The 85865-nt window shown below is 44.1% G+C and carries 67 protein-coding genes; 37 read left to right on the top strand and 30 right to left on the bottom strand.

Features of this window, described 5'->3' with window-relative positions; genetic code table 11:
• Window positions 1-540: 540 nt before the first annotated feature.
• The 4 genes from JMX83_RS08595 (at window position 541) to JMX83_RS08580 (ending at window position 4569) form a co-directional block, all read left to right on the top strand.
• Window positions 541-2004, top strand: a complete 1464-nt coding sequence (locus JMX83_RS08595; protein ID WP_201600662.1) for a glycosyltransferase family 39 protein — start codon at window positions 541-543, stop codon at window positions 2002-2004.
• 62 nt (window positions 2005-2066) lie between these two features.
• The gene (locus tag JMX83_RS08590; RefSeq protein ID WP_201600660.1) at window positions 2067-3149 is read left to right on the top strand and encodes a glycosyltransferase family 2 protein; all 1083 of its coding nucleotides are present in this window, start codon (window positions 2067-2069) and stop codon (window positions 3147-3149) included.
• Window positions 3150-3157: 8 nt separating this feature from the next.
• On the top strand, window positions 3158-3637 hold the full coding sequence (locus tag JMX83_RS08585) for a GtrA family protein (protein ID WP_201600658.1): 480 nt from the start codon (window positions 3158-3160) through the stop codon (window positions 3635-3637).
• Window positions 3634-4569: a ChbG/HpnK family deacetylase gene (locus JMX83_RS08580; protein WP_201600656.1), complete on the top strand. Its 936-nt coding sequence runs from the start codon at window positions 3634-3636 to the stop codon at window positions 4567-4569. Before JMX83_RS08585 ends, JMX83_RS08580 begins: the two co-directional genes overlap by 4 nt.
• A 122-nt stretch (window positions 4570-4691) precedes the next feature.
• Here JMX83_RS08580 and JMX83_RS08575 read toward each other — a convergent pair whose 3' ends face one another.
• On the bottom strand, window positions 4692-5621 hold the full coding sequence (locus JMX83_RS08575) for a branched-chain amino acid transaminase (RefSeq protein ID WP_102092191.1): 930 nt from the start codon (window positions 5619-5621) through the stop codon (window positions 4692-4694).
• A 310-nt stretch (window positions 5622-5931) separates the two neighbouring features.
• Window positions 5932-8796, bottom strand: coding sequence for a bifunctional [glutamate--ammonia ligase]-adenylyl-L-tyrosine phosphorylase/[glutamate--ammonia-ligase] adenylyltransferase (gene glnE, locus JMX83_RS08570; RefSeq protein ID WP_201600653.1), 2865 nt, complete (start codon window positions 8794-8796; stop codon window positions 5932-5934).
• A 399-nt stretch (window positions 8797-9195) separates the two neighbouring features.
• On the opposite strand from glnE, the gene tusD reads away from it, so the two are divergent.
• Genes tusD through JMX83_RS08550 form a run of 4 tightly spaced genes read left to right on the top strand, consistent with a single transcriptional unit; the run spans window position 9196 to window position 10775 of the window.
• A complete protein-coding gene (tusD, locus tag JMX83_RS08565) occupies window positions 9196-9660 on the top strand; it encodes a sulfurtransferase complex subunit TusD (RefSeq protein ID WP_201600651.1) in 465 nt (154 codons plus the stop codon).
• A gap of 52 nt (window positions 9661-9712) precedes the next feature.
• Window positions 9713-10036 carry a hypothetical protein gene (locus JMX83_RS08560; protein ID WP_201600649.1) on the top strand — a complete coding sequence of 108 codons (324 nt, stop codon included), beginning with the start codon at window positions 9713-9715 and terminating at the stop codon, window positions 10034-10036.
• Between the two features lie 53 nt (window positions 10037-10089).
• Window positions 10090-10419 carry a hypothetical protein gene (locus JMX83_RS08555; RefSeq protein WP_201600647.1) on the top strand — a complete coding sequence of 110 codons (330 nt, stop codon included), beginning with the start codon at window positions 10090-10092 and terminating at the stop codon, window positions 10417-10419.
• Window positions 10416-10775, top strand: a complete 360-nt coding sequence (locus JMX83_RS08550; protein ID WP_201600645.1) for a TusE/DsrC/DsvC family sulfur relay protein — start codon at window positions 10416-10418, stop codon at window positions 10773-10775. The genes JMX83_RS08555 and JMX83_RS08550 overlap by 4 nt, the downstream gene beginning before the upstream one ends.
• Before the next feature lie 80 nt (window positions 10776-10855).
• Here the strand turns inward: JMX83_RS08550 and JMX83_RS08545 are convergent, their stop codons facing one another.
• On the bottom strand, window positions 10856-11416 hold the full coding sequence (locus JMX83_RS08545; RefSeq protein ID WP_201600643.1) for a tRNA (cytidine(34)-2'-O)-methyltransferase: 561 nt from the start codon (window positions 11414-11416) through the stop codon (window positions 10856-10858).
• A 262-nt stretch (window positions 11417-11678) separates the two neighbouring features.
• Here JMX83_RS08545 and JMX83_RS08540 point away from each other — a divergent pair, with 262 nt between their 5' ends.
• Complete coding sequence (locus JMX83_RS08540) at window positions 11679-11819, top strand: entericidin A/B family lipoprotein (protein WP_201600641.1); 141 nt, start codon at window positions 11679-11681, stop codon at window positions 11817-11819.
• A 108-nt stretch (window positions 11820-11927) separates the two neighbouring features.
• Here the strand turns inward: JMX83_RS08540 and hemW are convergent, their stop codons facing one another.
• Window positions 11928-13193 (bottom strand): radical SAM family heme chaperone HemW, encoded by a 1266-nt coding sequence (gene hemW / locus JMX83_RS08535; RefSeq protein ID WP_201600672.1) that lies wholly within the window; start codon window positions 13191-13193, stop codon window positions 11928-11930.
• Between the two features lie 383 nt (window positions 13194-13576).
• On the opposite strand from hemW, the gene JMX83_RS08530 reads away from it, so the two are divergent.
• The 4 genes from JMX83_RS08530 (at window position 13577) to accC (ending at window position 17945) form a co-directional block, all read left to right on the top strand.
• A complete protein-coding gene (locus tag JMX83_RS08530; protein ID WP_201600638.1) occupies window positions 13577-14065 on the top strand; it encodes an EVE domain-containing protein in 489 nt (162 codons plus the stop codon).
• Window positions 14066-14419: 354 nt separating this feature from the next.
• Complete coding sequence (locus JMX83_RS08525; protein WP_201600635.1) at window positions 14420-15787, top strand: MATE family efflux transporter; 1368 nt, start codon at window positions 14420-14422, stop codon at window positions 15785-15787.
• Window positions 15788-16029: 242 nt separating this feature from the next.
• Complete coding sequence (gene accB, locus JMX83_RS08520) at window positions 16030-16458, top strand: acetyl-CoA carboxylase biotin carboxyl carrier protein (RefSeq protein WP_201600632.1); 429 nt, start codon at window positions 16030-16032, stop codon at window positions 16456-16458.
• 125 nt (window positions 16459-16583) lie between these two features.
• Complete coding sequence (accC, locus tag JMX83_RS08515; RefSeq protein ID WP_201600629.1) at window positions 16584-17945, top strand: acetyl-CoA carboxylase biotin carboxylase subunit; 1362 nt, start codon at window positions 16584-16586, stop codon at window positions 17943-17945.
• Between the two features lie 161 nt (window positions 17946-18106).
• Here the strand turns inward: accC and JMX83_RS08510 are convergent, their stop codons facing one another.
• Together JMX83_RS08510 and leuA are read right to left on the bottom strand one after the other, a co-directional pair.
• Window positions 18107-18727: a hypothetical protein gene (locus tag JMX83_RS08510; protein WP_201600626.1), complete on the bottom strand. Its 621-nt coding sequence runs from the start codon at window positions 18725-18727 to the stop codon at window positions 18107-18109.
• 279 nt (window positions 18728-19006) lie between these two features.
• Complete coding sequence (gene leuA, locus JMX83_RS08505; protein ID WP_201600623.1) at window positions 19007-20791, bottom strand: 2-isopropylmalate synthase; 1785 nt, start codon at window positions 20789-20791, stop codon at window positions 19007-19009.
• A 220-nt stretch (window positions 20792-21011) separates the two neighbouring features.
• Between leuA and JMX83_RS08500 the strand changes: the two genes are divergently transcribed.
• The gene (locus JMX83_RS08500) at window positions 21012-21500 is read left to right on the top strand and encodes an Lrp/AsnC family transcriptional regulator (protein WP_201600620.1); all 489 of its coding nucleotides are present in this window, start codon (window positions 21012-21014) and stop codon (window positions 21498-21500) included.
• A 23-nt stretch (window positions 21501-21523) separates the two neighbouring features.
• On the opposite strand, the gene JMX83_RS08495 is transcribed toward JMX83_RS08500, so the two are convergent.
• The 5 genes from JMX83_RS08495 to JMX83_RS08475 all read right to left on the bottom strand — a co-directional run bounded on the left by JMX83_RS08495 (window position 21524) and on the right by JMX83_RS08475 (window position 27717).
• Entirely contained in the window at window positions 21524-22780 is a 1257-nt protein-coding gene (locus JMX83_RS08495; protein ID WP_201600618.1) for a YbfB/YjiJ family MFS transporter, read from the bottom strand.
• 127 nt (window positions 22781-22907) lie between these two features.
• Window positions 22908-24251 carry an ABC1 kinase family protein gene (locus tag JMX83_RS08490; protein ID WP_201600616.1) on the bottom strand — a complete coding sequence of 448 codons (1344 nt, stop codon included), beginning with the start codon at window positions 24249-24251 and terminating at the stop codon, window positions 22908-22910.
• Window positions 24252-24325: 74 nt separating this feature from the next.
• Window positions 24326-25117 (bottom strand): HesA/MoeB/ThiF family protein, encoded by a 792-nt coding sequence (locus JMX83_RS08485; RefSeq protein WP_201600614.1) that lies wholly within the window; start codon window positions 25115-25117, stop codon window positions 24326-24328.
• Between the two features lie 46 nt (window positions 25118-25163).
• On the bottom strand, window positions 25164-26036 hold the full coding sequence (gene prmC / locus JMX83_RS08480; protein ID WP_201600612.1) for a peptide chain release factor N(5)-glutamine methyltransferase: 873 nt from the start codon (window positions 26034-26036) through the stop codon (window positions 25164-25166).
• A 52-nt stretch (window positions 26037-26088) separates the two neighbouring features.
• Window positions 26089-27717: an AmpG family muropeptide MFS transporter gene (locus JMX83_RS08475; protein WP_201600610.1), complete on the bottom strand. Its 1629-nt coding sequence runs from the start codon at window positions 27715-27717 to the stop codon at window positions 26089-26091.
• A gap of 763 nt (window positions 27718-28480) precedes the next feature.
• Here JMX83_RS08475 and katG point away from each other — a divergent pair.
• The 5 genes from katG to JMX83_RS08450 all read left to right on the top strand — a co-directional run bounded on the left by katG (window position 28481) and on the right by JMX83_RS08450 (window position 36210).
• On the top strand, window positions 28481-30664 hold the full coding sequence (gene katG / locus JMX83_RS08470; RefSeq protein ID WP_201600670.1) for a catalase/peroxidase HPI: 2184 nt from the start codon (window positions 28481-28483) through the stop codon (window positions 30662-30664).
• A 367-nt stretch (window positions 30665-31031) separates the two neighbouring features.
• Entirely contained in the window at window positions 31032-31961 is a 930-nt protein-coding gene (locus tag JMX83_RS08465; protein WP_201600607.1) for a LysR substrate-binding domain-containing protein, read from the top strand.
• 203 nt (window positions 31962-32164) lie between these two features.
• Entirely contained in the window at window positions 32165-34705 is a 2541-nt protein-coding gene (locus JMX83_RS08460) for a membrane-bound PQQ-dependent dehydrogenase, glucose/quinate/shikimate family (protein WP_201600604.1), read from the top strand.
• A 284-nt stretch (window positions 34706-34989) separates the two neighbouring features.
• Window positions 34990-36009 carry an LLM class flavin-dependent oxidoreductase gene (locus JMX83_RS08455; RefSeq protein ID WP_201600601.1) on the top strand — a complete coding sequence of 340 codons (1020 nt, stop codon included), beginning with the start codon at window positions 34990-34992 and terminating at the stop codon, window positions 36007-36009.
• Between the two features lie 30 nt (window positions 36010-36039).
• Window positions 36040-36210 carry a hypothetical protein gene (locus JMX83_RS08450; protein WP_201600598.1) on the top strand — a complete coding sequence of 57 codons (171 nt, stop codon included), beginning with the start codon at window positions 36040-36042 and terminating at the stop codon, window positions 36208-36210.
• Between the two features lie 129 nt (window positions 36211-36339).
• Here JMX83_RS08450 and JMX83_RS08445 read toward each other — a convergent pair whose 3' ends face one another.
• From JMX83_RS08445 to ispF, 5 genes are all read right to left on the bottom strand, one after another.
• Window positions 36340-37299, bottom strand: a complete 960-nt coding sequence (locus tag JMX83_RS08445) for an AEC family transporter (protein WP_201600595.1) — start codon at window positions 37297-37299, stop codon at window positions 36340-36342.
• 240 nt (window positions 37300-37539) lie between these two features.
• Window positions 37540-39435, bottom strand: a complete 1896-nt coding sequence (gene mnmG / locus JMX83_RS08440) for a tRNA uridine-5-carboxymethylaminomethyl(34) synthesis enzyme MnmG (protein WP_201600592.1) — start codon at window positions 39433-39435, stop codon at window positions 37540-37542.
• A 260-nt stretch (window positions 39436-39695) separates the two neighbouring features.
• Entirely contained in the window at window positions 39696-40235 is a 540-nt protein-coding gene (locus JMX83_RS08435) for a hypothetical protein (RefSeq protein WP_201600589.1), read from the bottom strand.
• Window positions 40236-40501: 266 nt separating this feature from the next.
• A complete protein-coding gene (gene grxD, locus JMX83_RS08430; RefSeq protein ID WP_201600586.1) occupies window positions 40502-40852 on the bottom strand; it encodes a Grx4 family monothiol glutaredoxin in 351 nt (116 codons plus the stop codon).
• 116 nt (window positions 40853-40968) lie between these two features.
• On the bottom strand, window positions 40969-41472 hold the full coding sequence (gene ispF, locus JMX83_RS08425) for a 2-C-methyl-D-erythritol 2,4-cyclodiphosphate synthase (RefSeq protein WP_201600583.1): 504 nt from the start codon (window positions 41470-41472) through the stop codon (window positions 40969-40971).
• Window positions 41473-41846: 374 nt separating this feature from the next.
• On the opposite strand from ispF, the gene mnmA reads away from it, so the two are divergent.
• The 3 genes from mnmA to JMX83_RS08410 all read left to right on the top strand — a co-directional run bounded on the left by mnmA (window position 41847) and on the right by JMX83_RS08410 (window position 45234).
• Window positions 41847-42959, top strand: a complete 1113-nt coding sequence (gene mnmA / locus JMX83_RS08420) for a tRNA 2-thiouridine(34) synthase MnmA (RefSeq protein WP_455431198.1) — start codon at window positions 41847-41849, stop codon at window positions 42957-42959.
• Between the two features lie 212 nt (window positions 42960-43171).
• On the top strand, window positions 43172-44563 hold the full coding sequence (gene purB, locus JMX83_RS08415; protein ID WP_201600577.1) for an adenylosuccinate lyase: 1392 nt from the start codon (window positions 43172-43174) through the stop codon (window positions 44561-44563).
• A gap of 32 nt (window positions 44564-44595) precedes the next feature.
• Window positions 44596-45234, top strand: coding sequence for a DUF2238 domain-containing protein (locus tag JMX83_RS08410; RefSeq protein ID WP_201600574.1), 639 nt, complete (start codon window positions 44596-44598; stop codon window positions 45232-45234).
• A gap of 4 nt (window positions 45235-45238) precedes the next feature.
• Here the strand turns inward: JMX83_RS08410 and JMX83_RS08405 are convergent, their stop codons facing one another.
• The gene (locus JMX83_RS08405) at window positions 45239-45424 is read right to left on the bottom strand and encodes an NF038104 family lipoprotein (protein ID WP_058025337.1); all 186 of its coding nucleotides are present in this window, start codon (window positions 45422-45424) and stop codon (window positions 45239-45241) included.
• Window positions 45425-45554: 130 nt separating this feature from the next.
• Here JMX83_RS08405 and JMX83_RS08400 point away from each other — a divergent pair, with 130 nt between their 5' ends.
• On the top strand, window positions 45555-46727 hold the full coding sequence (locus JMX83_RS08400; protein ID WP_201600571.1) for a cupin domain-containing protein: 1173 nt from the start codon (window positions 45555-45557) through the stop codon (window positions 46725-46727).
• A gap of 187 nt (window positions 46728-46914) precedes the next feature.
• On the opposite strand, the gene JMX83_RS08395 is transcribed toward JMX83_RS08400, so the two are convergent.
• The 3 genes from JMX83_RS08395 to JMX83_RS08385 form a co-directional block, all read right to left on the bottom strand.
• The gene (locus JMX83_RS08395; protein WP_201600568.1) at window positions 46915-47607 is read right to left on the bottom strand and encodes a 1-pyrroline-5-carboxylate dehydrogenase; all 693 of its coding nucleotides are present in this window, start codon (window positions 47605-47607) and stop codon (window positions 46915-46917) included.
• A gap of 11 nt (window positions 47608-47618) precedes the next feature.
• Entirely contained in the window at window positions 47619-50867 is a 3249-nt protein-coding gene (putA, locus tag JMX83_RS08390) for a bifunctional proline dehydrogenase/L-glutamate gamma-semialdehyde dehydrogenase PutA (RefSeq protein ID WP_201600565.1), read from the bottom strand.
• 740 nt (window positions 50868-51607) lie between these two features.
• Window positions 51608-52903, bottom strand: a complete 1296-nt coding sequence (locus tag JMX83_RS08385) for an NCS2 family permease (protein WP_201600562.1) — start codon at window positions 52901-52903, stop codon at window positions 51608-51610.
• Window positions 52904-53458: 555 nt separating this feature from the next.
• On the opposite strand from JMX83_RS08385, the gene tolQ reads away from it, so the two are divergent.
• The 4 genes from tolQ (at window position 53459) to JMX83_RS08365 (ending at window position 57167) form a co-directional block, all read left to right on the top strand.
• The gene (gene tolQ, locus JMX83_RS08380) at window positions 53459-54181 is read left to right on the top strand and encodes a protein TolQ (RefSeq protein ID WP_201600559.1); all 723 of its coding nucleotides are present in this window, start codon (window positions 53459-53461) and stop codon (window positions 54179-54181) included.
• On the top strand, window positions 54178-54639 hold the full coding sequence (gene tolR / locus JMX83_RS08375) for a protein TolR (RefSeq protein WP_201600556.1): 462 nt from the start codon (window positions 54178-54180) through the stop codon (window positions 54637-54639). The genes tolQ and tolR overlap by 4 nt, the downstream gene beginning before the upstream one ends.
• Before the next feature lie 76 nt (window positions 54640-54715).
• Window positions 54716-55741 carry a cell envelope integrity protein TolA gene (locus JMX83_RS08370; protein WP_227675791.1) on the top strand — a complete coding sequence of 342 codons (1026 nt, stop codon included), beginning with the start codon at window positions 54716-54718 and terminating at the stop codon, window positions 55739-55741.
• Window positions 55742-55874: 133 nt separating this feature from the next.
• A complete protein-coding gene (locus JMX83_RS08365) occupies window positions 55875-57167 on the top strand; it encodes a PD40 domain-containing protein (RefSeq protein ID WP_201600553.1) in 1293 nt (430 codons plus the stop codon).
• A 128-nt stretch (window positions 57168-57295) separates the two neighbouring features.
• On the opposite strand, the gene JMX83_RS08360 is transcribed toward JMX83_RS08365, so the two are convergent.
• Window positions 57296-57961, bottom strand: a complete 666-nt coding sequence (locus JMX83_RS08360; protein WP_201600550.1) for a TetR/AcrR family transcriptional regulator — start codon at window positions 57959-57961, stop codon at window positions 57296-57298.
• A 467-nt stretch (window positions 57962-58428) separates the two neighbouring features.
• Between JMX83_RS08360 and uraD the strand changes: the two genes are divergently transcribed.
• The 6 genes from uraD (at window position 58429) to JMX83_RS08330 (ending at window position 63666) form a co-directional block, all read left to right on the top strand.
• On the top strand, window positions 58429-58950 hold the full coding sequence (gene uraD, locus JMX83_RS08355; RefSeq protein ID WP_201600547.1) for a 2-oxo-4-hydroxy-4-carboxy-5-ureidoimidazoline decarboxylase: 522 nt from the start codon (window positions 58429-58431) through the stop codon (window positions 58948-58950).
• A gap of 138 nt (window positions 58951-59088) precedes the next feature.
• A complete protein-coding gene (uraH, locus tag JMX83_RS08350) occupies window positions 59089-59457 on the top strand; it encodes a hydroxyisourate hydrolase (protein ID WP_201600544.1) in 369 nt (122 codons plus the stop codon).
• A gap of 93 nt (window positions 59458-59550) precedes the next feature.
• Window positions 59551-60843: a urate hydroxylase PuuD gene (locus tag JMX83_RS08345; protein ID WP_201600541.1), complete on the top strand. Its 1293-nt coding sequence runs from the start codon at window positions 59551-59553 to the stop codon at window positions 60841-60843.
• 82 nt (window positions 60844-60925) lie between these two features.
• Window positions 60926-61906, top strand: a complete 981-nt coding sequence (gene puuE, locus JMX83_RS08340; RefSeq protein ID WP_201600538.1) for an allantoinase PuuE — start codon at window positions 60926-60928, stop codon at window positions 61904-61906.
• Between the two features lie 114 nt (window positions 61907-62020).
• Window positions 62021-63139: an allantoicase gene (alc, locus tag JMX83_RS08335; RefSeq protein WP_201600535.1), complete on the top strand. Its 1119-nt coding sequence runs from the start codon at window positions 62021-62023 to the stop codon at window positions 63137-63139.
• A complete protein-coding gene (locus tag JMX83_RS08330; protein ID WP_201600532.1) occupies window positions 63139-63666 on the top strand; it encodes an ureidoglycolate lyase in 528 nt (175 codons plus the stop codon). Before alc ends, JMX83_RS08330 begins: the two co-directional genes overlap by 1 nt.
• A gap of 133 nt (window positions 63667-63799) precedes the next feature.
• Here the strand turns inward: JMX83_RS08330 and guaD are convergent, their stop codons facing one another.
• The 4 genes from guaD to JMX83_RS08310 form a co-directional block, all read right to left on the bottom strand.
• On the bottom strand, window positions 63800-65230 hold the full coding sequence (guaD, locus tag JMX83_RS08325; protein WP_201600530.1) for a guanine deaminase: 1431 nt from the start codon (window positions 65228-65230) through the stop codon (window positions 63800-63802).
• A 116-nt stretch (window positions 65231-65346) separates the two neighbouring features.
• The gene (locus tag JMX83_RS08320) at window positions 65347-66318 is read right to left on the bottom strand and encodes an XdhC family protein (protein WP_227675790.1); all 972 of its coding nucleotides are present in this window, start codon (window positions 66316-66318) and stop codon (window positions 65347-65349) included.
• Entirely contained in the window at window positions 66311-68884 is a 2574-nt protein-coding gene (xdhB, locus tag JMX83_RS08315; RefSeq protein ID WP_201600526.1) for a xanthine dehydrogenase molybdopterin binding subunit, read from the bottom strand. The genes JMX83_RS08320 and xdhB overlap by 8 nt, the downstream gene beginning before the upstream one ends.
• Window positions 68885-68981: 97 nt before the next feature.
• A complete protein-coding gene (locus JMX83_RS08310; RefSeq protein WP_201600524.1) occupies window positions 68982-70688 on the bottom strand; it encodes a xanthine dehydrogenase small subunit in 1707 nt (568 codons plus the stop codon).
• 680 nt (window positions 70689-71368) lie between these two features.
• Here JMX83_RS08310 and JMX83_RS15360 point away from each other — a divergent pair.
• A complete protein-coding gene (locus JMX83_RS15360; protein WP_265089512.1) occupies window positions 71369-71494 on the top strand; it encodes a hypothetical protein in 126 nt (41 codons plus the stop codon).
• 90 nt (window positions 71495-71584) lie between these two features.
• Here JMX83_RS15360 and JMX83_RS08305 read toward each other — a convergent pair whose 3' ends face one another.
• From JMX83_RS08305 to JMX83_RS08295, 3 genes are all read right to left on the bottom strand, one after another.
• Entirely contained in the window at window positions 71585-72196 is a 612-nt protein-coding gene (locus tag JMX83_RS08305) for a flavodoxin family protein (RefSeq protein WP_201600522.1), read from the bottom strand.
• A 103-nt stretch (window positions 72197-72299) separates the two neighbouring features.
• Window positions 72300-73295 carry a polyphenol oxidase family protein gene (locus JMX83_RS08300; protein ID WP_227675789.1) on the bottom strand — a complete coding sequence of 332 codons (996 nt, stop codon included), beginning with the start codon at window positions 73293-73295 and terminating at the stop codon, window positions 72300-72302.
• A gap of 113 nt (window positions 73296-73408) precedes the next feature.
• Window positions 73409-74635, bottom strand: coding sequence for an RluA family pseudouridine synthase (locus tag JMX83_RS08295; RefSeq protein ID WP_201600664.1), 1227 nt, complete (start codon window positions 74633-74635; stop codon window positions 73409-73411).
• A 723-nt stretch (window positions 74636-75358) separates the two neighbouring features.
• Between JMX83_RS08295 and JMX83_RS08290 the strand changes: the two genes are divergently transcribed.
• The 3 genes from JMX83_RS08290 (at window position 75359) to rpoD (ending at window position 81335) form a co-directional block, all read left to right on the top strand.
• Window positions 75359-76576, top strand: coding sequence for an outer membrane protein assembly factor BamD (locus JMX83_RS08290; RefSeq protein ID WP_201600520.1), 1218 nt, complete (start codon window positions 75359-75361; stop codon window positions 76574-76576).
• Window positions 76577-76714: 138 nt separating this feature from the next.
• Window positions 76715-78907: a DNA primase gene (locus JMX83_RS08285; RefSeq protein WP_201600517.1), complete on the top strand. Its 2193-nt coding sequence runs from the start codon at window positions 76715-76717 to the stop codon at window positions 78905-78907.
• Window positions 78908-79409: 502 nt separating this feature from the next.
• Complete coding sequence (gene rpoD / locus JMX83_RS08280) at window positions 79410-81335, top strand: RNA polymerase sigma factor RpoD (protein WP_201600514.1); 1926 nt, start codon at window positions 79410-79412, stop codon at window positions 81333-81335.
• Between the two features lie 70 nt (window positions 81336-81405).
• On the opposite strand, the gene JMX83_RS08275 is transcribed toward rpoD, so the two are convergent.
• Together JMX83_RS08275 and JMX83_RS08270 are read right to left on the bottom strand one after the other, a co-directional pair.
• Entirely contained in the window at window positions 81406-82905 is a 1500-nt protein-coding gene (locus tag JMX83_RS08275) for a SulP family inorganic anion transporter (protein ID WP_201600511.1), read from the bottom strand.
• 909 nt (window positions 82906-83814) lie between these two features.
• Entirely contained in the window at window positions 83815-85350 is a 1536-nt protein-coding gene (locus tag JMX83_RS08270) for a class I SAM-dependent methyltransferase (RefSeq protein WP_201600508.1), read from the bottom strand.
• Window positions 85351-85865 lie beyond the last annotated feature (515 nt).

The raw sequence follows: 85865 nt of genomic DNA, 5'->3' as shown, positions 1-85865 counted from the left end.
CTGATCTGAACCCTATTGAGAAAAAGTGGGCACAGGCTAAATTTCTACGCCAAGGGTGGATGGAGAATAATCTACCTAAACTGTTTCATGATATGGGCTGTATCGATTTTATAAAGATTTAACTATAGTATCAGAAATCTTACGAACCTGGATACTTTTATAGTAGGTTCGCTATAGAAAATTTAAGTGAAAAAACTAATTCGCATTATAACCTTGCTCCCAGTAAAATAAAGTCAATAATTTTTTAATTATCAAATTAATATTCCTGCGTAGGTAACTATCAACAATTGATACAATTTAACGAAAAAATATCAGATGTCTATACGACACTAAAAACGTAAGTTCGCAATAATAATAATAAGTGATTACAATACACCTTTCTAGCAGTGGCTTGGTTATTAATAACCAAAATACAAATGTTCCTATAAGACTATAATTAAGAGCTTATCCATGCTTGCTTCTAACGAATCACAGAATCTTTCAAAAAAATGGCAGTCATTTTTTGTATTTCTATGCTTATATTTCATAATATGGAGCATAGTGCCTGCATTTCTTTCTAGCAGTGTACCTTTGGATGTAAGCGAAGGTATCAATTGGGGCAGCGAATGGCAATGGGGATACTATAAACATCCACCACTATCATCATGGATATTATATAGTTTTTATCAGCTGTTTGGACATGTGGGTCCCTACTTACTCAGTCAATTATATATTTTACTTACCTTAATCCTCATTTATCAGTTAGGTAAAAAAATATGGTCAACCACAGTTGCTTTGATAGGTAGTTTATTAACCTTGGCTGTTATTTATTATAGCTACCCTAGCCTTGAGTTCAATCACAATGTCGCTCAGTTTCCTATCTGGGCAGGTCTATATTTAGCATTTCATCAGTCTCTGACTCAAAATCGTTTCAGAGACTGGGTGTTGCTCGGTATTCTCGGCGGACTAGGTATGCTGACTAAGTACACTGTGATTTTTCTACTGATACCAATGGCTGTATACTTAATACTTCCGAAACAATGGTCATTATTAAAGCAGCCAAAACCGTGGATAGCGGCTTTTGTCATGCTGGCAATTTTTGCCCCTCATTTGTATTGGCTAACAACTCATGATTGGCTACCGCTGAGTTATGCCAGTGGACGCTCACAAGAAGCTGCTGCTGGTGCCTATAAAATCCAACGACACTTTGGTTGGATAGCATTTATAACTGCTCAGTTTGTCGCTCATATCCCGCTATTAGTTATGCTCGCTTTCAATCGCAAACATTTAACGAGTGTTCATAGTTATAAAAATCATTTGCCAAATGGCGCATCGTTGCTATGGTATATGTGGTTATCTCCCATAGTAGTGCTAATTACTTTAAACTTAGTATTCGGAATTGGTTTACGTGATATGTGGGGTATGCCGATGTGGGCGTTGTCAGGGATGCTCGCAGCCTCTTTGATAGCCTCTACTACTCATTTATTAACAATAACCAAGCTACGTAAAGCTCTAATTATTTGGTTATCTCTTGTTACTGTATTGATGGTGGTATATGTGGGTCTTGGCGATAAGATTCGTCATAAACCTTCTCGTATGCAATGGCCTGAACAGGCTTTATCCACTCAAGCGCAAGACACATGGCAGACCGTGAGTAGCTGTAATCTTGATAGTGTCTCAGGTGATCGCTGGCTTGGCTCATTGGTGGCGATGAATAGCGGTTTTCCATCACAAATGATCTCAGGACCCGCGAACCTTTCGCCTTGGATGAGTATCGAGCGCCTTCAAGAGAATGGTACGTTAGTAATGTGGCAAGAAGGGACAGAAGATATCGTACTACCTTTGCTTGATGATGTCAGCGTTATTACAGCCACTGAACTAACTAGCAATCATACCAATGTAAATGCTTTGGTCAAAAAACAAGGTCAATGGCAAATTGAGTGGCGTGACGACAAGATAGAGCAGCCTCTGTTAATAAACTGGATAGCTTACGTTCCAAGTCATTGCTTCCATCAGCCCAAATAATGCATTACCTATATATTGCTATTTAACGATCATTATTGTCGAATTAAATAATTGAGTTTTTTATGTCATATCATCCATCACAAGCTCGCCCTTATTTATCTATTATCATACCTACATATAATGATGCTGATGCTTTAAAGGCTTTTTTACCAGAAGTCTTTTCATTTACCCAGACACTAAGTGTTCCAATAGTAGACACATCTTCGAAAGCAAAGAGCAGTGAAATAATAATAGCGACTTGTGAAATTATTATCGTCGATGACGGTAGCCGCGATCACTCCGTTGATGTGGTTACACGTCTGATAGCCAATCTTCCATCAAACACAGAATTAAAAATCATACGTTTATCACGTAATTTTGGTAAAGAGCCTGCGCTCAGTGCTGGCCTATCAGCAGCAGAAGGGGATATGGTCGCTATGATCGATGCTGATGGTCAGCACCCATTATCAGTCCTAGCACAAATGCTAACGATGATTGAGCAATCCGACATTGATATGGTTGCAGGCATTCAGGCCAATCGTCCTCATGAGAGCAGACTGGCAAAAACGTTAAAGAGCAGCTTCTATCACTTTATACAAGACAGCCAGCGCTACGAAATACGACCTAATGCTGGTGACTTTCGAGTGATGAACCGCAAGGTGCTAAATGCTTTACGCTCACTACCAGAGCGCCAACGCTTTATGAAAGGCTTGTACGCTTGGGTTGGTTTTAATACGGTCTACTTACCTTTTACCGCTGCCAATCGTGATACTGGTGAAAGTAAATTTAACTACGGCAGCCTGTTTGAATTAGCACTTGTGGGCATTACCTCATTCTCGCAACGACCCTTACGCTTAATATCACGTATGGGTTTTATTGTCTCTGCTTTAGCCTTTTTATACGGCTTATATATTGTGATAGATACTTTAATATTTGGTAGTGATGTCGCAGGCTGGGCAACTGTTGCTGCAGGAATTATGTTCTCCACTGGTATACAACTGGTTTGTATTGGTGTGATTGGCGAATATGTCGGTAGGCTGTATGAAGAAGTCAAACAGCGCCCACTATATTTAATCGATGAAGTAATTGAAAGTAAACCTTCTACTGTGCACCCTCAATATCCTAACGATGACTCACAAGCTACGATAGATAAAAATGATGGATAAACAAACTCATGAATGATGCAGTAGAGAAAAACTTAGGCTTTGTGCAAACACTTTGGTTTTTAGCAGTCGGTGCCAGCGCAGCTTTGATGCATTTTTTAGTACTGGTGAGTATTGTCAACTTCACTACCATCACGCCAGCTTGGGCAAATGTGGGAGCTTTTCTTATCGCTTTTGTCGTGAGTTTTTTTGGGCACTTTTACCTCACATTTAAGCCATCACATCGCTCACATAACAGTAATTATAGTAGCTCTTCTTTCAAAAGAAACAGTATTAAAAGCATTGGCACGAATCATAGAAGTAAGTATCTATCCGCACTAATCAAATGGTTTAGTAGTTCAACAGCCGGCTTTATCGCCAATCAGAGCTTGTTTGTACTGGGTTTACGTTGGTTTGGTGAGCAATATTATATGCTGATATGGTTACTAGTCACTGGCGCTATTACGGTGATGACCTTTGCATTGGGCAAGTTTTGGGCGTTTAAATCATGAGCCATCCTAATTATCAAAAACAATCATCGTCGCCAACCGGTGATGCACGCCCTATTATTATCAATGTTGATGATTTAGGGTTGTCTACAGCAGTAAATGATGCAGTTATTCACCTTAGCGAGCTTGGTCGTATTGGTGCTAGTAGCTATATGGTTGGCGGTACGATTACAGATGGCGACATCAACCAACTTAGAAAGCTTAATGTAGATGTCGGCTTACATTTAGATTTAACAGGAATATTCCCCTCGGCCCTGCGTGGTTCATTAAAGTCCATCATCGTTGCAAGCTATTTACGTCGCCTCAATCATATGCAAGTAACTGATATTATTAAACAGCAATTGGATGGGTTTGAAGATCGCTTTGGACATGCACCCCTATTCATTGACGGGCATCAACATATTCATCAGTTTCCAATTATTCGTCACTGTCTGATTAAAGAACTGACAAATCGTTATCGTGATGAGATATCAAAAGGCACCCTTAGCGCACGTGTCACCACACCACTTATCAACGATATCAAATCTTGGATAATCTATGCATTGGGCGGCTATGCATGGCGTCACTCCTGTGAACACAATCACATTAAAACGAATGATAAATTCGGTGGGGTGTATAGTTTTGATACTGATAGTCTACAATTAGCTAGCTTATGGGAGCAATGGCTGCAGAGTGTACCGCACAATGCTGGCTTACTTTCAGAACAAATCACATCACATGCCAAACGACCAAGAACACTTGCTAATGTATCCCCTACTTTAATTATGTGTCATCCTGCTGTCCCTGAAAATGGGTGCAATAGCTGGGAAGATGAAATTAAAGCTGCTCGAGATATTGAGTATAAGTGGTTAATAAGTGATGGGTTCAAAGATTTATTGGATAAATATAATGTGAGATTACTACGATGGTCAGATATTAGCTTATTGAGCTTGTAATAACTTACTAAACCTAGAATAAGAGCAGCCAGATAATAGAAATAAAAAAAGCTAAGACTTAAAACAGCCTTAGCTTTTTTGTTCATACAATATAGTTTTAAAAATAAAATGCAGTTTTAAAATCAATCAATAAAGCTTAACCAATCCATATATTGCTCGTTACGACCATGAACCACATCAAAGTATAGGGTTTGGAGTTTCTCAGTCAATGGTCCTCGGCCGCCATTCCCGATAGTACGATCATCGTATTCGCGGATAGGTGTCACTTCAGCAGCGGTACCTGTCATAAATATCTCGTCTGCTAAGTAGAACTCATCACGAGTGATACGGCGTTCAACGACTTTGATATCTAGATCAGCCGCGAACTGAAGGATAGTACGACGAGTGATACCATCAAGTGCACCGCCCGCTAAATCTGGCGTATGTAGCACGCCATCTTTTACCAAGAATAAGTTCTCGCCAGCACCTTGACACACATACCCTTGCGGATCCATCAAGATAGCTTCGTCATAACCATTACGAGTGACTTCTTGGTTGGCCATGATAGACACAGGATAGTTGCTTGAAGCTTTTGCCTTACACATAGTGACATTTGGCATATGATGCGTAAATGAAGAGGTTTTTACACGGATACCATTTTTGATACCTTCCTCACCAAGATATGCACCCCAGTGCCATGCAGCAACCATAGCATTGATGCTATTGTCACGTGAAGATAAGCCAAGCTTTTCTGCACCTACCCAAATAAGCGGACGAATATAGGCTTCTGCCAAGTTGTTTTGCTTTACCACATCTTTATGTGCTTGCTCTAGAGTGGCCGCATCAAACGGTACGTCCATTTGAAAGATTTTTGCCGAACCAAGTAGACGTTCAGTGTGTTCCTTTAGGCGAAAAATAGCCGTGCGGTTATCAGCGGTTTGGTAAGCACGCACGCCTTCAAACACAGCCATGCCATAATGCAAGCTATGGGTAAGCACATGAACTTTAGCATCTGGCTGTTCGATCATCGTGCCATTCATCCAAAGCTTACCATCTTGTGTTGCCATATTCATTTTATAATCCTTATGCTAGCACTGACGTCTAACTTTTTTTAGGTAGGTTTTATTTAACAGTAGTGATCAACATCGTATGATAACACCGCAGTGCCCATTTTTATTGCTTAAAGCACAGCTTCATTATGACGAACAGCTAACAGTATTAAGATGATGTGTGATCGATTATATCACTGGCCGTATTGGCAAATGAAATCTTTTGGTTTGAGACCATATAGTTTTTAATTACGCTTTTTAATTATCATAAAGCCTTACAGTTTAAGCGTCTCTTTGGTTATCAGCAAGGCCTTAATAAAAACAAATCTTACGATTATTCTTCGTTAGATTCTACGCCCATTAGATGCTGCCACTGCGCTTGTACCAGTGCGCGCGTCTCCTGCCAGAGCGATTCATCGACCAATAATGACTGCTCTGATAGTGCCAGTTGATGGGTAGCAGCACGTATTCTCAGATAGGCATCGGTCAACTCTTGACAGACTTGCTCTTGCCATATGCCAAGCAGAGCAACTTCTTCAAAAATACGGACATTATCGCTCCATTTGGTCAAGCTTAGATACTCATGTGAATAGGCCAATACCGCAAACTGTGCTAAGAATTCAATGTCTACAATACCGCCTGCATCTTGTTTGAGTTGAAACTTGCCCGATTGCTGTTGCCACTGGCTGGTGCCCAAGTGCTTCTGCATTTTGATACGCATACTAGTGACCTCAGAGCGTACTTGCTCTAACGTCCGCGGCAGCGCCAGCACATCTCGGCGAATGTCACAAAAGCGTGCAGTCACTCGTCTGTCACCACAAATCGCCCGAGCACGCACCAATGCCTGATGCTCCCATGACCACGCTTTGTCCATTTGATAGGTTTCAAAGGCATGACAAGACACCACCATCATGCCAGCGTTGCCCGACGGACGCAGACGCATGTCAATCTCATATGCTCTACCATCTCGCGTTTGGGTATTGAGATAGTTCATCAGCTTTTGTACAAGACGCGCGGCAAACTTCATTCCACTCACCGATTTCTCACCAGTGGTCATGCCCTGCTCTTTTATCTTATGCAAGAATACCAAATCCAAGTCGGAAGAGTACGAGAGCTCTAGTCCACCAAGCTTGCCATAACCGATAATTGCAAAGCCACATTCCGCTTCAGTCACTGGATCACCATCTTGACCAATCGGATAGCCATAGCGGTTGACGATCTCTGCAAACGCACGCTCTAGTGCGGCTTCTAGTACCACTTCAGCAATATAGGTCAATGAGTCTGATACTTTCATGATCGGGCGCTCAGCCAACACATCACTGGCAGCCACAGCCAATACTTGGTTTTTCTTGAACAGTCGCAATACGCTTAGCAGCTCTTCTTCGTCATTGGGTTCGACACGCAATAGTTGTTGGCGCAAAATATCACGCAGCTCAGGCTTATCTGGCAGGTGGCGATAGTGTTGCTGTAAAAAGGTATCTAACAATACAGGGTATTGTGCCAACTCTTTTGCAATCCAAGGACTGGCTGATAGCATCGGAATCAGCTCAATCGTTGCATTGGGGTTTTCTGCAATCATGACCAAGTAAATTGAGCGTCGGCAAATGGCTTCAAGCAATGCAATCAATCGCGGTAAGGCAGCATTGGCAAGTTTTTGCTGCTCTTGATGAGCTAATAGCGCGTGGACAATAACAGGATATGCGTCATCTAAGCGCTCTCGGGCCTCCTCGCTGAGGTTGGCGACCATCTTTGATTGCCAGAAATTCTGCAATGACTCGCGATTTTCTTCTGTTAGCACCTCGTTCAGACGAGCAATTTGCGCTTCTAAATGCTCAGGCTCTAGATCGGTATCATCATTGTCAGGTACTTGACGCTCTGTCACCATACGTTCAAATGGCACATTAACATTGTCTCGATGAGCATTTAGCTGGGTCAGTAATGCCTGCCAATCATTAAACCCAAGCGTCACTGCTAGATTATGCTGCCAATGAGCATCATGCGGCAGTCTTTGGGTTTGCTGATCGTTAATGGCTTGAATCGCATGCTCAAGTCGACGCAAAAACCGATACGCGGCTTGTAGATTATCATAGGTAATCTGCTCTAGATATCCAAGCTCACGCAACACTTGCATCGCCTCCAAACAAGGCTTTACTTGTAGCTGAGGATGCCGACCTCCGTAAATTAGCTGAAACGCTTGTACAATAAACTCAATATCTCTGATACCGCCTGCGCCAAGCTTAATATTGTCTAGATCTTCACGCTGTGCAACTTGATTTTGAATGAGAGACTTCATTTCTCTGAGTGCTGAAAACGCACTATAATCCACATAATAGCGAAAGACAAATGGCTTGATTAGCGCCTGAATGGCATCATAAAATGGCTGATCTATCTGCCCAACGACTCGTGCTTTTAGCCAAGCAAAACGCTCCCACGCGCGTCCATGCAACGCAAAATACTTCTGTAACGCTGAGAGATGGATGGCCAAATCACTGCCATCTCCCCATGGACGCAAGCGCATATCAACCCGAAAGACAAAACCGTCAGCCGTTTTATTATCAAGCAGCTTAATAATCCCTTGACCAAGACGAGTCATAAAACGTTTATTGTCTATGCTACGCGTGCCCTTTGCCTTGTCACCATTGGTTTCGCCGCGCGCTTGATGTACAAATATCAGGTCAATATCACTCGATAAATTCAGTTCCTGAGCACCAAGCTTACCCATGGCCATGATGGCCATATCATCGATCTGCACGTTGCCTTGTTCATTGATAAAGGTTGGCTCACCATATTTAGCAATCAAATGCTGATAGGTATAGTCTTTGGCAAAGGAGATACAACCGCCTGCAAACTCTGATAGCTCATCAGTCAATTGCTCAAGACTAATCATCTGCAAAGCATCTTGCCAAATCCAGCGCATCATTAATAGCTTACGCAAATTACGTAAGCCACTCATGACTTTCGTTTCATCAGCGAGTTGATAGTTTTCATCTAGCGTATAATCTTGTATCAGATCATCGATTTGCTGACGAGTCAGCGTACTGTTCAGTGGGTAGCTACGCAAAAACGTTTGGCAGGAAACCGTTCGGCTCTCCCAAATTTGATAAGCAAACTCACTGGCTGTTTGCAGTACTTGCAGTTGCTCTGCTGTCGGCTGATAATCTGTACCACTGTTCATACGTGAGGGCATAGCAGGTAACATAGTGACAAAAACTCCTTACATAGAATGGTAAGACTACGTGAACCAAGCTCATAAGTTTATTGTTTTTTCTTACGAGACAGTCACAGCATCAGATGAACATACTCAATATATCATTACAAAACATAAAGCCCTGTTTAGTAACAGTGACTCTATTTGCTTTGAGCCGCTTTATGGTAGCATAAACGTCTTTAATCAAAATGCTTTGAGATAGCCTCATTGCAGCGCACCTTTATACTCAATAAAAATAGCATTTTGGCTCAATGGTATTAAGCAATATTAAAGCTCGACTATAAATCGATTAGATTGCTTTACACAAAACATTTATAGCCTTTCAATAATACTGTCTCATCCTTATAACACTCTTTAAACGCTTATTTATAATATGTGATACTGCCCCCTATGACTACTACCCCGCTACTACTCATTACCGCTGATCCTAGTCACCCATTAGCGCATTTAGCATTACGCTATGCGCGCGCGTATCTTAAGAGCGCATCGGCTGATCATAATATCGATAGTAATGCAGACGATATCGTCAACAAAGAAGACATCGACAATCCTAACACCAAATCGGCGTTGCTCAATGTCTTTTTTTATGGGGATTCGGCGCATCTGGCGAATCGGCTACGCTGGCAGTCCGCTGATCAAATGAATTTGACCAAAGAATGGCAAATGTTGGCTGAACAATATCAGTTACCACTGCCTGTTTGTGTCAGCACAGCTCTTAGCCGCGGTGTGAGTGACGCGGATAACAGTACCCGCCATCAGCTTGATGGTGACAATCTGGCGGCCGGGTTTACGTTGGTGGGACTCAGTGAGCTCGCTCTGATGATGCAGGATGGCTGCCGCTTAATACAGTTTTGATAGCGCATCTATTACGACATTAGCCTGCGACAAATATATTTAGGAATACATGATGAGATTATTAATCCAGCTGCATACACCCACCGAAGCAGCAAGTTATGAAGGCTGTGCATTGGCACTGACATTAGCGACATTCGGTCATGAAGTGCAGCTGTACTTGGATGCACCTGTTTTTGGCTTATTGATGCAGCCTGAGTCACGTTTGCACGGTATGATTCAGTCGCTTGATCTTTACGACATGCCAGCGGCTTGGCTACCTGATGATGTCTTTAGCGGTTGGGTGATTGGGATGCTGCCAGTAGATCTGACTTCACAGCTCATGCTGGTGCCAGAAATAATCCGCTCGCAAGATTTTGAGCAGATTTTAACTTTTTAATTGGCAATATAATCAAACTTATAAAATAATAAAGCACACACTTGGACACAGTTATGGCAACTTTATATCAATTACACAGCACGATGGATACCCTCAGGCGCAGTGCTGAAGAGATGTCTCGCACTTGGCGCACTGGCGACAGTATTATCCTACTTGGTACCACAGCCGCTTTTATCGACTGGCTCAATGCCTATTTGAATGATAGTGAAATAGATGGTATTGCAGGTATTTATGCATTAGCCGATGATATAGCACAGCTGACGGCCAATACCACTGGCAAGCTAAATTTAGAGAGCAAATTGACTGGTATTTTAACGGATGAAGAATGGATTAGCCTATCTCAGGATAGCCAGTTTGATAAAGTGGTGACGATTGCCTTATGACGACTCATACCTCTACGACAACTCATACTGCCACAGCATCGACCGATATTGCATTAGATCAAGATGGGCATCTGTGTGACCATACAATTTGGACACCTGATATCGCACAACAACTAGCAGACACACTAGATGTCAGCCTAACGAGTGAGCACTTACAAATCTTGCAGCAAGTGCGCGCGTTTTTCATCAAATTTAATCATGCACCAGCGACACGCCCATTGATTAAATGGCTACAGAAAACCTTGCCTGAGCACGACATCAGCAACCAAAAGCTACAGCAGCTATTTAATACAGGTTTGGTGGCGCGCCATGTCAACCGTCTAGCTGGGCTACCCAAGCCGCCCAACTGCCTATAAAAGTGTCTTTGTTAACTGTAGCTGCTTACCAAGTGAGCACTGATGAATGAGTCATATAGATCGGCTCATTTGATACATCACTATTTTGGGTCGTAGACTGTCAAGGTCTCATAGCCGATACTACGACCTTCATCACCCAAAAATCCTTGCTGTCGCCATATTTCATACAAGCATATTGCGACGCTATTGGATAAATTCAGACTGCGCGAATCAGCCAACATGGGTAATCTCAACCAATTATCGGCACCGATATCTTCACGGATATTATCTGCCAGTCCTGCTGTCTCTGAACCAAATACCAGCGCGATATTGGGTATGGCTTCATTGTCAGGTTTTTCACTGTCTACTTGCCCGCCAAAATCATAATCATAGAATGGTTTGCTCAGTTTGGTTGTTAAAGCCGTGACAGTATAGCAGTCAGCTGCTTGCAACGCCTGCCGTGCGGCTGTCCAATCATCATGCACCTGCAAATGTGCGTATTCATGATAATCAAGGCCTGCGCGGCGTAGTTTCTTATCATCAAGCTCAAACCCTAACGGTCTGACTAAATGCAGCTGCGCGCCGCTGTTGGCACACAGTCGAATAATATTGCCAGTATTACTCGGCATTTTTGGGGCGACCAACACGATATGAATGGTCATACTTGTTTACTCCACAAATGGTCGATGCTCTATTATTTAAATTTATGAGCGATAGGTAATTAAAAGTTACAGTTTACTGCCAATAATTACATTTTGATACTGTGCAGGGTTTTTAACTTTCACTATGATGTCTGTAATGGATAGCGAGATAGCATTTATATATGACTGCCTCATCCAATACCCCTTCAGTGATGCTTAAACCTGCCGTTTAGCCTCACTGTTGTTATTTATAAACCATCCATTTATCTTTGAGGATATTATTATGAAAAAAGTAATCATCGCATCTTTAGCTGCTATGTTTGTTCTAACTGGTTGCAACACGTTCAAAGGCTTGGGCCAAGACGTATCAAGCGCTGGTAATGCTGTATCTGGTAGCGCACAAGAAGTACAAAACAAAATCTAAGGTTTGATTGTTTTAGATTTTTTGAGGGACTTACTATTTTGTAAGTCCTTTTTTTTGGTCACGGATTCTTTATTTTAAGTAGTTACTGTACATACACTTTATCAGATGCTATAAAAAAGCACGCAGTATTTGATTGAGATAACGCTGACCTAACACAGTCGGTTGCAACTGCGTATCACTATCCACTAATAACCCTTGTTTGATCAAACTGTCAATTTGTTCAGTAATACTGTCGAGCCTCAGTCCTGTTCTCTGCTCAAACAACGCCCAAGCAACACCGCCATGTAAGCGCAGTACATTTAGCATAAACTCGCTAACGAGCTCATCTGTATCGATTGCTTGCCAACCAACCATTTTTGGTACGTTTTGAGTGGTCTTGGATTTTTCTGTCTCTATATCTCCTACATAATCTTTTGGCAAACGTGATTTGCTAAAACGATAGATGCCAGATTCTGCTAACAAATCGTTTTCTGATTTATCACTTTCCTTTGACAGCTTACTATCCCCGTCTGCGTGACAATCAATCGTCACTTTACCATGTGCACCAGCACCTATTGCTAGATAATCGCCAAACTGCCAATAGCTGATATTGTGACGGCAAGGCTTATCTGACTCGCCCGCCCATGCAGACACCTCATAATTACTGTACCCCAGTTGCTGCAACAGCGCCTGCCCCGCTTGTTCGATATCTGCCAAATTGTCTTCATCGGGTAAAATAGGCTGGCTACGATAAAACACCGTGTTGGGCTCAATCGTTAATTGATACCAAGAGATATGCGTTGCGCCAGCATCGTGCGCCATTTGAATGTCATTTAATGCTTCGTTCATGGTTTGCTGCGGCAGACCATGCATGAGATCGACATTGACTCGCGTAAATCCAGCAGCCCTAGCAGCACGAATCGCTGATAACGCTTGTAAAGGATCATGGATACGTCCAAGCACTTTGAGCTTATCAGCGTCAAAACTCTGTACGCCGATAGACAATCGATTGATACCAACCTCTAGATACTGAGCAAATGGCGCATGCTCGAGTGTCCCTGGATTGGCCTCCATCGTAATCTCGATGTCCTCTGCAAATTCAAAACATGACCGCAAACCAGAGAAAAGTCGCTGATACTGAGCAATTGGCAATAGTGATGGTGTGCCACCGCCAATAAATATTGAGCTGATTTGACGCCCTTGCGCTAATAACTGTTGCATATTCGCATCCAAAAGGAGCGCATCGACATAATCATCATACATAGACAACTGACTGTCTATAGGAAGCTCATGCGAGTTGAAATCGCAGTAAGGACATTTTTTCACACACCATGGGATATGGATATAGAGCGACAGTGGGATGCTCGTCACCTCTACAACGCTAGTATCTATCATCTTTTCTGTGAGTTGTAACGTATCAAGGTTATTTGGCGAGCTATCAGCATTCATTTTGGACATAAATAAACTTATTGTGTAATGGGCAATAATGATCAGTATCAAAAGTATCGCTAGGATAACGGCTAGATGATATAAAGAAAAGCCTAACTAACGTAAAACTATTAACAAAGCCACGTATAAAGCCACGTACAAATCCCCTATTCACCATGGTAACTTGCAGGCAGTATATAAAGAGACTATTAACAGTACAGCATCCAAAGCGCAGCGCTTTATTCAGAATATAACCATTACATTTGCGGCGCGCTTGAAAGCTGGTTAATAAAAAAGCACCCTGACAATGTTAAAGATTAAATTTAAAAATGAAGCAAAGGATAAGACATATGGCTTATTGGCTAATGAAATCAAACCCAAAGTTTTTTGGTATTCACGATTTACAACGATTGGATACAGATAGCTGGGATGGCGTCCGTAACTACCGTGCTCGCAACTTTATGCGTGATGATATGAAAGTCGGTGATAAAGTATTCTTTTATCATTCTAGCGCAAGACCCTCTGGTGTGGCTGGTATTATGACGGTCAGTCAAGCAGGCTACCCTGACCCCACTCAATTTCACCCCGAGCATCGTCACTACGATCCTATTGCAACCGAGGAAGAGCCACGCTGGTATATGGTGGATCTCACTTTTGACCAAGCTTTTACAGAGGTGTTACCGTTATCAGAGCTGAAATTTTTGCCTGCACTTGAGGACTCATTACTGCTGAGAAAGGGCTGCGAGCAATTAACGGTCATTCCATTAGAGCCCAAACATTGGCATGCGATTATGGACATGGCTGAGACACTCGAACTACTGCCAGAACACACCGATTAGCTCGATCCTCTATCTACTGAATCTACTGATTATAAATATCAAGGTAAAATAAGCTTAAGATGAATGCTCACATAGTATCTCTAAATCGTTGACATCATAGTCTGGCTTCTTTACCATCTTATGTGTATATGACCTGTCAATCTACTGCTTGGATTGACGGGTTATTTTTATTTCAGTGCCTTCACTTTTATTTTCTTACTCCGTCTGTATAAGCTTGCTCATATTATTTATCGGAGTATCATCGTCGGCACGACTCTTCTCATACTGTGTCAATATTAAATTGACGACGATATTTGCTTGTTCATCGTTACTACTTTCATAACAATTATCGCAAAGAATAAAAAGTTGCTTACCATGGTTTTCCCATTATCTTTCAGAGACTTCAAAAGCTACAGCTTACGCTTAGGGGTCCTCGCCCTACCTATCTTGATTACTCAGTTTTGCCAAGCAGCGCTTGGGGTTGTCGATGCCATTATGGCAGGCCAAGTATCTGCGCTTGATTTGGCGGCCGTGGCAGTTGGATCTGGCATTTGGCTACCGCTGTTTTTGTTAGCAACAGGTGTATTGATTGCCACTACCCCTCTCATTGGTGAGGCGGTCGGTCAAGACCAGCATCATCAGATTCCTCATATTACTCAGCAGTCCTTGTGGACAGCAGGCGCTCTTGGCCTTATTGGTTTTATTGTTGTCAATTTGGCACCCAATGTCCTTGGCATCATGGGTGTGCCTGAGAATATTCAGCCTATAGCAACACAATATTTGCATGGTGTGTCTTTTGGTTTCCCTGCGTTGGCTGTCTATGCTGTGTTACGCAGTTATTGCGAAGCGCTTGGTCGACCTGAGCCGGTGACGGTTATTAGTATTGTCGGTCTACTCGCCGATATTCCTCTGAACTATATTTTTATCCATGGTTTATTTGGCATGCCTGAGATGGGCGGCGCAGGCTGCGGTGTGGCGACCGCATTGGTATTATGGATCAACGTTCTGTTGTTGGCTATTTATACCAGCTTTACTAAGCGACAAGAGTTTGCTAGTACTCGCTTTTTTTATGGTTTTACTAGCCCAAATCGCACACAGATCAAAAAACTGTTAAAACTGGGCATTCCTATCGGTGTCTCTATCTTTTTTGAGGCCAGTTTATTTAGTTTGGGCGCTCTTGTTATCAGTCCGCTAGGAGAGCTTGCAACAGCGTCGCATCAAGTGGCTTTATCAGTAACGTCACAGCTATTTATGATACCGATATCCGTCGCGATGGCACTTACCATTATGGTCTCAAATCGTTATGGTCAAAAAAACCTCTTAGCACTTCGCCAAGTACAAGCCACTGGACTTGTCTGGACAGTATTGATTGCGCTCACTTGTATGCTTGGCATATGGCTATTTAGACCAGAGCTGGCAGCAGCATTTACCGATAATCCAGCGGTTAGAGCGGAGTCTATGCATTTGCTCATCTTTGCCCTTGCTTATCAGTTATTTGATGGCTGGCAGGTCAATGTCGCTGGTATATTACGTGGTATGCAAGACACCACCATACCGATGTGGGTAACGCTTTTTTGCTATTGGTTAGTGGCCCTACCACTGGGTATCTATTTAGTGCGTTTCACTGATGTTGGCGCTCAAGGCTTTTGGATGGCATTAATCACTGGCCTATTCTTATCTTCTATCTTATTGACCCTTCGTCTGCGCTATCAACAAAGACGTTTAACAAGGCTATGGGGTTGAAACTGATTGATTAAAACGTCACATCTCATAACCATTGCTAGCGATACTGAGTCACATAGACTATGATGAATCGTAGATGATTTCTTACTGAAAACATGGCTTACGTCAAAATATGTAAAAAATCTCAGTTAACAACTGTACATTGATTGCTCATTGCTCTGAATCTAGGTATCATTAGCAACTAATTAGACAATATTTAGTTACACTATTTCTCGAATTTAGTACAAGGTCAGATAAAAACTATGGATATTGAAAAAATACGCACCCTCATCGCCCTTATGGAAGAAAGTGAACTGGTTAATTTAGAAATCAGTTCAGACGACGAGCATATCAGCTTAACTCGTCACTATGATGCGCCTGCACCAGCCATGATGGCAGCGCCAACTGCTAGCGCAGCGCCTATTGCTGCTGAAGGAAAACCTGCGGAAAAAGCGGGTAGCGTCGAAAACTCGCCGATGGTTGGTGTTTTCTATTCAGCGCCAACGCCTAACGATCCTCCATTTGTAAAAGTTGGTCAAAAAGTTCAAGCAGGTGATACTCTAGGTATTATTGAAGCTATGAAAATCATGAACCCTCTTGAAGCGACTCAAAGTGGTATTGTTGACGAAATCTTGGTAAATAATTCTGAAGTCGTACAGTTCGGCCAACCTGTCATACGTTATAAAGCGTAACGATATTTGCCATACTTTATTTCATTATGGCTGGTTTTTGATATACGTATCGCACCAAAGTCAAATAATAGGATGTTATATATCAAAACTCAGTCAATAACTGATGCTTCGACAAGGATGAACCCATGATAAAAAAATTGCTCATTGCCAATAGAGGTGAGATTGCCCTGCGTATCGTTCGAGCTTGTAAAGCGCTAGGTATCGAAACGGTAGGCGTCTACTCTACTGCTGATGCCAACTTGATGCACCTGCGCTTTGTTGATGAGGCAATTTGTATTGGTAAGCCTAATGCCAATCAAAGTTATCTTGATATTAATACTATCTTAACTGCCGCTGAAATCACTGGCGCGGATGCTATTCATCCGGGTTATGGTTTTTTGTCTGAAAATGCTGAGTTCGCTGAGCGCGTAGAAGAAGCAGGATTGACTTTCGTTGGCCCTAATGCAGATCATATTCGCTTGATGGGCAATAAAGTCTCTGCCATCAATGCCATGAAAAAAGCGGGCGTACCAACTGTACCCGGTTCTGTGGGTGCCGTTACGCTACATAATGCTGAAGAACAAGCACGCAATATTGGTTTTCCGCTATTGATCAAAGCGGCCTCTGGCGGCGGTGGGCGCGGTATGCGCGTCGTTGAGCGCTTTGATGAGCTGGTCGGTCAAGTACAAGCTGCTAAGCAAGAAGCTGAGCTCTGGTTCGGTGATGATACCGTCTATATGGAACGCTACCTACAAAACCCGCGCCACGTAGAAGTACAGGTACTGGGTGATGGTAATGGTAATGCTATCCACCTATATGATCGTGATTGCTCATTGCAGCGTCGTCATCAAAAGGTACTAGAAGAAGCGCCTGCTCCAGATATCCCAGATGATGTCCGCGAACCTATCTTAAAAGCCTGTGTGAAAGCCTGTGAGCTTGTGAAATACCGCGGCGCTGGTACGTTTGAGTTTTTGTTTGAAAATAATGAATTTTTCTTTATTGAAATGAATACGCGCGTACAGGTTGAACATCCAGTAACCGAGATGATTACTGGTATCGACGTCGTCGTTGAACAGCTAAAAATTGCAGCCGGCTATGGTTTATCTTATCGTCAAAGTGAGATTGAAATCCAAGGCCACGCGATTGAGTGCCGTATCAATGCTGAAGATCCAGCAACTTTTGTTCCTTGCCCTGGTACTGTCAATCAACTATTTGCGCCAAGTGGCGCAGGTGTTCGATTCGATTCGCATCTATACCCTGGCTACGAGATACCGACTTACTATGATTCACTCATTGGTAAGCTTATCTGCCATGGTCAGACTCGCCAGCAAGCCGTTGCTAAGACCATACACGCACTTGATGAGTTGATCATTGAAGGTATCAAAACCAATATACCGCTACATCGTGATGTGATTTTGGCAGATGATAATTTTGCCAAGGAAGCGCAAAACATTCATTATCTCGAAAGAGAGCTTCTGAGCACAGACAAAGCCGAGAAAAAGGCATAGATCAAAACAGCGCTAAGCTGTAGTTTGCTTACTCGTACTGACTGGGACAGTAGTCATTTCCCATAAAAATCAATTTCCACAAAAAAAGCCGCTATCAATATAGCGGCTTTTTATGATTAGTAGATGTCAAATAATCTGTGTAATATGCTAAAAACCACTTATTATGGCAATACTCTATTAAAAGTCATAAAGCACTCTGTACCGTCAGGATCAGCGCACCACTGCATCTGATTGCCGTCGTGGTATAAAAACGCAATCAATGCTTCGTCACTTTGATCCACTTGGTTGCCTGAGCAATCTACTTCGTTATTATCATAGATCGTCTTGATAGCGATGACGGGCAGGCCTTCTTCACGATGTGTGACTAGATAGCGACCGTATGTCCACTCTTTACCACTGACCGCCCACATCTCATTGTCCGCACCAAAATTATATAGCTCACGGCACTGATTCGACTTGTTGACTGACGCCATTAAGTCTTTACTGGTAGTCGGCTTAATGTTTAGTATGCGCGCCTCACTTTGAGTGATTATGCCACCATCCATATCAGCTACCACCTTAGGCTCTGCACTGTTTTTTTGCAGACTATTCGATGATGCCGCTTGCTGAGCTTTCGCCTCTTTGGTCATGGTGATAGAACTGTCTAAATCTATCTCCCATTGTCCTGCAATGGCTGGACTAATATGCGTAGTGATTGTCGGCTCAGTAACCGTTTCACCATCCACTGGCAATGAAGCCAGAATAGATGCCAATGTAAATGAAGCAAATGATATAGGTTCCATGATTAACCTTTTATTTATAATATTTTATATACATTAGCGTAAGTCGTAGACACCAAAAACACAAGTAACATTATGCTATTGGGCAAAATACCTTAATCCAAACGATAAGCAAAACCTTAGTCAGTAGTGACGTTGAAGTAAGATAATGCCCGATAATCTAGTCGCTTTCTACTCATAAAAAAATGACACCGTAGCTTTGCTTGTTGAGTACAAGGAGCTACGGTGTTATATATTTATGAAATCAAGACCAGTAAAGTATTACGATATAGTTATCTAATACTAAGCAGCTGCTACACTCAATGCTTGAGCAAAGGCTGATAACGCTCCTTTTAGCATGGCTGAGACCGTGCTACTACATGTACCGATGCCGGAGTATACTTCACCATCCACATTCAACTGAATATAAGCGGCGGCATTTGCATTGGTTTTATTCTCACTATTGGTATCATCATCGATACCGTTACCACTATTATGATGCGGGTTAATGGCATGTTCTGCATAGTTAATAATATGGAGTGATTTACCCGTATGCTGTGCAAGACCGTTGATAAACGATGATAATGGACCATTACCCGTACCATCGATATCAATGGTGTCGTTATTCATCTGGACTTGGCCGCTGAAATACACCTCACCGCCTTTGTTGCTGACACTATAATCTAGTAACTCAAACTTACCTTGCTGCAAGTAGGTATTTTCAAAGGTTTGTAAAATTTCATCATTTTGTAATTCACGGGCAACCGCTTCCGCTTGCTTTTGTACCACACGGCTAAAGTCAATCTGCATCCAACGTGGTAGGTTAAAGCCATAATTACGCTGCAAGATATACGCAACACCACCTTTGCCCGACTGGCTATTGATACGTACTACATCTTGATAGCTACGACCAATGTGCGCAGGATCAATTGGCAAATATGCCACATCCCACACGTTGTCAGTCTCAGTTTGGTTGTTTTCATTGTAATCGAGTGACTTCTTAATGGCATCTTGATGTGAGCCGCTAAAGGCGGTAAAGACCAATTCACCCACATAGGGATGGCGTGGGTGTAGCGGTAAGTTATTGCACTCGCTCACAACCTGTACGATTTCACTCATGTTGCTAAAATCAAGCTCGGGATCGATACCTTGGCTAAACAAGTTCATGGCCATGACCATAATATCCATGTTACCTGTACGCTCGCCATTACCAAGCAACGTGCCCTCGATACGATCTGCACCTGCCAAAACACCCAATTCGGCCGCGGCGACTGCACAGCCACGGTCATTATGAGTATGAAGACTAATAATGACATGCTCACGCTGGGGAAGATTACGGCAGAAATACTCTACTTGATCCGCAAAGACATTAGGCATAGATGCTTCAACAGTCGCTGGCAAGTTAAAAATCACCTCTTGGCCTTGTTGTGGTTGCCACACATCACAAACCGCATCACAAACCTCTACTGCATACTCAGTCTCTGTTTGACTAAAGCTCTCAGGCGAGTACTGAAACACCCACTCAGTCTCAGGGTATTTGGCCGCATACTCTTTCAATAGTTTGGCGCCAGTGATAGCAATTTCTTTAATTTCGTCTTTGTTTTTGGCATAGACTTTTTCGCGTTGTACACGGCTGGTTGAGTTGTAGACATGGACGACGGCACGTTTTGCGCCTTTTAATGATTCAAAAGTACGCGCGATCAAATGCTCACGCGCCTGTACCAATACTTGTAACGTCACATCATCCGGTACGTGGTTTTCTTCGATAAGTTTGCGGGTAAAGTCAAATTCAACCTGCGCCGCTGATGGAAAACCAATCTCAATTTCTTTGAAGCCAACCTCTACTAGTGTTTCAAAGAAACGCATTTTTTGTTCAATCGTCATCGGATCAATCAGTGCTTGGTTACCATCACGCAGATCCACACTTGCCCATATTGGCGACTTCTCAATTGTTTTGCTTGGCCAAGTACGATCTGGCAGCGATGGCGCAAAGGCAAATGGACGGTATTTACGGAAGTCGAAAGCGGCATTTTTTGGTGTGATCTTTACAGTCCCAGTGGCTGCAGTATGCGTGGCTTGGTCAGACATAATCAATCCTTAGATGATATGGTTATTTGTATATTTAGCTAGGCGATTAGCTGTTGGTTAAATTTGTATTTATCATATGAGGTAACGAGTAGTTACACCATAATAATAGCAAAGTTTAGCAAATAGAAACCTGCTATTTTTTATTTTATTTTCTATATTTTTAGTGGAAAAACCTATTTTATTTATTATAATCGAATAAATTCACTATCAAGGCGGCAAAATGCCAGAAAATTACATAGGAAGTGTAGATACAGCAAATATAGATGACATCGATAAGCAGTTATTGCGCTTGTTGCAGACACAGGCACGTATGAGTATCACAGAATTGGCTGAGTGCGTTAATCTCTCCGCCACACCTTGCGCACGTCGTATTAAACGCTTGGAAGATACAAACATTATCACAGGTTACTACACCAAAACCGATGCGCAAAAACTTGGCTATCCGCTTGCCGTGTTTATTGCTATCAGTATGGACCGTCATACCGCCGAGCGTTTTGAGCATTTTGAGCGCAGAGTGCAGAGTTTTGAGGAAGTCGTGAGCTGTAGCATTGTCACAGGACGTACAGAGGACTATCTGATTAAAGTCAGAGTGCGTGATATGGCGCATTATGAGGAGTTTTTATTGCATCGTCTCAATCGTATTGAGGGCGTTGCTCAAGTGCACACCAGTTTTGAGCTGCGAGAGGTATTCAGCCGTAGTGTCGTATAACAGCGTTGAAGGCGCTAAAAGCGCTAAGCGAGCATTGGTGATTGTCTACGGAACAATAGGATTAAGATCAATCCAATCATCAATCCAATAGCCGCGACCAGTAACCCTGCATTGAAATTGCCATCCTGCCCTGCCAATGCTACCGTTACCAAAGGTCCCAAGAACTGCCCTAGTGCATAGGCGAGCGTTGCCAATGCAATCAGCAAATTAGAATAAGCAGGATTGATGTTTTTAAACAACGTGAGTGTCATCGCTACCATACCGACGAAGGTCAGACCTAGAATAACAGCATTGCCATATAATCCAGGCGCACCATCAAACCATATAGGCAAACACATGCCAAACGCTTGTAATACCGTCAGACCCATTAGGGTTTTTATCTCACCGATACGTTTGGCAAGCGCGCCCCACAACGGGTTTGACAACATCGCACAAATACCGACGACTAGCCAAATCATCAATCCAGCATAGGTCTGCGTCGTTAAGCGCTGCGCTGCCATAACGGGGAGGAAAGTTGCTGAGCTGATATAGCCAAATCCTGCCAATATATAACTCACAAAAAGTAACGCAAGCGCTTTATGGTGTCCAGAAATGGCTTCATATAAAGAGCATTTGAAGTTTAAATAGCTCTGATGCACTGATACGTGCTGTTTCGAATCGTTCTGCTGTAACTCTGAGCTATTTATTGGTTTGGGTTTTATCGCATAAAGGAGCCATATCAGCGGTAAACTGGTGCAGCCTGCGACCAACCAAATCACATCAAAATGATAGCCTAATTTTAACAGCCACCACGTCACGATGGCAGAGGCACTAATACCGACGCCAATACCTGCGTAATGTACGGCCGATAATATAGAACGGCGCTCGGGACTGAGGTTTTGGATTACAAACGATGAGCTCAGAATCATCGCGACCCCGCTTGCAATCCCCGCAATTAGACGAATGATATACCATAAAGTTAACGACATATTTGGTACGACGAGTAGCATCGTTGTGACAACACTTATAATTACCCAAAGCGTCATCGCTTGCCATGTCGAGCGCTGAGGCACAAACATAGCAATGAGGGCACCGATAAAGTAACCGATATAATTGATTGATGCTAGCCAGCCTGCAATCGTCGTTGATAATGACAATTGCACCATAATATCAGGTAAGGTGGCGGTAAAGAGGAAGCGTCCATAGCCCATGACAACTGCCATGCAGTACATACCGATACAGGCGATAGCAGCTTCATTGGTGATGGTAGGAGCGATACGGCTTTTAATAGCAGTCATCATGACAGCGCCATTTTTGTGGCAATTAGCACACAATCCTTTGTGTTAGATAATTAAAAGCAATAATAAATAAACGCAGAAATAGAGAAGTTATTAGATATATTAGGTCGAGATGAAATATCAGCAAGAACTACGACACGTTCAACGTCATTGTTTCTGTCGTATCCTGTCCTAGCATTTGTACACGCTGATCACTAAACATATCCATATCAGGAGCTAGCGTACGCATAAACCGATCAAAATATAACATTTGCTTGGTCAATAAAGCAAAGTCGCGTGGAAAATGAATACCGTGACGCTTGCCAACTTCGACAATCTCAAGCATCATTTTATTGAGCTCGTCGGCTTGCTCTTTACTATTAAACGGTACGCCGCTGGTAAAGGTCTTATCTTCTGCCATGATCGTTATCATCATGCGCTCTAGATCGTTACCTAAGGCGACCACATCGACTTTATTGCCGCCATGCGTCATTTCCATATCAATCATATGACGGGCCATCGCTTGATAATCACTATCTTGCATCGCTTGCATCATACCCATGCACGCACGCCAGCTCTCCGCTTTTAATTTACCGACAATACCAAAGTCTAAGAAACCAATACGCCCATCGGTCAATAGCATTAAATTACCAGCATGCAGGTCAGCATGGAAACTATTGCACAGCATAAGGCTGGCAAACCATGTATTTAACGTATCTGCCATGACTTGTGCAGGGTCGCTGCAGTACTGACGCATGAGCGATTCATCAACCATAGAAACCCCATATAGACGGCTCATCGTCAATACACGCTTGGTGGTCAGATCTTCATATACGGTTGGTGCCACTACCCGAGTGTTGCCTGATACCGCTAAGAACTGTTGAAAATCGCGGATATTTTGAGCTTCAGCAATAAAGTCAGTCTCAGCAAGCATACGCAGGCGAATCTCATCGATAATCGGCGCGATACTAGCGAACTTCATCGATGGCATCACTATTTCAAGTAGCTTGGTCACGCCGTGTAATACACCCAAGTCGGTCTGCATGATCGTCTCAACACCAGGCTTTTGTACCTTTAGCACCACTTCATCACCATTATGCAAACGGGCTGCATGGACTTGAGCGATAGAGGCGGATGCTAGCGGCTCTGAATCGATATAAGCAAATTTATCATCAATCGTTATACCCTCAGTCGCTAGTTCTTCTTTTAGCACTTGCTCGATATAAGCATAAGATAATGGCGTGGTTTGATCCAAACAACTTTGAAAAGCGGTGACATAATCACGTGGAAACAGCGAGGGTGTACTAGCGATAAACTGACCGATTTTGATATAAGTCGTGCCTAACTGCTCAAAGGTTTCTTTGAGTAGCATTGCATCAGGTTTTTCCCCTTTTGCGACTCTCAGCGCAGAAAGACCTGCCACACTCGCGGTTTGGCGAACACGGTTGACGACATTAAAGGTATGCTTTAACAAATGCGGACGATGAATTTTCATAAAAAACAACTATGGTAATAGAAAGGATTTGAAAATAGACAATATAATTTAAAGATACATCAAAGGCACATTATTCAATTGGGACTGCTACAGATATGACACTCTGGATCTTTTCTATAACCCATCAGCCGTTGCTGCATCTGACTACCATCCCATATGAGCAGCTTGTTTGTCAGTGGATTTTTGGTTAATCCCAGATACTGCAAGGCGGTATTGGCTTGCAGGTTACCCATGACAGCAGTGGTACTCGCAAGCACGCCCGAATTGGCACAAGTCCGCTCATCAGCGGCTTCATCAAGCTCGACTGAGCCAAACACACAATGATAGCAACCTGTGTCCAGATGTGGCTCAAACAGTGCCAGCTGCCCTTGCATCGCAATTGCCGAGGCAGAGAGTAATGGAATTTCATAGCGTACGCTAATGCGATTAATGACGTCACGAGTCGCAAAGTTATCCGTACAATCTAGTAATAAGTCTGGCTTACCCGAAGCCATATCGAGCAACTCATAAGCGTTGTCTTCATTTAACCGCGCCACTGTGCCGCAAGCTACTATCAAAGGATTGATGCGAGCCAGCATAGCAGCCGCTGTCAGCGCTTTTGGCTTACCCATATCTTCAGGCAAGAACAGTGTTTGGCGCTGTAGGTTACTTGCCTCGATCGCATCATCATCGATCAGATGAACAGATCCTACCCCTGCACGCACCAGTGTCTCAGACGCTGGACAACCAAGGCCGCCTGCCCCTATCATCACCACGTGTGCTGATTTTAATCGCAGCTGAGCATCCATATCCCAACCGTCTAGTAGTATTTGCCGTGCATAACGGAGCAGCTCATCATCTGATAGCTGTACTAACTCTTTTGCCATATTTATTCACAACCTATCATTAAAGAAGCTGACACATAAAACCTATCTATGCACATTGCCCTAGCGTGACGCGATCATTACCACCATAATCTTGCACCGTGTGTACTGATCCAAAGCCGCTGTCTAAAAATAGCTGTCGAACCGCAGCACCTTGGTCAAAGCCATGCTCGATAGCCAATAGTCCATCTGTACGCAAATAATTCGGTGCCTGCACAACGATATGCTCGATATCAGCCAAGCCATGATTGGGTGCACTGAGCGCACTAATCGGTTCAGCGGTTAGTCCCGCCAAATGCACATCTTCTTCATCTATATAAGGCGGGTTTGAGACAATCACATCAAACCAATGCTCATCACCAGTGGGTAGCGCTTGATACCAGCTACTTTGGATAAATTCAACATGGGTAACATCATTACTCACAGCGTTATGCTGAGCAACCTTGAGCGCCTCAAGCGATAGATCAACCGCCACCACTTGCCAATCAGCGTGCTTTAATTCATGAGCCAGACTAATCGCGATACAACCTGACCCCGTACCTAAATCCAGCAAGTGCTTATGGTTGCTTGATACTGGCTGAGCATTTATCCAATTCAATACTTGCTCGACCAACACTTCGGTATCAGGCCTAGGGATCAAGGTGTGCTCATCGACGCTAAAATTCAGCGACCAAAAATCCTGCTGTCCAGTCAGATAAGCAAGCGGTATTCCTTGCTGCATCCTTACTACACCAGAATTGAACTGTGCAAGCTCACTATCGGTTAGTTGATAGTCGTCATCCGTCATCAAAAACAGTTTCGGTTTATCAATGGCATGCAACAACCAGTCCGTTAGCCAAAATGATGGTATCTGACTACTCGTATCACCATTTATCAGTTGTCCAATTTGCTGCTTGATTTGACGAATGGTCAATGCTGTCATAAGTGACTCTTAAAGATATTGTGAATGTATAAATGCGAAAGTACTGCCGACGCTACTCTGACGCGCGTGGCGGCTCATTGGTATCGGTCAGGTTTGGATTTGCCTTTGTTAATTTGTCATTATCACCGTATATATCGTCATTATCACCAATGACAATATGTTTATCGACCAAGTAAATCAATATCAAAATTGGCACGCCAATCGCAAAGGTAAAAATAAAGAAAAACGGATAGCCCATATTGTCGACAACAGCACCAGAGTAACCACCCATCACTTTCGGTATCAGCGTCATTAGCGATGAAAAGATAGCATACTGTACCGCAGTAAAATGAATCGATGTCAAGGCAGATAAGAACGCGATGAATACCGCACTGGCAAGACCTGCTGCCAGATTATCGAAAATCACGGCCACATACATATGCGGTAAGCTACCAGGGTTGTAAGTGAGCAGGACAAATAATAAATTCGTCACACAAGCCAGTATGGCACCAATCATCATCGCCTGCATCATGCGCATCTTTTGAGCCAAAATCCCGCCCAAAAAACCACCCGCAATAACCATGATGACACCGACTAACTTCACAGCATTGGCAATGTCTGTCTTACTAAAACCCATGTCTTGGTAAAAGACGTTCGAAATTACCCCTGCGACGATGTCAGAAATGCGATATAACCCAATCAAGGCCAGTAGCAATAATGCTTTTTTGCCATAACGACGGAAAAAATCAACGACTGGTTCAACCCAAGTGGTATAAGCCATTTCTTGTTTGACCACGCCCACTTTAACAGACAGATAACCCACAACCGATGCCACCAATAGACTTGCTAAGAGATGAACCACTTCAAGTAAAAAAGCAAACATCACACTGTCTGTCTCTGGCAGTAACGCACCAACATTGACAAAAGCGATGATAAAAGCGGCGACCGACAATACAAACACCAGTACCAAACGGGCATAGTCAGAGGCGGGACGATCAATGCGTATCTGCTCACTCACAGGCTCCCGAATTATCAGCGTGGTCACCACACCTACGCCCATCACTGCTGCCATGATCCAATAAGTATTGCGCCATGCTTCGTAACTATATAACTCTTCAGTCGAACCGAAATAATCTGCCAAATAGAGCGCACCTGCGCCTGCAAAAATCATCCCTAAACGGTAGCCTGCGGTATACATTGCCGACAATACTGACTGAAAACTCGCAGGGGCAAGCTCAATACGATAGGCATCGACCACAATATCTTGCGTGGCGGATGAAAAGCCCAATAGCACGGCTGCCATGGCCATATAGTGCAAACTGCTCTCATCGGTCGGATTGATGCTGGCCATCATATAAATCGCCAAAATAATTAAGAGCTGTGCAATCAAAATCCAGCTACGACGGCGGCCCAGTAATCTAGTCAATATCGGTAGCGGCACCGCATCTACTAGGGGCGCCCAAATGAACTTGAACGAATATCCCAATGCCGCCCAACTAAAGGTCGTCACTACACTGCGATCAAATCCCGCCTCACGAAGCCATAACGACAAGCTGGAGAAAATAAGCAAAATAGGAATACCAGCTGCAAAACCCAAAAACAGCATGATCATAGCACGCCGATCAAGATAGGCTTTCGCCGCCTCGCCCCATGATTTTTTGGCAATGGGAGGTTTGGGTGGTACAGATTTGACAGCAGACATAATAACTCACCAACAATTGAGACAAATAACACAACTGCGCACAATTTTTATCAATCTTTAGCATCAGTTATCCATAAAAAGATCGATAAAAATTGCTCTACGTTGCACCAATATGATCATTACAACAAAATTCAGTTATGGTACTTGAGAACCGCTACCTTGACTAGATGTTTTTGCATTAACTCATTGATTCTGGCACTTTCATAACGGCTTATATTTCGCTGCAGTAACGCAGATTATAGCAATCTTTCACTATGGTTAAACCAGTCCTTAGTTTTCTTACTACTTACTCTCATCAAAGATGTCTAACAACGCTTTCAGTTATCGGTAATATGTAGATAGAGATAGGATCAATACAAACTTGATCAGCTTATTACTGTCCTACCTAGTAGCAAGAGCAATGGCGTTAATAGCAAGCTGGATGAGGTACTACACCAAGACTTAATGATTAATAATTTAAAACATATAATTCTTATATATTAGTTTTATAAATGCAAAGCGCTTCGTTATGCTCTCTATATCAACAATGATTATCTCGATTGACTACTCGTTCTTTTTATTATCCTAGCCTAGGAGTTTTACCATGTCCGACTCAACCAAAGCCACAACTGATAAAAACACAGCCCAAGATACTGCCGGTTGTCCCGTGAACCACGGCGATAACAACGCACCGACCAACACAACCTATGATCAAGGTGATGATAAAGGACCGACGATTCATAGTGAAAACGTTGATCAGACACATGCACCGCAGCGCCCTAGTATGGGTGGCTGTCCTGTTATGCACCAAGCGCACACCACCACAGCCTCTGCTGCTACTGATTGGTGGCCAAATAGCTTAAACCTAGACATATTGCATCAGCAAGACAAAAAGACTGATCCAATGGGAGCAGACTTTGATTATGCTGAAGCTTTTAAGCAACTTGATCTGGAAGCGGTCAAAACAGATCTAAAAAACTTGATGACCGAATCACAAGAATGGTGGCCAGCAGATTGGGGCCATTATGGTGGCTTGATGATTCGTATGGCATGGCACTCGGCGGGCACGTATCGCGGCGCCGATGGTCGCGGCGGTTCTAATACTGGTAATCAACGTTTTGCACCGTTAAATAGCTGGCCGGACAACGTCAACCTAGACAAAGCCCGTCGCCTACTGTGGCCCATCAAGAAAAAGTACGGCAATAAACTGTCTTGGGCGGATTTGATGATCTTGGCAGGTAACATGGCTTATGAATCTATGGGCTTTAAAACGCTAGGCTTTGCTGGTGGTCGCGCTGACATCTGGCATCCAGAAAAAGACATCTACTGGGGTTCTGAGCGTGAATGGTTAGCCGCTACCGAAAACCGCTACGATAGCGATAAAGATCGTGCCTCCCTCGAAAACCCACTAGCAGCGGTACAAATGGGCTTGATCTATGTCAATCCTGAAGGGGTCGATGGCAACCCTGACCCATTAAAGACCGCTCAAGACATGCGTACGACGTTTGCACGTATGTCAATGAACGATGAAGAAACGGTTGCTTTAACCGCTGGTGGTCATACCGTTGGTAAGTGTCACGGTAATGGCGATGCGACAACATTAGAAGACGAGCCAGAAGCTGCCGATGTCAAAGAGCAAGGTCTAGGCTGGCGCAATCCTAAAGGTAATGGCAATGCAGGTGATACTGTTTCAAGTGGTATTGAAGGCGCGTGGACAACCAATCCAACCCAATGGGATCACGGCTATTTTGAGCTACTCTTGAATCACAACTGGGCATTAGCAAAAAGTCCAGCAGGTGCATGGCAGTGGGAGCCAACGGATATTAAAGAAGAAGATCGTCCATTAGACGCTCATGACCCAAGTGTCCGCCGCAATCCGATCATGACTGATGCTGATATGGCGTTGATTAAAGATCCTGTTTATCGCGAGATTTCAGAGAAATTCCATAACGACCCAGCGTATTTTGATGAAGTATTTGCCAAAGCATGGTTCAAACTGACTCACCGCGATTTGGGACCGAAATCTCGTTACTTAGGTGCAGATGTACCAAATGAAGACTTTATCTGGCAAGACCCTATTCCAACAGGCAATGCAGACTTGAATGCTGATGATATTGCGACGCTAAAATCGCAAATATTGGACAGTGATTTGAGCCGCCGTGAGTTGATCATCACCGCATGGGATAGCGCACGTACATTCCGTGCTTCGGACTATCGCGGCGGTGCTAATGGTGCACGTATCCGTTTGGCCCCGCAAAAAGACTGGGCAGGTAATGAGCCAGAGCAGCTACAACGCGTGCTTGAGACATTAACCAGCATTCAGTCTGATTTTGATAAAGACGTGAGTTTGTCCGATCTGATTGTGCTCGCTGGTAATACCGCTATTGAACAAGCAGCGAACGATGCAGGCGTAGAGGTTACCGTACCGTTTACCGCAGGTCGCGGCGATGCAGAAGCGGCAATGACTGATGCAGAATCTTTTGCGGATTTAGAGCCACTGCACGACGGCTATCGCAACTGGGTCAAAGAAGACTACGCAGTCTCTCCTGAAGAGATGCTACTTGATCGCACTCAGTTGATGGGATTGACCGCACCTGAGATGGTCGTATTGATTGGCGGCATGCGCGTCCTCGATACCAATCATGGACAGAGCCAACAAGGCGTCTTTACTGAACGCGCAGGTGTCTTAACCAACGACTTCTTTGTCAATTTAACAGATATGAGCTACACGTGGCATCCTGTGAATGCAGCAGACAATACTGCCAATAACTACGAAGTACGTGAGCGTGGTACAGGCAACGTCAAATGGCAAGCCAGCCGTGTGGATTTGGTATTTGGCTCAAACTCTATCTTGCGTGCTTATGCTGAGTTATATGCGCAGGACGATAACTTAGAGAAATTCGTTCGTGATTTCGTTCGCGCTTGGAGCAAAGTCATGAATGCGGATCGTTATGATGTTGCTGAGTAAGCATTACTGATTAGATTAATGAACAGTGAGTAAGTCTATCAATCATGAACAGCTATCTTTTATAAGGTAGCTGTTTTTTTATGCCTAAAATTTAGATATTCAACAGTCTTAAATACTCTGAGTCGCATATCCTAGTCAAATAAATCAAATGACTAAAATTAAATGACTGTAAGAAATACTGTAAAAGCAAGAGGACTATAAAAACCTATATTCATAATTATCATAAATTGATAGCTATTTATTATATACAAGAATAATAGCTTTGTTTTACACTACGCTCTTATGGCACATTTGTACGTTTTTACTTTCATATACAAATCTTTCAGATATAGATAAGGTTTGTATTGTTACACAATAGGATTCAGTGATGGCAATCGATGTAGTAGTCAATCAGCGACATTTGCAAATTCAGCTCAAGCAGTTGGAAACAGTCTGGCATACGGTGATTAATGGCTATAACTTAAGTCAAGCAGCGACTGTGCTACACACCAGCCAATCAAGTTTGTCAAAGCATATCGCGGCACTTGAAAACCAACTGAAGACCGAAGTATTTATTCGTCAAGGAAAGCGTCTGACAGGGCTGACCACCATGGGTACGGCGCTTATGCCACATATCGAGTCCATCTTTGCTGAAATCCGTACGATTGAAAATTTAAGCCTAGATTTCAACAATCCTAATATCGGTACACTAACGATTGCAACGACTCACACGCAGGCACGATATGTCTTGCCGAAAGTAGTGAAAGAATTTAAAGATCGCTTTCCCAAAGTCAACTTGATCTTGCAACAAGCAGATCCTGAGACCATCGCACAGATGGTGATTCGTGGTCAGGCTGATATCGGTATCGCAACTGAGTCCTTACTTCATAATAACTATCTCAGATGCTACCGCTATTACGACTGGACGCATCGTGTCATCGTGCCAAGCGATCACGAACTTGCCAAGCAAGACTCTATCGATTTGCCGACTCTTGCCAGCTATCCCATCGTGACCTATCACGGCGGCTTTACTGGACGCGGCGCGATTGATAAAACCTTTGAAGCAGCAGGTCTAGAGCCAGATATCGTACTCGCCGCGCTCGATGCTGACGTCATTAGCACCTATGTTGGACTTGGCTTAGGCATTGGTATTATTGCCGAAATGGCATTTGAACCGAGTCATTATCAGAACCTAACTGCCATACCAGTCGATCACTTCGGGCGCTTCACCAGTTGGATGGCGGTGCGTGATGATGCGGAAATCCGCCAATACGGTCGTGCCTTTATGGAGCTGTGTCAGAAACAATTCGACAACTAAAACAAAGGGGCTAAACCGCTGGTCTTACCTTACCCCACCTTTACCGAGCTTATGTATAAGTGATAAAATACAGTCTAGAACGTTATTCAACGTTTTATTTCGTTTTTATTTCTGCATGTATTGCTGGACGCCTAGACATTTAATTGTACTGGGTGTCGATCACTGCATGTCCATTTGCTTCTATGTAACAGGTGATACCGCTCATGGAAAAACTCGTAGCGATCATTATGGCAGTTTTTGCCGCCCCCTTGCTTATTGGCGGCGCTTATCTGCTCTCTTTAGGCGGTAGTCCTTACTATCTTTTTGCTGGCGTTATGATGTTAACGACAGCATTTTTATTGTTCAAAAAACACTGGAGTGCTTACGGGGTGTACGCGATATTTATCGTTGTGACACTAGTATGGTCGCTTTGGGAATCTGGATTTTATTGGTGGGCGCTGGCAACTCGCTTAGGCTTCCCGCTAATATTTGGTTTATTGATGCTTTTACCGTGGGTCTCTAAGAAGATGCACGGGCAACACACTCAAGTAACAAACACAAGCAACGCTAAGAAAAGTCCTCTTTATTATTGGGGACTAATGGCCAGTGTGGTTGTGGGTGCACTGCTCTCTTTCGGTAGTATGGCCAATAATGCCACCGACAAATTGGGCGAGCTCGATTTGACTGCCAACGATGACGGCGATCAAAACGCCAATTCTGCAAATCTTGGCGATCCACTATCAAATGGTCAGCAAACACCAGATGGCGAATGGAGCGCGTATGGCCGTACTGACTATGGACAACGCTACTCTCCTCTGACTCAGATCAACACTGATAATGTCAAAGATTTAGAGCTCGCTTGGCAAATCCAAACTGGAGATGTCAAAGGTCCTAATGACGTTGGTGAAACCACTTATCAAGCAACACCATTGAAAATCGGCAACGCCTTGTATATGTGTACGCCTCACAACTGGGTATTGGCATTAGATGCCGACTCTGGTGAGACATTGTGGAAGTTTGATCCTAAGGTTGGCGAAAACCTCCAACGTCAGCATCAAACCTGTCGCGGTGTATCTTACTATGCTGGTCAAGCTGGCACGGATAATACTGCTCCAGTTACTACTGTTGAGGCAGCTGACAATAGTGCCACTGACGATACGTCCGTCGCCGCCAGCACATCTGCTGCTGCTAGCGATACAATGGTACAAAAAATCGCGGGAAATACCTTTGAAAACGCATCTAAGCAATGTGATGCCAAGATATTTATCCCAACCTCTGATGCCAAGCTATATGCACTGGATCCAAAAACTGGGCAACGCTGTCAAGACTTTGGTGAAGATGGCGCATTAGACCTCATGCACAACATGCCGTTCCAACAAGCAGGCTACTACTATTCAACATCTGCACCCGTCGTCGCAGGTGGGGTTATTATTGTCGCTGGTGCTGTCAACGACAACTATGATGTGAACTCACCTTCTGGTGTGATCCGTGCTTATGATGTTAATACTGGCGAACTCATGTGGAACTGGGATTCAGGCGATCCTGACAACACAGCACCTTTTGATGTCAACGATCCAACCCAAGTCTATCGCACCAGCTCACCAAATTCATGGTCGACAGCCAGTGCTGATGAAGAGCTTGGATTAGCATATTTCCCAATGGGTAACCGCACACCCGATCAGCTAGGTAGCTATCGTAACGCTGCTGAAGAAAAATATGCCACTTCTGTGGTTGCACTAGATCTTAAAACAGGTGAAGCGCGCTGGGTACAGCAGTTTGTCCATCATGATCTTTGGGATATGGATACGCCTGCTCAGCCAACATTGCTTGACTTAGATACCGTTGATGGTGTCCAACCTGCGTTGGTTATACCGACCAAACAAGGCGATGTCTACGTCTTGAACCGTGCAACAGGCGAGCCTATTGTACCTATCAAAGAGCGTGATGCACCGCAAGGCTATCTCATTGCTGGTGAACATGCATCGCCAACACAGCCTTACTCTGGCTTGAGCTTTGCGCCTGAGAAACTGACTGAAAAAGATATGTGGGGCGCAAGTCTCATCGATCAGATGATGTGCCGTATTGAGTTTAACCAACTCAACTACGACGGTCGTTACACGCCGCCATCAACCAATGGTACTTTAGTCTATCCTGGTAACTTTGGTACCTTTAACTGGGGCGGACTTGCTGTTGATCCTGAAAACGGCGTGATGTTCGGTATGCCCACTTACCTTGCCTTCACCTCAAAACTCATCCCTAAAGACACACTTGGCGATGTTGAAACCAATAAAGGTGAACAAGGTGTGAATGCCAATGAAGGTGCAGACTATGCGGTAGAAATGGGACCATTTTTATCACCACTCGGCGTACCTTGTCAGCAGCCACCGTGGGGTACAATCGCAGGTGCTGATCTGGCCACAGGCGAGATTGCTTATCAGCGCAAAAATGGTACTGTGCAGGATTTATCTCCTATTCCATTGAAGTTTGAGTTAGGAGTCCCTGGTATCGGTGGCCCTATCATCACCAAAGGTGGTGTGGCCTTCTTGTCTGCTGCAACCGAAAACAACTTCCGAGCTTATGATCTAAAAAATGGCGATGTGCTATGGAATGTCCGTATTCCAGCAGGTGGTCAGGCTACACCGATGACTTACTTGAACTCTAAAGGTGAGCAGATGGTGGTATTGGTGGCTGGTGGACATGGTTCAGTAGGTACGAAGATTGGTGATTATGTCGTGGCTTATAAGCTTGGCGACCAAGCTAAATAATTGGTCTAAGTGATCGACTGCAATAATCACTCAGTTAAATAACGTCATTTTTAGAAAGCAGGTAACTTCGGTTACCTGCTTTTTTATGTGCTGATACTTTTATTATAAGATTCTTTTCCTGATGATAAGCTTATCTATCAACGGATACTGTTGCTCTCCAAGCGCCTCAGTCATCGATAACCAATCTTTGTTATGATTTATTGCTACTCAGTAACATAGCTTGAAATCGATAGCGGTGACAAGCATATCAAGAGAAAATAATTAATAACTCTACTGGATGATTTATGAGTAACAAAATCCCTTTATCTTTTTTAGATCTAGCACCTGTACCTGAAGGCAAAACAATCTCTGAAGGTATCGCCCAAACGGTCGAAACCGCACAGCAAGCAGAAAGATCTGGCTTAAACCGTTATTGGATGGCAGAGCATCATAATATGCCAGGTATCGCTAGTGCAGCAACCTCGGTATTGCTATCGCATATCGGTAGCCAAACTGAGCGTATCCGTATTGGGGCAGGCGGTGTCATGCTACCCAATCATGCGCCTTTGGTGATTGCTGAGCAATTCGGTACATTGCAGGCGTTATATGGCGACCGTGTTGACTTGGGTTTAGGACGCGCACCTGGCACTGATGGGGCAACGTTTCAGGCACTGCGACGCCAAATGAAAGACGCTGAGCGTTTTCCACAAGATGTACAAGAACTGATGTACTTCTTGGGTAATGATACAGATGGCAGCCCTGTGCAAGCGTTCCCTGGCGCTAGATCAGGCATCCCTATTTGGATATTAGGCTCGTCCCTTTTTGGCGCAACCTTAGCCGCGCATTTAGGACTGCCCTATGTGTTTGCCTCACATTTTGCACCGCAAATGCTAGGACAAGCCATTAAAGCCTATCGTGAGCAGTTCAAGCCGTCTGCCTATTTAGATAAGCCTTATGTCATGCTGGCTGCAAACTTGTTACTGGCTGACGACGATGAGACTGCTCAGTATCACTTTACTTCAGCACAGCAGAGTTTTGTACGCTTGCGCCGTGGTGAGACAGGTCAAATGCCAAAGCCTACGCACGATATGGATAGCATCTGGAGCCAAGCAGAAAAAATGATGGTAGATAATGCGCTGTCAGTTTCATTCATTGGATCTGTCGAAACGGTCAAACCAAGACTGGCTGCGTTTTTGGCAACCCATCAACCAGATGAATTGATTGTAACTGCTAATGTGCATAATCAAGCAGCGCGTATTCGTTCACTTGAACTTACACCGGAGCTAAACTTATTTACTTTACAATCAAATGAGACACTTGCATAATTATTGCTAAACCTTAACTGGATTTTTGACATGGAAGCAACTGCTATTGTTGGTGCATCATTGATGATTGGCTCGTCGATATTTATGTATATCTTGGCATTTCTTGCAGTCATGGCTATCGGTGGGTATCTGACCTATCGTACTAGTCCAAAGCAAAAGCAACGCCGAGAAGATAAGCGCAATCAAGACAATCTGAATTAATATAAAAAAGCCCCTTTTTTTCTGAAAAAGGGGCTTTTTTAGTATAGTAAAACGCATTAAAGCTTAATATATTAAAAATTATAGGGTCTGTTAAAGTGAATGCAGCAAACCTTTTTCCTAGATTCTTTACTACATTAAACCAAGCGCACGTAATGCTGCCGCACCGAATGCCATTCCGAACATACCCACCACTGTCGTAAATGCCAAAATATTTGCCGCGAGCACATCATTGCCACCCATAGCCTTTGCCATCACGTAACTGGCTGCAGCAGCTGGTGATGCCACCATCAAGAATAGCACGCCCATATGTACACCTGATAAACCGAATGCTAATCCAATCGCAATGGCGACGATTGGTGCAATGACAATACGACCAATACTGGCTTGCATAGACAACCCTGAAGCATTCAGCATCGACTTCAAATCAATACTGGCGCCAGCGCAAATCAGTGCCAATGGCAATGCGACCGCTGCCAACAAATCACCAGTCTTGTGAATCACACCCGTAAGTGGTGGCAATGGCAGCGCCTTATAAGCAAATGCTGATAGCAATGCCAATATCAGTGGATTAGTAAATACCTTTTTGATAATCATAATACTGCGACTGATCAAAGTATCATCCACACTTTTAGAAACACGACTTAATGTAATGACTGCTAAAATATTGAACAATATGGTGACTACGCCCATATAGACGGCACCGATACTCAACCCGCGCTCACCATAAGCATTAGCAACGGTTGCGAGGCCAATAATAGCCATGTTGCTACGGAAAATACCTTGTACGAACACGCCTTGGTCGGCAGGACGTTTGACAAAACGCTTGGCATACAGCTCCGCCCCAAAGAACAGGACAAATGTCACCAAAATACCAACAAAGATTAGCTTAACTTGCTGACCATAATCAACATCGCTATCAACCACGCTAAAAAACAACAAGCAAGGCAGACAGTAGTTAAAAACAAAGCTGGATGCCTGATCGATGAAACTTTGGCTTGCTTCGCCACGTCTTTGCATAAAAAAACCCAACCACATTAAAGCAAGGTTGGGGAATACAATAGTAATAGCAAAAACAATAGCATCAATCATAAATAGGCTCAATTCGGTGACAAGCCCATCATGATATGAGCATAAACAAGAAAATTTAATAAGTAATAATCAGATTTTATGACCTAGTATAGAGACAAAGCAGCAAGTAAGACAAGTTTGAATGAAACTTTATTTCGATAATGAGGTAGATTTCTAATAAACAAAAGCCCGTAATAATATTTTATTACGGGCTTTTTATATCATGGATGCTTTGTTATAAAAGGCTTTAGCATACTACCGTTATGAGTCAAGCGCAGCTTTTGCTTTTTTGTGTTTTTTGACCGTCATTGCCAGTAACTGTATAGCAGCAGGTGTGACACCGCTGACTCGCCCAGCTTGAGCAAGCGTCGCAGGTCTTACTTTCGTAAGCTTTTGCACGATCTCATTTGATAGTCCTGATACGACACTATAATCAAAATCTAACGGTAGCACCGTGTTTTCTAGTCGCTTCATTTGATCAATATCTTCTTGCTGACGGTCAATGTAGCCGGCATATTTAACAGAAATCTCGATCTGCTCGCCCACTTGTGCATCAACGGTTGAGTCAGTGATAGCCGCGATATCAGCAAAATGTATTTGCGGACGCTTGAGCAAATCAAAGGCAGTCGATTCTTTAGACAGTACCTCACCCGTCTGCTCAGTCACTTGCTTACCTAACGCGTTGGTAGGCGTGGCCCACATATCTTTTAGGCGTGACGTTTCTGTCGAGATCGCTTCCATCTTTTCTTGATAGGCCTGCCAGCGCACGTCATCTACCAGTCCTAATTTACGACCCGTCTCAGTTAAGCGCTGATCTGCATTGTCTTCACGTAAGAGCAAACGATACTCTGCGCGGCTCGTAAACATGCGGTATGGCTCGGTAGTACCGTGAGTAATCAAGTCATCCACAAGTACACCAAGATACGCTTCATCACGGCGCGGTGTCCACGTTTCAAACTCACTGTTATTGGTCGTCACCAATGCCGCATTGGTTCCTGCTAGCAAGCCCTGCACGCCCGCTTCTTCATAACCCGTCGTACCATTAATCTGACCGGCAAAGTACAGACGATCAATCGATTTGGTCTCAAGCGTTGGCTTAAGATTCTGTGGATCAAAATAATCATATTCAATCGCATAACCTGGGCGAGTAATATGCGCGTTCTCTAGCCCTTTCATACTGTGAATGAAGTCTAACTGCACATCAAATGGCAAGCTCGTTGAGATACCGTTCGGATATAGCTCATGCGTGGTCAAACCTTCTGGCTCAATAAAGATCTGATGGCTGTCCTTATCCGCAAAACGATGAATTTTATCTTCGATAGACGGACAATAACGCGGGCCTACGCCTTCAATTTTGCCAGAGAACATTGGTGAACGGTCAAGGTTTTCGCGGATGATGTCATGAGTACGCGCATTGGTATGGGTTATATAGCAATTGACCTGCTCAGGATGCATAGAGACGTCACCCATATAGCTCATCACTGGCAATGGCGTATCACCTGGCTGTACCGTCATCACACTGAAGTCCACACTACGCGCATCGATACGCGCTGGCGTACCTGTCTTTAGACGACCGACTGGTAGCTTAAGCTCACGTAAACGATCCGCAAGCTTAATAGACGGCTGATCCCCTGCACGTCCACCATTTGAGTTTTCCATACCAATATGAATGACACCCCCCAAGAAAGTCCCTGAGGTTAATACGACCGTTTCTGTTTTAAAGACAATACCAGTTGATGTCACAACAGCCGTCGCACGGCCGTTTTCGACCAAAATATCATCAGCGGCTTGCTGGAATAAATCTAGGTTTGGTTGGTTCTCTAGCGTATGACGGATCGCCGCTTTGTATAGAATACGGTCTGCTTGCGCACGCGTGGCACGAACGGCAGCCCCTTTACGACTGTTTAGTACGCGAAACTGAATACCTGCTTTATCCGTTGCCAGCGCCATTGCACCGCCCAACGCATCAATCTCACGCACCAAATGCGATTTACCGATACCGCCAATCGCAGGGTTACAGCTCATCTGCCCGAGCGTCTCAATATTATGCGTCAACAATAAGGTCTGTGCGCCCATGCGTGCAGCCGCCAGAGCAGCTTCTGTACCAGCATGACCACCGCCGATCACTATCACGTCGTAATGTTTTGGGTATTGCATGTGTGCCTCACTTGACTCATAACGCTGCCGATGGTCATATTCTATTGATAAAGAACACGGCAATCGACAAATAAACGTCAGTCGTATTTATAAAAAAGATAACGACTCAGATAAGTCGTTCATAATTGGTTAGATAACCTGTCATTATAACAATTTTTTCACGCTTAAAAAACGCTAGGATAAAAACTATTATAATTAGACGCAAAGATATTTATGCCAACATCACTTTAGTGGTTAGCTTTTGAGTTTGTAATAATGTCTTAGCCATTACCGTTACCACGGCTCAAGGGTACGATCTGATCCGATTGACCACTAGACAACATATGATGACTACCATACCCTTCTGGATTAATCTGTAAATAGGCATTCATTTGACCAATCGCCTCACCATCATCACTCGCCAAAATCTGCGCTTTGATGAGCTCAACTGGCGGTAATGGTAAGTTTTTAAGCAGTGCCAAACGCTGATGGTTGTCACCCTTGTTGACTACCAGTTCGATAAGCTGACGGGCATCGATAGGCAAATCTGGCGTGTTCTGTGCCAACAGTGCCAAATGATAAGCACCTGCTGGATCTTGGTCCACAACAATGCGCTGCTCGATAGCGATATAGGTCGCTTCAGTTGCACCGCCCGCCACACTAAGCTGATGAATACACTTGAGTGCTGAATATGACTCGTTGTTAGCAATTTCAATAATGCGTGTAGATTCATTTTTTAGACGCTCACGGCGCTTTTCAATCGCTGCCTGCTCAGCCGCTTCTCTTTGCTCGTTTAACTGTTCACTGTTTTGGTTATTCATAAAACCCTCTTACTCATCTGATAATTATTATTTATATAGCTTGTATCTTGGACACTATATGGGGGTAAATCCCATAAAAACAACGAAGCCTAATGACATAGGCGCGTGGAAATAATAATAGGGACAAGAATAGATAGGGTATTAGTGACACTAATAGCAACAATAAAAAAACCCAAACAGCCATTAATGACCATTTGGGTTTGCTGTGCTTGTACCTTATAAAGGCTAATTGGACATTAAATACATCCAATTCACATTTTCAAGTATTAAGCAGCTGGACTGTTTGCTTCGATCAATGGCTTTAGCTCACCTGATTGATACATTTGTAGGATGATGTCTGATCCACCCATTAACTCGCCATCAATCCATAATTGTGGGAACGTTGGCCAATTAGCAACCTTTGGTAACGTTGCACGAATTTCTGGGTTTTCTAAAATGTTTACAAACGCAAATGGACGACCAATCTGAGTCAACACTTCGATAGAGCGCGCAGAAAAGCCACACTGCGGAAATTGCGGTGTGCCTTTCATGTAGATAATAACTTTATTGTCACGGATTTGATCACGGATCAATTGTTCAACGTCGTTTGCAGCAGTGTTTGGGGTTTGCTCACTCATAAAAGCTCCTATTGATAAAGCGGTTCATTAAAATGATTATTTATATAAAATAATTGTATAAAGACGTGGCTGATACATGGGGCGACTGCCGCCGTATTACAAGCACGAATTTCTATCTATATAGGTTCGATAGCATTAGGGACTAATAATACCACGGCATTGGCCATGATGCCCTCTTGACGACCCGTAAATCCCAATTTTTCAGTCGTGGTGGCTTTCACACTGATATTGCTAATATCTGTTTGCAAGTCACTGGCGATATTGGCACGCATGGCTAGATTATGCGGCGCCAACTTCGGACGCTCACACATCACGGTAATATCAGCATTGCCTAGGCTATAACCAGCCTCTTGCACTTTACTATAAACATAACGCAGCAAAATCCTTGAATCCAATCCAGCATGTGCCGCATCGGTATCGGGAAAATGCTGTCCGATATCACCAAGCGCCAATGCACCAAGTAGCGCATCAGCAAGTGCGTGCAAGACCACATCCCCATCAGAGTGTGCAAGCAAACTGTGAGTATGCTCAATCGGCACGCCCGCTAGGATGACATATTGTTGCTGCTGACCATTATTATGAAAAGCATGAACATCGATACCTTGACCAATTTTTATCATTATTATTCCAAGATGAGTTAAAGGTGATTAAAATAATTCAAAACCGCTATCTGAATTTTCAAAGCGGTTTTACGAGCAGCCGGACACCATCGGTCGCCACCAGTTTCAATTAACTGGTATAATATGATGTTTATTTTATCATAATACCAGATCCAAAAGACAAGCTGACGTTGTTGTGCTGAGACTATGTATTGTAGTGATTGCATAACGCTTGGCGTCGAAATGTACTTTGGATAACGTATAAATAGTTGAGCCGTTTTATGTCAGCCATACAAAGTACCTCAAGCACAACCGTTTCTGAGTCTTTTAATGCTCATCGCCCTTTAACACTTGCTGATGTCGAAAATCCTAGCACCAAGCATGTGATCGTCGGTATGTCAGGCGGGGTCGATTCTTCTGTATCAGCCGTATTACTTCAGCAGGCAGGCTTCAAGGTCGAAGGCCTGTTTATGAAGAACTGGGAAGAAGATGACGGCACCGAATACTGTACGGCGATGGATGATTTAGCAGACGCGCAGGCCGTGTGTGACAAAATCGGTATGAAACTGCACACGGCTAACTTTGCTATGGAATACTGGGATCGCGTATTCGAGCACTTTTTGGCAGAATATAAAGCAGGACGCACCCCAAACCCTGATATCTTGTGCAATAAAGAAATTAAGTTTAAGGCGTTTTTGGACTATGCGTTGACCCTTGGTGCAGATTATATTGCTACAGGTCACTATACGCGCCGCAGTGTGAACTATACCAATGCCGACGGTGACGAGGTTGCGCAGCTCTTACGCGGACTTGATAACAATAAAGACCAAAGCTATTTCTTGCATGCGGTTGGCGGTGACAAAATCGCCAAAACGCTATTCCCCGTTGGTGAGCTCGAAAAGCCAGTGGTACGTCAGATTGCTGAAGAGCATGACCTAGCGACGGCTAAAAAGAAAGACTCTACAGGCATTTGCTTTATTGGTGAGCGCCGTTTTAAAGACTTCTTACAGCAATATCTGCCTGCCCAAAAAGGCGAGATACTTACTGATGATAATAAAGTCATCGGTACTCATGACGGCCTGATGTATTACACACTGGGTCAACGTGGTGGCATCGGCATTGGCGGTGTTAAAGACCGTGTAGAGGCGCCGTGGTTTGTATTGGCAAAAGACTTAGACGAAAACCGCTTAATCGTTGGTCAAGGGCATGAACATCCCATGCTCATGAGCAACGAGCTAAAAGCCTATAAGCTCGATTGGACTAATGGTTTACCGCCTGCGGATGTGTTTAGCGATGAAGGCCTGGCCTGTATGGAAAAGTCTCGCTATCGCCAGCCAGACCAAGCGTGTCGCGTATTTGCGACCAATGCTGATGGCAGCGAAGTGCGCGTGGTATTTGATGAGCCACAGCGCGCCGTCACTCCTGGACAGTCAGCGGTATTTTATATTGATGAAGTGTGTCTGGGCGGCGGCGTGATTGAATCTATTGATGCACCTTGCGGATTCTAATTGATTCCTAAGACCCAACCTCAAGCACAGATGTTGACGCAGTGAATAGATTGATTTTAACGGACGTCAACATCGCTTTATTTGCATAGACCGCTTTTTTAATATCATATTTCTGCTATATTACGCGCAACGATTTCGACGTCGTTTATTATATGGTAATTTTTTATCTAGACTCTTGCAGTTTTTTATTTCATAACTACTGAGGCATAACCATGACCCCACTTACCGCTCTCTCTCCAATTGATGGTCGTTACGCATCAAAGGCTGACAGCTTACGTCCTTATTTATCTGAATTTGGTCTAATCAAAGCCCGCGTCACGGTAGAGATTCGCTGGTTGCAGTCTTTGGCTGACAACAGCGCAATTGGTGAATTAGCAGCATTTGATGACCAGACCAATGCTTTTTTGAATGCAATCGTTGATGACTTTAGTGAAGCCGATGCCCAAGCTATCAAAGACATCGAAGCGACGACCAATCATGATGTAAAAGCGGTTGAGTACTTTATCAAAAATAAGTTCCGTGGTCAGGATGCCTTGATTGATTCTCTTGAGTTCATTCACTTTGCCTGCACCAGTGAAGATATCAATAACCTATCGTATGCATTGATGCTCAAAGACAGCCGCGAGCTAGTCGTTGCCAAAATGCAGCAAGTGACTGACAGTATCGTTGACTTAGCAATTGCTCACGCTGATCAACCAATGCTGTCACGCACTCATGGTCAAACCGCAAGCCCAACGACACTTGGCAAAGAGATGGCAAACGTGGCTTATCGCCTAGCCCGTCAAATCAAGCAAATCAACCAAGTAGAGCTATTAGGTAAAATCAACGGCGCCGTTGGTAACTACAATGCGCATTTTTCAGCGTATCCTGACGTTGACTGGCAGAGCCATGCTGAAGCATTTATCAATCAGCGTTTGGCGCTAACATTTAACCCTTATACCACGCAGATCGAGCCACATGACTACATCGCCGAACTGTTTGACGCAGTAAAACGCTTCAATACAATCTTGATCGATTTCAACCGCGATATTTGGCAATATATTAGCTTAGGCTATTTTAAACAGCGCCTAAAAGATGGTGAAGTTGGCTCTTCTACCATGCCGCATAAAGTTAATCCAATTGACTTTGAAAACTCTGAAGGTAACTTAGGCGTTGCCAATGCGATGCTGGCTCATTTGGGTGAGAAATTACCAATTTCACGTATGCAGCGTGACCTATCTGACTCAACGGTGCTGCGTAACATCGGTGTTGGCCTAGCACAGAGCATGATTGCGTTTGATGCTTGCCTAAAAGGCGTGGGTAAACTTGAGCTAAATGCACAGCGTTTAAATGATGACTTGAATCAAGCGCAAGAAGTATTGGCAGAGCCGATTCAAACAGTCATGCGTCGCTACCGCGTTGAAAACCCGTACGAGAAACTAAAAGCCTTGACTCGCGGTAATGCCATGACTCGTGAAGCCATGCTAACTTTCGTCGAAAGCGATGAGCTATCGGCAGTTAATGATGCGGATAAAGAACGCTTGCGTGAATTGACGCCTGCTACTTATATCGGTAATGCCGCTGAACAAGCACGCGCTATTAAAGAATGGATTGCCAAGCTGTAACTACTAACTATTGATAGCAGCCAGCGAGCACTATGCATCAAAATAAAAAATCTGTGCTTGCTAGTACGATTGCGGTATTTGTCGTTATGGTACTGGCAAGCATTGAGCCTCTAGAGTGGTCGAGCTACCTGTTACATCAGCTCGGTACGCTACTTTTCTTAGCATTGATGCTAGTTGCTTATCGCTATAACTATGTTAGCTCACGCTCTTATGTGCTCGCATCACTATTTTTAGTCATTCACATCATAGGGGCGCGTTATCTATACTCTTACGTGCCCTACAATGATTGGACACAGCAACTATTCGGTATACGTTTAGACGAATTGTTTGGTTGGCAGCGCAATATGTACGATCGTCTTGTCCATTTTAGCTACGGGCTTTTACTGTTCCATGCGATGGTAGATGTCTCAAAATCTATCTTCAAAGTCCAATCCGTCAAACTACTCATCGCACTTGCTCTCATGATTAATATGTCATCAAGTCTGCTCTACGAGCTGCTCGAATGGGGCATTGCAATGACGTTATCACCAGAAGCTGCTGAAGCGTATAACGGTCAGCAGGGTGACGTTTGGGACGCCCACAAAGATATGGCTTTAGCCTTACTCGGTGGGCTAATTGCGGCAGGTATTATGCTATTTAAAACTCGTCAAAACCAAGTGGTATCTAATTAAGTGATTAATCGTCTTTTTTATCATCGTCACTATCACCCGGTATGATGGCTTTACCGACAGCAACAGTTCCTTTGACCACACCTTTGGTGGTTTTGTAAGCGATTTTGGCAGGTACGGTGACAATCTTATGGACACAGGCTTGTAATAAAAACACGCTAGCGATAATGACGATAAAGTGCAATTTTTTCATAACTTTCCTACGATTCGGTGGCTGCTCTGATGATAGCCATCAGATAGAGGATCATCATAAACGATTAAAACCTTTCTATAAAGCCTCTCTTACTATCAATCTCATACGCATTTAAAATATGGACTTACCCATGACTTCTATTCCTCTTTGTCTACCCGACTCTATCACGCCTGAGCAGTTTTTGGCTGAATACTGGCAAAAGAAACCCTTACTTATCAAGCAAGGCTTACCACAATTGATCGACATGTTTGAGCCAGATGACATGATTGGTCTTGCCCTTGAAGAAGATGCTAGCGCACGCTTGCTAACCCAAGCAGCCAATAAAAAAGAAGGTCAGGCACAGTGGCAACTCAAAAAAAGCCCTTTGAATGAAACGGATTTTGAAAATCTACCAGAGCAGTGGACTGTACTGGTGCAAAACCTAGAACAGTGGTCGCCAGAGCTCGGTCAGTTGTGGCAAGCGTTTGACTTTATTCCGCAGTGGCAGCGCGATGACATCATGGTTTCTTATGCGCCAGCAGCTGGATCGGTCGGTAAACATTATGACGACTACGATGTGTTTTTAGCACAAGGCTATGGTTCTAGGCGCTGGCAATTGGGTAAGTTTTGTGATGAGCAGACAGAGTTTGTCGCTGATGAGCCTTTACGCTTGTTCGATGATATGGGAGAGCTTATCTTCGATGAGATACTAGAAGCGGGTGATGTGCTTTATGTACCGCCTAAATTATCGCATTTCGGGGTGGCGCAAGACGACTGTCTGACTTTCTCGTTTGGTTGCCGTCGTCCAAACATAATGCAAATCATCGATAGCGTGGCCGATATTGCGACCAATGACAGCCAGTTATTTATCCCGATGCTACTGCCACAAACGCTACAGAACTCAGGGGAGCTGCAAGCGGACAGCATCGCTGCGATCAAAGCGCAATTGCTAGAGATGCTACAATCTGAGCGCGGTGATGAGATGATTCGCCAAGCAGTTTCTGAAGTGGTTAGTAAACGCCAATATGATGCACTCATGCCAGAGGAAACACTGGATACTGAAGCGCTCATGCAAGCATTGTCTGAGGGTGCGACACTACAAGCAGATTATAGCAATCGCCTACTCTATAACAAAACCAATGATGATATTGTGCTGTATGCCAATGGGCAGCGCCTCGATGGACTTGATGATGCAGCAATAGCAGTGTTGGTACGTTTGGCTGATGGAGAGCCATTACAGCATCATGATGTGAAGGATATCGATGCAGATGATTTAAGCGAATGGTTAGAGAACGGTTGGGTATGGATTGAAATGGCTGAATAAGACCGCGTAATTATTTTCAGTTAAATCACTCAAATAAAAAAACCGCTATCTGATAATTACTCAGATAGCGGTTTTTTCTTATGCATATTATACAATTACTCGTTCAATACTCATGATGATGTATCAAACGCCACTTAGTATTTATTAAAACCACTATAAACACTAAGCGGGTTGGTCGTTAGTACTATTACTCTGTACCAAGCTCAAGCAAGCTCGCGTTACCGCCGATTGCTGTGGTGTTAATAGTCTTAACACGCTCAGTGACAAAACGATGCAGATAATCAGGCGTTAACATCTCTGATAAGCCTTCCATATCAGTGACGCTAATCACTTGCGTCAAAATACCGTCTGTCTTAGCAAGCTCTTGACTGATGGCTTGTACTTCACTGTGGTTACCAGAAACGGCCACTTGGGCAAGACGATCGATATACAAAAGCGTGGTGGTCTGAGAGTCATTAGCCACACTCAATACATCTTCGCTAATACCTGTATCGTACAATATCTTAGCAGCTTCATTGCACATCTCATCTTGGCTTGGGCAATGCAATATGACTTCATTACCAGTCAATAATGCGGCTATCAGCTGCCCTAGCACTGCCATTGCTCTGGCAGACTCTTCACCAATGACCATCGTCTTACCACGACCTGTCACATATAAGTCATTCGACTCACCAGTTGCGCCAGTCATACGATGCGTCTCGTCCAAACTAGGAGCCGCGCTCAATAGATGATTGAACAAACGCTTTGCTTTGTTGGCATCACCAGTCAATAGAGACAACTTTGGAATTGCCGCCTCTAGGTACGTTGCGCGATTGACCGCGCCAAGTAGTCGCCAAGATTCACAAACCTGGGCATGATTTTTTTTGAATTCAGTCGCCATGTTGCTACTCCTTATGCGAGTTCTGTTTGAGTGGTTGTTTGGGTATTAGCATTTGCTTGGTTGCTGCCATTTGACTCTGAGCTAAGCTGCATCAGACGCGCAACATAGTGCGGACCACCAGCTTTAGGACCAGTACCAGACAGACCACAACCACCGAATGGCTGGACGTTTACGACCGCGCCGATTTGGTTACGGTTGATATAAGTGTTACCTACAAAAGCACGGCGCTCGATATGCTCAACAGTTTTTTCGATACGGCTATGGATACCCATAGTCAAACCAAAGCCTGTGTTATTGATAGAATCAATGAGCTTATTCAGATCACGTGCTTTATAGCGCAATACATGTAGGATTGGGCCAAAATGCTCACCACCAATAACGTCTATGCTTTGTACTTCAATCGCTGTTGGCAATACAAAGGTAGAGTTTTCTTGGCTGACAACCGAGCTTGAGCTCATTGGTGTTTGAGCCAAGATAGTCGCAGTTGGCTCAGCGTCCATACGCGCGATATGCGCCTCAAGACCATTTTTGGCATCAGCATCAATGACTGGACCTACATCTGTGGCAGCATATAGCGGGTTACCAACAGAAAGCTCAGCCATATTACCTTGCAATAGCTCGATCAAATCATCAGCCATCTCTTCCTGTACACATAGTATACGGCAAGCTGAACAACGCTGACCTGCTGAACCAAATGCAGATAGAACAGCGTCTCTAACGACTTGCTCTGGCAGCGCTGTTGAATCAACAATCATCGCGTTCTGACCGCCAGTCTCAGCGATAAATACAGGCAGCTCGCCACTCGCTTGTGCATGATCATTCAAGCTTTGATTGATACGCTGAGCAGTTTGCGTTGAGCCAGTAAATATCACACCTGCTATGTTGTCAGCAGCCGTTAGCGCTCCGCCCACATCACCGGCACCTGTCACCAATTGTAGTGCTTCTGCTGGTACACCCGCTTGATACATTAATTGCGCACCAAAATGAGCAATCAAGCTGGTTTGTTCAGCAGGCTTAGCGACTACCGTATTACCTGCTGCCAGTGCCGCTACGATTTGACCCGTATAGATAGCCAATGGGAAGTTCCATGGGCTAATACACACAAAGGTGCCACGTGGTTTATAAACTTGACGAGATTGCTTACCAGACAAATCTGTAAACTCATGCACAACATCGTCTAGGCGCTCTGCTTCATCAGCGTAAAAACGACAGAAATCAACGGCTTCTTTGATTTCATCGATACTGTCTTGCATGGTCTTACCAGCTTCGACTTGGCATAGTGCCATCAGCTCAGCGTAGTTTTCTTCAAATAGCTCAGCCGTCTTACGCAAGATTGCCGCACGTTTTGCCACTGTCACGTTCTGCCAGGTATTTTGACCAGCGACAGCGACATCAATCGCTTGACGAGCCAGCTCTGCATTGGCATATTTGACCTCACCAGCGCTTACGTCATGATTCCAAGGCGCAAGTACAGGCTGAGTATCAAGCTGATGGGTGACGCCATCTACTTCATATTCATTCACTGCTTGGCCGTTGATGATAGGTGTCGCTGACCATTTTTTATTGAGATGGCTATCAATAGCTGCTTTAAACGGCAACCACTGTGACTCTACAAATATGTTCGGGCCAAAACTAGCACGTCGCGAACCATAAATCTCTAGTGGTAGCGGGATATCCGGGTTATGCAATGTTGGGTTGGCAAGTAGCTTGTCATATGGATGCACCGTTAGTTTTTCAATCGGATACGACTTGTCTAATAACTGATGGACAAACGAGCTGTTGGCACCGTTCTCTAACAAACGACGTACCAAATATGGTAGCAAGTCTTTGTGCGCGCCAACTGGTGCATAGATACGTACAGGAATCTCATAAGCTTGCAAAATATGATCATAAAGCGCATCGCCCATGCCGTGCAAACGTTGGAATTCAAAGTCTCTATGTGCACTCATGGTCATGATTGATGACAGTGTATGCGCATTATGCGTCGCAAACTGTGGCCAGATTAGCCCGCGCAGATGGTCTGACAATAAGAAGCGCGCACAAGCAAGGTATGCAGTATCCGTACCTTCTTTACGTGTCCAAACGGGATAGCCTGATAGACCTTTTTGCTGAGCAAGTTTGATCTCAGTATCCCAGTAAGCGCCTTTTACTAGACGTACTGGGATACGATCACCGACTTCAGTAGACAAACGAGCCAGCCACGCTAATACAGCGATTGCGCGTTTAGAGTACCCTTGTACAACGATACCTAAACCATCCCAGTCCGCCGTTAAATTATCACGGTACAAAGACTCAAACAGTTTTAGAGAAATCTCAAGGCGATCTGCTTCTTCAGCATCAATACTGATATCGACATTGACTTCACGTGCCGCTTCAATCAATAGCAGGCAGCGCTGACGCAATAAGCCCATTACTTGCGCTTCTTGCGTGGCTTCATAGCGAGGATGCAGTGCTGATAATTTGATAGACACTGACGGCTTTGGCATGCCTTCTTTGACTTTTACGTTCGCCGTAGCTCTGATCGCATGTAGATAGTCATTGAAATATTTTTCCGCATCTTTGTGCGTGATAGCCGCTTCACCTAACATATCAAATGAATAGGTATAGCCTCTATTACGATATGGCTGGCTGTTTTTATTGGCGTCTTCGATGGTCTCGCCCAATACAAACTGATGGCCCATGATACGCATGGCTTTTTGCATCGCACTGCGAATGACAGGCTCACCCATCTTCTTAGTCATGCGATCCAAGAAACCTGATGCAGTGGTGCTGCTATCAATACTGACAACGCGACCAGTCATCATCATGCCCCAAGTAGAAGCATTGACCATAAAGCCGTTGTCATTTTTAATGTGCTTTTTCCAGTCAGCCACACTCATTTTGTCATGAATCAACGCATCAGCCGTATAGTTGTCTGGCACACGAATCAAGGCTTCTGCCAAGCTCATTAGCAAAATACCTTCTTGGGTATCAAGGCTATACTCAAGCAATAATGAGTCAACCATCTTGACGGCTTTACCATCATTACGCACGTGCTCGACCAGTTTGCGCGTTTGCTCAGCAGCAGCATCGCGTTCTTCTATACTGGGTTTGGCAAGTGGCAATAACTCAGACAACCAACGTTCTTCATCGGCGCTATATAGCGGCGAAATACGCTTATTTAGCTCTTCTGCTGACTGGGCGAGATACTCAGGCGACAGCATATCAACAGGATTAAACAAGATCGGCTCTTGCGGGGTAAACTGGTCTACTGGGTTCATAATAACTCCATAACTATCGTTTAAAAACCATAATAAATGGTGCTTTAGGAAGTCTGATCGTCCTGTATAACTACTCGTAACCGCTATCAAAAAATAGTGGTTACTGACGGATATTCACAGCAATAATCAAAAGACCAAACGGCGCCATCACAAAACTAAAAATCCAGCATAGGCTGGAGACGGTTAAGTAGGTCGTTAGACTGTTAAACGGGCTACGTTAACAATACAAAGGCAACAACGAAAAGCTAAGCGGCATTAGTGCCTTCTTCTTGTTAGTAGTGAAAGGAGTGTGATGACCAAATATCGCCTTATTGAACCGAAAAATCGCTCTAATAATTACAAATCTGTCATCTTTGATGATGCTAATTCACTGTAAGAAAAACCTCTACGGCGTTGATTGAGGTGATGCGCTTAACTCGGCTATAATATCACGAAATTTTTTTTCAAACTAACGAAATTAATCATTTTCAAATAATTAATTTCTATCTAAATAACAATAACTTACAAGCAATTTACTGACTATGACGCTTTGGTTACGTTTTTTTGTTTGCTATTGCCTATAGTTTGTCATCACGCTGCTTAACACTAGTAACAAAAATACCAAACATTAGCATCGAGCATACAGGGCTTAGATCAAGACGATAGGCTTATTTACTGACAAAGAAAAACCCTCCTTGTCATCAAATGATAAGGAGGGTTTCTTGTTTAAGACACTATCTAATGTCTTATAACGCCTTGCATTATAAGAAAATAATCTTGAACAACAATATAGCAGTCAAAATCCAGACAGCGATACTGATATCTGCAAACTTGCCTGCAATTGCTTTTACAGCCGTAAAGGTAATAAAACCAAGTGCGATGCCGTCAGCGATAGAGTATGTAAGCGGTGTGAATAGCAATACCACGACCACTGGTGCTGCTTCTGTTAAGTCGCTCCAGTCGATGTCTTTTAAGGTGCCCATCATCAGTACGGCAACATAAAATATGGCACCTGCAGTCGCATAGGCTGGGATCATACCGGCTAATGGAGAAAAGAAAATGCTTAGTAAAAATAACACACCAACAGTGACTGCCATCAATCCTGTGCGGCCACCTGAGGCAATGCCCGAGATACTTTCAATATAACTGGTTGTCGATGACGTACCAAGTAAAGAGCCTGCGACTGTCGCTGTTGAGTCTGCTAATAGCGCTTTGCCCATATTCGGGATATTGCCATCTTTGTCCGTTAGCTTTGCTTGGCTAGTGGTCGCAATGAGCGTACCTGCAGTATCAAACAAATCCACAAATAAGAAAGCGAAGATCACACTGATCATACCAACATCAAATGCGCCAGCGATATCGAGCTGCATCAGTGTCGGCGCGATTGAAGGTGGTGCCGATATGATACCGGTAAACTGTGTATAGCCCATTAGCAAGCTAATCAGAGCAACCAGCAAAATACCAATGGTTACCGCGCCTGGGACTCTTTTATAAGACAGACCGATAATGACGACAAAACCTAGAGATGCCAATACAGGACCAAATGACGTCATATCACCAAGGGCAACCAAAGTCGCATCATGATTAACGATGATACCTGCACTCTGCAAAGCAATAAAAGCCAAGAATGCCCCGATACCAGCGACTACGCCGTTTTTGAGAGAGTTTGGAATCGCATTAATGATTGCCTCACGAATCTTAAAGAGGCTTAATAGAACAAAGATACAACCTGACAAGAACACTGCTCCCAGCGCGGTTTGCCATGCATACCCCATCCCTAAGACCACGCCATAGGTGAAGAAAGCGTTCAATCCCATGCCTGGTGCTAACGCCACTGGTAGTCGGGCATAGATACCCATGATGAAACAACCGACCGCTGCGGCCACACAGGTTGCGACAAATACGGCCCCTTTGTCCATACCTGCATCGGCTAAGACATTAGGGTTAACAAAGATAATATAAGCCATCGTCAAAAACGTGGTTATACCAGCGACGATTTCTGTTTTGATCGTGGTATTGTCACCATTAATCCCAAAATAGCGTTCAATTGCATTCATAAGTGTGTCGCCCCCGACTGGCTAATAAAAAGTCACCACTACCTAAAATTAAACATGACCTCAGCAAAATGGCGATGCCGCAGTAAGAATAATGTAGTAACAAAGCGTAACATATTAGACGAGTTGTCTTACAAACTCAATCGCTGATAATGTCTAACTCGTATAAAAAAGCAATTAAAAACACCACTTTTATAACGACGAAAAGTCTATACAAATTTGAATTTTCTTATAGTCTCTAGACCAAATCCTTTGTGTATATTAGTAATGAGCTGCCACTATATCGCTAAGATACTTAATATTTGCTATATCGTACTTTTTGTCTGGTTAACACATTAATAATGACGTTTCTTTCATTTAGAAGTAAACTAACAGGTCATTATGTTGATGTCTCAGTGGTTGGACTTATGATCAGAGGATCTTTATTAAACAAGATTGTTGATGTCAGTACCACCTTGAGGATTGAACAAGAAAGCGTGAGTATTATTTTTAGGGTTCGTTTGGTTTTGAATATCTTTATTTAAACCAGCTGTTGTCAATTATCCGTGAGTCCATTACATGCCTGAATCATTAAATATTATTGATCTTATTACCCAAGCCAGTCTATTGGTACAGATTGTGATGGCGTTACTGCTGTTAGCCTCTTTATTCAGTTGGGTCATTATTTTCCGTATGAGTGCACGGCTCGGTACGGCCAAAAACTTTGATCAACAATTTGAGACTTGGTTTTGGTCAGGCGAAGATTTAGCAAAGCTGTATCAAGGCGTACAAGGCTCACCTGATCGCCAAGGACTTGAGCAGATTTTTTATGTGGGATTTTCAGAATATCTAAGAATGCACAAAAAGCGTCAACCTAAAGATGACATCATCGACGGTGTTGAGCGTAAACTGCGCGTCGGCTTGGGCCGTCAGCAGCAATTACTCGAGTCAGGACTGACGACGCTAGCGAGTGTCGGCTCGGTAGCTCCTTACATCGGACTGTTCGGAACCGTTTGGGGCATCATGAATGCGTTTTTGGGACTGTCGCAAACGGAGCAAGCCACACTAGCCTCTGTCGCACCTGGTATTGCTGAGGCGCTGATTGCGACGGCAATGGGTTTATTTGCCGCTATTCCTGCTGTATTGGCATACAATCATTTTACGGCAAAATCTAGCCGTCTTTATGATTCACGAGCATTGTTCTGTGACGAGATGACAGGCATGCTACAGCGCGAGACCAGTGTGCAAAGCCCCGTTGCTAGAGAGACTCAAGTGAGTGCCACTCAGGTGAATGGGCTATGAAACCAAATCCCTATCGCCGTGAGAAAAAAGCGCTGAATGCAGAGATGAACGTCGTTCCTTACATCGACGTTATGCTGGTGCTATTGGTGATATTTATGGTGACCGCACCCATGCTCATTACGGGTGTCGATGTTGATTTGCCAAAAGAACAAACCAATACCATGAGTCAGAGCCAATTGCCTGTCATTGTCTCATTGACTGACAGTGGTGAGATTTTTATCAGTTATGAAAACAATATCGATTTGCCTATCAGTGAGCCTGAGCTAATCAATACTTTATCGAACTTACAATCTCAGAGCGGTAATACCAACACCGAGCCATTGCAAGTGATGATTAATGCTGATCAAAATAACCAATATGGCGCTATCATGACGCTCATGGCAACTTTGCAGCAGGCAGGTATAGAAAAAGTAGGGTTATTGACTGGTGCGCCTCTACCGACGCCATCACTCCAATAGCTATACCTTCTATATAGGTTTGTTACATCATAATAGGCATGTCACATCATAGCAGCCAATCCGATAAACCACGTTCATGAGTATCCATACCATGCATAATGCGCCTGCCGTCTATGTCCCCACCGAACCTGAAGGCAACGGGCTAACACTGCCTACGTTGCTCAGTTTGCTAGCACATGGTCTTATAATCGGCATACTGGTTTATAACTATCAAACCACTGAGGTTGAGACTGCTGGTAGCATCGAGACGGTCATGGTATCTCCTGAGCAGCTCGCTGAAATGCAAGGACAGATATTGGCCAATCGTGCAGCAGCTAGCGCCATGCAAATGGATAGCAGCACCAGCGAATCAGCCAGTAGCGCTCAACAAGAAGCATCAAGCAGTAGTAGCACAAGTGCTCAAAATCCAAGCCAGCCGAACTCTCAGCGTGTCCCTGTATTTACGCGATCTGATGAGCCTGCCAGTCAGCCTATGCTGATGAGTGAAGAGCAACATCAACGCTTGCGTGAACAAAACCAAGAGTATGAGCGCAGAATGGCTGAGTGGGCAGCGCAGCTAGACGAATCTGCGATAGAAGAGCTTGATCAAGTAGAGCAAGACAAAAGAGAGCAGATGATCGAAGAGCAAAAACGGCTCGGAGATTTTCGTCAAAAGCAAAACAACCCGCCCAAGATCAGACGCCCCACGGCTAACGATCGTAATATACAGATTGATACAGAGGGTTCTGGCAATGCAGGCCGAACCTTTAGTCTCTCAGATGGTCAATCCACCATCTCTGGGGACACATCCACCTCTAGCACCTCTAAAGGTAGTAGTCGCTCTGCCTCAAGTGGTAGCCGCGGAGCCAGCAATAGTGAGATCATCAATCTAATCAAGCGCAACTATACGCCGCCTACCGCAGCGAAAGGCTCTACCCAGCGTGCCACCTTAACCATCACCGTCAATGCGAATGGTGACGTGGTCAATGTTAGCGCATCTGGTCCTGATAGCGTCGTCAATGAAGCTGCCAAACAAGCAGTGCTCAACACAGGTAGCCTACCAATCGATGCTGATGACCCCAAATACCCTACCTTTACCATAAAGTTTAAAGGTAGCAATTAACCAGTTGCTAGCGTCTTGTATTATTGATAACGTGATGTTAAGCGGCTTTTATCCCATTATTTTTTCATCTAAATGCTTGCCTCATCGACTATAAAAATGACTATCATATTAATTTTAGGAGCGCCATTGACCCATGCATACTCATAAAAAGCTACTAGCCTCTTTACTTGCGAGCACTTCAACACTGCTGATCTCGCAAAGCGGGCTCGCAGCCCCTGTCGTATTAGAATTGGACTACGAGATTCCTGTCCAACAAAACCAAGTCGCGTTTGTACCATTCGCAGGTGACTCTGTTTTGTCCCCTATTATCTTAAATGATTTGAGCAATACAGAACTAAAAGTCACCAGCCAAAACCTACCGCAGCAGCCACGCAGCAGTAGCGAGCTGGCAGGCACACTGCCAGTATGGCAAAGCATGGGCATACCTTATTTGGTCGTCGGCAGCACTCGTACCAATCGCGGCAAAATCGTCACCGATTATGAAGTCATCGATGTCAAATCTGGTCGCGTGATAGAAGGCAAGCAAAGCCTAACCGCTGACAATAATAGAGAAAGCATGCGCTACGCCGGTCACGTCATCGCAGATAAAGTCTATGAGCTGATTACGGGTATTCCAGGAGATTTCTCAGGGCGTATTGCTTATATCGAAGAAACAGGCACTGGCAAACAAAAAGTCTCTCGTCTAAAAGTGATGGATGCTGATGGCGAAAATGCCAAAACCATCACTGAGGTGGCAGGGTCTATCTTCTCACCAGCATGGTCACCTGATGGCAATCGCATTGCCTACTCAGTGCAACGCGAAAAATCATATCCCGTCATCTACATTCAAAACGTCAGTGGTGGTGGCGCAAGTGCGCTTACGCCTTTTGCCGGTAGCAACATGAGTCCGTCATTCTCTCCTGATGGTAGCAAGATACTATTCTCTAGTAGCTTTGAGGGCAGTGCCGATATCTATGAGATGAGCGCCAGCGGCGGCACTCCTAGACGACTCACTAATTTGCCAAGCAGTGAAGTGCAACCAAGCTACGCCCCTGATGGCAAATCATTTGTATTTGTCAGTGACAAAACTGGCTTTAACAAACCACAAGTCTATCGTTATGAGTTTGGCTCAGGACGCACGACCAAAGTATCAAATAGTGGCTATGCGACTAGCCCGCAGTTCAGTAGTGACGGGACACAAATCGCCTTTTTAAGTGGACGCTCAGCCGCTATTATGAATAGTAATGGTGCGGTAACGACCAACCTTGGCAATACGGGCATCGATGAAGCCCCAAGCTTCTCTCCCAATGGCAAGCGCGTGGTCTATGCGTCAACTCAAGGTGGCAAAGGCGTACTAACGATTAAATCATTGAATGGTGGCGAAGCGTTCGGTAAATCAGGACAAGGCATCATCCGCTCACCCGTATGGTCATCAAGTCCAAAGTAATTTAGGCAACTGATTCATAACGTTAGAATTTACTCACACAAGAAAGCCTCAACCATATTCATTATGGTTAAGGCTTCTTTGTTGGCGACAATAGACAAAGACAAGTTTCAAGTCTGCTTTTAGCACAGTCACTCAAGCCCGCAACCTCGTAAGATAAAGGGTACTAAAAACTCTGCTGCGCGTGCTTCATCTTCTGCGTCATAAGCTGTTTTGTCCATTAAGCCGACAATTTCAATCTCAAATTCAGCGTAACGCTGGGTCGTCGCCCATATCAAAATTAGTAGCTGCAAGGGGTCTGTAATCCCAATCTTGCCTTGCTCATGCCATTCTTTCATGACTTGCGCTTTATCATTTACCCACTCTTTCATCGTTGTGGACATAAATTCGTGCAAGTGAGGCGCACCGCCGATAACCTCAATGGCAAACAACTTATGACGACTCGGATTGACAAAAGCTTGATGCAGCTTGGTACGGACAAACTTTTCAATGACGGTTTTTGGATCGCTGTCCACTGTCATGGTCACCAAGCCGTCATTCCATTCTTCAATAATCGAGCGTAGCACCGCCATATATAGGTTTTTTTTGTTTTTAAAATAATAGTGAACGTTGGCTTTAGGCAGTCCTGCTCGATCAGCGATGCCTTGCATTGTAGCGCCGCGATAGCTTTGGAGCACGAACTCCTCTTCAGCGGCTGCCAGTATCAACGCTTGATTGTGCGCGCGCGTAACTTGTTGACTACGATGCGATGGCGCATCAGTAGTCAGGATATCCTCTTTCTGATTATCTTGAGTCATAACAATGGTATCTCACTCCAAGTGGCTGGTTCGACAAAATAGTCGCTATATTTTTGAATGTTTTTATATATCAATACACAGATTTTCGCAGCATGAGCCACTAAACAAAAAATTCTCATAAAACAGTTGACCAATTAGTCAGGTTTTAGCAGAATGGTAATTATAAATCACACGTATTACGACCAAAACTATACTGCCATGTCATTTTGCGGCTCAACTATTAGTATTTCCTCAAAAAATACGTTCTGTATCGTCAATTTATCATGATTAGAAAGCTAGCAACTTAAACATGGCCTGCGGGCTTGCCTAACTAAAAATGCAAACGTCGAAAAACTAAAAAACAAACCATAAAAACATCGATTGCTATCGCTAAGTCTAAGCAAAAAACCACCATGTATAAACCTTTATTAAACAATAGTTATCCAGTCCACATAATGGGCTGTCATACCAACAAAAAGGATATCATCATGAGCTTAACCTTAGCGCAATTTAATGATTTGTCTCAGGAAGTAGCTATTGCTCAGCTTTTAACCTGCTGTACCAGTAGCGTTTGGGCAAATAAGCTTGCCAATGCGCGTCCTTTTGCAGATTTCGATGCGCTCTTAGCGAATAGCGATGCTATCTGGCATGACGTGCAAACCAATGAGACCAACTTGCTAGAAGCGTTTGATGGACATCCACAAATCGGTAATGTGGCTTCTTTAAAAGAGAAATATCGCAATACACAAGATAGCGCTGCACATGAGCAGTCTGGCGCTAACGATGCGGCAGACGATGTACTCGAAGCGCTCGCTAAAGGCAATCAAGATTATCTTGATAAATTTGGGTTTATTTTTATTGTCTTTGCAACCGGCAAAAGCGCGGCGCAAATGCTCGATTTGCTCTTGGCGCGCCTGCCAAATGATCACGCAACAGAACTCGCTAATGCCGCCGCAGAACAAAATAAAATCACACGTTTACGTCTAAGCAAACTATTAGGCAATGCTTAGTTAAACCAGTTGTTAATTAGCGATTTGACAGCCAATCAACAATACACCGTATTATTGATGCTCATATAACACCCTAATTATAAGCTGCGCTAGCTTTACCACCCTATTTACGTTTTTACTGAATACAAAGGAAGCATTATGTCTGCCACCCTATCATCACATATCTTAGATACTCATTTGGGCACGCCTGCCGCTGATATCGCTGTCACCTTACATCGCATACAAGACAGTGGTGACACGATACTACTTGCACATGGGACGACCAATACCGATGGCCGCGTGACACCAGATGCTTGGCAATTTGATGCAGCTATTGATGACAATGAAGGTAATCTCGCTATCGGGCGCTATACCATAACGTTCGATACCCAGTCTTATTTTGACGCCCAGCAGCTGACGGCATTTTATCCGCAAGTGGTTATCGACTTTGTGGTAAAAGACGCCAGCCACTATCACGTGCCACTACTTCTGAGTGCGCATGGTTATAGTACCTATCGTGGATCATGATCTAACTTTATTATCGAAAAACTGTGAGCGAAAATCGTTATCCGCTCACAAATATTTTATCAAGACACTGTCATATTAAAGGACACTTACCACATGGGCGCCTACCTTCTTGAATGGTTGAGTTTATTTTTCCGCTGGTTTCATGTTATCGCTGGGGTGGCATGGATTGGTGCATCGTTCTATTTTGTGTGGCTAGATCTAAGCCTACGCAAGCCGCCGCAGTGGAAAGCCGATAAAGGTATCTCGGGTGATCTATGGGCGGTGCATGGCGGTGGGTTTTATGAAATTGCCAAATATAAACTCGAACCAGAGGAAATGCCAAAGACGCTACATTGGTTTAAGTGGGAAGCGTATACCACGTGGCTGACCGGTGCGGCGATGATGTCGATTGTCTATTATGCCAATGCAACTGCCTACCTGATTGACCCAAGTAAGGTACCTTTTACCAGTATCGGTGCCATTGCGACAAGCTTGCTGTTTTTGTTCGGTAGTTACTTTATTTACGAAGTTATCGTGCGCAGTCATTTGGGTAAAAATGCCTTTATTTTTAGCACTCTGATTTTTATTTTATTGGTCATCGCGAGCTGGGGCTCTTATCAACTGTTTAGTGATCGCGCCTCGTTCATTCATATCGGTGCCATCTTGGGCACGGTGATGGTGGGTAACGTATTCTTTGGTATTATGCCAGCTCAGCGCGCACTCGTTGATTGTGTGCGGCGCGGTGAAAAACCGGGTAAAGAAGTCGCTGAATTGGCATTGCAAGCCAAAAACCGCTCACTGATGAATAACTACTTTACTCTACCGCTCATCTTTACCATGATTAGTAACCACTATCCGATGATGTACGCTCATGAAAAAGGTTGGTTGGTCTTGGTCTTCGTTGGCGTTATCACCGCAACGGCACGTCATTATTTTAATCAAAAACATTTAGGTCATAAAAAACCACGCTACTTAGTCATTCCAGCCATATTGACAGTATTGTTGATTATTTGGATGCGACCTGAGCCGATTGAGCCAGTGCCTGCAATACCTGCTACCGCCGCAGTAGCACCTACGACTACTAATACAAATACTGATAGCGTTAATAATAACAGTGTTAGCAATGATGCAGCCACTGCTGAAGCCATACCCGTGAGCGCATCAGCAGATGACGCTATGATGGATGTTGTGCATACGCGCTGTAGCACCTGTCATGCGGTGCAGCCAACACAGCAAGGGTTTGCCGCGCCGCCAGCAGGTATCATTTTGCAAACACCAGAAGACCTAAAGATACATAAAGCAAAAATCATTACTGCCGTACAAACGGGCTATATGCCACTGGGTAATATTACTCAGTTGACGGATACAGAGCGCCAACAGCTTGTAGCGTACGCGTCGTCGCTTTAGTTTGTTATCAAAAAATAACTTCCCTTTACGAGCAATATTCAAATAAATATCTAAGGCTCCACGAGATATAGGAACATAAGTAATGAGCAAAAAAATTACCAGTGATTTTGATCTGAGCACATATCCTCGCGATCTAAAAGGCTATGCTGGCAACCCACCAAAAGCCAACTGGCCGGGCGGCGCAAAAATCGCCGTACAGTTTGTCTTGAATATCGAAGAAGGGGCAGAAAATAGCGTCATTCATGGCGATGGACAATCAGAGCGTTTTTTGTCTGATATTTTAGGTACGCCCGAATTTAACAACCGTCACCAGTCTATCGAATCAGCATTTGAATACGGGAGCCGTGTCGGCGTATGGCGGGTGTTAGATGTATTCAAAGGGTATGGTGTTCCAATCACCACCTTTACCTGTGCTGCCGCTGCTGAAAAAACGCCGCACATTATTGAGCGCGTATTAGAAGACGGTCATGAGATTGCCAGTCACGGCCTGCGCTGGATCACTTATCAGTATATGTATCGCGAGACGGAACGTGAGCACATTCGCCGTGCAACCAATATATTTGAGCGCATGCTAGGCAAACAGCCGCTCGGTTGGTACACGGGGCGCGATAGTCCAAACACGCGCGAGCTGGTCGTTGAACAAGGTGGCTATCATTATGACTCTGACTCATACGGCGATGAGCTGCCCTACTGGCTCAATGTCAAAGCTCAAGAAGGCAATTTGATTACGCGCAAGCCGCATTTGGTCATCCCTTATAGTTTAGAGACCAACGACATGCGCTTTTCTTCTAGCCCAGGGTTTACTCACGCCGAGCCATTTTATCAATACCTCAAAGACAGCTTTGATACCCTGTACGAAGAAGGTGAGCACACCCCCAAAATGCTAACCATCGGTTTGCATTGCCGCATTATCGGACGGGCAGGACGTATCAAAGCGTTGAAGCAATTTTTGCACTATATCACCAATAAGCCTGACGTGTGGATATGCCGCCGTGATGAGATCGCCAAACACTGGTATGAGAACCACCCTGCAACACCAGACAATACAGCCAACTGGATGTAGCTTTTGCCATTGCCTCGCTCATTGAGCACGTCGCAGTGTGTCGAATAAATAAAACAAGCGACACTCAATCAATCAATCAATCAATCAAACCTAATATAGAATAAAGGAATCATTATGAGTCAAAATACTTCAGAAGTGGGACAAATTATCTCAGCAAACAACCTACCTGAGAGCCTGCCAGCTTTTACTAAAAAATCAAACGTGGCTGATAGTCGCTTGGGCGCCAAAGCGCTATTTGCGACGGATGACTTTTTTGCAGATAAAAGCCGCATTTTAAATCCTGATGCGCCTATCTTTATCGTAGGCAAATTTGACGATAATGGTAAATGGATGGACGGTTGGGAGACACGCCGCAAGCGTCATTTAGGTTATGATTATTTAATCGTTCAACTTGCCCGCCCAACCAAAATTGCAGGGCTTGATATCGATACCAGTCACTTTACCGGTAACTTCCCCTCTTCAGCCAGTGTCGATGCCTTATACGCGCCAGAGCTGCTACAACAAAATGAAACTGAGCTTACTAGCCTCAATAAAGAAGACTGGGACAGTAAAAACTGGCACTCCCTTGTCGGAATGACCCCACTACAGGGCAATCACCATGAGTTTGTTGAGATTGATGATGAGCAAACGGTCACCCATATCCGTTTGAATATTTATCCAGATGGCGGCGTGGCTCGATTACGTGTCTATGGCGATATCCAACTTGATGCGAGCCTGAGCAAACAAGGCGAGACGATTGACTTGGCAGGCGCGTTAAACGGCGGTCGCGCGATTGCCAGTAATGACGCGCATTTTGGGGAAGCCAGCAACTTACTGTTACCGACCAAAGCCCCTAATATGGGTGATGGTTGGGAGACACGTCGTCGCCGTGAGCCAGGTAATGACTGGTGCATTATTGCCTTAGGTCAAGCAGGTATTGTCGATTCTATCGAAATCGATACCGCTCACTTCAAAGGCAACTACCCTGATAAAATCTCGATCCAAGCCGTCTATTCGCCAAATACACCAGAGCAAACCTTAGTCACGCAAAGTATGTTTTGGGACACGTTGCTTGAGCCGCAAAAAACCAATGCCGATGATATCCATACCTTTGGTAACGATAAGCTCCAGATAGATCAGCCTATCACCCATATTCGGGTCAATATCTTCCCAGATGGTGGTATCAGCCGCGTGCGCGTGTTTGGTAAAGTGGCAGATCATGTTAGTACTACTGATGATATAGAGGTTAAATAATGAGTATCATGCTAACCGCTCAGCCTTTAACCAAAGCCAACTTTGCCCCTTACGGCTCGGTTATTGAGCGCTATAGTGAGGAGGAGCAAACGGCTGACAATACTTATGAGATCAATAATGGCTATGCGGTTCGCCATCATGCACTTGCTGAGAGTCAGCTTGAGGGTGGCGCTGTTGGCATAAGTATCTTTCGAGCCAAAAAACGTGAGAATCCGATTGCGCTCTCCGTCATGGAGTATCATCCGTTTGGGACACAAGCATTTGTCTCGATGGAAGGTCAGGACTATATTGTCGTCGTTGCCAAAGCAGGTACGCCACCACAATCGCCTGACGATCTAGCAGTGTTTTATGCAAAAGCTCACCAAGGTGTACAGTACGATGCTAATGTCTGGCATCACCCTCTACTCGCTCTTGGGCGTGACAGTGATTTTTTGGTGATTGATCGTATCAATGGCGAAGGTAACAACTGCCATGAGATAGATATTACGGACTGGAATGTGTCTATTGAATTAGAAAACGTCAGTTAGAAAATATCAATTAGAAAAAAAGCCGCTAAGCTATCCCATAAGTACAGAACAAAAGACACAGACCAAACCAATAAAAGCCCCGTTTATGATATATAAACGAGGCTTTCTTATGACTCATATTTTCGCTAGTTTATCAGGCTGCAGATTTTCGATAGCGGCTCTGACCTGCAATGATCGTCTGCTCGATCACTCTATCATCACCCAGCGTCATCAGCACAAATAGTTGCTCTTCAACGGTTTTGGTCTGCGCCATACGCCGCTCAAGCAATTCGGTTGCACCCATGTCAATTACAACAAAATCTGCTTCTTTATTGGGCATAAAGTTACCGATTTTATGGCCCAATAGTAGCGACTGCGCATTGCCTAAGGTGATCTGATATAACCCTTGATGCGCGGATAGCTGATTACCTTGTAGCTGCTGGACTTTGTACGCCTCTGATAACGTCGTCAGCATCGATAAGCTCGTCCCTGCTCCAACGTCGGTGGCGATACTGACACCGGTATAACTTAACGTCTTGGGTAAATCGAACAGCCCACTACCCAAAAACAGATTGGACGTTGGACAATGTGATATTTGCGTACCAGTCGCGCGTAGACGCTCATACTCTGGTGTCTCAAGATAGATACCATGTGCCAAGGTGGTACGGCGGCCTAACAGACCCATATCGTCATAGACGTCGAGGTAACCTTTATGATGGGGATAAAGCTGTTGTACAAAAGCCACCTCATCACGGTTTTCTGCCAGATGCGTCTGTAAATACACACTGTCATAGCTGGCATATAACTCACCTGCCATGCGCAACTGTTGCGGTGTTGATGTAATGGCAAATCTTGGCGTAATCGCCACATGCTGACGCCCACGCTCATGCCAATTATCAATGATATCTTGAGTATCGCGGATACTTTGCTCAACAGGCACGCATAGCTGCTCAGGTGCATTTTGATCCATCAAGACATTGCCCGTAATCATGCGCGTATTAAGCCTATGACTTTCAGTAAAAAACGCCTCGGCGGATAGCGGGTGACTGGTCGCAAAAACCATGGCACTGGTCGTACCATTAGCAAGTAGTTGCCTTAAAAAGAAATTAGCCGTATCGTGCGCTACTTTTGGATCACCGAAATTGGCTTCCGTCACAAAGGTATAATTATTGAGCCAGTCGAGCAGTTGCTCACCGTAAGCGGCGATCATATCTATCTGCGGATAGTGAACATGAGTATCGATAAAACCTGGCATGATGAGTTTGTGCCGATGGTCATGAATCTGGACTGGTTCTTGACTGTCATTAGTAGCGGTCAGCACATAATTTGCTAACATCGCCTCTCGACTACCATAATTAATAATCAGTCCAGTCTTATCATCAATAACAAGTGCGCCGTCAGTAATATACTCAGGGTAAACACGCACGCCTGCAATTACTGGAAGCAACGTTGTATCTTTATCAACGGTCAGATTTACGAGAAAGTCAGGAATTCTAGTATCGGATAATTCAGCAGCCGTACGCTTAGCAAGGTCATCTTCGCTAATATAATGTAATAAATGAGCTTGATAAATATGTAGGGTCATTGGGTGGTCTCACATGGCTTGATAATGCTGAACATTTTAATAAATCGTGCTGAGCGTTTAATAATTCGACGGAAAATAACGATGCTAAAACGGGGCTATATTGAGCACATAGAAACTCAGCGTTCAGCCTGATGATATTGCTGTAAGAGCTGCGCCACGATAGACACGGCTACTGCCATCGGCTCTTTACCACCAATTGGTAATCCGATTGGCATGATGAGCTGATTAACCAGTTGCTCACTGTAGCCACGCTGAATCAAACGATCTCTAAAACGCTTGGCTTTGGTGGATGAGGCAATACAGCCTATATAGGGTAATGAGATATTTGAGTATTTATTATCAAATGAGCTGGTATCAGAAATAGTATCTAATGTTGCTCGCACTAGCTCAAAATCCACACTATGATCATGCGTCATAATCAAAATAAAACGCTGACCACCCTGCTCGATAAATGGACGCACAAAATCTACAGGCTCATCATCGATATGCGGACGAATATGCGCTGGTAAGTTATAAAGTTTGGATTGATTAGTAGTAGATTCATCAACTAAATACCGCTTAAACATCTCTGGGCGACTGTCCACCCAATCTACCTGACAAGGCAATTCAGCAAGGATGGTCATGAGTGCTGATGCCACATGCCCTGCCCCGAATACCAGTACTGACATCGGCGGCGTTACATTAAAGCATTCAAACATAACAGTGACGCTACCGCCGCAGCACTGTGCTAATTTTGCACCCAGTGGATAATGCTTGGTATAGACCGCGTCACGGCGTATCGCTTTAGAAGGAGCTGACGCGCTTGTATCGTCAACTTCAGACACTTTTGGTTTGACTTCTTTTGATATTATCGCTGCTATTTCACCGTTTAGCAGTTGCCGTGCAGTGGTAATCACATCGTGCTCAAGACCACCGCCACCCAGCGTATCTACGATGCCATCCTGAGTGACAATCATCTTTGCCTGTAGCGCACGCGGGGCTGAGCCATTCACAGCCACAACCGTTGCCAACACATGAGCGGTGCCTTGCTGCTGATATCGCGCCAGACCTTCATACCAGATAACTGGAGGTGCTAATGACTCACTCACTGTGCGCAGGACCTCTTGCCCCTGCGACATTTGGGTGCTCTATCGCTTCTGGCTGCTCATCGGTCTGCTTGCCTGCCACCTCTTTTGGATCGATGTCTTTGGCATGGCGCACATCTTGCGGCATGACTTTGTCGTTATAGAGATCGCCCTTTTCTTCTACGCCTTTGGCAAGGCTATCCATCGTATCCTTGTCCTCCTTGGTCTCTAGATCCCAAGACGAACCTTCCATACGCATGACCGCCTTTAATACGGCTTCTGGCGTCGCAGGCATGGTCAGCTCTGGATTCTTTTGATAATCACCAAGGCTAGCCACCGCGTTATTAAGCGCGCACCAGACGCTGGCAGCCAACATAAACGGCGGCTCACCGACGGCTTTAGAGTTATAAATCGTTTGTTCTTCGTTTTTACGGTTGTACAGTTTGACATTCCACTGCTTAGGCAAGTCATGCGCGGTTGGGATTTTATAGTTGGCAGGACTGTCGGATGCGAGCTTTCCTTTATCATTCCAGATCAGCTCTTCTGCTGTGAGCCAGCCCATGCCTTGCACAAAACCGCCTTCAATCTGACCGATGTCAATGGCAGGGTTAATCGATTGTCCCGCATCATGCAGCACATCACAGCGTAGCACTTTGTACTCACCTGTCAGCGTATCAATCTCAACCTCAGCACAAGCTGCACCCAAGGCAAAGTAGAAGAACGGACGTCCCCATGCTTTGGAGCGATCATAAAATATTTTCGGCGTTTTATAGTAGCCAGTAGACGATAGGCTGATACGGTTTTGATACGACAGTTGAATCATTTCGGCAAAGGTTAGTGTCTTTTTATCACCGATATAGACGTGGTTTTTTTCAAAGCGTATGTCTTCTTGTGCCACCTCAAAATGCTCAACCGCAAATTCAACGATGCGCGCTTTGATGCTCAAGCAAGCATTTTGTGCTGCTTTACCATTGATATCGGTACCTGATGACGCGGCAGTTGGTGAAGTATTAGGTACTTTATCCGTACGAGTCGCTGACACTTTTACTGTATCTAGATCAACGTCAAATTCATTGGCGACAATCTGGGCAATTTTGATATATAGCCCTTGCCCCATCTCCGTACCACCGTGATTGAGATGGATACTGCCATCGGTATAAATGTGTACCAGCGCGCCTGCCTGATTGAGCGTCTGCACGGTAAATGAAATACCAAATTTCACTGGTGTTAGAGCGATGCCTAAACGCTTGTCACTGCCTTCAGCGGCAGCTTTTTGATTGGCTTCTATGATTTGCTGACGGCGCTTGTCGTAATCGCAATCCGCTGCCAGTTTGGTCATGATGGTCGCCAAATCAAAGTGCTCAATCGTCTGACCGTAATGGGTGCTTTGACCATCTTGATACAAGTTTGCTAGGCGCACCTGCAAAGGATCTTGACCTAAGGTATAGGCAATGTGATCCATCATATATTCAGCCGTCATCAGACCTTGCGGACCACCAAACCCGCGATAGGCCGTATTGGATACGGTATGCGTCTTGCAGCGATGACCTGCCACATGAGCCGCTGGATAGTAATAGGCATTATCACAATGGAACATCGCTCTATCGACGATGGCATCAGACAAATCTGGCGCATAACCGCACAGACCAGCCAATTGCATATCGACGCCCAATATACGCCCAGATTCATCCAAGCCAACCTCATAACGATTGGCAAACTCATGGCGTTTACCGGTCACCACCATGTCATCTTGACGGTCTAGACGCATACTGACAGGAACGTTATGGCGCTTGGCGACGATGCCGCACAGACAGGCCCATGCCGCCGCTTGCGTTTCTTTACCACCAAAGCCGCCGCCCATACGGCGCACCACGGTATTGACCGCATGAAAGGGCAAATCCGTCACTTCGGCGACCAGTTGCTGAACTTCGCTTGGATGCTGTGACGACGTGTATACTTCCAGCCCACCATCATCACACGGCACCACATAAGACACTTGCCCTTCAAGATAAAAGTGCTCTTGCCCGCGCATATGAATATGACCTTCAATGCGAATCGGCGCGTTATCAAGCGCCGTCGTCGCATCGCCGCGCTTCATAAAATGACTGGGACGCACAAACAACTCTTGCTCTAACGCTTTATCAATACTCAATACCGCTGGCAATGGCTCATATTCAACCACTGCCTTGGTAGCGGCTTTTTTGGCGGCGCGATGACTGCTCGCCACTACCACAAATAGCGTCTGACCCACATACTCTGTGATGTCATCTACCATCAGTGGCTCACCGTCGAACACCGCACCGATATCAGTCTGCGCAGGTAAATCTTTAAAACTTAAAACATCTACCACCCCATCAGCCTCTCTGACAGCGCTCAGATCCATACTTAATACACGTGCATGAGCGTGGCTGCTTTTACCTACTGCCAGATGTAGCGTGCCTTGTGGTTTTGCAATATCATCTACATAAGTTGCCGTCCCCATCACATGGGTGATCGCACTGTCGTGTTTGGCTGACGTGCCGATCTTATTTTTTGGTGGACGCACGCGGCGGATACTATAACTGTCAAATAAAGACGAATGATGGCTCATAGCAAATCTCTTCTATTAGTACGCACTTATCGATGCGCTTTTTTATTTCTGACAAATACACTCATGAAGCAATATTGATATTTAATCACGCTAACAATCAAACGTTCTCAGCCTGCAACTCTGTTACTAACTGTTTACCGCACTTTACCAGTAGACGCTGTACCACATGCATGCGGTATTCACGGCTGGCTCTGACATCCGTCATCGGCGTGACATCTTTAGACAAGACTTGTGCTGCCTTCTCAAAACTCACAATTTTAGCCGATTGTCCGATCAATGCGTGCTGACAGGTTGTGGCTAATAATGGTATGGCAGCCATGCCACCAAGCCCAAGTTTTGCATTCTCTATCGTCATGCCATCTGCTGATACATCGATTCGCGCAGTCAATAGACACGCTGAAATATCATCTTCGTAGCGTTTGCTAATTTTATGAATAAATAAGTGCTGATTGTCATGTATCAAAGGAATATGAATGGCGACAATATAACTGCCTGCTTGCAGCTTGGTCTTTTTATAATCCAAGAAAAATGCTGATAACGGTATGATCTCATCCGTATAAACCGAATCACTACTATCTAAATCTTTACCTGACTCTTCACGATTAGGCGCGCAATGACGCAGATGAATTGATGCATCTAGTGCCAAGAGAATCGGTGGTAAATCGCCAATTGGAGAAGCGTTGGCTATATTGCCGCCGATGGTGCCCATATTACGGATTTGCGGAGAGGCAATACGCTCGAATACTTGCGCAAAGCTTGGGAAGTATTGCTCAAGCACAGGGAGCATCTGTTGATAGCTCATACCAGCACCTAGCACTAGCGACTGACTTTTAGTTTGTTCGTCAGTCGATGTGTCACTAGTTGCATCTGATAGAGACCATGATTTTAGTGCCTCAATACCTGAGAGCTGAATAATGACCTCGTGATCGATTAGATGCTGGGTTACACTCAATCCCAAGTCCGTACCACCTGCCCAAATCGTAGCCTGTGGATTGTCTGCCAATATCTGATTAAGCTCATCTAGTGTTTTGGGCATATATAACTGTCGCCCAGCATCACTAAGTGCAGGTGCAATCGTTTTCAGATCTGTATTGTTTAATTTAGTTTCATCTGGCACATTTTTAGAGACTGCTGATTCCTTTGTATTGCACATTGCATCTGTGGCTAGACTGATCGTCAGGTTTTTCACTGCTGACTGCTCTGCTTCTCTCTGCTGACCGATATCACTCATCAACAGGCCTGCCTCAATAATCGGCCTGTAGCCTGTGCAGCGACATAGGTTGCCCGATATTGACGCAACCACTTCATCATAGCTCAACTGCTTAGCATCATTCTGGTCAGCTGCATTTTGACTTATCCGCATACGGTTGTTTTCGTAAACACAAGCAAGCGACATCACAAACCCAGGCGTACAAAAGCCGCACTGCGACCCATGACATTCAACCATGGCTTGCTGTGCCGGATGCAACAGGGCACGCTCTGGATGATGCTCTGGATTGTCTGCCAAATAAGAAGCCGTCATCAGGTGATGACCGTCCATCAGCGACACTAGCGTAATGCAGGAATTAATCGTATAGAACGGTGGCGTAGCATTTTTTTCGTCGCCATTTTCATCATTAAGCGTTTGCTGACTAGTGCTAGGCAGGCGCTGAACCATTACGGTACAAGCACCGCAATCGCCACTGCCGCAGCCTTCCTTAGCATCCGTTTGGCCTTCATACAATCGTAAATACTCAAGCACTGTCGTATTGGGGTTAAGCTGGGTTAGCTCATGGTATTTTCCATTGAGATAAAAACTAATCATAGCAAGGCTCGGCTAAAATAATGAAAGTGAGTATAAGACTGAGAAGCATTAGTGGCTTGAGTACGAAAGGTAAACGCTTAATCCATATTTTGCTGCAACCGCTCAAGTAAGTTGATCGGCCAGTACGTTTATGGATTTTTTAGTTTTTGATATATTTGCTATTTTATTCTATGTCGCATTTGCAGGATGTCGATGAGTCTGATATCGCACACTCTTTTATAGCAAATAAATCGACCATAAGTAGCAGTAATTGTCAGGAGCTTTTGCCAAAAATTAGCACTAGAATATACCTGACTATTTGGTCAGCTTTCAACATATTATCACTATTCTTATTTACAACACAACCCATTCAAATATCTGCCGATACTGCCAAATAATTGACCCTTAAGCCGCTATCTGATAAACGCTATCAATCCTAACAGCAGAGATAGTTTATAAGACTCGTCATGTTAGTCATTGATATAGCTAATGCAAACGCACAATAGACAAGTTACGTTATGATTGAATAAATAATCTCTTTAAAAACAAAGATAAGCACATGCACCGTTTTTAAATTTATATAACCGAGCTGTTTTTATATATAATAGCTAAAAACAAACCTTACTTTTAACTGTCATCGCTTCTGACGATAGACAGACAAGATATATTATTGGGTAATATATCGTCTCTGAGATACTATTATGAAGTCACTTACCTCTATTTATATGCTGATAGCGACGCTGATGCTGACCGGTTGCCAATACTTCCAATTTGTTGACAACCCTATTCCTGTTAAGCCTGTACCGACTAACCTGGTTACTCCATAAACTGGTCACGCCATAACATTGACATAAAAAAAAGCAGACATCAATCGTGTCTGCTTTTTTACTGGATTAGCCTGTCACCTACTGTGTTATCTAACGCTTACTGTCCGCTGGCTGATGTTTAATAATGGTTTTAGCCAGATGATCACCAAACCAAATAGCCGTATCAATATCTCCTTTCCCTGGCGTTTCTTCAGGCGGACCGTCAAGCGACTGCGTCATCAAACCCAAAAAGCTAGATAGACGGTTAAGATCGTGCGCCTCATGACCTGTCGGCATGAGTGGTAGACCAATCCAATTCATACCATGCTGCATCGCATATAGAGAAATCTGCTGTAGTACGGCAAGTTTATCACCGCTTAGGCCGCCCGAGTTGGCAAAAGCCGCGGCCCATTTGCCTTCCCACTTGCGGTTGTACCAACGCTTTGAGGTTTCATCCATAAAGGTTTTGAATTCAGCGGTCACGCTACCCATATATACCGCGCTACCAAAAACCAATAGATCTGCCTGATCTAAGTAATCCCAGTCAATATCATAAATATCGACAGCTTTTGCTTGCGCCTCTGGTAATTGCTGATGCGCGCCTTGTACAATCGCTTCAGCGACACGCTTGGTATGACCATAATTGCTATGGAAAATAACGGCAATCGATACGTTAGGCGTACTATCAGGAGATATTTTCGAGGATTCGCTAGTTGTATTCATACAGACTCTAATAATGACAATAATGGTTAAATAAAAATAATATAGTGTACGAGTGCACAACGACTCAGCGCACTCAATAGGTTTGTTAGTTGTGAGCTGACATCTACGTAGCGGCGCGGCGCACAATCACAAGCGCCATTCTTCCCGTTGCAGGCTGCTGCATATGCGTTTGACGACGATAAGAATAGTAGTGCCTATCTGCATAGCTACAGCTGATAGCTTCTTTATTATCTATCGACACGCTAGCGGCTGTTAATTGATCAGCGGCCAGTTTTGGTAAGTTTAGCTTAACTTTATCCGTGTGTACTGTAGCGCAATTCGATAGTTTATCAACTGTCTTATGTAAATGCTGAGTATCGCTATGATTTTCAAGACCACTATCTGAGCGCATCACATATAGACTGTCAAAATTATCACTATCTGACGCCGTTAGTAATTGATTATCTAAGCAACCAGCCAGTAATTGGTCACGGACTTGATGACCCACTTCATAATTGGCCTGACTGATACATACCCCTATCCAAGCCTGTACAGACCCTGAATCGGTAAAGCGCTCAACAGTCTCTCGAATCACGCCGCACGCCAATCCTTGCCAGCCTGCATGAATGGCAGCGATTTTACCGCTGGCGGGCTGGTATAAAACAATCGGCACACAATCTGCCGTCATGATCGCCAGTCCACGACCATTTTGCTTGCTAATTATGGCGTCAGCCGCCATTGGTGCCATGCTCAAAGGCGTCGTATCAATATCATGGATCTGTTTACCATGAACCTGACTGACCCAATGTAAGCTGTGAATAGCAGTATGTTGCTCAGTTTGTGATGACTCATTTACCATCTGTATATTAATCGCAGCCAACAGACTCATACGATTATCTAATACCTTTGCCGCGTCATCGTTGACATGCAGACCTAGATTTAGCGCGCCATAATTTGCTTGATGTTTTGCTTGACTGTCAATCCCTCTTTGCTGGCTTGCGGCAGCAGGTTCGTCAGTATTATTCAGCGCAAAAGCAGCCGTTTGAAAAACAGCCACATCATCTATTTGCGCGAGCATGGTCATTGGAAAATTATTTGTTATCGCAAATTTGTTTGTCACGACTGCCTCATCCTTTTATCTCTGACTGTCTAAAAATTAGCATCACTAAATCACTACTATAAACTTGGCAAGTGTCGTAAACACTTTTAGACAGCCGCTTTTCTCAATAGCGTTTACTCGTCATCATAACCGTCGCTTAATACGGCTATTAGCTTTTGCATGTCTTCTGGCAGTGGCGTCGTCACTTCCATATCCTCACCAGTCGTTGGATGCACAAACCCAAGGGTATAAGCATGCAACGCTTGGCGCGGAAAATTGTTAATAGCTTGACGCTGTGCTTCTGTCAATCCTGCACGCAGTTGACGACGACCACCGTAGATGCGATCCCCTACGAGCGGATAGGTAACATGGCTCAAATGCACGCGAATCTGGTGCGTACGACCGGTCTCAAGTCCGACATCTAACAGGCAGTAGTTGTCATTCAGTGGTGTGACGTTTAATAGATGGGTTACCGCTTCACGGCCGGCAGTCATGACTGTCATTTTGGTACGCTGAGTACGATGTCGCCCAATCGGCGCATCAATACGGCGATGACGCAGCAAGCTTGCTTGATCGCCTGCTACCACACACTGATAATGACGATAAACAGATTTGTCTTTTAGCTGCTCCATCAACGCCATCTGAGCCGGCTTGGTTTTACCAATGAGTAGTAATCCAGAGGTGTCTTTGTCAATACGGTGTACCAGACCTGCACGCGGCAAGTGATGCTGCTGCGGATAATGGTATAGCAAGGCATTGACCAAAGTGCCTGTCTGATTGCCAGCGCCCGGATGAACCACCATACCGACAGGTTTGTTGATCACCAGTACGTCATCATCTTCATAGACCACATCGATATCGATGTCTTCTGGCTGGTCTTCACTATGCTGCTGCAACGTTGTTGATAGATATAGCACATCATCTGCTTTGACACGGACTTTTGGTTTTTGCACACTGCCGTTATAGAGTAAGCTACCGTCCGTGATCCAACCTTGTAATTGCACGCGCGAAAAGTCTGCAAACACCTGTGAAGCGACTTTATCGATGCGTAGGCCAGACTGATCTTCTGTGACGACATGCGTCATATCCACCACTACTGGCACCGCTTGGCCAGCTACTGGCGCTTCATCGTCGTCGCCTTCATCCATATCGCCATCGTCAAGTTCTTCATCAATATCGCTATCTGCTTCGAGCAAGTCGTCGTTATCAAGAGCATCAGTGTGCTCGTCCATTATTCCCTGCTCATCCATCATTTCTTGATTGTCAGGCTCGTCATTATTTAAAACGTTATTTGGCATTGGTGACTCTTGTGCTGATGAATCAGTCTCTAGCGATTGATTCGGTGATAAATGGGTAGTCATGGCATCATTATTCATAGCGGATTGATACCTAGCAAAGTTACTAACTATATTTTGTCAGGTGACTTCAAAGATAAAATGATAAAAAATTGTCGTTTTTTGACCTCTAGCCGATAATAGAAAGCAATACAGGTCAAAAAAGCGGAGACAATACCGTCCTAGTGTATCATGTCACGCGCTCAAGCCCTATAAAAGTGCATACTATCTGTGAATTTTTGAGCGCTTCTGAGGTGCCAAGCCTTGCTGCTTAGCTCTCTAGAACATAACATTGCTGTAATTTACTGTATATTTGTTCCTGCCAGCGATATTCGATATCGCTCGTGATAGCCGCTCATGTTAAACTGCCTGTAAAATATAGATAGCGAAAAAATAGACGAAGCAAACGTTATTCTATAAAGTATAGCCATGTTTTGCTGTATGCTATGGCACTGTATTCCTATGCCATATTCAAATACAGTATGAAAATACCATTGGGTTTTATTGACAGTGTTTGCCATTTATACCGTTTGAATATGATTAAATGCATTTGATCTATTACAGGCTTACTATAAAAGCTCTATGTATCAGACCCAATCTACCAGTACAATACGTCATAACAAAAACTGCATTCGATGAAAAACGTGTTGCTTGTGCATCGCTGAATACTCAGCATCGTTTTTTATCACTAACCTTTTATATAGCATGATAGCACTGCTGCTATTATGCGTCTTGTGTCGGAGAAGAAGTATGCAAGCTGTTGGCAATACGTTTATCAAACTGTCCTCAATAACCTTACTTGCGCTTAGCATCAATCTAGTAGGTTGCCAAACATTCAAAAACTTGACTGGCGCCAAAGATGTCGACGCGGTAGAAACAGCGGAAAAGTCAGAACAAGGTTACTATAACGATGCCATCGCTCAAATCGATAAAGGTCGCTATGTTCAAGGTGTTGAGGAGCTGACCAATCTGCGTACCTTCTACCCAACTGGACAATATGCCGAACAAGCATTACTTGATATGATGTACGCACAGTATCAAGGCGATAAATACGAGATGGCAGCAGCGAGTGCTGAGCAATTCATCCGTCTATATCCTTCTAATCCGCAAGTCAGCTATGCTTACTATGTACGCGGCGTTGCCAATATGGAAGGCTCGTCTGAGAGTTTGAAGCTGTTTAAACTAAACCAAGCGGAGCGTGACACTGCGTATCTACGTATTGCCTTTGCCAATTTCCAAGAGCTTATTAGCAAATACCCAAACAGCCCCTATGCACCAGATGCCGCCCAGCGTATGACATTTATCTATAACCAGTTTGCTGAAAGCGAGATGAGCGCAGCCAATTGGTATATCGAGCGTGAAGCTTATGTGGCAGCTGTCAATCGCGCCAAATGGGTCTTCCAGTACTATCCACTGAGTGAGTCAGTACCAGATGCCATCGCAGTCCTAGCCTATAGCCACGAAAAACTTGGTTTGACAGATTTGGCAAATGAGTACAAGACCTTATTGCAAATCAACTATCCAAACATGCTGACTAACAACGGCAAAGTCAAACTGAGCACCAAACGTGATCGCACTTGGCTCAATAAGATTACCTTTGGACAGCTTGGTCGCTCAAATACGACGGATACATCAGTGGCAGCTGGCGAATATAACGGCGCGACCAAAACCCAAATGATTCGCAACGCAAATCAACTAAGATTGCCAAGTGATAATACTGCTAGTGCTGCTCGTGCAACCACTGCCAACACCTCTGCAGCTTTTAGCAGTAATAATAGTAACGGCATCAATATTGGTTTGGGTCTACCGGAAGCATCAGCTGAGCGAGTGACCAGTCAATCAAGCACTGGCTCGACAGCGAGAGAAGCCAATGTTGATCCACAAAATATCAATCCAACACGCCGCACTACGATAGACAACGACAGCAATAGTATCCTACTAGCGCCATCAGATATGGACGACGAATAAGCACGTTCAGTGACTTGATTGAGTCAACACCGTTTATATGATTAATAATAAGGCCAACACTATGTTGGCCTTATTTTTCTAGTGGTATGCTATTCGCCCTGCCCCAATATAATTGACCTATGGTAAACTGTTTTTTGTATGAGCATTCCTAACCATATTCTTGAACAACTCAATAGCCAAGCTGACCTAATCAGCATCATTGGTCGACATACCACGCTCAAACGCGCTGGTAGTGAGTTTAAGGGCTGTTGCCCCTTTCACGGTGAAAAATCGCCTTCCTTTTATGTCAATCCACAAAAAAACATCTATCACTGTTTTGGCTGTAGCGTCGGTGGCAATGCCATCAGTTTTTTGCGTGATTATGAGAATCTCACCTTTATCGAAGCGGTCAATGAGCTCTCCAAACAGACAGGTATCGAAGTACCAAAAGAAGAGCAACAAAACGTCAGTTATCAGCGCAGCGCACCCAAACCTATTGCACCGCCGCCAGTTCACAATGTACCTAGCCCAACGATAGAACACAGCAAAGTAAATCAAAGCGGTGCAAACCAAGACAACTATCAACACAACCGTCAAGACAGTCATCAAAACAATATCGCCCAAAACGACCAAATTTACATAGACCAGTCAAGTTATGATGACGCTCAGGGTTACGATAATTTCCTGCCGTTAGAGGCGTATGATTCAGCACCTTATTCGATGGACTCGTATCCATCAGAGCCGTATTCATCGAACCATGCGGATGATGATGGCTATCCGCCAGTATGGCTGACAGATAACGATGCAAGTATGGCTAGCATTGATCAGAACGCTGATCAAGATGGCAACCTATATGAGCTGCTAGAGCAGATCCAGCAGTTCTATCAGCATAATCTACACACTCACCCTCATGCCAAGCAATACTTTTTGTCACGCGGTATTACAGAAGATATCTTTGAGACTTTTGGTTTAGGTTACGCGCCATTTGGCTGGCAACATCTTGAGCACCAGTTTCCGCAAGATATTGAGGGACTTAAGGCCCTAGGGCTCGTGCGCCAATCAGATTCTGGCCGTGACTATGATTTATTGCGTGATCGGGTTATTTTTCCTATTCGTGATAACCAAGGTCGCACCATTGGTTTTGGTGGCCGAGCGCTCGATGACGAAGTAAAGCCTAAATATATCAACTCCTCAGACTCGCCCGTCTTTCACAAGCAACATGTACTATACGGCTATTATGAATCACGGCAGCAGCGTGCTAACGACTGGTTAGTAGTCGAAGGCTATATGGATGTCATTGCTCTCTATCAAGCGGGCATCTATGGGGCAGTCGCCTCGATGGGTACGGCAATCAATGAAAGTCAAATATCACGGCTATTGACACTCAATCCAACGCTGACTTTGAGTTTTGATGGCGACGGTGCCGGACAAAAAGCCGCTTGGCGTACGCTTGAAGTTGCCTTGCCTGTGCTTGCTGATGATAAAGAGTTGCGGTTTTTGACCCTGCCTAATAACCATGATCCTGATACGTTTATTAAGAGTCAGGGTAGCGATGCCATGCGTGAGCAAATCGCTAATGCCATGCCGCTATCGCAATATATTTTTGCGTATCTCAGTGAGCGTTACGATATGAGTCTGGCTGAAGGTAAAGCCAAGCTCATGTCGCAAGTACGCTCATTGACGACCGCCTTGCCGAAAGGCAGTAGCTTTCGATATTTGCTTAACAATGACGTTTATCAAAAGCTTGGCGGCAGGCGCAGTCAGAATGTCGAGGCCAAAGATGCGCTGCTAGACTTTGATGGTGATATGACCATCAGTCAGCAATTGCAGCTTTGTTTTTTGTTTCAGCCGCGCGCATTAATTGACGACCCTATTGAGTCGATTTGGCAACAGTCTGGCATTAATGGCTTACACCTACCTGCGCATATCAAACAAAAAGCTTCACCCGATACGCTGCGTCCGCTTGCTTGGGAAGATCTGCAAGATGCTGCTCTGCTTGATATAGTGAGCACTATCAAGCGCTGCCTTAATTACCTGCCAAAAGATGCCAACGCAGCGGCGCATTTTATCTTATCAAATGTGAAGCCTGCGACCCAAGAGATGCTGAGCCGTAATTGGGGCGGCTTTTATAAAGCACTAACCGCACGCAATATCTTGGGGCTGGATGGCTTAATCGAAGAATTGGTTAGCCAACTGCTTGAGCGCAACATGAAGAAAAAAATACAAGAACTGATAAAAAACCCTGATCATATTAAGCTCGCAATCGTCCGTAAACAAACCCAATTGTTGAACGATTGGCTGCGGGCACAGCAGGCAGAGCAATCGGCACAGATGGTCACTGTGCAGTCTTAATGTTTAATTATCAAATCATGCCCCTTTAAAATTCTAGCCACTGCCCCCACTACTAATGATTATACCCAGTAGCATGAGTCACTCCTAAATCATTTAGCGGATGGCAAATAATCAGCAAAAAATGGTCGGTAGCTATCACTAGCTCGTGCTTGAAGACTGCGGTCTGTGTTAAACTGTGTCGCTGTATATTGACAGCACTGCTTGGTGAATGATTGTGAGCATGCATCGTTAAGCACAAATTTTAGGTATTATTTTTATGTATCCGCTTTTAGATACTATTTTTTAAGTACTGTATTGAAGTCTTTTTAGTTTTTCTAATTTTTAGCTGTTTTTTTAGCATAGTTATTGTAGTGTTTTGAGCCTTTATTCATATCAACTCATTTTTGATATTATTGACAACCTCTACGCCATATTTTGATCAATCGATTGATAAGATCAACGCAAAGAGCGAGCGATAGCGAGTCACAATATAAAAATGTCCGATGCAAGTAAGCGAGTATTTATGAACGATAAGTCAGTTTCTAAGTCCACATCTCAACTGGCCACCTTAATCCAAATGGGCAAAGAGCAAGGGTATCTTACCTACGCTGAGGTGAATGACCAGCTGCCCGACTCTATTACCGAAAGCGATCAGATCGAAGATATTGTGCAGATGCTAACCGATGTTGGTATCAAAATCTTTGAATCAGCTCCTGATGCCGATGACATCTTGATGAACGATGATTCAAGTGATGATGACATGGCAGCAGATGAAGCAGCGGCGGTACTCGCCTCTGTTGAGACTGAGCCTGGTCGTACCACTGACCCTGTCCGTATGTATATGCGTGAGATGGGTACGGTTGATCTTCTTACCCGTGAAGGTGAGATCTCCATTGCTAAGCGTATCGAAGAAGGTATTCGTGATGTGCAGCATGCTATGTCTTATTGGCCTGGCACCGTACAGTTTGTCCTTGATGAATACCAAAAAGTACAAGATGGCGAAAAGAAACTATCTGACGTCATCACGGGTTTCTTAGATCCTGAAACCGAAGAAGACAAAATCGCTGCTCAAGAAGCCAAAGATGCGGCAAAAGAAGAGCGTGAGCGCATCAAAGAAGAAAAAGAAAACCCGCCTATCATCAAAGCTAAAGTGAATGCCAAAGCAGCCGCGCTTGACGATGATGAAGATGAAGACGAAGACGACGTGGAAGAAGAAGCTGAAGAAGAAACCAGCGGTCTCGATCCAGAAGAAGTACGTTTGCGTCTAGAAGAGATTGAGCATCTATTTATCAAAGCCAAGCAAGCGCTGCTTGATTATGGCCGTGGTAGCGTACAGGCTGATACCGCGTATGCCCTACTTGCTGAACGCTTTATGATGCTAAAGCTAAACAATCGCTTGTCAGACCAAGTTATGGCGATTATGCATGATGTCTATGACGACGTGCGTAAGCAAGAGCGTCAAATCATGCGTTTGGTGATTCGCCGTGGTCGTATGCCGCGTGAAGAGTTCCGTAAAACCTTTCCTAGTAATGAAACCAACGTTGATTGGTTGATTGAACGTATTAAAGGTAAGCCTGCATTTGCCGGCACGCTAGAAAAAGTTACTGATGACGTTATTTTACTTCAGCGCCGTATCCGTGATTATGAGCAGCAGCTCGACATGAAAATCCACGACATGAAAGATGTGGCGCGTCGTATGGCGGTTGGTGAAGCAAAAGCTCGCCGCGCGAAGAAAGAAATGGTTGAGGCGAACTTACGTCTGGTTATCTCTATCGCCAAAAAATATACCAACCGTGGCCTACAGTTCTTGGATCTTATCCAAGAAGGTAACATCGGCTTGATGAAAGCGGTTGATAAATTTGAATATCGCCGTGGTTATAAGTTCTCGACGTATGCCACATGGTGGATTCGTCAGGCGATTACTCGCTCTATCGCTGACCAAGCGCGTACCATTCGTATCCCTGTGCATATGATTGAGACGATCAACAAGATCAACCGTGTCTCACGTCAATTGCTACAGGAAATGGGTCGCGAGCCAACACCTGAGGAATTAGGTGAGCGCTTAGAAATGGACGAAGTTAAAGTCCGTAAAGTGCTTAAAATTGCCAAAGAGCCTATCTCTATGGAAACCCCTATCGGTGATGATGAAGACTCACACCTAGGTGATTTCATCGAAGATGGTACCATCTCAAGTCCTGTTGACGATGCGACGGCGGCTGGCCTACAAGAAGCGACTCGTGATGTATTGGGTAACCTGACTGAGCGTGAAGCACGTGTCCTAAAAATGCGTTTTGGTATCGATATGCCAACTGACCATACTTTGGAAGAAGTCGGTAAACAGTTTGACGTCACGCGTGAGCGTATTCGTCAGATCGAGGCAAAAGCACTACGTAAGTTGCGTCATCCATCACGTTCTGAGCATCTACGTTCTTTCTTAGAGAATGACTAAGCTTTTAGTTAGTTAATTGTAAAAAAAGCCGAGTTTATCTCGGCTTTTTTGTGTCTGTTAATCTATGTTATCAATGCGCGCCTAAACTTTGCTCAGCATCTGGCTTATCATGCACACCAAAACTCTCTATTATCGCTTGGCTCGCTTTATTCAGACCGACTAGCTCTACCTCAGTGCCTTCACGGCGAAACTTAATAATGACTTTATCAATCGCGGCAACTGCTGTCACATCCCAAAAATGTGCACGCGACACGTCAATAACTACTTTAGAGACAGATTCTTTAATATCAAAGGAGTCAATCATACGCTCTGCTGATGAGAAAAATACTTGACCATCAACGTGATAATAACGTGTTCGCTCTGCTTCATCCATATGACTATGCACACTCATATAACGTTCAATTTTATTAGCAAAGAACAGTGCTGACAACAGCACCCCTATCAACACCCCATATGCCAAATTATGCGTTGCGACTACCACAGCAACCGTCGTCAGCATCACGACGTTACTTTGTAGCGGTTTGGTTTTTAGCTCTCTAAAAGAACCCCAGTTAAAGGTACCAATAGATACCATAATCATCACAGCGACGAGCGCAGCCATTGGGATAATCCTTAACCAATCACTTAAAAACACAACCATTAATAATAAAAACACCCCTGCTACTAAGGTAGAGAGACGCGTATAGCCGCCTGATTTGACGTTGATGATCGACTGGCCAATCATCGCACAGCCTGCCATTCCACCAAAAAAACCGCTTATAACATTGGCAATACCTTGACCTTTGCATTCTTGGGTACGATCACCTTTGGTATCGGTCAAATCATCCACAATGGTCATGGTCATCATAGACTCAAGCAAGCCCACTATCGCCAGACTGATAGAATATGGAAAAATAATCAGTAAAGTATCTAAGTTCAACGGGATATCAGGTATCAAAAATATCGGTAAGGTATCAGGTAGTTGACCCATATCATTGATGGTTCGCGCCTCTGCCCCTAACAAGATAGCTATAGCCGTCACCAGTACGATACTGACCAGTGGCGATGGAATAATTTTGCCAATTTTTGGAATATATGGATAGCCATAGATAATCACTAGACCTAGTGCCACAAGACCATAAACGTGTACTAAGTTTGAGCCTGCTTGTGGCATCAGTTCAGGAATTTGCGACATAAAAATCAAAATGGCCAAAGCATTGATAAAGCCTAGCACCACCGATTGAGACACATATTTCATCAGATTACCCAACTTTAAAAAGCCGAAGATAATCTGTATCACACCCGTCAGTACACTGGCTGCCAGCAAGTATTGCAAGCCGTAATCTTTGACCAGTGTTACCATGAGTAGCGCCATCGCGCCAGTTGCCGCTGAAATCATCGCTGGACGTCCACCGACGAAGGCAATCACTACAGCGATACAAAACGAAGCGTAAAGGCCTACTTGAGGATCAACACCGGCAATAATAGAAAAAGCAATGGCTTCAGGAATAAGCGCTAACGCGACGACCATGCCAGCTAGGACATCGCCTCTCACATTGGATAGCCAATGTTCTTTAATCGTATTTAACATGTTTAACTCAGTTTTTAGGAACTGCTTTAGTCTGCCAATACACAACGTATCTAATAAATCTCTAGGAGATATATAAGGAACATCTAACATGAAAAGTCTGACACATCTCTATCTAGGCATATTGCCCATCAAATAATAAATATAAAAATGTGAACTGTCATCGTTAGCGAGTTATTGTCATAACTTACTTTAGTAGCTTGATCTTAATGATCTAATCGATACATCGAATAATGATACAAACGTTAAAGCAGTGCATATGCACAAGAAAAAGCGTCAGACGCTTTATGAGATTCATTGCTGTCGAGAGCAATGTTTACTGAGGAGGGGTACAACTAGGGTGGCGTAGTCATCTTTATAGTGGACAGCTTTTATGGGTTTATGAAGTAAGATTTTTCGTTATTCTAGCATAGATGAGTTTAATCCATAAAATATTATTTCGTTCAAAATCAATAGACTTTGATGAACTTAGAATGACCATTTAACCACATTCGTAGGTGTAGACTTTAGCTCACTCCCCTTAATGAGTTTAAATGTAAAAGCTAGAGCAGCAGGGTGCGAGAATCTTTGGGAAGGATTGCTCATTGAGGCACAAACGTACATTGAGAGTGCGCTAGACCCAGAAATTCAGAGAATTATTTTATTCGGAAGCTGCTGCTATGAACGCTGCACTTTGGTTTGCAGCCAGTACTGATCCAGATGGTGCTTTACCCAATACAGTGGCTGCCTTTAGCACCATGTTATCTGGGTTTGGGATTTGATTGAGCATATCTAATGAAACGAGCCCTCTTCTAAAGAGCGCTCGACATTCTGATAAGACCATTTGCTTATATACATTGTTGAGAATGGCTTCATACCTCAATATAATGAAAAACATAATTCTTCACATAAATCAGAGTATAACTTCACCTGTTATTCGACGATTTTTAATCTTTTCACCAAAGGAAGGGTGTATTTTTCGAAGTTATCAGCCATTTTATACAATTCATCGATGTTATCTTTTTCTTCTTGAAGTGTATTTCCATCTTTGAGTAATAGTTGGTTGTTTTTCTTAAGCGCTTGCCACGCATAATCCACCCAGTCTGCCTGCTTATTTTTACCTTGGATATAAGCATGCAAGAAAATAAGCGGGAATCTTCCAAATGTTAAAGCAGTCCCTGTCAATGGGCTAGCCAGCGCTGTCAATTCAGGACTGACAAGACTCTGTTGCATAATATATGCATTAAGCTTCTTACACTGTTCTTGGACCTTTTTTACCACATCATCATCTTGGACAAGAACAATTGCTCCTTGACTGTGTAAGATAGCCAAAGACTCAAATAACCAGCTTTGCTTAAAATCATCAGGCAATTTTTTTTGCAAATCGGCTACTTGATGTATTTTATGATCATTTAGAAGACCGACAATTTGCTTATAAATGTCTTGGTTTAGAGAGACATTACCAGCCGCACCGTTCAGCTCATATTGAATGTCCTGTTCATTAGTAATCAGCATAAAACGCAATTGATACCACGTCATTTCTAACTTAGCACTGGAGATTTTGCGCGCTCCTTTTACCCAGTAATCGCGGCGAAACTGTTTGTTATGCATATAATCTTTGATACTTTGTTCGAACATAGGATCATCGACTCTTTTGAGAAACTCGCTTTGTTTATCGGTATAGCTACAAGGGCTATAATCTTCCAAAAAGCTGGCTGAACAAGCAAAACTGGTTTTGGTGGGTGATAACCAATCTGCCATCTCAGAAAAGTACATAGGTTGCCAATCACGGTTAAAGTATTCGTGGGCCAAATAATTAGGGTTTTGCTTACTAATGTTTTCTAGGCGTTGTGGAATAGAGGGGACTTGTTGTACCAAGGGTTGACTAAGTTCAAGAAGCTCTTGCGTAAACTTGATAGAATCTTCGACACGTCTGCTAATACTTTTACCACGGCTACCGTGCATATGGTCATGCTCTGTTAGCATGTGGCGTATAGGTGAAGCTGCAGCCCAGCCTGGTAAAGTGTTATAGCTAATATATAGCACCCCACCGACTTTTAATTTGCGGCGAATAAAGTCGGCAATAATGCCACGGTTTTCGTTAGAAACCCAAGACCAGATACCATGTAAACCGATAAAGTCAAAATCCGGTAAGTCATCACGATTACAAAAATCACTGAAAGACTGATCATAGATATGTGTGTTACTGCCTGAAGTATCAGATAATTCTTTAGCAAAGCTGGCTTGTGAAGGATTAAAATCAGTGCCATACCACTGGACATCAGATGCAGCGGAATGTGTATTGATTGATACTCCTTGACCAAAACCAAGCTCACATGCCGTATTGAATTTTGGTACTTCAAGCCCTGACATCAAGAAAGGTATTTTGACATTATTGGGACTAAGTTCTGGATAATATCCGTAAGTATAATCGATATCGCTAATGTAACCCTCTGACCAATTTGCCATGTTTATATCCTTATATATGATTAATTTGAATACACGCTACTCAAAATATCTTAATGTGCTTATTGCAAACTTATCCGACCTAATAATATTAATAAAGCTACCGAAATTAGTTTGATCATTTAGAATAATACCTTTTTTGCTATTAATTGGCTAAAGCGATTTTAATAGTTTTCCACATTTTTTGTTTTCACTGTTATACAACGACCTGATCATAAAGAATTCTATTGAATTTTATAGAAATATTACCCTCTCCCTAATTGCAAAACACCCTTTACAGATTGCAATTCTATATTAAAATCATACCGCACCTTCAATACTGTGCTCATAGACCCCATCGCTAGGAAAAACCATGATTGTCCGGCAAACACCCCACCCTTTTAAGATATTTGGTGGTGTATCAAAAAGTATGCTGGGGTAATAAAGGAAGGGTGACAGTCAAAGCAAGATGATATATTTGAGGTTATGAAGACACAAATACAGATCAATTGCCCCGACTGTCACAGTCTTAGTCTAAA

It is taken from the genome of Psychrobacter piscatorii (genome assembly GCF_904846415.1).
In the GTDB taxonomy this organism is placed as follows: Bacteria; Pseudomonadota; Gammaproteobacteria; order Pseudomonadales; family Moraxellaceae; genus Psychrobacter; species Psychrobacter piscatorii.
The sequence above is the reverse complement of the archived record's forward strand: the minus strand, read 5'-3'. Positions and strand labels throughout refer to the sequence as shown.

Excerpts from the sequence above, each read along its gene's own strand:
- xdhB (WP_201600526.1), bottom strand. The coding sequence starts at position 68,884 with ATGAGCCATCATTCGTCTTTATTTGACAGTTATAGTATCCGCCGCGTG.
- JMX83_RS08395 (WP_201600568.1), bottom strand. The coding sequence starts at position 47,607 with ATGGCGACTGAATTCAAAAAAAATCATGCCCAGGTTTGTGAATCTTGG.
- grxD (WP_201600586.1), bottom strand. The coding sequence starts at position 40,852 with ATGAGTGAGCAAACCCCAAACACTGCTGCAAACGACGTTGAACAATTG.
- JMX83_RS08545 (WP_201600643.1), bottom strand. The coding sequence starts at position 11,416 with ATGACCATTCATATCGTGTTGGTCGCCCCAAAAATGCCGAGTAATACT.
- JMX83_RS08365 (WP_201600553.1), top strand. The coding sequence starts at position 55,875 with ATGCATACTCATAAAAAGCTACTAGCCTCTTTACTTGCGAGCACTTCA.
- JMX83_RS08310 (WP_201600524.1), bottom strand. The coding sequence starts at position 70,688 with ATGATTAGTTTTTATCTCAATGGAAAATACCATGAGCTAACCCAGCTT.
- hemW (WP_201600672.1), bottom strand. The coding sequence starts at position 13,193 with ATGATAGATACTAGCGTTGTAGAGGTGACGAGCATCCCACTGTCGCTC.
- JMX83_RS08305 (WP_201600522.1), bottom strand. The coding sequence starts at position 72,196 with ATGAATACAACTAGCGAATCCTCGAAAATATCTCCTGATAGTACGCCT.
- JMX83_RS08490 (WP_201600616.1), bottom strand. The coding sequence starts at position 24,251 with ATGAAAATTCATCGTCCGCATTTGTTAAAGCATACCTTTAATGTCGTC.
- mnmA (WP_455431198.1), top strand. The coding sequence starts at position 41,847 with ATGTCAGGCGGGGTCGATTCTTCTGTATCAGCCGTATTACTTCAGCAG.
- JMX83_RS08495 (WP_201600618.1), bottom strand. The coding sequence starts at position 22,780 with ATGATGACTGCTATTAAAAGCCGTATCGCTCCTACCATCACCAATGAA.
- JMX83_RS08455 (WP_201600601.1), top strand. The coding sequence starts at position 34,990 with ATGAGTAACAAAATCCCTTTATCTTTTTTAGATCTAGCACCTGTACCT.
- JMX83_RS08485 (WP_201600614.1), bottom strand. The coding sequence starts at position 25,117 with ATGGCAAAAGAGTTAGTACAGCTATCAGATGATGAGCTGCTCCGTTAT.
- putA (WP_201600565.1), bottom strand. The coding sequence starts at position 50,867 with ATGAACCCAGTAGACCAGTTTACCCCGCAAGAGCCGATCTTGTTTAAT.
- JMX83_RS08270 (WP_201600508.1), bottom strand. The coding sequence starts at position 85,350 with ATGGCAAATTGGTCAGAGGGTTACATTAGCGATATCGATTATACTTAC.
- JMX83_RS08580 (WP_201600656.1), top strand. The coding sequence starts at position 3,634 with ATGAGCCATCCTAATTATCAAAAACAATCATCGTCGCCAACCGGTGAT.
- uraD (WP_201600547.1), top strand. The coding sequence starts at position 58,429 with ATGAGCTTAACCTTAGCGCAATTTAATGATTTGTCTCAGGAAGTAGCT.
- JMX83_RS08275 (WP_201600511.1), bottom strand. The coding sequence starts at position 82,905 with ATGTTAAATACGATTAAAGAACATTGGCTATCCAATGTGAGAGGCGAT.
- JMX83_RS08555 (WP_201600647.1), top strand. The coding sequence starts at position 10,090 with ATGGCAACTTTATATCAATTACACAGCACGATGGATACCCTCAGGCGC.
- JMX83_RS08510 (WP_201600626.1), bottom strand. The coding sequence starts at position 18,727 with ATGGAACCTATATCATTTGCTTCATTTACATTGGCATCTATTCTGGCT.
- JMX83_RS08550 (WP_201600645.1), top strand. The coding sequence starts at position 10,416 with ATGACGACTCATACCTCTACGACAACTCATACTGCCACAGCATCGACC.
- JMX83_RS08435 (WP_201600589.1), bottom strand. The coding sequence starts at position 40,235 with ATGAATAACCAAAACAGTGAACAGTTAAACGAGCAAAGAGAAGCGGCT.
- tolQ (WP_201600559.1), top strand. The coding sequence starts at position 53,459 with ATGCCTGAATCATTAAATATTATTGATCTTATTACCCAAGCCAGTCTA.
- JMX83_RS08385 (WP_201600562.1), bottom strand. The coding sequence starts at position 52,903 with ATGAATGCAATTGAACGCTATTTTGGGATTAATGGTGACAATACCACG.
- JMX83_RS08500 (WP_201600620.1), top strand. The coding sequence starts at position 21,012 with ATGCCAGAAAATTACATAGGAAGTGTAGATACAGCAAATATAGATGAC.
- JMX83_RS08360 (WP_201600550.1), bottom strand. The coding sequence starts at position 57,961 with ATGACTCAAGATAATCAGAAAGAGGATATCCTGACTACTGATGCGCCA.
- JMX83_RS08330 (WP_201600532.1), top strand. The coding sequence starts at position 63,139 with ATGAGTATCATGCTAACCGCTCAGCCTTTAACCAAAGCCAACTTTGCC.
- JMX83_RS08585 (WP_201600658.1), top strand. The coding sequence starts at position 3,158 with ATGAATGATGCAGTAGAGAAAAACTTAGGCTTTGTGCAAACACTTTGG.
- mnmG (WP_201600592.1), bottom strand. The coding sequence starts at position 39,435 with ATGCAATACCCAAAACATTACGACGTGATAGTGATCGGCGGTGGTCAT.
- JMX83_RS08370 (WP_227675791.1), top strand. The coding sequence starts at position 54,716 with ATGAGTATCCATACCATGCATAATGCGCCTGCCGTCTATGTCCCCACC.
- JMX83_RS08450 (WP_201600598.1), top strand. The coding sequence starts at position 36,040 with ATGGAAGCAACTGCTATTGTTGGTGCATCATTGATGATTGGCTCGTCG.
- JMX83_RS08345 (WP_201600541.1), top strand. The coding sequence starts at position 59,551 with ATGGGCGCCTACCTTCTTGAATGGTTGAGTTTATTTTTCCGCTGGTTT.
- JMX83_RS08290 (WP_201600520.1), top strand. The coding sequence starts at position 75,359 with ATGCAAGCTGTTGGCAATACGTTTATCAAACTGTCCTCAATAACCTTA.
- JMX83_RS08540 (WP_201600641.1), top strand. The coding sequence starts at position 11,679 with ATGAAAAAAGTAATCATCGCATCTTTAGCTGCTATGTTTGTTCTAACT.
- tolR (WP_201600556.1), top strand. The coding sequence starts at position 54,178 with ATGAAACCAAATCCCTATCGCCGTGAGAAAAAAGCGCTGAATGCAGAG.
- JMX83_RS08295 (WP_201600664.1), bottom strand. The coding sequence starts at position 74,635 with ATGACTACCCATTTATCACCGAATCAATCGCTAGAGACTGATTCATCA.
- accC (WP_201600629.1), top strand. The coding sequence starts at position 16,584 with ATGATAAAAAAATTGCTCATTGCCAATAGAGGTGAGATTGCCCTGCGT.
- JMX83_RS15360 (WP_265089512.1), top strand. The coding sequence starts at position 71,369 with ATGAAGTCACTTACCTCTATTTATATGCTGATAGCGACGCTGATGCTG.
- JMX83_RS08410 (WP_201600574.1), top strand. The coding sequence starts at position 44,596 with ATGCATCAAAATAAAAAATCTGTGCTTGCTAGTACGATTGCGGTATTT.
- katG (WP_201600670.1), top strand. The coding sequence starts at position 28,481 with ATGGGTGGCTGTCCTGTTATGCACCAAGCGCACACCACCACAGCCTCT.
- uraH (WP_201600544.1), top strand. The coding sequence starts at position 59,089 with ATGTCTGCCACCCTATCATCACATATCTTAGATACTCATTTGGGCACG.
- tusD (WP_201600651.1), top strand. The coding sequence starts at position 9,196 with ATGACTACTACCCCGCTACTACTCATTACCGCTGATCCTAGTCACCCA.
- purB (WP_201600577.1), top strand. The coding sequence starts at position 43,172 with ATGACCCCACTTACCGCTCTCTCTCCAATTGATGGTCGTTACGCATCA.
- JMX83_RS08405 (WP_058025337.1), bottom strand. The coding sequence starts at position 45,424 with ATGAAAAAATTGCACTTTATCGTCATTATCGCTAGCGTGTTTTTATTA.
- JMX83_RS08400 (WP_201600571.1), top strand. The coding sequence starts at position 45,555 with ATGACTTCTATTCCTCTTTGTCTACCCGACTCTATCACGCCTGAGCAG.
- accB (WP_201600632.1), top strand. The coding sequence starts at position 16,030 with ATGGATATTGAAAAAATACGCACCCTCATCGCCCTTATGGAAGAAAGT.
- alc (WP_201600535.1), top strand. The coding sequence starts at position 62,021 with ATGAGTCAAAATACTTCAGAAGTGGGACAAATTATCTCAGCAAACAAC.
- JMX83_RS08285 (WP_201600517.1), top strand. The coding sequence starts at position 76,715 with ATGAGCATTCCTAACCATATTCTTGAACAACTCAATAGCCAAGCTGAC.
- puuE (WP_201600538.1), top strand. The coding sequence starts at position 60,926 with ATGAGCAAAAAAATTACCAGTGATTTTGATCTGAGCACATATCCTCGC.
- rpoD (WP_201600514.1), top strand. The coding sequence starts at position 79,410 with ATGAACGATAAGTCAGTTTCTAAGTCCACATCTCAACTGGCCACCTTA.
- JMX83_RS08445 (WP_201600595.1), bottom strand. The coding sequence starts at position 37,299 with ATGATTGATGCTATTGTTTTTGCTATTACTATTGTATTCCCCAACCTT.
- JMX83_RS08590 (WP_201600660.1), top strand. The coding sequence starts at position 2,067 with ATGTCATATCATCCATCACAAGCTCGCCCTTATTTATCTATTATCATA.
- JMX83_RS08525 (WP_201600635.1), top strand. The coding sequence starts at position 14,420 with ATGGTTTTCCCATTATCTTTCAGAGACTTCAAAAGCTACAGCTTACGC.
- prmC (WP_201600612.1), bottom strand. The coding sequence starts at position 26,036 with ATGACAGCATTGACCATTCGTCAAATCAAGCAGCAAATTGGACAACTG.
- JMX83_RS08465 (WP_201600607.1), top strand. The coding sequence starts at position 31,032 with ATGGCAATCGATGTAGTAGTCAATCAGCGACATTTGCAAATTCAGCTC.
- JMX83_RS08460 (WP_201600604.1), top strand. The coding sequence starts at position 32,165 with ATGGAAAAACTCGTAGCGATCATTATGGCAGTTTTTGCCGCCCCCTTG.
- glnE (WP_201600653.1), bottom strand. The coding sequence starts at position 8,796 with ATGTTACCTGCTATGCCCTCACGTATGAACAGTGGTACAGATTATCAG.
- JMX83_RS08530 (WP_201600638.1), top strand. The coding sequence starts at position 13,577 with ATGGCTTATTGGCTAATGAAATCAAACCCAAAGTTTTTTGGTATTCAC.
- JMX83_RS08575 (WP_102092191.1), bottom strand. The coding sequence starts at position 5,621 with ATGAATATGGCAACACAAGATGGTAAGCTTTGGATGAATGGCACGATG.
- JMX83_RS08560 (WP_201600649.1), top strand. The coding sequence starts at position 9,713 with ATGAGATTATTAATCCAGCTGCATACACCCACCGAAGCAGCAAGTTAT.
- ispF (WP_201600583.1), bottom strand. The coding sequence starts at position 41,472 with ATGATAAAAATTGGTCAAGGTATCGATGTTCATGCTTTTCATAATAAT.
- leuA (WP_201600623.1), bottom strand. The coding sequence starts at position 20,791 with ATGTCTGACCAAGCCACGCATACTGCAGCCACTGGGACTGTAAAGATC.
- JMX83_RS08475 (WP_201600610.1), bottom strand. The coding sequence starts at position 27,717 with ATGTCTGCTGTCAAATCTGTACCACCCAAACCTCCCATTGCCAAAAAA.
- guaD (WP_201600530.1), bottom strand. The coding sequence starts at position 65,230 with ATGACCCTACATATTTATCAAGCTCATTTATTACATTATATTAGCGAA.